This window comes from Enterobacter vonholyi, from assembly GCF_008364555.1.
In the GTDB taxonomy this organism is placed as follows: Bacteria; Pseudomonadota; Gammaproteobacteria; order Enterobacterales; family Enterobacteriaceae; genus Enterobacter; species Enterobacter vonholyi.
In genome coordinates, this window is the sequence record NZ_VTUC01000006.1 from 686,769 (window position 1) to 799,006 (window position 112,238).

A 112,238-nucleotide genomic window follows, 5' to 3' on the forward strand; every position below is an offset into this window, starting at 1 on the left:
CCGGTGCTAATCATCGGCGAGCGCGGTACGGGTAAGGAACTCATCGCCAACCGTCTGCACTATTTATCCGGGCGCTGGGACGGCCCCTTCATTTCCCTGAACTGCGCGGCGCTGAATGAAAACCTGCTCGACACCGAGCTCTTCGGCCATGAAGCGGGTGCATTTACCGGTGCCCAGAAACGCCATCCAGGACGATTTGAGCGCGCCGACGGCGGTACGCTGTTTCTGGATGAACTGGCCACCGCGCCCATGCTGGTGCAGGAAAAACTGCTGCGCGTGATTGAGTACGGCGAGCTGGAGCGCGTCGGCGGTAGCCAGCCGCTGCAGGTGAACGTGCGCCTGGTGTGCGCCACTAACGCCAACCTGCCGGAGATGGTGGCGGAGGAGAAATTCCGCGCCGACCTGCTTGACCGCCTGGCCTTTGACGTCGTTCAGCTTCCTCCGCTGCGCGAGCGCAAAAGCGACATCATGCTGCTGGCAGACCAGTTTGCGATTCAGATGTGCCGCGAGCTCGGACTGCCGCTCTTCCCCGGCTTCAGCGATTATGCTCGGGAGACGCTGCTGGCTTACCACTGGCCGGGAAATATCCGCGAGCTAAAAAACGTCGTGGAGCGTTCCGTCTATCGCCACGGCAGCAGCGAGACCGAGCTGGACAACATCATTATCGATCCTTTTCAGCGCAGCGCGACTCCGCTGCCGGCACCAGCGTCTTCAGGCGATCTCCCCTCTCTGCCTCTCGATTTACGCCAGTTCCAGCACGAACAGGAGAAACAGCTGCTGGAGCACAGCCTTAAGACGGCGAAATATAACCAGAAACGGGCGGCTGAACTGCTGGGTCTGACCTACCATCAGTTAAGGGCATTGCTTAAAAAGCATCAAATGCGCTGACAATATCAGCACTTACCATAGACATTTTTACGAAGCAGGCGTAAGTGCGATACACTTTGCAGATCGAACCTAAAAACCTTAAAAATTATGCGTCTGGTTTTATCGTCCTTTTTTGCACTTGGTCTGTTTAGCAGCCTGGCCTTTGCCGCGCCCGGGCAAACGCCACAGCCTGACATTCGTGACAGCGGCTTCGTCTATTGCGTAAGCGGACAAGTGGACACCTTCAACCCGCAAAAAGCGGGCAGCGGCCTGATCGTGGATACCCTTGCCGCGCAGCTTTACGATCGTCTGCTTGACGTCGACCCGTACACCTACCGTCTGGTGCCCGAGCTTGCGGAAAGCTGGGAAGTGCTGGATAACGGCGCAACCTACCGTTTTCACCTGCGCGATGATGTCGCGTTCCAGCGCACGCCGTGGTTTACCCCCTCGCGCAAGCTGAATGCGGATGACGTGGTCTTTACCTTCCAGCGTATCTTCAACCGCAACCACCCGTGGCATAACGTTAACGGCAGCAACTTCCCCTATTTTGACAGCCTGCAGTTTGCCGACACCGTGAAAAGCGTGCGTAAGCTGGACAACCGCACGGTTGAATTCACGCTGACGCGCCCGGATGCCTCCTTCCTCTGGCACCTGGCGACCCACTATGCATCCGTCATGTCGGCCGAATACGCGGCTCAGCTGACGAAAAAAGATCGTCAGGAACTGCTCGATCGCCAGCCGGTCGGCACCGGTCCGTTCCAGCTGGCCGAATATCGCGCCGGACAGTATATTCGTCTGCAACGCCATGAACACTTCTGGCGCGGTACGCCGCTGATGCCGCAGGTGGTGGTCGATTTGGGTTCTGGCGGGACGGGGCGTCTGTCGAAACTGCTCACCGGGGAATGCGACGTGCTTGCCTGGCCCGCGGCCAGCCAGCTCACGATTTTGCGCGACGATCCGCGCCTGCGCCTGACGTTACGCCCGGGGATGAACATCGCGTATCTGGCCTTTAACACGGATAAGCCACCGTTGAATAACCCTGCCGTTCGACACGCTCTGGCGCTGGCGATTAACAACCAGCGCCTGATGCAGTCGATCTACTACGGCACGGCGGAAACCGCCGCCTCAATTTTACCGCGCGCCTCGTGGGCCTACGACGGTGAGGCTAAAATTACGGAATACAATCCGGCAAAAGCGCGTGAACAGCTGAAAGCGCTGGGGGCGGAAAACCTGACGCTGCAGCTTTGGGTGCCAACCAGTTCCCAGGCGTGGAACCCGAGCCCGCTCAAGACCGCCGAACTGCTGCAGGCGGATATGGCGCAGGTGGGCGTCAAAGTGATCATCGTACCGGTTGAGGGCCGTTTCCAGGAGGCGCGCCTGATGGACATGAATCATGATTTAACCCTGACCGGCTGGGCTACCGACAGTAACGACCCGGACAGCTTCTTCCGGCCGCTGCTGAGCTGTGCAGCGATAAACTCGCAGACCAACTACGCCCACTGGTGTAACCGGGAGTTTGACGCCGTGCTGCAAAAAGCGCTGTCTTCCCAACAGCTGGCCTCGCGCATCGACGCCTATGATGAAGCGCAGAAGATCCTGGCCCAGGAACTGCCGGTGCTGCCGCTGGCCTCTTCCCTGCGTCTTCAGGCCTATCGTTATGATATTAAGGGCCTGGTGCTGAGTCCGTTCGGCAACGCCTCGTTCGCCGGCGTATCGCGTGAAAAAGAACAAGAGGTGAAAAAACCATGATTATTTTTACCTTGCGTCGGCTCCTTTTGCTGCTGGTGACGCTCTTTTTCCTGAACTTTGTCGGCTTCAGCCTGAGCTATTTCACGCCCCACGCCCCGCTCCAGGGGTCGTCTCTGTGGGATGCCTGGCTGTTCTGGTTTAACGGGCTGCTGCACTGGGATTTCGGCGTATCCAGCATTAACGGGCAGCTTATTTCCGATCAGCTGAAAGAGGTTTTCCCGGCCACGATGGAACTGTGCATTCTGGCCTTCGGTTTTGCCCTGATGGTCGGGATCCCCGTGGGCATGCTGGCCGGGATTTATCGCAACAAATGGCAGGATAAATTTATCAGCGCCCTCGCCCTGCTCGGCTTCTCCATCCCGGTCTTTTGGCTGGCGCTGCTGCTGACGCTTTTCTTCTCGCTGACGATGGGCTGGCTTCCGGTTTCTGGCCGTTTTGATCTGCTCTATACGGTTAAAACGGTGACGGGATTTGCCATCATTGACGCGTGGCTGTCCGATTCCGTATGGCGCCACGAGATGATCGTCAGCGCCCTGCGCCATATGGTATTGCCGGTGCTGACGCTGGCGGTTGCGCCAACAACCGAAGTGATCCGCCTGATGCGCCTGAGCACCATCGAGGTGTTTGACCAGAACTATGTCAAAGCCGCCGCCACGCGCGGACTGTCGCGCCTGACCATACTGCGCCGCAACGTCCTGCACAACGCGCTGCCGCCGGTTATTCCGCGCCTGGGATTACAATTTTCCACCATGCTGACGCTGGCCATGATCACCGAGATGGTCTTTAGCTGGCCAGGCCTGGGGCGATGGCTGATTAACGCCATTCGCCAGCAGGATTATGCCGCTATTTCTGCGGGTGTGATGGTGATTGGTTCGCTGGTCATTATTGTTAACGTGTTGTCCGATATTCTGGGTGCCATGGCTAACCCATTGAAGCATAAGGAATGGTATGCCTTACGATAACGTATACAGTGAAAAGCGCACGCCCGGCGTGCTGCGTACCGTGTGGCGTAAATTCTATGGTGACACCACGGCAATGATCGGCCTTTATGGCTGCGCCGGTCTGGTATTGCTGTGCGTCTTTGGCTCGTGGTTTGCGCCGTATGGCATCGATCAGCAGTTCCTCGGCTATCAGCTGCTGCCGCCGTCCTGGTCGCGCTACGGCGAAGTCTCCTTCTTCCTGGGAACGGACGATCTCGGACGTGACGTGTTGAGCCGCCTGCTGAGCGGTGCGGCCCCGACGGTCGGCGGCGCATTTGTGGTGACGCTCGCGGCAACGATCTGCGGGCTGGCGCTCGGTATTTTTGCGGGCTCCACGCATGGTCTCCGTTCGGCGGTGCTTAATCACATTCTGGATACGCTGCTGTCAATTCCGTCCCTGCTGCTGGCGATCATTGTTGTTGCCTTTGCCGGTCCGCATCTGTCGCATGCCATGTTCGCCGTCTGGCTGGCTATCCTGCCGCGCATCGTGCGCTCGGTTTACAGCATGGTGCATGATGAGCTGGAAAAAGAGTATGTCGTCGCCGCGCGTCTGGACGGCGCGACGACCTTCAACATTCTGTGGTTTGCCGTGCTGCCTAACATCGCCTCAGGGCTGGTCACCGAGATCACCCGCGCCCTGTCGATGGCGATCCTGGACATCGCGGCGCTCGGCTTCCTTGACCTCGGCGCGCAGCTGCCGTCGCCCGAATGGGGGGCGATGCTTGGCGACGCGCTGGAGTTAATTTACGTAGCACCGTGGACGGTCATGCTGCCGGGTGCGGCCATTATGGTAAGCGTGCTGCTGATCAACCTGCTGGGCGACGGTATTCGCCGTGCAATTAACGCGGGGGTGCAATAATGCCGCTTCTTGATATCCGCAACCTCACCATCGAATTCAAAACCGGTGAAGGCTGGGTTAAAGCCGTCGATCGCATCAGTATCACCCTCGCGGAGGGGGAAATTCGCGGGCTGGTGGGAGAATCCGGCTCAGGAAAAAGCCTGATTGCCAAAGCTATCTGCGGCGTGGCGAAAGACAACTGGCGCGTGACCGCAGACCGTATGCGGTTTGATGATATCGATTTGCTGCGCCTCTCCCCTCGTGAGCGGCGTAAGCTGGTCGGCCACAACGTTTCGATGATTTTCCAGGAGCCGCAGTCCTGTCTCGACCCGTCCGAACGCGTGGGTAAACAGCTGATGCAGAACATTCCCGGCTGGACCTACAAAGGCCGCTGGTGGCAACGTGTTGGCTGGCGCAAGCGTCGCGCCATTGAGCTTTTACACCGCGTCGGGATCAAAGACCACAAAGATGCAATGCGCAGCTTCCCTTATGAGCTGACCGACGGCGAATGTCAGAAAGTGATGATTGCCATCGCGCTGGCCAATCAGCCGCGCTTGCTGATTGCGGATGAACCGACGAACGCGATGGAACCCACCACGCAGGCGCAAATTTTCCGCCTGCTGTCGCGCCTCAACCAGAATAACAACACCACTATTTTGCTGATCAGCCATGACCTGCAAATGCTCAGCAAATGGGCGGATAAAATTGACGTGATGTACTGCGGGCAAACGGTCGAAACCGCGCCGAGTGAAGATCTAATCACCGCGCCGCACCACCCGTATACGCAGGCGCTTATCCGCGCCATTCCGGATTTTGGCAGCGCCATGCCGCATAAAAGCCGCCTGAATACCCTGCCCGGGGCGATTCCACTGCTGGAATCTTTGCCGATAGGCTGTCGTCTGGGGCCGCGTTGCCCTTATGCACAGCGTAAATGTATCGAGACGCCACGCCTGACCGGGGCAAAAAATCATCTTTACGCCTGTCATTTCCCGCTGAACATGGAGAGAGAGTGAAATGGTCGAAACCTTACTGGAAGTGCGTAACCTGAGTAAGACCTTTCGCTATCGCACGGGGCTGTTTCATCGTCAAACCGTCGACGCGGTGAAGCCGCTGAGCTTTACGCTGCGTGAAAAACAGACCCTGGCGATCATCGGCGAGAACGGTTCCGGGAAATCCACCCTGGCGAAAATGCTCGCCGGCATGGTTGAACCGACTGCAGGCGAAGTGTTGATTGACGATCATCCTCTGACCTTCGGCGATTACTCTTTCCGCAGCCAGCGCATCCGCATGATCTTTCAGGATCCGTCTACCTCGCTTAACCCACGCCAGCGCATTTCGCAGATCCTCGATTTTCCGCTGCGTCTGAACACTGACCTGGAGCCGGAGGCACGCCGTAAGCGCGTATTCGAAACCCTGCGTATGGTTGGGCTGTTACCGGACCACGAAAGCTACTACCCGCACATGCTGGCACCCGGTCAGAAACAGCGCCTGGGTCTGGCGCGTGCGTTGATTTTGCGGCCAAAAGTGATCATTGCGGATGAAGCGCTTGCCTCGCTGGATATGTCGATGCGCTCGCAGCTGATTAACCTGATGCTGGAATTGCAGGAAAAACAGGGGATCTCGTATATCTACGTCACCCAGCATCTGGGAATGATGAAACATATCAGCGATCAGGTGATGGTCATGCACCAGGGTGAAGTGGTTGAGCGCGGCAGCACCGCGGATGTGATGGCCTCCCCGCTTCATGAGCTGACGAAACGACTGATTGCGGGTCACTTTGGTGAAGCATTGACCGCCGATGCATGGAGAAAGGACCGCTAAGCGCGACGGCAAACAAAAATCGCCCCACTAAATTAGGGATTAAATAGACTTCATTCGCTATTTAATCCTTTACTCTTTCGTCTCCATCCCTGCTCCATATTTTATGCAATATCAATCAACAGTTCTTCTCCAGAATACCGGGACATTACGGAGGAGAAGAAATGAACACCACTACCTATGTTCTAAAATATACCGAGTATCTCATCAGAAGATGCCGTTCTTTTTTAATGTCGGACCTGCACTTTCATACTTTCAGGCTAAAGAAAATATCCGGGAAAAGCCCCGACATTAAATCCCCCACTACGCTGAGTGAAAAAATATGCCATCGTCTGGTCTATGACCATAATAACTTCTACACCATGCTTGCCGATAAACTCGCCGTTCGGGCATACGTTTCCTCCAGAACAACGCGCGTGAAAACGGTGCCATTAATTGGCGTTTATACCCGGGCGTCGCAGATTGATTTTTCAGTACTCCCTGACAAATTCGTCCTTAAGTGCAACCATGACAGCGGCAGCACTATAATATGTACAAACAAAGCGCAATTTAACATCAGGGAAGCGTGTAAAAAACTGAGTCTCGCGTTAAAGAAAAATCTGTACTACACCACGCGTGAATGGCAGTACAAAAATATTACGCCCAGTATACTCTGCGAGCCGTTTGTCGATCTCTTCGATAATGCTGACAGAAACACAACGCCGGAAATGCTGCGGATCCATTGCTTTCATGGCGTTGCGCACTATGTTGAAGCGGATTTTACGGATGATAACGGCCAGGGTTTTATCAACGTTTACGACAGGCATTGGAACTTACAACCCTTCCAGATGGAATATCCGAATACACCGTTAGCGCCGGGCGAACCGGTCTTGTTCCGAGAGGCGTTGCTGGCATCCCAGGAACTGGCGGATGGCATTGACTACTGCCGCGTTGACCTTATGCTAAAAAAAGATGAAATCTATTTCAGTGAAATAACCTTAAGCCCGAGACGCGGTAAACTGTCTATTACCCCGCAGGAATGGGATGCTAAGCTAGGAAAAATATGGCATTTATCGCCGGCAGGCACATTTGACCTGCCGCTCACACTCACGAGTCGGGCCAGGTGAGTTTAAATATAGAATGGTTTTGCTTCGATAAGGTATAGGTAACATCGCCACCATGCGCCAGCATGATGGCTTTTACCACCGACAAGCCCAAACCACAGCCTTCCGGGTTCAAATCTCTGGCACCATTATCGCGCTGAAAGGGCTGAAATAAGAAATCATGAAACTCCCTTGGGATGCCAGGTCCCCCGTCCTGAATAAGGATATAATTGCCTTTATCAGAAACGCCATTTTTCACGATGAGTGTGCGCGAGGTTGAATAGTGTAAGGCATTATCAAATAAAACGGTCAGACACTGATTGATGCGTAATGGGTCGAATACGCATTGCTGATCCCTCAGTTCTGTTTTGATGGTAAATGCCTTACGGTTGAACTCGGGCATGAAGGTATCGAGCGCATTCTGTATTGCCCCTTTAAGATCCGTTCTGGACAGGCATAACGAGTATCCCGCCCCGCCATCCGAACTGATAACCCGGAGATCTTCAATCAGACGGGTTAACCCTTCCGTCTGTTTGAGAAGATTATTAAACAGAACCGGGTCCGGGGTAAAAACACCGTCAACCAGCCCCTGAAGCCGTCCACGTAAGATCGTGACCGGGGTTCTCAGCTCGTGCGCAATCGCAGCATTCCAGGATTTCCTCTGTATATCCAGCGTCTGTAATTTTTCCGCCATTTCATTGAAATCCGTCACCAGGTGATTGATCTCACCCAGCCGGGAGCTGGCGCAGAATGCCCGTGCGTCAAGATCGCCCTGTGAAATCTTTTTCAGGCTGGATGCTACCGCGTTTAGCGGGGTGAGTATTCGCGATGAAAGTTTGACCGTGAAAAAGAGTGCGATAATCAGGCTGATCGTCGTCGCGGTCCCAATCCACACCCAGTCCCACATCGTCATCTGCTCGTCATCGCCCGCAGCAGGACCGCCCGGGAGGTGATCCAGTATAAAAGAGTAAAAAAACCATGAACCCAGTATGGCGATAGCAATTATCGTAAACGTCAGCAACAGCATATACGTTAAGATCTGACGACTCAGGACAGACTCTTTGTTCATTTCTTTTCCCCAAGCCGGTAACCCAAGCCTCTTATGCTCTCGGGAACGCCATAAAGGCCAGCAAGTTCCAGTTTTTTACGCAACTTGCTCATATGGCTGTCGACCGTTCTGTCGAGCGTATCACCTTCTGGCAGGCACGCATTGAGTAACTCTTCGCGGGAACAGACCTTTCGCGGATATCGTACCAGCCAGGTGAGCAATTTAAATTCGGTCGTCGTTAATACCGGGGAGATAACCTCTTCGCCCACGGTGACTTCCACGTAGAAGTCATCCGGATAGACCGTAATAAAGGGCGTTCTGAGCGGCAGGGAACCCGCCTGCTGAAGCGCGGGTTTTGTCCTGCGCAGCACCGCCTCAACCCGTGCGACAACTTCAGAGGGGTTGAAGGGTTTGATCACGTAATCATCCGCGCCCAGTCTCAGTCCCATGAGCTTATCGACATCCTGATCGAGAGCGGAAACCATAATGACGGGCACAGAACTTTCCTGACGAAGCGTGGTAAGTACGCTCCAGCCGTCACATACGGGCAGATGAATGTCCAGCAAGATGAGATCCGGTTTATGCAGGCGATTGAGGGTTATCGCCTTCTCACCCTGCCTGGCTCTGAGCGTTTTCATTCCCGAACGCTCTAAGTAACTCATCAGTATCTCGGCAATTTCGTCTTCATCTTCAACAACAAGGATCAGCGTATTTTTGTGCATGTTATCTCCGCGGGTGAAATCCCTTTAAGCACGCTATCAGATATCTTTAGCACAATAAGACACAGCCTCCGCGAAAAAGTGCCATGGTCACGAGAATTTACCGGTTGATTTAAATGCCCGGTTATTTCTCCACACAACCTACACATTCAGTCAATAAAGACTCGACAATGTCCGTTCAAAATCGCTATTGAGGCATAAGCCTTTGTGCTTTGAGCGTTGCAAATTACCACTGTTTCTTAAAGACTTTATGAAGTTGGCTGAAATAATGAACATGGAACTTTCAAAATATTTCTCCCCTAAAAAACTGGGCATATATTCCCTGTTTATGCTGCTGTCGTGGGGATTACTTTATACCTGGCTGGTGCTGGTACACAGAATGGATGAGAAAGTCGCCTCGACGCTACCCTCGTCACCCATCATCTATGGCTGCATCGCATTGTCGGTTGTCTCTCTGATAATCCAAAATAAAGCCGGTGCGTTGACTGAGCTGCTTGTCATCTCCTTCTGGCTAATAGTGATTTTTGTTTATCTCATTATTACGTTCACCGTGTTGTTAAACACATTGCCCGACATTGAGGATCTGGTCTTTTACTACGAGTGTTATTTGATCATTTTTTTTGGTGGAGCCCCGCTGTACCTCCTTATGAGAATGATTTGAGCCACCGCTCCACACATCCTCCACAAACCGCCCATTTCCGCTAAACAGGCGTTCGGTAGGCTCTCCATCACACTATTTTGCACAAAAATAATTCACTAAAAAAAGTCTGACGCGATTTGCCCATAATGATGAACCGTAATAATAATCTTAGTCCTTCTAAACCTGCCGGAGTGATGCACTCGCTTAAAAAACTTGCGATCCGGCACCGGAAAAAACTGGTTGTCACTTTCTTCCTGGTGGTGGCTGAAAACGTAACGTTTCTACTTTACCCCGTTCTGGCAGGCATCGCGATAAATGCCATCCTCGCAGGGAAGACGCTTAACGCCGCGCTATATGGCCTGATGGTGCTTTGTATGTGGTTCATCGGCGCGGCCAGACGAAGCGTCGATACCCGCACTTTTGCACGCATTTACGCCGGACTCGCGGTATCCGTCGTTCTGGCACAGCGCAAGTATCAGCTAAACCATTCGGCAATCGCCGCCAGGGTAACGCTCTCGCGTGAGTATGTGGATTTCTTTGAAATGCACCTTCCCCTGCTGATTACATCGCTGAGTTCACTGTTTGGCGCCGCAATCATGTTGCTGTTTATTGAATTTTGGGCCGGGGTCATGTGCTTTGCGATTGTATTTGTCCTGCTCGGATTTGTCTCCGGATATGCCCGTAAAAATGAATGGCTATTCATGCGCCTGAATAATCGTCTGGAAAAAGAAGTGGATTATGTTCATAAGGCGGGAACGGCCACTCTTCACCGACATTACTCCACGCTTGCCCGTTTACGTATCGCATTATCTGACCGCGAGGCGTGGGGCTATTTGTGGGTTGGCGTACTTGTTGCCGCGCTTTTTACGCTGACCATCATCTGGATGACGCGCTCAACCGGCATCACCGCCGGACATATTTATTCCGTGATGACCTACATGTGGATGTTCGCGACGAGCCTTGATGACGCACCGCAGCTTCTTGAGAAGTTTTCGCAGCTCAGGGATATCGGTAAACGCGTATCCACTGATGAAGAAATTCACGTAACTGGACGTTAATTTAATGCCTCATTTTTTTATTGAACGCCCCGTTTTCGCCTGGGTAGTGGCGCTTTTTATCGTGCTGGCAGGACTCCTGTCTATTCCCCGTTTGCCGGTTGCGCAGTATCCGGCGGTGGCACCGCCGGGGATCATTATTTCCGTCAGTTACCCGGGGGCGAGCCCCGATATCATGAATACGTCGGTGGTATCGTTAATCGAGCGCGAAATCTCTGGGGTCGATAATTTGCTCTATTTCGAATCATCCAGCGACACAACCGGTTCGGCATCAATTACCGTCACGTTTAAACCGGGTACGGACATCAAGCTGGCGCAGATGGACCTGCAGAATCAGATTAAGATTGTCGAGCCTCGTCTCCCTCAGGCGGTAAGACAAAACGGTATTAACGTCGAGGCCGCTAATTCCGGGTTTCTGATGATGGTGGGGCTTAAGTCCACGACAGGTCAATTTGAGGAAGCCGACTTAAGCGACTATTTTGCCCGAAACGTCAGTGACGAGCTTCGTCGCGTGCCCGGCGTAGGAAAAGTTCAGCTGTTTGGCGGCGAAAAAGCGCTACGAATCTGGTTGGATCCGATGAAGCTCCACACCTACGGCCTTTCGGTGAGCGATGTGCTTACCGCTGTTGGCCAGCAGAATGCCCTCGTTTCGCCCGGTAAAACGGGAGATGAGCCAGCATCTGAAGGACAAGGGGTAACGTATCCCATCACGGTGAAGGGACAACTCTCCTCGGTAGAGGCGTTCAGGAATATTACTCTGAAGTCTGACGCATCCGGCGCCCGTCTGAAATTGTCCGACATTGCACGCATTGAATCTGGCCTGCAAAGCTACGCTTTCGGTATCCGCGAAAATGGGGTTCCTGCAACGGCAGCGGCTATCCAGCTCTCGCCTGGCGCCAACGCAATGAGCACGGCTTCAGGCGTACGCGCGCGCATCGACGAACTTTCCCAGGTGTTACCCGAAGGAATGGCATTTACGGTTCCCTTCGATACCGCCCCGTTTGTGAAACTTTCTATCATGAAGGTTGTTCAGACATTTGTGGAAGCGATGGTTCTCGTCTTCCTGGTTATGCTGCTGTTTCTGCACAAGATACGCTGCACGCTTATCCCGGCGATTGTTGCCCCCGTTGCACTTCTTGGCACCTTCACGGTAATGCTATTGAGCGGGTACTCCATCAATATTCTGACGATGTTCGGCATGGTGCTGGCGATAGGGATTATTGTCGATGATGCCATTGTGGTTGTAGAAAACGTTGAACGACTGATGGAGGAAAAAAGCCTTTCCCCGCGTGACGCTACGCGGCAAGCCATGCAGGAAATCACACCGGCGATTATCGGGATCACGCTGGTGCTCACTGCCGTGTTTATCCCCATGGGGTTTGCTGAAGGATCCGTCGGGATTATCTACCGACAATTTTGTATTTCCATGGCTGTCTCTATACTGCTGTCCGCGTTTCTTGCCCTGACGCTGACGCCTGCCCTGTGCGCAACGTTACTCAAGCCGCATAAGGCAGGAAAGAGCGAAGGCGGATGGTTCGCGGTCAGGTTTAACGCGCGCTTCCGCTCGCTTACCGCCTGTTACGAAGCCGGGCTGGGTGCCGTTCTGAAGCGAACCAGGCGTATGCTGCTCCTGTACGTTGCGCTATGTGCTGCGCTGTTTTTGGGGATGTCTTCCTTACCGTCGTCCTTTCTGCCTGACGAAGATCAGGGCTACTTTATGTCTTCAATCCAGCTGCCTTCTGATGCAACCATGCAGCGAACCCTGAACGTGGTTAAAAAATTTGAAGAGGAAATTGCGGCCCGGCCGGATATTGAAAGCAACATTATGATCCTGGGGTTTGGATTTTCAGGTTCAGGGTCGAATTCGGCTATGGCCTTCACCACGCTGAAGGACTGGAAATATCGGCAGGGTTCGACGGCCCAGGGTGAAGCCGACCATATACAGGCCAGCATGGCGAACGTCTCTGATGCCGTCACGATGAGCCTGCTTCCGCCGGCAATTTCGGATATGGGCACCTCGTCGGGCTTTACCTGGTACGTGCAGGACAGAGCGGGACTCGGCTACGAGGCTTTAAAGCGAGCTGCCGATGCGCTGGTCCTGCAGGCCAATCAGCGTCCTGAACTGAGTGACGTGTATATAGACGGTCTTGCGGAAGGAACAAGCCTTGCGCTACAGGTGGACAGAGAAAAAGCAGAAGCGATGGGCGTTTCATTTGATGAAATCAACCAGACGCTCTCCGTCACCCTGGGCTCAAATTACGTCAATGACTATACGAACAACGGCCGCGTTCAACAGGTGATTATTCAGGCCGACGCGCCCTACCGAATGAAGCCTGAGCAGATACTCAAATTATCAGTGAAAAACCGGATGGGTCAGATGGTGCCGGTATCTACATTTGCCTCGCTTTCCTGGAACGTTGCGCCGCAGCAGTTGACGCGTTACCAGGGTTATTCTGCTATTCGCATTACCGGAAATGCGGCGTCGGGAGAGTCCAGCGGCACCGCAATGAAGGTCATGGAGGGTTTATCCAGGAGCCTGCCTCAGGGTATGGCTGGCGAGTGGGCCGGGAGTTCGTTGCAGGAAAGAAAATCGGAATCTCAGCTTCCGGGCCTTATCGCCCTGTCGATACTGGTCGTCTTTATGGTGCTCGCCGCGCTGTATGAGAGCTGGTCTATTCCTTTCGCGGTCATGCTGGTCGTTCCACTGGGACTTATCGGCGCGGTGATAGCTGTATCAGTTGCCGGCTTGACGAATGACGTTTTCTTCAAGGTGGGCCTGATTACGCTCATCGGCCTGTCGGCCAAGAACGCCATTCTGATTGTTGAATTTGCCAGGCAGCTCCACCGTCAGGGGCAACCCCTGCTGGCGGCTACCGTTCATGCCGCTAGCCAGCGCCTGCGCCCCATTGTGATGACATCGTTAGCCTTCACATTAGGGGTTGTTCCGTTGATGCTGGCCAGTGGTGCGAGCGACAGTACGCAGCATGCCATCGGTACCGGAGTCTTTGGTGGCATGATTAGCGGTACGCTTCTCGCGATCTTCTTCGTGCCGGTATTCTTTATAGTCATCGCGCGTTTTGTCGACAACATAAGGAAAACGTGAATACCTTTGAGGGATCGCGCTTCTTCTCTGCAAACTATTGAACAGTTAATATCATGACTGCACTCGCCGAGAAGGGACCCGTTGGGATATCACCGATTTTCACCGAAGGATTCCGTACAGGTTCGAATGTTAATTTTTCTGTCTGAGTCCCCGTACTATAGGTTCGGCTATAGGTATCCGTTGGGCTGACCAGCTCATCATTCAACGACATAGCCACCGCGAGTCCGTTTGCCGTTGAGGAAATCATTTCCGTCCCTGCTATATTTACGGCTGTGTATTTAAAGCTAATTGTGTGGGTCGCCTTGCCATCGCCCGTGCAGGTGATGCTGATATTTTTCTCCGTCCCGGGCAGCGTACCGGGAACCGCTCCGATTTTAGCTCTGTCCACATCGCCTAACGAAATATTCAGCGTGCTGCCATCGCCAAATGTACAATGGAATGGTGAAGGTAAGGGAGTTGTTCCTCCAGTGCCAGATTTACAACCTTTTTCGGTATTATTGAAAGTAAAGTACTGGCTTCGTGAACTTTTAAGCACATAGCAAATACGATTAGGAGACCTCCCTAGCTGTGATATTGAGGTCGTTGCCCACACAAGATTCAGTGTATTTAATTCCACTCCAGCCTTAATATACACAGCTGCACTATCTTGCCCGAAAGAAGAGATCCCATCAGAGGTAATGTGGACAAGGATAAGATGATAATTACCAGAGTATGGAACTTCATTTCCCTCTCCAACGTCTAACGTACATCCCGCCTGGCTATAATCATCAGCTGTCAAGTTTGACATGATTGTATCAGGTGTAATAGGGCAAACGAGCTTCCCCGTACTATTCTCATGTATTCCCGGAGTGTTTGTCCATGTTGCAAAACATGAGGCAGGCAGAAAAGGTAGCATCGTAAAAAAAAATAAAAACCAGCATTTCAATAATAGATTTAATATTGTGCATTTCAAAAGCCGCTCACATTAATGTGCTGTTCCTGAAAATAGTGCAAGGTTTAAATTCATGACTTCACTTTGCACCATGTCGCGTACTAATTGTTCGACTCATGCATATTTTCTGCCACTCACCAGCCTCTGGATAAATTATAATTACATCACTTTGGCACCGTTTCCTGAAGCAATAATATGCACCTTCTGTCTTAACTTTGCGCTATTGAACAGTTAATATCATAACTGCATTCGCCGAAAAGGCCCCCGTTTGGATATCACCGATTTTCACCGAAGGGTCACGGATAGGTTCGAATGTTAATTTCTCTGTCTGAGTCCCCGTACTATAGGTTCGGCTATACGTATCGGCTGGGTTGACAAGCTTACCATTCAACGATATAGCTACCGCGAGTCCATTTGTCGTTGAGGAAATCATTTCCGTCCCCGCGATATTTATGGGCGTGTATTCAAAACCAATTGTGTAGGTCGCCGAGCCATCGCCCGTACAGGTAATGCTGATATTTTTCTCAGTCCCGGACAGCGTACCGGGAACCGTTCCGATTTCAGCTCTGTCCACATTGCCTAATGAAATATTCAGCGTGCTTCCATCGCCAAATGCACAATGGAATGGTGGAGGTAACGGCGTTGATCCTCCAGAACCTTCAGGGCAACTTTGAGGAGTATTGTTGAAAGTGTAGTTAAGGCCACTGTAATAATTACTTAACATATAGCAAATATGATTAGCAGGATATGTGATCATTAATCGGTTTAAAACAGTCCAGTCCAGGTTCAAAGTATTCAATTCCACGCCAGCATCAATATACTTATTTGCACTTATCAAATTTAGTTTGTATTCACCGGTAGAGTCAACAACGGCAAGAACGATTGTATACCTATCTGAGCTTGGAACAGTATTACCATCCCCAACTGTAAATTCGCATCCCTGCATGATATAATCTGATTCATCCAGATTCAGATTCGTATCAGGTGTTTCGGGACAAACCAGTTTTTTCGCTATGTGCGAATACATCCCAGGGGTATTTGTCCAGGAAGCATGACACAAGACAGGAAGAAATATAAAACCTAGCAAAAATATTGCTATTACACTTATTTTATCAATACCAAATCGGATATTGCACATCTCAAAAATACTCACTCATTAATGTCGCTGTTGCTGAAAAGGCAGCAGCCTCTAATTCTACCGCAGGATCTTTTTCCAGTTCAATTTCAAGCGTGGGCGGGGATTGCCAGTCCGCAACAGTAAACGCCTCATTCAAATCCTGCGGTTGCCCATCTTTGATAAACTTGAGCCATAACCCCGGTATATTGGACGCAATTGCAGCTGTGTCACCGGTAACAGGTGTTGCCTTAATAGTCATCTCTACTGTATTACCCGCCTGACTCCCTGAACAGTCTAAGCTATAATCCATAGACTGAGTTATATGATCGGTAGAAACCTTGTTGATATTTACGTTACCGAAAGCGACGTTGATATCCTGGTTATTATTTACCACACAAGGTTTATGATTATTTAGCCGACCGGTGAACGTTATTGACATCGTGTCACCCGTCTGGGCAGCAAAAACTGTATTCGTCTGCGCGCAAAGTAAGAACGTAAAACATGTTAAAAAAATTGTTTTTATACGCATCACATAAACTCCATTACCAGCGTTGCGCTGGCGCTAATAGGTGCCCCATTAATTAAACCGGTACCATCACCTACCAGCACAAGTTCTACCTGCAATCCTGGCTGAGCGAGCATATCGACAGCAAATGCTGAATCAACATCCTGCGCAACACCATTAACCAGTAATTTAATTCCCAACTGCTTCCCAGGATTCGATGCATTTATGCTTACGGGTAACAATTTCTGTCCTTTGAAATCAATCGTCCCCCCAGCTAAAGATTTAAAAGTGAGCTGAGTTTTACCAGCGCTGTCACCCGTACAGGTCATCGTTGATGACAAAGGTTTCCGATAGGTTCCGTCAAGTGTGGAAGTTCCGTTAACAGTTGAAAAATTGACATCACCAAAATCCACGGTTAAGGTTTTGCCTTTATTAAAGGTACAGGAACCGTTGGCTATTACAGTTCCAGTAATATTGAGGTTTAATTTGGCCGGTTCACCCGCACTGACGTGTAACACACTCGCTAATAACCCTGCAGCAATAATAATCGGGCACCATAATTTCATCGTATTAACCTCATGGATACGCAATCTCAAATGTGGCTGTAGCCGTAAATGCCCCGGCCGTAATGCTGTGAGCGGCAATAGCGGCTGGCTCAGCCTGGACATATCCCTTCAGAGCGATGATATTATTACCGTTCGTCAAACTGAATACGGGACTTGGCTTATTCAGCGCTAGCTGTTGTGGATCTGCACTATTGGTTTCGATACCAATGGCGATACCCTGCGTATTACCCGCATCAGGCGTTAATAAACCCGGCAAGGCCTGACTCTCGCTCCCCTTAAAGGTGATAGTGGCACTGCTGCCCAATGTCGTATCACAGTTAACCAGCGTAATAATGAACGGTTGTCCCGGCGTGCGGTTGCTGTGATAGAAGAAGGTGCTTACAAGGTTACCGAAATCAAGTTGAATATCTGATGATTCTTCAGATAGCGTGCAAGGCTCTGAAACCAGAGCACCACTGATTTTTACATTATTATTCCCTGCACAAGCATAGGGTATAAAAAAAATAAAACCCAACAGCCATAAAAGTCGCGTCATCAATCATACTCCAGCGAAAAGTTCACCACTGCCTTATACGGGCCCAAAATCAACTGTTCAGGTGTTCTCTCAGGTGCGATGTAAAAAATGAGCTCGTCACTACCAGGCGTGAGAAACTGTGGCTTACTGCGTTCCCCTAAACGTATGTCATTCTGTCTGACATCTGTGATACGTAGACCAATACCTTGTGCTCCAGTTACCTGCACCAGTTCCGGGCTATATCTATTAGCAGGAGCCAAAAACGTTAAGGTGGCGATGGGTTGGATGGCATCCCACGAACGACTCCCGGTGCGTCTGTCCGTACTTGAGCCCTGCATTCTTATGCAATTTTTGAGGTGCAGGACAAGAGGTACAGGTGCGCCACGATTACCGATTTTTTTCAGCAGCGATGCAGACAGAGTACTGAGTGAAATTTCCTGTGATGCTGATTGCATTTCAAGTATGCATGCCCCTTCAACCATCATTCCTACAACAATAAAAGGAACATCGCCGCTCACGCTCTTTTCATCAGCCAGCGTTGTGGAGCTAATGACCGACAGCAGAGATAGCAACATGCATACTTTTTTCATCTGTTTAGCCCGCATGCGCAGATGTAAGATTGCAACTACTACCACTGCAGCTGAAGACCAGCTTCGGGCGTCCCCCGAAATCATTGATATAGGTAATAACCGGGTTGTTTCCCAGATTGTGAGTATCACCTTCTAACCGGGCGCTACTTTTTGGGGCGACCAGTAACGGCTTCACGCTTTTCAGCGGCTCACCTTTCAGCGATGGAGCAACTTCAACAACAGAGATGTAATAAGGAGTTGGATTATTCACCGTGTAACCTTCTCCCTGGCGCGTCAGCGTCATTTGCTCCTGCCATGGTTTGCTGTTCTGCTCCACCACCAGCGATGCCGGACGATAGAACAGCTTGATGCGGGTTTGCAGCGCTATCTGCAAGGTATTCGGTTTGTCCGTCTTTGGCGGGATTTCACGCAGGTTAAAGAAGAAAAGCGTTTCTTTATCCTGCGCTAACAGCTTCATTGCAGGCGTAATCTGAATTTTGATCTGGCTTTTGCTGCCAGGTTCAATACGCTGTACCGGCGGGAGGGCGACCAGCGGATCGCTTATCTTGTTACCCTGAGCATCCTCCACCCACGCTTGTGCCAGATAAGGCAGCTCGCGGTTTTGATTATTCACCACCAGGCTCATCGATTTATCGCCAGCATTAACGATCGCGCGGGTACGATCCAGCGCAAGTGCAGCATTCGCCTGTTGCGCGACCAGTGTGGTGAATGCCAATGCGAGCAAACAACGATTACGTATTAATGTATTGCGAATCATGACTCTTTTCTCTCAAACAAATAGGAATTAATTGATGCTGTCTACCGTGGTGCATGGCAACAGCAATTTCTGACTCTCCAGGTCAGGGGGCAACACTGCGGGGAGATTAATGTGACATTTTTCTGAACCGTCCCAACTCACACTCATCACCTCACCAGGCTTAATTCCCGTTAGCCAAACGAAGCCGTCTTCGCTGACCAGCCCGGTCTGTTCCTTATCCTTGTTAGTCACCGTAGCGCCAAATGGCGGCACGCTATTTTTCGTCAGGCGCAATATCGCCATCGCTTTTTTACCGGCAAGAATGCCGAACTTACGATAGCCGATCGCACCTTCCGTCAAGGTGCCTTGCACCACTGAACGACTGGCGTCCACATCATCACCCAGTTCATCCATATCGATATTCATGCTGTTTCGGTAATAGCTACTCACATCTCCGACCACGGCTTTACCAAAAACATTAGTATGAGTATTGTTTCCGCCTGTTTTAACGGGTACGCCACTTACACCATCAGTGTCCACCATCATGCGAGTGCCACCTGCCACCGACATACGATGGAGCGCCGCACCCTGCGTTGTTGCCGTCATGCCACCGCGTACTGACAATCCCATCGAACTGTATTTATTACCCTGCTGGGTTGCGGTGGCCGTTACTTCAGTATTATCACCATCATGCGTAAGATACCCGCTCCCCCCTATAACGCCGTTTTGATCGGAGTTGAGGCTAATCTGGTATGAGTTATCCTTATTGATTCGATCGCTGTATGAGATGGAATGACTGGCTCCATCCTCGCTGATTTGATTGCCATAATTGAAATAACCTGATTCTCCCCAGGGAACGGATAAACTCATGTAGGCACCACGATCGTCAGTCTCGTTATTTGTAGTGCGGAACGCAGATATACTCAGGCTAAGATTTTTAAAACTTCTGAAATCAAAATAGTGCGAAAGCGACACGTTATAAGTTGTGTTAGCAGGACGATCCCAATAGGTTTGACGGCTGTAGTCTAAATAAATACTCATGTTCAACGGCTTTATTTGTTGGTTAAACGTCACCGTATACATTTCTTTGCCACTGCCACCGTTGTCGTTATCGTGGTAACGCGCATCCAGGTAGTCAGTCATACTCATAAAACCACGCTCAGAGAAGCGATACCCGGCAAAAGTCACCTGGCTATCAGTGCTGTCAAACCGTTTTGAGTAGCTTAATTTGTACGAACCACCCTGCCGTGACTCCTGCTGCGGCAGGCGAGCTCGTGATTCAGTTGCATCCAGAGATATTGCCCCGAGAACCAATAAATCTCGCCCGACCCCTATAGACATTGCGTTGTAGTCACCGGCAACCAGCGCGCCGCCATACAGTGACCATCCGTTGTTCACCCCCCAGGAGAATTCGCCTGTACCGAAGACAGGGCCATCGCTGTGATGATCAAAATCTGAAGGTTTCCCTGCTGCTAATTTATATCGAACCAGCCCTGGACGAGTCAGATAAGGAATGGTCGACGTATTCATCTGATAGGTCTGTACAGAGCCATCCTGTTCAGTAATTTTCACGTCAAGCGTGCCAGACACCGCATTATTCAAATCCTGGATACGAAAAGGACCGGCTGCCACCGTTGTTTCATTGAGCACACGCCCTTGTTGGCTGATCGTCACTTTGGCGTTTGTTTTCGCCAGGCCCGTGACCTCCGGCGCGTAGCCACGCAGGTTCGGCGGCAACATATTGTCACTGGACACCAGGCTCACGCCGGTAAAGCGGAAGCTGTCAAACATATCCGAGGTGAGGTAATCTTCACCTAATGTCATTTTGGCCCGCATAGAGGGCACTGCCCGGTATAAGTAATAGCGGTTCCAATCAAAATTTTGTGTATTGCGTGCCATGCTCCCTGAACGTTTTTCCATTTGACCTTGCCAGTCTGCGCGAAAACGCCATGCGCCAACGTTGATCCCGGTAGTTCCATTACCGCTGAGAGTTTTACTTTCTTCAGTCATACCACTATCGTGCTGACGTATAGCCTGACCGTTCAAATTATAGTCAAACAGAATTCCTGCGACCCCTTCATCCCAGCGTGAAGGTGGGTCCCAGTTCTCAGCCACGTAATCCAGGTAGGCCTGAGGAAGGTTAATAAAAAGCGTATTGCTGGACATGTCAGTCCGCATAACCATCCCCTGAAGTGAAGTCGGGTCAAGACATTCACCGTTATGCCACCAGGATAAGTTTTTACTTGCTGCCGTGGTTAGCCCAAACTGAGTAACAATGTCATTAGTCAGGCACGCTTCACTTCCATTTTTATCATTATCGGGCACCATAAACGTGATTTGTTGTTCGGGTAATGAGCTTTTATTAATTTGAATTGATAATGCGTATGTGCCGGGCATAACGTAACCCGCCCGTGAAAACTGGCTTAAATCAATATGACCACGATCCTGCACGTCCAGAACGTCAGTATTGAACTGAATGATCTTTTCTTCAGCATATGCATATCTGGTTAATACTGCAATTAATACACTGGCAATAATTGACCGACGAGATATTTGTATTTTATACACTAACATCACCTTTAATCAGTCAAAAATAATCCAGCCTCATACGCACAACAGCTGCATAGAAACCAGGGTGTAGTATTCCCCCATTACCAGTCAATGTGAGGTTGTAGTCCAGGGTATTCATTTTAGCCATCGATTGATTAATATAAGATGGCTCACCCGGTTTTATAGGTACTCCATTCGCATCTGTAATACGTATACCTACGCCCTGCGTATTTCCCAGTACATGGAATGTTTCATGATCCTCTTTGGAACCGTAAAATGTTATGTAAAAATGACGAGCATCTAATTGAGTAGAACATCCCACCAGATGAATTCTTAGCAATGTGCTCCCGGCTTCACCATTCTGCGTTAATTGGCCTACAGAAACGGTTTTCATCACTATCACCTGATTCTTTGAAGCCATCTCAATTGAGCAAGAGCTCTCATAAATGCTGCCTGTCATGCTAACGCGCCCGCGATCTGAAGCGTGACATACGGAAGAAAACAATAAACACACACCAACAGCAAAGCACTGGCGAAGCACTACAGCTGTCAACATAAGCCCTCACAATTTCATGAACAGATGTCTACCCTTTCGGGTAGACAATTTTTACTTACTCGTAAGTCATCATGAAGTTAGCGATAGAGGTAAAATTACCCGGGATGACTGCGCCTGAAGCAGTTGACCCCTGCACATAAGCCAGAAACTGCAGTTCGTTATCGCCATCACTCATGGCTGAGAGAGACGACTTGGTACCCGGCTTAATCACTTTGCCACCCATATCGGTAATACCTACGCCCACGCCACTTGCCTGACCGGTTACAGCAAAGGCACTATCCAGACCATCAGTCTTAGCACCCGCTATGCCGTTAAAAGTAATGGACGCTTTATTCGCCGTTGCGGAATCACAGTCATGGAGTTGAATATCAAAGCTTACTGGCGTAGATTTACCACCATCAGCGAGCTGGTTTTTTGAAATTGCACCCAACTGAATTGTCTGATCGAGGCTTTTTGCATCGATTGAGCACGGTGCATCAATAACAGATCCAAGGAATGTAATTTTACCGTGTCCCTGATCGGTTGCCGCATGAGCACCTGCGGTTATTAAGGAAGAAAGTGCCATTACCAGCAATTTATTTTTCGCGTTCATTGATTAAATCCTTTTCTTTAAATTTAAACTTTATTACTATGATGAGTAATAAGTTGAGCCATTTCGTGCTTCACAAATCACTAACATCATTACAAATATTATTTTATAAAAAATAGTAAACTGGCTAAAGAAAATAAATCGTACACTTTTGGAATCATTGTTGTGATAATGTTAAGAATTAAAGATTAAACTATCATTCTTGACGTCCGTTTATATTCAGCGATAATCCCCCCTAAAAAAGAACCATATGCGGAAAACCCCCTATCCTCTGAGTTCTCATGAGTGTCTGGGTCATTTGCTGCTATCATTAGTACTGATTCTCACTGCTATCATTAGTACTGCTTCGATACTGAAGGGTGACACAATGTCAACAGAACCAAAATCAATAAATGAACATGCAAAAAGCACCACAACAGAAGGGAGCGCATCACAGGCGATTTCGCCTGATTTTCTCCCCCCGCAAAGTTATATGGCGATAGAGGCGATCACATTTCCAGGCGAGGCATTGCGAAAAATCCATGATGCATTGCTCCCCTTTTCAACACCTTATGAGTCAACATCCAATCGGTCCAGGTTAAGTCGCAAAAATCTACCAACATACTTTGGCTAGTGAGCAATGGTTCTATATCAATTCACAGAGCTTATGATGATCTTAAAGTTTCAGTAACATCAGGCCCCATTGTTGCAGGGCTCGGGGACTTATTTGAACCAATTGGTCGTTACTATTTTCGGGCATCGCGCAATTCCAGGGTTTCATACTTGCCAGGTGAGTATGCCAAATCGATTATCACTGAGAAACAACTCTGGCAGGATGTTGCAGAAGTACTCGCCTTTACAGTTCATATGATGATCTACCGGGACGAACATTTGGTCAGTAAAACTTCTTACTCAATAATTCGTGCTAAGCTTATTGAGTACATGAAAAAACGAGAGGTAAGTGATTTAAGTCGAACCGGCATTGTGGCTTATATTCAGGAGACTACGCACTTGTCCCGCAGTTTGATTTATAACATCATTTCTCAACTGGCTGAGGGTGGATACATCAAGACCAGTAACGGTAAACTTATCGAAATCGCAAAGCCACTGCCAAAAAATTTCTAAAAGATGAAGGGCCGGATGGCCCTTCATGATTCAATTTACTTTATGAGCACTTTCGACAAACTGGTAGTAATCGTACCATTGTTGCTGCAACCACATTGTTGTCGCTTGTTGAGGATACTTTCTATTTATCTGCACTATATTTTTAAACACCCTTATATCATTTCTGTGCATAAGATAATTTTTACCCCAATCTTCGTAACTTATTAATAGCTCATGCTGATGGGTCTGATAATATTTAAACAGCAAAGATGTATGCGAGTCGTATTGCCAGCGCTCCCATTGAGCCCATGGATTCAATACTTTAGATGCTGCTGTAAAATCCTGCATTTTGTTACGCTCAAATTCCGTCAGCGCCATGCCCGTACGAAACCCAGTTAGCATAAAGAGGACACCTGTAATTCCAACTGAAAGCATTATCATCCCATCTCGCTTACTATTATTTCTCCGTATCTTACATTTTTCTGATGTCGCCAGACGGCAAATCAGCAATAGCAGCATCCAGTGCGGCGTAGAAAGCAGTAATGGATACTCGACCATCATATGAAACGTTATCGGTGAGGCCAACCCCCACATAGCAATTCGTGATGGTGAGTACCTCCTCAAAAGAGTGAAATACCCAATAGCAATAAAAATCATTCCTGAAATAGCAAGAACCCCACCCTCTGCCCATTCAAATAAAAATTCATTGTGGGCATTATCAACCCTGCCGAAAAGATAATCAAAATGATGAAGCGCGAATCTCGAAAGATTATACTCATAACTTCCGTACCCCCAACCACTCAAAGGATGCTGCTGAATCATCGATAAGGTTATAGTAATTATTTTCCACCGTTCAGCGTTCGTACCTTCTTTGTCCACCGAACCAATAAAACGTAAAAAGTGATCGGCGATGCCGAAGCTTTTTAAACAATGGATGGTTAATAATGTCAATATCACCAACATAATGTAGACAATAAAGACACCTTTTATCTTTGGGCGATGGCGGGCTAGCAAAATCAAGGCTAAGTAAAGAACGATGCCATACATCCCAGCCCTGGATTGCAAGATCTCTAAAGTTACCGTGAAAACAACCGTTGAGAAAAGAAGTAAAAAACAAGACAGCTTTGTTTTTGCCTTAAATAATAGCCACAAGGTACATGCATAACCCGTAGCAACAAAACTCGCCAACACATTGACTTGTTGAAAGATCCCGTAAGGCCTTGTGCCGGGTAAAAACTCCATAAAGTTATCTGGTGAAGTGACGAGCAATTGCCAAAAAGCAAGGCACGACTGAATCAGTGCACTTAACACAAATACAATAATCAATCGGGTTTTCATCGAGAATCGCATTGGAATTTGCAGCAACGCCAGATAGAAAAAGATCCCCCCCCAGAGACCTGCAAATCTTGGTAATGCAAATATCATTACATCTTTCTTTCCCCATAAGAATGGAAGCGACATTAAACAAGCACCGCCAATGAAGAAGGTTAAAGCTTCATTCAGTTTTATTTTTCCGCGCAGTATAACATAATAGCCTGACATTAATATCATAAATAGCATCACCGCCCAGCAAATTATATTATGCGGCAATCTGAGACCATCCCCTCCCATGTTAGGCACGTAAACTATCAGTGCCACAAGGAAATACACACTTAGAATACCAAATAGTAAGAATGATGGGTTGCAATATTGACGACTAGCGTTTTTCATTCATCATAGCCAATTTTATTAAACTATTCTTATATTTTACACCTGCATCCGGTATTTTCACATCAAATATATCGTCCAGAAATGGATAACACCCACATAAATACTCACTTGTGAAATACAAAGAATGCCAGGCGTAGAATATTTACAAGCGTCATAAACACATTTCGATTTATATAACCTACTTAAAATCGCCACAGGAAATATGCACCTCGGTCGAACAACGTTGCGAAGTACGCCGCAGTTTTTTGATATATACCATTAGAAAGTAACCCGTCACAGAACAATTTAGAGTAGCCGTTCCTGACCTGGGCATCCATGTGTTCTTTGTCACAGCAGGAATTAGGATTATGTGTGATAATTCTAATCTCGCAGGTTTAGAATGTCATCACACAACCGACTAGCCGAACTAAACGAACTCCATTACCTTGCGAACTGCATTTCTTAAAACTTAACGACCAAGATTATTACTAAACTCTCGGTCCAGGAAAAGCAGAAACTCTTTTCCAGAGCGCAGGTTAAGTTTAGCCGCAGCACTCGCCGTTTGTTGATACACCGTTTTTTCACTTAAACCAATTCTGCGCGCTATGTTTTTAATCGAGTTTCTCGAACTGTAGTATTGAGCAAACAAACGCTCGCTATCAGTCAGCGCTACCAGTCTTCTACACTCGTAAATACGCTCCAGCACAGCCTTTAGGCTATAACCAGTATGCATTTGATTCTTCAATACTGTGAGCGGTGAATCAAGAGAAATGACATTCAAAGGAAATAATATCTTTGAGCCAATATCATCCCCCACCAATAGAATTCGGCGACAAGATACCAAATCCCTGGAGTATATTTCGTATAATATATCTATAAGTGCATTGAAAGATTCAGTATCAATTACACAGGTATCTTCTGTTAAATTAAGCTCATCGTAAACAGAGTGAAGCGCAAGTCGCAGGAAATTATTTTTCGTAAGTACAACCAATGCCATAAAGTTTCACCACACCCAACCAGCACAAAAATATTGCGTGAATTTGCAAAAAGAATAACCTTTAGTATAAAAACAGCCTTATACACTTTAAAAATCATTGCGATACCAATATACCAGGCCACATCATTTATTCGTCATACTGTTTTTAGCGCCAGAAATAAGGAGGTGTCCGTTATATTGCTGCTATGTATCAAATATTGATCTTACCCGACCTTAAAATGAACACTGTATTTCTGCTAAAATCACTTCGTGAGCAACACAATATTAAGATAAAATATTTCCCTGCATCTTATTGATGCTGAAAGGAGTTCACCCGTCACCTGCAAACAAAATTTATACCTGAAGGAACTAAAATATAATGGCCCATAGACCCGCCGAGAATATACGTTCATGTACGTTAATGACAGGGCGAAATTTGTTTATAAATAGACATTATGTTATTCGCTGATTCAGGAGCAAAACAAATACTTAACAAATGTAGCGCGCCGTTACCCCCAATCAATACACCAGAGATGGCTATTACGTAGAGTCCCTAATGAAGAGGTGATGGTCTGCTGTTCGTGAAACACATCAGAATTGGCCACGCTTTCCCTCTGGTTGGATGAGGCGAATCTAAAGCCCAATGATATACTGGACGGATGCTGGAGCTTACAGCCTTTTTTACTACTACATACAGGCGAGAATTCCAGCAGCCAATATTACTACTCACTTTGCCACGGCACGCAAAGCTACGGGGCTACTCCGGGAAATGCCCCACCGCCCTCCATGAGCTTCGCGTTTGTCTGTCCGGCTAGATGCGAAACAACGTGATGATGAGTTCGCCCGGGCATACGCCTCGCGAGAAGTGCGAGAAATATCGTGACACAAGGGGCTGTGAGTGGGCTATAATTTCGAGCTAATTTCGAATGATTTTGAAATACCGCCTGTAACGCTATGAATTACATGGCAAAATAAGCAATGAATATAAGGATTAAAGCTATGGGTTTTCTTTCCGGTAAGCGCATTCTGGTGACTGGCGTTGCCAGCAAACTGTCCATCGCATACGGCATCGCTCAGGCAATGCATCGCGAAGGCGCTGAGCTGGCGTTCACCTACCAGAACGACAAGCTGAAAGGCCGTGTTGAAGAGTTTGCCGCGCAGCTGGGTTCCAGCATTGTTCTGGAATGTGACGTTGCACAAGACGAAAGCATCGACGGGATGTTTGCTGAACTGGCAAAAGCATGGCCGAAATTCGACGGTTTTGTTCACTCCATCGGCTTCGCTCCTGGCGACCAGCTTGACGGCGACTACGTGAACGCGGTTACCCGTGATGGCTTCAAAATCGCTCACGACATCAGCTCCTACAGCTTCGTTGCGATGGCAAAATCATGCCGTGCGATGCTGAACCCGGGCGCAGCTCTTCTGACTCTGTCCTACCTTGGCGCTGAACGTGCTATCCCTAACTACAACGTTATGGGTCTGGCGAAAGCATCTCTGGAAGCGAACGTACGCTACATGGCGAACGCAATGGGTCCTGAAGGTGTACGCGTTAACGCCATCTCTGCAGGTCCTATCCGCACCCTGGCAGCTTCCGGTATTAAAGATTTCCGTAAAATGCTGGCTCACTGCGAAGCGGTTACCCCGATTCGTCGTACTGTTACCATTGAAGATGTTGGTAACTCTGCAGCATTCCTGTGCTCTGATCTTTCCGCGGGTATTTCCGGCGAAGTGGTTCACGTTGACGGCGGCTTCAACATCGCTGCAATGAACGAGCTGGAAATCAAATAAGCTGTGACTCTCTTCCCGCACGGGAAGAGAGTATTTCCCCCCCGCGTCACCCCTTCGTTATTCCGTTCTGCTATTTGTTATCACCTAACAATATTTTTCCCTTTATCTGCCTTAAGCCAGGATATTGATCGCCATTTTGAGATCAAGGAACGCACATGGAACAACGCCGTTTTTCCGGCAAAGGCCACTGGTATCACGAGACCCAGTCAAACCACGCGCAGACGGATGTTCTGCCCCTGGTGCCCGAAGCCGCTAACGTCGACGATCGTTTTTTGCTCGATTTAGCCTTGCCTGATGAGATTGTCGCCGCCTGTTCTGGCTGGCTTGCTCCTGCCAGAGCCTTATGCCACCAGCTGTTTCCGCTCTCGATTCCCGTGAACCGCCTGCATACGCTCAGCGCCTACGATCGGCTCAGTACCGCGCTAACCGTCGCACAGGCCTGCGGCGTTCAGCGGCTCTGTAACCACTATGCCGCCCTCCTCGCTCCGCTTCCCGGCCCGGACTCCTCGCGCGAAAGCAACCGACGTCTGGCGCAAATTACGCAGTATGCCCGCCAGCTTTCCAGCTCTCCTGATGTGATCGATGATAAAGCCCGCAACCAGCTTGACGAGGTGGGCCTGTCCACGTACGACATCGTGGTAATTAACCAGATTATCGGCTTTATCGGTTTTCAGGCGCGCGTGGTCGCAATTTTTCAGGCCCTGCTGGGACATCCTGTTCGCTGGTTGCCGGGACATCATATTCAGCCGCACACGCTCCCCGCGAGCCACGATGCGTGGACGCCGCTTTTACCTGTCGTTGAGCTGCGCTATGCGAATGCGCATCAGCTTGAGTCCTTGTTCCGCTGGCAGGCTGAACCCGCGCTTGAGGCGTTGACGCCGGTTCTTTGTCATGAGCCGACGCTGCTCGATCTGACCGGCGAAATCCTGTTAAACACTCGCGAAGAGATCCCGCTGACGTCCACCTCACTTTCAGCGGCGCTCGAACTGCTGACACGCTCTCCGGACCGCTTCAGCGCCGCGCAATTTACCCCGGTCACGGATCAAGGGCTCACGGGCGAACAAGCCATCAAGCTGCTTACCCGGAGTGCGTTTGATGGCTGGCTTAATCGTCTGAAAGTCGCGTTTGGTAAAGAGGAATAACCACACTCATTACCCAAAGACCGCTTGCTGAGACAGTGAGAATCGCGTAAAACTGTCAGCCGCTCAATGGCTACGAAAATAGAACATTATGTTTCAGGACAACCCGCTGCTAGCGCAGCTTAAACAGCAACTGCATTCCCAGACGCCGCGTGCAGAAGGGGTCGTAAAAGCCACGGAAAAGGGCTTTGGCTTCCTTGAGGTTGACGCGCAGAAAAGCTACTTCATTCCGCCTCCGCAGATGAAGAAAGTGATGCATGGCGATCGCGTCATGGCCGTCATTCATACCGAGAAGGACCGCGAGTCTGCCGAGCCGGAAGAACTGATCGAACCGTTCCTGACCCGTTTTGTGGGTAAGGTACAGAGAAAAGACGATCGTCTTTCTATCGTGCCGGATCATCCCCTGCTGAAAGATGCTATTCCCTGCCGCGCCGCCCGTGGCGTTGAGCACGATTTTAAAGAAGGTGACTGGGCCGTAGCAGAAATGCGCCGTCATCCTCTAAAAGGCGATCGTGGTTTTTATGCTGAACTGACCCAGTTCATCACCTTTGGCGCCGACCATTTCGTACCATGGTGGGTCACGCTGGCACGTCACAATCTTGAAAAAGAAGCGCCGAACGGCGTGGCAACCGAGATGCAGGATGAGGGTCTGACCCGTCGAGATCTCACCGCTCTGGAGTTTGTCACCATCGACAGCGCCAGCACAGAAGATATGGATGATGCGCTGTACGCTGAAGAGAGCGCCGATGGCAAACTGCACCTGACCGTTGCCATTGCCGATCCCACCGCCTGGATTGCCGAAGGCAGCAAGCTGGATGACGCGGCGAAAATCCGTGCGTTCACCAACTACCTGCCGGGCTTCAATATTCCGATGCTGCCGCGCGAATTGTCAGACGATCTCTGCTCGCTGCGTCCAAATGAAGTGCGCCCGGTCCTTGCCTGCCGCATGACTATCGCCGCAGATGGCGCGATTGAAGACGATATCGAGTTCTTCGCCGCCACTATCGAATCGAAAGCCAAGCTTGCCTACGATAACGTCTCAGACTGGCTGGAAAATACCGGTAGCTGGAAACCTGAATCAGACGCCATTGCCGCGCAGATCCGTCTGCTGCATCGCATCTGTCTCAACCGCGGCGAGTGGCGTAAAACTCACGCGCTGGTGTTCAAAGACCGCCCGGATTATCGCTTTGTTCTGGGCGAGAAAGGCGAAGTGCTGGACATCGTGGCCGAACCGCGACGCATTGCAAACCGCATCGTTGAAGAGGCGATGATTTCCGCCAACATCTGTGCCGCACGCGTGCTGCGCGACAAACTGGGCTTTGGCATTTACAACGTTCACACCGGGTTTGACCCGGCGAATACCGAAGCGCTGGCGGCACTGCTGAAGAATCACGATGTGCACGTTGATCCGGAAGAAGTGCTCACGTTGCCGGGCTTCTGCAAGCTTCGCCGCGAACTGGACGCGCAGCCGTCAGGTTTCCTGGACAGCCGCATTCGTCGCTTCCAGTCCTTCGCTGAAATCAGCACCGAGCCTGGGCCGCACTTTGGTCTTGGCCTTGAAGCTTACGCCACCTGGACATCGCCGATCCGTAAGTATGGCGATATGGTTAACCACCGTCTGCTGAAAGCGATTATCAAAGGTGAAACCATTGCCCGTCCTGAGGAGGACACCACGCAGCAGATGGCCGATCGTCGCCGTCTGAACCGCATGGCGGAACGTGACGTCGGGGACTGGCTGTACGCACGCTTCCTGCAGGATAAAGCAGGTACGGATACCCGTTTTGCCGCAGAGATCATCGATATCAGCCGTGGGGGGATGCGCGTCCGTCTGGTCGATAACGGCGCTGTCGCGTTTATTCCTGCGCCATTCCTGCATGCGGTTCGCGACGAAATGGTCTGTAGTCAGGAAAACGGTACCGTGCAAATTAAAGGTGAAACAGTTTACAAAGTCACCGACGTGATTGACGTTAATATCGCCGAAGTTCGCATGGAAACCCGCAGTATTATCGCGCGTCCTGTCGCCTGATAACCGCTTACATTGTCGGTCTTTTCGTTTCGGAAGGGCCGACAATTTTTATTTTAATCCTCGCCACAAAATCATTATTTTTCCTTACTATTTTCAGTATCCCTTCGCCTAAAACCGCCATAATTATCTACAGTAAAAGAGTGTTGTTATATTCGGTTGCATGAATTTTTATACGCTCAGTATCCTTTTTAACCTGACTCGTTTTATTATAAGAAAGCAGGGAAAAACAACAGGTTCACTTCGGTTTTGCCGCTGTTTCTCAACGGAAAAGTCGACAACAAATGAATAATTTGTGCGCTAATGAACAGCTGCGGGAGAAAACATGATGGACGATCTGGAGCAGAATTTGCTGTTTCGCTACATGGGGACTCACAGCCCGTGGTGGCGCTTATCAGCTGACAGCAACGCTCTGCACCTTTCCACCAGCGAAAATGCCGATGTCACTCAGGTCGTGGCGCTGGACGATGAACAGGCCGATCTCATCCGTCATTTAACCGTTATTACCTCCAGCATTTCCATGTCGCTCTCCCTGTACGGAGAAGATGTCCCGGTTCATCTTGTGGGTCGTAAAATTACCCGTAACGAGTGGGCCGGAACCGCTTCCGCCTGGAACGATACGCCCTCCGTGGCACGCGATCTGGCTCAAGGGCTCTCTTTTGCGGAACAGGTTGTCTCTGAGGCCAACTCCGTCATTGTTATTCTCGATCGGCACGGCAATATCCAGCGTTTTAACCGGCTTAGCGAAGAGTATACCGGCCTGAAAGAGCAAGAAGTGATTGGCCAGAACGTGTTTAAGCTGTTTATGAGCCGCAGCGAAGCGGCCGCTTCAAAGCGCAATATTACCGGTTTTTTTCGCAACGGCAGCTCCTACGAAGTCGAACGCTGGATCAAAACGCGTAAAGGGCAGCGGCTGTTTCTGTTCAGAAACAAATTCGTTCACAGCGGCAGCGGTAAAAATGAAATTTTCCTTATCTGTTCCGGGACAGATATTACCGAGGAACGCCGCGCTCAGGAGCGGCTGCGCGTGCTGGCCAATACCGATACCATCACCGGCTTGCCAAACCGCAATGCGATCCACGATCTGATTTCTGACGCCATCGTCAACCGCGGCGACACGCAGGTAGGCGTGGTGTATCTCGATCTGGATAACTTTAAAAAGGTCAACGACGCTTACGGGCATATGTTTGGCGATCAGCTGTTACAGGCTGTCGCCCTCGCCATTTTGAGCTGTCTGGATGAGGAACAGGTGCTGGCGCGACTGGGCGGTGATGAGTTTATCGTCATGGCCACCAATACCTCACAGGGCTCTCTGGAGGCGATGGCGTCGCGCATTTTAACCCGTCTGCGCCAGCCGTTCCGAATCGGTCTGATTGAGATTTATACCGGCTGCTCTCTGGGTATCGCCCTCGCCCCGCAGCATGGTAGCGACCGGGAAAGCGTCATTCGTAACGCCGATACCGCCATGTACACCGCCAAAGAGAACGGGCGGGGCAAGTTCTGCGTCTTCTCACCCGAGATGAACCAGCGCGTATTTGAGTATCTCTGGCTCGATACCAACCTGCGTAAAGCACTGGATAACGATCAGCTTCTAATCCACTATCAGCCCAAAATAACCTGGCGTGGGGAAGTCAGAAGCCTTGAAGCACTGGTCCGCTGGCAATCACCAGAACGCGGCCTGATCCCGCCGCTGGAGTTTATCTCTTATGCCGAGGAGTCGGGGCTGATTGTGCCGCTGGGCCGCTGGGTGATGCTTGATGTGGTTCGCCAGGTGGCGAAATGGCGCGATAAGGGAATTAACCTGCGCGTGGCGGTGAACGTCTCTGCACGACAGCTGGCCGACCAGACTATCTTCAGCGACTTAAAGCAGGCGCTGAAGGATCTGAATTTTGAATACTGCCCTGTCGACGTTGAGTTGACCGAAAGCTGTCTTATCGAGAACGAAGAGCTGGCGCTGTCCGTGATCCAGCAGTTCAGCAGACTCGGGGCGCAAATTCATCTGGATGATTTTGGCACCGGCTACTCTTCTCTTTCGCAGCTCGCCCGCTTCCCTATCGACGCCATTAAACTCGATCAATCCTTTGTCAGGGACATTCATAAGCAGTCCATTTCACAGTCACTGGTGCGCGCTATCGTCGCGGTGGCGCAGGCGTTAAATCTTCAGGTGATTGCCGAAGGTGTGGAAAATGCAAAAGAAGACGCCTTTCTGACCAAGAACGGCGTCAACGAACGGCAGGGTTTTCTGTTTGCTAAGCCTATGCCCGCTGCCGCATTCGAGCGATGGCTAAAACGATATCAAGCGCGAAATCAACGTTAACTGGCTTTACGCAGACCCGCCGCATGATGGCGGTTTTGCAGCGTGACCAGACGCTCCATGTAGGCGATATCTTTCGGCTCCAGGCAGAAAGCAGCATCCACCCAGTCTTCGGTTATGTCCATCAGTTCACTGCGAGGCAATTGTAGAACGCGGGTACGGGCGCGCAGCATCGCCCTTACGCCGTTCAGTTTTGGCCGCAGCGTATCGATGAAAGTTCGGGTGGAGACATAGCTTTGTCCGGGTTCAAACAGAACATCCACCAGCCCATGCTGTTCGTACCATTCAGCCGTATGGGATTCCCCTTTGTAGATGAGTTCTTCCGCCAGCTTCATGCCCGAACGGCGTGCGACCAGGGAATATCCCCCCATGCCCGGAAACAGATTGAAGGCAATCTCTGGGAAACCTAAACGGGCATCGCGCTGAGCCAGGGCGAAATGGTGCGCCAGAGCGGCCTCAAAACCGCCTCCTAGAGCACTGCCTTCGACCATTGCCAGAGTGATGGCTCCCGTATCAAACCCCCGTGAGGCCGCATGGACGCAATCAACGCAGGCGCGCGCGTACGCCCGCAACGCTTCCCGACGTCCGTTCTGAATGCACTCGACGAAGAACTGTAAGTCACCGCCCACATTGTACATCTCCGGAACCAGCGATCCGGTTACCCAAAAATCAACCGCAAAACCAGACTGGCGAACCAGCCATGAAAAGTTCATGATCTCCTCAATTAACGCATGGTTAAAGCAAGGTCGCGGCTGAGCCCGCAGCATCATCCAGACGGTGTGACGCTCCGCCTCGTAATAACCCGACAGCTGAGTGAACCGTTCAGTATCGGTAAACAGTGTACAGGTAGGCTGATTGATAACTGTCATAGTCTAATTCCTCTTATAAAAAAGCGCCTTGCGCGCAGTTTTAGACTAATCCACTCATTAAGCCTGCTGCATGAGGGGGAATAAATTTATCACTTACGTTTATGTAATTTAGTTATTGCATTTTTTCCCTTCTCTTTTGACCCTAATTTCTGCATCATTGAAAATATTAACTTTTCGCGCCTGGAGTGAGATTATGTCGACTATTGACGCACAAGCTGTAGCACAACGAATTGATACCGTGCTGGATATCCTGGTGGCAGGCGATTATCACTCTGCTATCCGTAATCTCGAGATCCTGAAGTCTGAACTTCTCGCTCAGAATGGCGCTGACAATACGCCTGAAAACGGACAGCCAAAAGCGCCGTGGGAAGTTTAACCCCACTGTCTCCGACCTCGTTTCGCTTTATTAAATGGATGCTATGAATTCCCGACAACAACTCATTTTGCAGATGGTCATCGATCAGGGACGCGTAAGCGTAGTCGATCTCGCTAGAACCACTGGCGTTTCTGAAGTCACCATCCGTCAGGATCTTAATCTGCTGGAAAAACAGAGCTATCTGCGTCGTGCGCACGGATATGCTGTCCCGCTGGACAGTGATGACGTTGAGACGCGCATGATGAACAACTACGCGCTCAAACGTGAACTGGCGGAATTTGCCGCGTCCCTGGTGAACAACGGCGAGACCGTCTTTATTGAAAACGGCAGCAGTAATGCCCTTCTGGCGCGCACGCTTGCCGATCAAAAAGACGTGACCATCATCACCGTCAGCAGCTATATCGCGCATTTGCTCAAAGAGACGCGCTGCGAGGTGATACTGCTCGGCGGAATTTACCAGAAAAAAAGCGAAAGCATGGTAGGCCCGCTGACCCGTCAGTATGTCCAGCAGGTTCATTTCAGCAAGGCATTTATCGGGATTGACGGCTGGCAACCAGAGACAGGTTTTACCGGTCGGGATATGATGCGCTCTGACGTGGTGAATGCGGTGCTGGAAAAAGAGTGTGAAGCCATTGTGCTCACTGACAGCTCTAAATTTGGCGCCGTTCACCCTTACACGATGGGCCCCGTTTCACGCTTTAGCCGCGTGATTACCGACGAGCGGTTGAGCGACGCGCACCGTATTAAACTGGAAGACAGTGGTCTGATCGTCAATATTATTAAAACCAGCGCCTGACTCCCCTCCGCGCCCGAACTTCGGGCGCATACGCCCTTCTTTCTCTGAGATGATTCTTAACCCTGCTTTAAGAGTTTTTACCTGTTTAACCTGCATTAAAGTCGTAAAATTACTGTTAGCGATATAACAGGAAGTGACTATCACCTGCGTGATGAAGTAACGCCTGCGCGACCAGCTTTCACGGGAAAAAGAATTAAGTATTCGATTCGTCTATACTTAATGCGCACATCTTTCCGTGAATCGATAATTCAGGAGAAAGTATTATGACCTTAACCAGCAAAAAATTAGCCGCCGCTGTTCTGGCAATCACTGTAGCAATGTCCCTGAGCGCGTGCTCTAACTGGTCTAAACGCGACCGTAACACCGCTATTGGTGCCGGTGCCGGTGCTCTCGGTGGTGCAGTATTAACGGATGGTAGTACGCTGGGTACATTAGGTGGCGCTGCCGTCGGTGGTATTATCGGTCACCAGGTTGGCAAATAATAACTATCCAAGCCTTCCCCGGTAATGCGATATTTAAACGCATTTCAGGTCTGACATACGCACGTATATAACACGAGCCACGGCATTTGCCGTGGCTCATTTATTTTAGCCGCCTGCCAGTTTGACTTTCATACCTTTGGCTTCCAGCAGAGTTTTAATTAAATCACGTTTATCACCCTGGATTTCAATAATGCCGTCTTTCACGGCACCGCCGCAGCCACATTTCTTTTTAAGTTCGGCGGCCAGCGCTGTCAGTTCAGCATCATCAAGGTCAATGCCGGAGATAAGACAAACTCCTTTTCCTTTTCGTCCACTGGTCTGGCGCTGGATCCGAACAATGCCGTCCCCCTTTGGACGTTCCACTTTCGCTTTCGGTTCGTCAATACGCCCGCTATCGGTTGAATAGACCAGGCGGCTGTTGGAATCGGTCATTACGCCCCCTTCTTCAGCGATGCGTTAATAGCCTTAAGCGTCTCAGCCGGGTTTGCAGACTGCGTCACCGGACGCCCAATGACCATGTAGTCAACGCCTGCAGCCAGCGCCTGCTCAGGCGTCATAATGCGGCGCTGATCGCCCACGTCGCTGCCTGCAGGACGAATACCCGGCGTGACGAGTTTAAAATCCTTGCCCAGCGCTGATTTGAAACGGACCGCTTCCTGCGCGGAGCAGACGACGCCATCCAGGCCGCAATGCTGGGTCAGACGCGCGAGACGTTCGGCATGCTCGGCGGGTGACAACGTCACTCCCAGGTCGCGTAAATCGTTTTCGTCCATACTGGTCAGCACGGTGACCGCAATCAGCAACGGTGCATCTTTACCGAACGGCAGGAGCGCCTCACGGGCAGCGGTCATCATTCTTGCCCCACCCGACGCGTGGACATTAACCATCCATACACCCAGTTCTGCGGCTGCGGCAACCGCGTGCGCCGTGGTATTCGGGATATCATGGAATTTCAGATCGAGGAAAACGTCAAAACCGCGCTGCTGCAGATCGCGAACGATTTGCGGTCCAAACAGCGTGAACATCTCTTTGCCAACTTTCAGACGGCAGTCGCGAGGGTCAATGCCGTCGACAAACGCGAGTGCAGCGTCACGCTTATTGTAATCAAGCGCAACAACAACAGGAGAATCCGTAATTACTCGGGAAGTGGAGGATGTAACAGACGTCATGACCAGCCCTTTTCGTCTATGGGCGCGCAGCGGCGCGGAACAGATAAACGGCCAGCATTCTACCTGCCGTCGTCGCAAATTGACAGAATCCATTTATTTCCCTGACAGGCCAGCAAACCGCACCGTGTTGAGAAAGCGTTAAAAGCCATCAGTATGTTGTAACTAAAATGAAGGCTTTTAAAAAAATTACTGCCCGTCCAGGCCACGGATTGGCTTGATAGTGGACCAGGCGCGGCAGGAAGGACAGTGCCAGTAGAGCGTATACGCGGTAAAACCACACTTCTGACAACGATAGCGTGGCTTGCTGCGCACCTGCTCGCCAACCATATCGCGCAGCACCATCAGGCTCTCTTTGGCGCGCCCTTCTTCCGCGTCGTTAAGGTGGTAATCCATCAGCTTATGGAAGACCCGCATGGTCGGATGACGCTGCAGCTGACGCGTAATGTAAACCTGCGCGGTGTCGCTTCCCTCATACTTCTCAACGACATCTGAGAGCATCAGTTCAGCGGTGGCGCCGGTGTTCTCTTCCACGCAGCGACGCAGGAATGCTACCCACTCTTCCTGCTTATCCAGCTGCTGATAGCAGGTTTGCAGCATTTCCAGCGTTTCACTGACCAGCTCTTTGTCCTGGTCGATCACCCGCAGCAGGCTTTCAACGGCTTTGGCGTAGTCGCCATTCGCCATAAAAACGCGCCCCATCATGATGGAGATTCGCGCGCTGTTGCGGTCCGCGGCAGCACCTTTCTTCAGTAACGCCATGGCTTTATCCATGTCGTCATTGCCCATCTGCTGAAGCGCAAGCTCACAGTAGAAATGGGCTATCTCAACGCGCTGCTTATCTTTCCCCAGCTTCACCAGACGTTCAGCCGTATCAATGGCTTTCTGCCAGTCGCTGGTGGCCTGATAAATCTGCAGGAGCTGCTGCAGCGCGCCGATGCGGAACTCTGTTTCATCCACCAGCTGGGAGAACATATCTTCAGCGCGATCGTACAACCCCGCGGCCATGTAATCCCGCCCCAGCTGTTGCACTGCAAGTAGACGTTGATCGTAGGTCAGAGAGGCGCTTTCCATCAGCGTCTGGTGAATACGAATGGCGCGGTCAACCTCGCCGCGCGAGCGGAACAGGTTTCCCAGGGTGAGATGCGCTTCAACCGTCCCGGTATCCTCTTTCAGCATATCGAGGAACAGGTCTACCGCTTTGTCCTGCTGATTGCTCAGGAGGAAGTTTACCCCCGCAACGTAGTCGCGGGAGAGCCGATTGGCCTCATCCTGTTTTGTTTGTTGCGCACTTCTGCGGCCCATATACCAGCCATAGGCTGCGGCTACAGGCAAAAGCAGAAACAACAACTCCAGCATAGTCGATTATTCCTTCACGACCGGCACACCAGAGCTTTCCGGGATGTCAGACGCAGGGGCAATGTTATTTTCAAGTCGCTTAATTTTACGTTCAGCGCGCGCAAGCGAAACACGGACTTTCAGCCAGAACAGACCGCAAACCAGCCAGCCAATGGCAAAGCCGGCAGCAAATAAGACCGCCAGCAGGCTCGAGACGCGATACTCACCCTGAGCCAGCAGATAGTTAAACGTCACCTGCTGATCGTTTTGTGCACCCAACGTGACTGAAATGACAAAAATCGCCAATACCAGTAAGAAAATGAGTAAATATTTCACATTACTTCCCGTTATGTGGTTCAAGCGAATAAAGTGTGTTCAATTCACCGCAATCAGCCTTATAAACTACCATTTTAGCGACGAGCGCGAAACGGAAAAAGTGACGCGCAGGTCATGGATCTATGGGCAAAATACGGAATATCAACCGTCAGGCGTCGGTTTGGTCCCTTTCGGCTATTTCTGCTTTCTCTTCTGGCGGTGGCGTTAGCGGGCCGCAGAATCGTTCAGTGAGCCAGGTCGCCAGCACGATCAGCAACCATGAGATGAGCGTGGCGACGACCAGGTCGCGCGGCCAGTGCATCCCCAGCAGCAAGCGGCTTCCCATAACCCCCGTCGCCCAGACCAGTAAAATCGCGATCGAAATCGTTCGACGCCTAGGCCAAAGCAGCCCAACCCCCAGCAACGCCCAGCTGGCCGCAAACATGGTGTGACCAGAAGGAAACGCGAACCCCGTCTCTTTCTGCCAGTGTTTACGCAAGAATTTCGGGATATCCTGCTGTTCCGCAAGCTGTTCTTTTACCAGCGCGCCACGATCTTTACGCTTTAAATTGTAGAACTCATCCACCGGAACATGATGGGTTTTTTCCAGCCAGACGACAAAAGGACGCGGCTCCTGAACGCGATCTTTCACCCAGGACTTCACCCCCTGACCGACAATGATAGCGCCACCGAGGATAGCAAAGAGCATCAGTGCTGCGCGCAGGCGAAAGCGCAGGCACCACAGAAACCAGGCGCAGAGGAGTACGTGGGTAATTATTCCCCATGGCTGGGTGACCGTTTCCGTTATCCAGTATAAGGTTTTCAGCCACATGGCATTATGCCCGGGCTGCCACATCCAGCCTGAAAGCCATACGGTCAGAGGCATAATCAGTAAAATGGCCGCACCTGCTGCCGTACGTCTGGCGATTGAAAGCATGTCTTCTCCTTTTTCGCTAAGCGTCACAATCATAACTGAAATTAATCCTTTGGGTGGATATGTCGGATCGTGCGTTTAACGTTCATATAGCATGGTGCCCATTAGGCGAACCTGCTGAGCTTGTGGCAAAATGAACTGATACAGAAAGCAAAACAGGGCAAAGACACGAAACGTGTCAGCCTACTCTGGAGAATCACATGCAGCTTAAACGTGTGGCAGAAGCCAAACTGCCAACCCCATGGGGCGATTTCCTGATGGTGGGTTTTGAAGAACTGGCAACCGGACAGGATCATGTCGCGCTGGTGTATGGCGACATTTCAGGGCAGACGCCGGTACTGTCCCGCGTCCATTCAGAGTGTCTCACCGGCGACGCGCTGTTCAGCCTGCGCTGTGATTGTGGTTTCCAGCTGGAAGCCGCCCTGTCCCATATTGCAGAAGAAGGCCGCGGCGTGCTGCTTTATCACCGTCAGGAAGGTCGTAATATTGGCCTGCTAAATAAAATTCGCGCCTACGCGCTTCAGGACCAGGGCTACGATACGGTTGAAGCAAACCATCAGCTCGGCTTTGCCGCTGACGAACGCGACTTCACCTTGTGCGCCGATATGTTCAAGCTGCTGGGCGTGGACGAAGTTCGCCTGCTGACCAATAACCCGAAAAAAGTGGAGATCCTGACCGAAGCGGGGATCAACATCGTCGAGCGTGTACCGCTGATTGTCGGCCGTAACCCGAAAAACGCCCACTACCTTGATACCAAAGCCGCCAAAATGGGCCATCTGCTGAAAGAGTAATGCTAAAAAGCCCGGCACGCGTGCCGGGCTCGTTCCATCAATCCAGCATCTTACGAATCACATAATGTAAAATGCCGTCGTTCTGGTAATAGGTCAGCTCGGTTGCCGTATCTATACGGCACCGGCAATCCAGCACCTCGGTTTTCCCGTCTGCACGGGTTAACTTTACCGGCACCGTTTTACCTGGCTGCAGGCTTTGCAGACCGCTAATCTCAATCAGCTCTTCCCCGGTCAGGCCCAGCGTTTTACGCGTCATCCCCTGCGGGAACTCAAGCGGCAGGATCCCCATACCGATCAGATTCGAACGGTGAATACGTTCGAACGATTCGGCGATGACCACACGAACGCCAAGCAGACGCGGACCTTTCGCCGCCCAGTCGCGGCTGGAGCCGGAACCGTACTCTTTCCCGGCGATCACCGCCAGCGGCGTACCTTCCTGCTGATATTTGACTGCCGCATCATAAATCGACACGACTTCCGTCCCCGGCAGATGACGGGTCATGCCCCCTTCCACGCCCGGTACCATTTCGTTACGAATGCGGATGTTGGCAAAGGTCCCGCGCATCATGACCTCATGGTTGCCACGACGCGATCCGTAGGAGTTAAAATCGCGACGCTCGACGCCCCGGCTCTGCAGGTAACGGCCCGCCGGGCTATCGGCTTTGATACTCCCCGCCGGAGAGATATGGTCCGTCGTGACGGAATCTCCCAGCATCGCCAGGATGCGCGCGCCGTGGATATCCTTAAGCGGTGCCGGCTCGGCGAGCATCTCATCAAAGAACGGCGACAGACGAATATAGGTCGAGTCATCCTGCCAACCATAGGTATCCGAACCTGCAACGTTGATGGCTTTCCATTCCGGAGTGCCTTCAAAGACTTCCGCGTATTCTTTACGGAACATCTCGGTAGAAACCTTCTCAACGGCCAGCGCGATTTCACGCGATGATGGCCAGATATCTTTCAGATAGACAGGGTCATTCTTGCGATCGTGACCAATTGGATCGGTCGCCAGGTTGATATTCATGTTCCCTGCCAGGGCATAAGCCACAACCAGCGGCGGCGAGGCGAGCCAGTTGGTTTTCACCAGCGGGTGAATGCGCCCTTCAAAGTTACGGTTACCGGATAGAACGGCGCCTACCGTCAGGTCACCCTGTTTGATCGCCGTTTCAATGGGTTCAGGCAGCGGGCCGGAGTTACCAATACAGGTCGTACAGCCGTAGCCCACGAGGTTAAAGCCCAGTTCGTCAAGGTACGGCGTCAGTTTGGCCTGCGCCAGGTAATCCGATACCACTTTGGAACCCGGTGCCAGCGAGGCCTTGACCCATGGCTGAGGTTTTAGCCCAAGCTCTACCGCCTTTTTAGCCAACAAACCAGCCGCCATTAACACGCTTGGGTTCGAAGTGTTGGTGCAGGAGGTAATGGCTGCAATAACTACCGCGCCATCCGGGAGCTGATACTGATGTCCGTTCAGAACATAGTCTACGGGGCGATGGTCTTTCTGCGCCACGTTCACCTCCAGCGCATTGCTGGCGGCAAAGGCTTTTGGCACGTCACTCAGCGCAACCCGATCCTGCGGACGTTTCGGCCCGGCGAGGCTCGCCTCGACGCTTCCCATATCGAGTTCTAGCGTACTGGTGAAGACCGGTTCATCACCCGGGTTTCGCCACATGCCCTGCGCTTTGGTATAGGCCTCCACCAGCGCGACCTGCTCTTCGCTGCGCCCGCTAAGGCGCATGTATTCCAGCGTGACATCATCAATGGGGAAAAAGCCACAGGTTGCACCGTATTCCGGCGCCATATTGGCAATGGTGGCACGGTCGGCCAGCGGCAGTGAATCCAGACCATCACCGTAGAATTCTACAAACTTGCCCACCACACCATGCTTACGCAGCATCTGAGTGACGGTGAGCACCAGATCGGTGGCAGTAATGCCTTCAGACAGCTTACCGGTAAGCTTGAAGCCCACCACGTCAGGAATAAGCATGGACACCGGCTGGCCGAGCATGGCCGCTTCTGCTTCGATACCGCCGACGCCCCAGCCCAACACGCCCAAACCGTTAATCATAGTGGTATGGGAGTCCGTGCCCACCAGCGTGTCCGGATAGGCGACCCACTCTTTATCCTGCAACTCACTCCAGACGGCTTTCCCCAGATATTCAAGGTTAACCTGGTGACAAATCCCGGTACCCGGCGGGACCACGCTAAACCGGCTGAATGCCTGCTGCCCCCACTTCAGGAATACATACCGCTCGTGGTTACGTTCCATCTCGAGACGCACATTCTCGCCAAAGGCGTCATCATCGCCAAAGCGGTCAACGGTTACGGAATGGTCAATGACAAGGTCAACAGGGGAAAGCGGATTCACTTTTGCCGTATCTCCGCCGAGACGCTTAACGGCCTCGCGCATCGCGGCTAAATCAACGACGGCAGGGACACCGGTAAAGTCCTGCATCAGCACCCTGGCCGGGCGATAGGCGATTTCTCTGTCGGCATGGGCATTTTCAAGCCACCCTGCCAGCGCCTTGATATCATCGAGGGTGACAGAGTCACCGTCCTGCCAGCGCAAAAGATTTTCCAGTAAAACTTTCAATGACTTGGGTAAACGCGAAATGTCCCCAAGCGTTCTGGCAGCCAGCGGCAGGCTGTAGTAATGCCAGGTTTTATTTTCTGCCTGTAATGTGTCCTTACTGGCTTCGCGTAGGGTTAACGACATAAGCTCCTCCTTAATCACAGAGATGCCCCGACAATCATCAGGGCCGTAATTAAAGATAACACAAAGATGTCGTAACGTTTTGATAACAACCCAAATTGATAAATTTAGGATTGGTCCCGAACGGGAAAACAAAAAACCCCGCCGTAGCGAGGTTTTACAATTTAGTGGAGGGCCAACCAGATGAGCTGACTCCAGAACAGAATCGACACGGTAAAAACGCCGATCCATGACCAGTATTTGTGAGACGTCATGTTATTCATCATAGGGACACCAGGCATTATTTATAAAAAGTTCCGAGGTTTGTCCTCAGTGCTATATTGCTGATGTGTATTTATTAAAGAGTACAAAAGTGCAGAGTCGATATTCAGACTATTTGCATCATTACGCAATAAACTAAATTATTGTTTTTTGGGTTCGTCTTCTGCGAACACATCAATAAACGCCTGCTGCTGCGGCGTCAGTTTCCAGGACGCGGGTACAACAGTCGCAGGTGCTTTACGCCCTCTGTGGCCGTTGTCACGATGCTGACACATCTGTTTTACCGTTTCTGTACGTACCGTCACTGCCATATTCAACCCCAATATTTCCAGGCCAGGAGAGCAACCACCACCCAAAACAGGGTAGAGACGAGAAAGACCGCCAGCCAGGCTTTACGCTTGAGCGCAGGATCCCTTTGCGGTTCTTCACTTCCTGAAGGCATTGCTAACCTCATACAATCGACATCGCTTATCATTTAGGACCAAACAATTGGTACAATTAATCATCTGTTGAGATAAATCCTAAAGAAACTTTAGCCGAAAAGCCAGTGAATTTACGCACCGGAAGGTATGAAATATTCATTCTTTTGACCAGAAATAAATAATTGAAAAGAAAAATTTGCGAAGGCGTTAATTAGTTTCTACTTTTGTCGTCAATTCACGACATTATAACCCTACTGATTAAATGGATAATGACATTATATGACAGGGGATACGCAGATGATGATAATTCTAATTTAGCTTTGAGGCGTTATTTCGGTATCTTTCCCTTAGGGAAAGATACCGGGTGTGATTATTTTTCGGGGAGTTTGATATCTTTAAACATCTCTTCAATATCTTCATTTGAGCGTAATGCAACGGCGGTATCAACAACGTCACGCGTTAAATGAGGGGCAAAGCGCTGAATAAAATCATACATATAGCTGCGCAGGAAGGTGCTGCGACGGAAGCCAATCTTAGTGGTGCTATGACTGAAAACATCGTGCGCATCAAGACGCACCAGATCAGGGTCTGACACCGGGTCCACCGCCATGCTGGCAATAACACCCACCCCCAGACCAAGCCGCACATAGGTCTTAATCACGTCGGCATCCGTCGCGGTAAAGACAATGCGTGGCGTTAACCCTGCCCGATTAAAGGCCGTATCAAGCTCGGAGCGTCCGGTAAAGCCAAACGTATACGTCACCAGAGGATATTGGGCCAGCTCTTCGATAGTGACGGACCCTTTACCTGCCAGGGGGTGATCGGGGGTCACCACGATAGAACGGTTCCAGTGGTAGCACGGGAGCATCACCAGATCGTCATAGAGGTGAAGCGCTTCGGTGGCGATGGCGAAGTCTGCATTCCCCTTGGAAACGGCTTCAGCGATTTGCGTTGGCGACCCCTGGTGCATATGCAAAGAGACGCGAGGATAACGCTCTATAAAGCCTTTAATGACACCAGGTAACGCATAGCGCGCCTGAGTATGCGTCGTGGCAATATACAGCGAGCCTTTATCCGGCCAGGTATGCTCCCCGGCCACAGACTTGATCGCATCGACTTTAGAGAGGACTTCCCGCGCAATGCGGATGATTTCCTGCCCCGCAGGCGTCACCTGGGTAAGATGCTTACCGCTGCGGGCGAAGATCTGAATGCCTAACTCATCCTCCAGCATACGAACTTGTTTGCTGATGCCCGGTTGCGAGGTATATAACCCCTCGGCGGTAGAAGAGACGTTAAGGTTATGATTCACCACCTCAACGATATAACGAAGCTGCTGTAATTTCATGCCAGACCATCCGATTTAGCGCATGCGGTCAATCGCTTAAGACGATTTAATAATAAGAAACAGGTTAACTATAACCACTATATCATTTATAGCCTGACTGTATAGTACGGAACAAAAAATAATAACAAGGCAATAAAAAAGGGCCGGAAATCCGGCCCTTTTACAGGTAAGTTACGGTAAGGGAAGATTATTTCTTGCCTTCAACCCATTTGCCATCGACAAAGAAGGCTGACCATCCGGTCGCTTTACCCTCTTTCTCTGCCGCAACATACTGCTGCTTGGTTTTACGGCTAAAGCGCACCACGGTTTTGTTGCCTTCCGGATCCTGCTGTGGCGCATCGGCCAGATAACGCAGTTTCTCAGGCAGACGATCGCGGAAGCGATGCAGCTCTTCCACCAGCGGCGCGCGGGTTTCACGCGATTTCGGGAAGGTGTTGGCGGCCAGGAAGACACCCGCAGCGCCGTCACGCAGCACGAAGTACGCGTCGGATTTCTCGCACGGCAGCTCTGGCAGCGGAACCGGATCTTCCTTCGGCGGAGCCACTTCACCGTTACGCAGAATTTTGCGCGTGTTTTTACAGTCGTCGTTGGTGCACGCCATGTACTTACCGAAGCGCCCCATTTTCAGGTGCATTTCAGAACCGCACTTCTCGCACTCCACAATCGGGCCATCATAGCCCTTAATGCGGAACTCACCCTCTTCGATCTCATATCCGTCGCAGGTCGGGTTATTACCGCAGACGTGCAGCTTGCGTTTGGGATCGATCAGGTAGCTGTCCATCGCCGTGCCGCATTTCTGACAGCGACGCTTGGCCCGCAGCGCGTTGGTTTCCGCATCGTCACCTTCCAGCACGTTGAGAACTTCGTTCTCAGGCACCAGGTTGATGGTGGTTTTGCAGCGCTCTTTTGGCGACAGCGCATAGCCGGAGCAGCCAAGGAATACGCCCGTCGTGGCAGTACGGATCCCCATCTTGCGACCACAGGTTGGACAGTCGATGCTGGTCAGAACCATCTGGTTAGGCAACATACCGCCCTCTTCAGGGTCTTTCTCCGCTTTTTCAAGCTGGTCAGTAAAGTCGCTGAAGAAGCTGTCGAGTACCTTTTTCCATTCCGCCTGGTGGCTGGCAACCTGGTCGAGGCTGTCTTCCATTTGCGCGGTGAAATCGTAATTCATCAGCTCGCGGAAGTTTGCTTCCAGACGGTCGGTGACGATCTCGCCCATTTTTTCCGCATAGAAACGGCGGTTTTCAACGCGCACGTAGCCACGGTCCTGAATCGTCGAGATGATGGACGCGTAGGTCGACGGTCGACCAATACCGCGTTTTTCCAGCTCTTTCACCAGGGACGCTTCACTGAAGCGCGCAGGCGGCTTGGTGAAGTGCTGGGCAGGCACGAGGTCAACCAGCGAGAGTTCATCCCCTTTGTTCACTGCCGGCAGCGTTCGGTCTTCATCGCCTTTACGCAGCGCAGGCATCACTTTCGTCCAGCCGTCAAAACGCAGGATACGACCGCGAGCTTTAAGACGGAACTCACCCGCGCCAACGGTCAGCGTGGTGGAGTCGTACTGCGCTGGCGTCATCTGGCACGCCACGAACTGGCGCCAGATCAGCTGATACAGCTTCTGCGCGTCGGCTTCCATATCCTTCAGCGATTCAGCCAGGACAGAGACATCAGAAGGACGAATCGCTTCGTGCGCTTCCTGAGAGTTCTCTTTGCTGGCAAACTGGTTAGTGCTTTCCGGCAGGTATTTCTTACCGAAGTTGTCGCTGATGTAGCCGCGCACCATGTTGACCGCGTCCTGGCTCAGGTTGGTTGAGTCGGTACGCATGTAGGTGATATAGCCCGCTTCATACAGACGCTGGGCCATCATCATGGTCTTCTTCACGCCATAACCCAGACGCGTACTTGCAGCCTGTTGCAGGGTGGAGGTGATAAAAGGCGCACCAGGCTTACTGCTGGTCGGTTTGTCTTCGCGTTCCAGCACCTGATAGCGTGCCTTTTCAAGCAGCGCCACGGCGGCCATGGTCTGGTCGCGGTTTTCTGGACGGAAAGGCTTATCGTTCTGATGGCTGACCTGCAGCGGCAGAGCGTCACCGCCCGGCGTGGTCACATTGGCGTCAACTTCCCAGAACTCTTCCGGGACGAAGGCTTTAATCTCGCGCTCACGCTCAACGACCAGACGCACTGCGACGGATTGCACACGCCCTGCGGACAGGCCACGGGCAATCTTCTTCCACAGCAGTGGAGAAACCATGTAGCCCACAACGCGGTCCATAAAGCGACGTGCCTGCTGGGCGTTTACACGGTCAATATTCAGTTCGCCCGGCTTCTCAAACGCCTGACGAATCGCATTCTTCGTAATTTCGTTAAACACTACACGGCTGTAGCGTTTGTCATCACCACCAATCACTTCCCGCAGGTGCCACGCAATGGCTTCCCCTTCGCGGTCAAGGTCGGTTGCGAGATAGATGTGGTCTGCTTTTTCAGCAAGCTGCTTCAGCTCGTTAACGACTTTTTCTTTCCCTGGAAGCACTTCATATTGTGCATCCCAGTTATGCCATGGGTTAACACCCATGCGGTTGACAAGCGCGCTACGTTCATCCTTTTTAGGCTTTTTAGCCCCTTTGGTGGAGGTAGAGTCTGCGCTCTTTTTGCTGGCTGAGCCACTGGTCGGCAAATCGCGGATATGACCAACGCTGGACTTAACCACGTAGTCATTACCCAGATACTTATTGATCGTTTTGGCTTTTGCCGGGGACTCAACGATGACGAGAGCTTTACCCATATTCACCTTTACCTAATTTAATTCTTCCAGGAATACGCCGCACGTTGATTTCCCTTCCGCTGACGACGAGCCAATGATATTGCGACTGCGTCAGGAGATATCAACCCCTTTGTCTTACCGGGCGTTAAAGAAAAGACGCCCAGGTGATTGAGTTCTCGGGTATTTTTCTCACATCTCGTGTAATTCGTGACGAATTCCCGGTTGAATGTCAAGCAATTCTGTTGCCAGAATGACGAAAGCGCACACTCTACCTGATAAAATTCGTTACGCAACTTTATTAGCATGCAAAAGCAAATCCCGCCAGCCAGGCCCCTGCAGCTTATCCCCTCACATTACAGGGAAAATTTGCCCCCAAAGCGCCCCCGGCGTAGACTATTGTCACTGTTTAAGGAGTGGATTATGCAGAATACGACCCAACCTATTGACCGAGCCTCTCTGCTTATCGAAGCAAACAAGCTTATCCGTGACCATGAAGATACGCTGGCGGGTATTGAAGCCACCGGCGTAGAACAGCGTAATGGGGTGCTGGTTTTCAGCGGCGAATACTTCCTTGACGAACAGGGGTTGCCGACCCCGAAAAGCACCGCCGTGTTTAACATGTTTAAATATCTGGCGCATACGCTTTCAGAGAAATATCACCTGGTCGATTAATGCAAAACGCGAGGCATCTGCCTCGCGTTTTTGTTTACAACAGGGGTTTTTGCCCGCGCTGTAGCCAGCGCAGCAGCAGGCGGTCAGCACTTTCTGCCGCACTGTTGGTAAAGCGGTCAAGGAGTCGCTTACGCTGGGTAAAGCGCACGCCCACCAGTTCCCGGCCTTCCATCAGGTTGAGCAGCAGATCGTCGCTGGTTCCGACTTCATCCACCAGCCCTTTCTCCTGCGCCTGGACGCCATACCAGTGCTCGCCCGTCGCAACCTGCTCAATGTCCAGCGTCGGGCGCATACGGTGTACAAAATCTTTAAAGAGATGATGCGTTTCGTTGAGATCCTCACGGAATTTTTGGCGCCCTTCCTCCGTGTTTTCCCCCAGCAGCGTCAGGGTGCGTTTGTACTGACCCGCGGTATGAAGTTCAATATCAATCTCTTTATTTTTCAGGAAGCGGTTAAAGTTCGGGATCTGTGCGACCACGCCGATCGAGCCGATAATGGAGAACGGCGCGGCAACAATTTTGTCCGCCACGCAGGCCATCATGTAGCCACCGCTCGCTGCCACTTTATCTACGGCCACGGTCAGCGGGATCTGTTTTTCACGCAGGCGCTGCAGCTGGGACGCGGCCAGGCCGTAGCCATGCACGACACCTCCCGGGCTTTCAAGACGAACAACGACCTGATCCTGCGGCGTCGCCACGGCCAGAACGGCAGTCACCTCCTCCCGCAGAGAAGAAACCTCATGCGCATCCATACTGCCTTTAAAATCGAGCACATAGACCCGTGGCGTGGCCTTATCCTGCGGCGCATTGAGTTTTGCTTTTGCTTTTGCCGCTTTAGCTTCCTGTTTATGCTTTTTCTTCTGCGCTTTCAGCCAGAGTTTCTGTTGATGACTATCAAGCAGCGCCAGAGACATATCATCCTGCATCTCTTTATACTGCTCGCTCAGGCGGGTGATGCGTAACTCCCCACGCTGACGCTTGCGCTGCGTCAGGTTGACAATCAGAACGGCAACTACCGCAATGGCAACCACCACCGTCGCGATTTTGGCCAAAAACAACCCATATTGAGAAAGTAATTCCACGCGTTCCACCTTGATTTAACCACGAATCTTTCACGGCAGTGTACAACAGCCCTGCCCATGCGTCTCGCTCGTGACATTACCTCTGCGAGCCGCCTTCAGGAATCCCCGAACTGGAGTTTAAATATTTGCAAATTGTTAATTTTACAGTAATGCGTCCTGTAGACTGATTGAATTATCAGGCGAATTCGGGCATAAAGCCGAAAAGTCATCATAAAGGCGCCATTGCGTTACCGGTCGCCTGAGGAGTCACCGTGCATTATCAACCGCAAAAAAATCTGCTGCAAAACCGGATTATTCTTGTCACCGGTGCCAGCGACGGGATTGGTCGCGAGGCGGCCCTGACATACGCCGAATATGGCGCGAACGTCATTCTGATTGGGCGCAACGAAGAAAAACTGAAAAACGTCGCTCTGGAGATTGAGTCGGTATCTGGTACGCCAGCCCCGTGGTATACCCTCGATTTACTGACCTGCACGCCCGCAGTGTGCCAGGAATTAGCCCAGCGCATTAGCGCTCACTATCCGAGACTCGACGGCGTGCTGCATAACGCCGGTTTGTTAGGCGAAGTGCGTCCAATGGATGAACAGGACCCTGATATCTGGCAGCAGGTGATGCAGGTCAACGTTAACGGCACGTTTTTCCTCACACAGGCATTGCTTCCTTTATTACTCAAATCCGAGTCAGGGTCTCTGGTCTTTACCTCTTCCAGCGTTGGTCGTGAAGGACGCGCAAACTGGGGTGCCTATGCTGTATCAAAATTCGCGACCGAAGGCATGATGCAGGTACTGGCGGAGGAGTATCAAAGCCGCCATCTGCGCGTAAACTGCATTAACCCGGGCGGTACGCGCACCAAAATGCGCGCCAGCGCGTTCCCGAGCGAAGATCCGCAGAAGCTGAAAACCCCGGCAGACATTATGCCGCTCTATCTTTGGCTGATGGGCGACGACAGCCGCCGCAAAACCGGGATGACCTTCGACGCCCAGCCGGGCCGTAAACCAGGAATTTCGCAATGAGTGAAGAACGCCATCAGCAGCGCCAGCAGCGTCTGAAAGAACAGGTCGATGCGCGCGTCGCGGCAGCACAGGACGAGCGCGGGATCGTCATCGTCTTTACCGGCAACGGCAAAGGCAAAACCACCGCCGCGTTTGGCACCGCTACCCGCGCGGTCGGCCACGGGCAGAAGGTCGGCGTTATCCAGTTTATTAAAGGTGAGTGGCCTAATGGCGAGCGTAATCTGCTTGAGCCCCACGGCGTTGAGTTCCAGGTGATGGCGACCGGATTTACGTGGGACACCCAGAACCGCGAAACCGATACCGCAGCCTGTCTGGCCGTCTGGGAGCACGCTAAAAGAATGCTGGCCGATCCTTCACTCAATATGGTTCTGCTGGATGAGATCACGTATATGGTCGCCTACGACTATTTGCAGCTGGAAGACGTGCTTAATGCCCTGAAAGACCGTCCCGCCCATCAGACGGTTATCATCACGGGCCGCGGGTGCCATCGGGATATTCTGGAGCTGGCAGATACCGTCAGCGAGCTGCGTCCGGTTAAACATGCGTTTGATGCGGGAGTCAAAGCGCAAATAGGGATTGATTACTAAAGAAAAAAGCCCGGTGAATTCACCGGGCTTTTACATTAACCGTTGTTATTACGGCTGCCGGAGCGGCGGCTGCTGCTCACCTGGCTGTGGCGCTTCACCGCGCGACGGATCTGATTCGCCTTCATGCGACGACGGTCTTTTTCCACCGCCACTTTAGAGGTGGTTTCCGGCGTCAGGCCAACCAGCTCGCGAAGGTAGTTGGTTTGGGTCAGATCCAGTTCGGTATAACCACCGCGCGGCAGCCCTTTCGGCAGCAGGATGTCGCCGTAGCGGACGCGGATCAGGCGGCTAACCTGTACGCCCACCGCTTCCCAGAGACGACGCACCTCGCGGTTGCGGCCTTCGGTCAGGGTCACGTTGTACCACTGGTTGATACCTTCTCCACCGGTGAACTTGATGGTTTTGAACGCCGCAGGACCGTCTTCCAGCTGAACGCCACGCGACAGGTCGCGCAGTTTATTCTCGTCAACCTGGCCAAACACGCGCACCGCGTATTCACGTTCCACTTCACGGCTTGGGTGCATCAGACGGTTCGCCAGTTCACCATCGGTGGTAAACAGCAGCAGGCCGCAGGTGTTTACGTCCAGACGACCAACGGCAATCCAGCGAGCGCCGCGCAGTTTAGGCAGACGGTCAAACACCGTCGGGCGACCTTCCGGGTCGTTGCGGGTGCACAGCTCGCCTTCCGGCTTGTAGTAAGCCAGCACGCGGCAGATTTGTTCGGCAGACTCTTTCACGGAGATAAGATGACCGTCGATACGGATCTTCAGCCCCGGTACGATTTCTACGCGGTCACCCAGCGTGGCGATTTTACCGTCCACACTCACGCGGCCCGCTTCAATAATGGCTTCGATTTCACGGCGTGAACCGTGGCCGGCACGCGCCAGCACTTTCTGTAACTTCTCGCTCATTGAGCTTCCTCAGGTGTCGCCTTCACAGGCGTCGAATCAGGTCAAAAGAGGGCTGAGCCCTGCTTTGATGGCCGCGTAGTATATCTGCTTATACCATTACAAGAAAGGCTTTACGTCACCCACGCCTTCTCGAATCACTTCCGGCGCATCTTCGGTTAAGTCGACCACGGTAGTGGGCTGCTGGCCGAGATAGCCGCCGTGAATAATTAGCTCGACCACCTTTTCCAGACGATCTTTGATCTCTTCCGGATCGGACTCGGTAAACTCGCTGCCGGGCAGCATCAGCGAGGTAGAAAGCATCGGTTCGCCGAGGGTTTCCAGCAGCGCCTGCGCTATCGGGTTCGACGGCACGCGCATACCGATAGTCTTGCGCTTTTCCTGCAGCAGGCGGCGCGGCACCTCTTTCGTCCCTTTCAGGATGAAGGTGTAGTTACCCGGCGTATTGTTCTTAATCAGGCGAAACGCCACGTTATCCACATAAGCATAGGTGGACAGCTCAGAGAGATCGCGGCACATCAGGGTAAAGTTATGCCCGTCCGGCAGCTGGCGAATACGGCAAATACGCTCCATTGCCCCTTTGTCTTCAATTTTGCAGCCCAGCGCGTAGCCTGAATCGGTCGGGTAGACAATCACGCCGCCTTTGCGGACGATCTCCACCGCCTGGTTAATCAGGCGTGGCTGCGGGTTATCCGGATGGATATAGAAAAACTGACTCATACTTCCCTCTCTTCAATTTGCTGCGGCTGTTCCCAGAGCTGCCAGACCGGCTCAACGCCAGCGGGCAGCCAGAGCTTGCGCCCCAGTTCGATCCACGCGCAGGGCTGATGGAAATCAGACCCCTGTGACCCAAACAGGCCGAACTGGCGGGCATAGGTCGCGAGCTGGGCGCGCTCGTTGGGCGCCTGCTGACACTGGGCGACTTCCATCGCCTCGCCACCGCATTCGGCAAAGTGCGCCAGCAGCCTTTTCAGCCATTTAGCAGAAAGATTATACCGGCCCGGATGGGCCAGCACGGCCTTACCGCCAGAATGATGAATCACATCAATAGCTTGTTTTATTGTACACCACTGTGGCGGAACGTATCCGGTTTTCCCGCGCGCCAGATATTTTTTAAAAACATCCGCCATCGTCGCGGCTTTACCCGCCTCTACAAGAAAACGGGCGAAATGACCGCGCGTGACCGCCCCGCCGTTCGCCAGCTTTTGGGCACCTTCCAGCGCGCCCGGAATATGCGCCTTTTCCAGACGCTCGCCGATCATCTCTGCGCGCTGGTTGCGGCGCGTTTTTTGTTCTTGCAAAAAGGCAGTAAGTGCCGGATGGTCTATATCGATGTTCAGGCCAACGATATGAATCTCATGGTTTTCCCAGACGGTCGAAATTTCGACGCCGGACACCAGATTGAGCGCCAGCCCGCTGCGGGCGATCTCGGCGCGCGCCGCCGGAATGGCATCCGTCGTATCGTGATCGGTTATCGCCAGCGTACCAACGCGCATTTCAACGGCACGATGAACCAGGGCTTCGGGTGTCAGCAGGCCATCAGAGGCCTGAGTATGGCTGTGTAAATCATAAATAATAGCGTAGGTGGTATCGCTCAAAGCACTTCCCATAACAGGTTGGAGACATCCGAAACCATCATGATACCGACTTATATCGAAATTCTGAAATCAAGGGTTGACAACACGCCATCGAACTAGTTAACTAGTACGCAAGTTCACACGAGAAAGGTATCTGAAAATGACAGCACATTTCACTCTGCACGGTTGGTGGCGTACTTCCTGATCTTCGGGCAGTGTCACGCGTCTGCGAAATGCAAACAGATACCCAGCCCGCTTCCAAGCGGGCTTTTTTTTGAACAGAAAATGAGAACAATATAATGCAAACAGCCAAACCTCATCTCGAACTGCTGACCTGCGAGGCGGCCTACCGCCACAACCCGACCGCGCTGTTTCATCAGGTGTGCGGCGCGCGTCCGGCGACGCTACTGCTGGAATCTGCGGACATCGACAGCAAGGACGATCTCAAGAGCCTGCTGCTGGTCGACAGCGCGTTGCGCATTACCGCTCTAGGTGACACCGTCACAATTAAGGCTTTATCAGACAATGGCGCCTCGCTGCTGCCGCTGCTGGATGCCGCCCTGCCTTCAGGCATTGAAAACGAACGTCATCCAGAAATGCGCATTCTGCATTTCCCGCCGGTTAGCCAACTGCTGGATGAAGACGCGCGCCTCTGCTCCCTGTCCGTCTTTGATGCCTTCCGCCTGCTGCAGAACCTGGTCACCGTTCCGCACGATGAGCGTGAAGCGATGTTCTTTGGCGGGCTGTTTGCCTACGATCTGGTCGCTGGCTTTGAAGATTTACCGGAAACCGAGCAGGGCAATCGCTGCCCGGACTATTGTTTCTATCTGGCCGAAACCCTGCTGGTGATCGACCATCAGAAACAATACACCCGCATTCAGGCCAGCCTGTTCACGCCTTCGACCGCTGAGAAAAACCGTCTTGAGCATCGCATCGCGCAGCTTCAGCAGCAGATGACGGAAGCGCCGCCTGCGCTTCCGGTGCAGCGAGTGGAAAAAATGACCTGCGATGTGAACCAGACCGACGATCAGTACGGCGCCGTGGTTCGCCAGATGCAAAAAGCGATTCGCGCCGGGGAAATTTTCCAGGTTGTACCGTCCCGTCGCTTCTCGCTGCCCTGCCCGTCTCCGCTGGCAGCCTACGACGTGCTGAAAAAGAGCAACCCGAGCCCGTACATGTTCTTTATGCAGGACAACGAATTCACGCTGTTCGGCGCCTCGCCGGAAAGCTCGCTGAAGTACGACGCCACCAGCCGCCAGATTGAAATTTACCCGATCGCCGGAACCCGTCCGCGCGGACGACGCGCCGATGGCTCGCTGGATCGCGATCTCGACAGCCGCATCGAGCTGGAAATGCGCACCGACCACAAAGAGCTCTCCGAGCATCTTATGCTGGTTGACCTGGCACGTAACGATCTGGCCCGTATTTGCACCCCGGGCAGCCGCTACGTGGCGGATCTGACCAAAGTTGACCGTTATTCGTTCGTAATGCACCTGGTTTCCCGCGTGGTCGGTGAGCTGCGCCACGACCTCGACGTGCTGCACGCCTACCGCGCCTGCATGAATATGGGCACCCTGAGCGGCGCGCCGAAAGTGCGCGCCATGCAGCTGATTGCCGCCGCCGAAGGGCGTCGTCGCGGCAGCTACGGCGGCGCGGTGGGTTACTTCACCGCCCACGGCGACCTCGATACCTGCATCGTGATCCGCTCCGCCTATGTAGAAGACGGCATTGCCACCGTCCAGGCGGGAGCCGGGATTGTTCTTGATTCCGTTCCGCAGTCTGAAGCTGACGAAACGCGCAGTAAAGCCCGAGCGGTCCTTCGCGCCATTGCTACCGCACACCATGCACAGGAGATTTTCTAATGGCTGACATTCTGCTGCTCGATAATATCGATTCCTTTACCTACAACCTGGCAGATCAGCTGCGTGCGAATGGCCATAACGTCGTTATCTATCGCAACCACGTGCCGGCCCAGACCCTGATTGACCGTCTGGCAACCATGCAAAACCCGGTGCTGATGCTCTCTCCTGGGCCTGGCGCACCGAGCGAAGCGGGCTGTATGCCGGAGCTGCTGACCCGTATGCGCGGCAAGCTGCCGATTATCGGCATCTGCCTCGGCCATCAGGCGATTGTGGAAGCCTACGGCGGCTACGTTGGTCAGGCGGGAGAGATCCTGCACGGTAAAGCGTCCAGCATTGAACATGACGGCCAGGCGATGTTTGCCGGGCTGCCGAATCCGCTCCCGGTCGCGCGCTACCACTCGCTGGTCGGCAGCAACATTCCCGCCGGGCTGACCATCAACGCCTCGTTTGAAGGGATGGTGATGGCGGTACGTCACGACGCGGATCGCGTCTGCGGGATGCAGTTCCATCCGGAATCCATCCTGACCTCTCACGGTGCCCGCCTGCTGGAGCAGACGCTCGACTGGGCGTTGCAGAAGCTGGAGCAGACCAACTCCCTGCAGCCGATTCTGGAAAAACTCTATCAGGCGCAGACCCTGAGCCAGCAGGAGAGCCACCAGCTCTTCTCCGCCGTGGTTCGCGGTGAGCTGAAGCCTGAGCAGCTGGCGGCCGCGCTGGTGAGCATGAAGGTCCGCGGCGAAAGCCCGCAGGAGATCGCCGGTGCCGCCACGGCTCTGCTGGAAAATGCCGCCCCGTTCCCGCGCCCGGACTATCTGTTTGCCGATATCGTCGGTACCGGCGGTGATGGCAGTAACAGCATCAATATCTCCACCGCCAGCGCCTTCGTAGCGGCAGCGTGCGGTTTGAAGGTCGCAAAACACGGTAACCGCAGCGTGTCCAGCCGGTCAGGTTCTTCCGATCTGCTCGCCGCATTCGGTATTAATCTCGATATGAACGCCGAACGTTCCCGTGAAGCGCTGGATGACCTGGGCGTCTGCTTCCTGTTTGCGCCGAAGTATCACACCGGTTTCCGCCACGCGATGCCGGTCCGTCAGCAGCTTAAAACCCGCACGCTCTTTAACGTGCTCGGCCCGCTGATCAACCCGGCGCACCCGCCGCTGGCGCTGATCGGTGTCTACAGCCCGGAGCTGGTCCTGCCGATTGCCGAGACGCTGCGCGTGCTGGGTTACCAGCGTGCCGCCGTAGTGCACAGCGGCGGAATGGACGAAGTGTCACTGCATGCGCCGACGCTGGTGGCCGAACTGCGCGACGGTGAAATTCTGAGCTGCCAGCTCGAAGCCGCTGACTTTGGTTTAACTCCGTATCACCAGGAAGCGCTGGCAGGCGGTACCCCGGAAGAAAACCGTGACATTCTGACGCGCTTATTACAAGGTAAGGGAGAGGTCGCCCATGAGGCCGCCGTTGCCGCCAACGTCGCCATGCTGATGCGTTTGCACGGTGAGGAAGACCTGAAGGCCAACGTTCAAAAAGTTCTGGATGTACTGCGCTCCGGTGCAGCTTACGATCGCGTTACCGCACTTGCGGCAAGAGGGTAAAGAATGCAGACCGTTTTAGCGAAAATCGTTGCCGATAAGGCCATCTGGGTGGAAGCCCGCAAGCAACAGCAGCCGCTTGCCAGTTTCCAGAACGACGTCGTCCCGAGCAGCCGTCGTTTCTATGACGCCCTGCAGGGTGCGCGCACCGCGTTTATTCTTGAGTGCAAAAAAGCGTCCCCGTCCAAAGGCGTTATCCGTGACGATTTCGACCCGGCGCGCATTGCCGGTATTTATAAGCATCATGCCTCAGCCATCTCCGTGCTGACGGATGAGAAATATTTTCAGGGCAGCTTCGATTTTCTGCCGATCGTCAGCGGCATAGCGCCGCAGCCGATCCTGTGCAAAGACTTTATTATCGACCCTTATCAGATTTGGCTGGCGCGCTTTTACCAGGCCGACGCCTGCCTGCTGATGCTCTCGGTGCTTGACGACGAGCAGTACCGCCAGCTCTCTGCCGTCGCGCACAGCCTGAAAATGGGCGTGCTGACCGAAGTGAGCAACGAAGAGGAGCTGGAGCGCGCGATTGCGCTGGAAGCCAAAGTGGTCGGCATCAATAACCGCGATCTGCGCGATCTGTCAATCGACCTGAACCGCACGCGCCAGCTGGCGCCGCGTCTGGGCGCTGGCGTCACGGTGATCAGCGAATCCGGCATTAACAGCTACGCCCAGGTGCGCGAGCTGAGCCACTTCGCCAACGGTTTCCTGATTGGCTCCGCCATGATGGAACATGACGATCTCAATGCAGCAGTGCGTCGCGTGCTGCTGGGTGAAAACAAAGTCTGCGGCTTAACCCGCGAACAGGACGCCCAGGCCACGTATGAAGCCGGAGCGATTTATGGCGGGCTGATTTTTGTGGATTCCTCTCCTCGCGCGGTTAGCGAAGAGCAGGCGCGTAAGATCATCGCCGCGGCACCGCTCAGCTATGTTGGCGTGTTCCGCAATGCGGATATCGCAGAGATGGTTGTAAAAGCCGACGCGTTATCCCTGAGCGCGGTGCAGCTGCACGGCGATGAGGATCAGGCCTATATCGATGCCCTGCGCGCCACGCTGGCACCGCAGGTACAGATCTGGAAAGCGCAAAGCGTTGGCGATACGTTGCCCCCGCGTAACCTGAACCACGTGGATAAATACGTCCTCGATAACGGCCAGGGCGGAAGCGGCCAGCGTTTTGACTGGTCTCTGCTGAACGGCGAAAAGCTGGACAACGTTCTGCTGGCGGGCGGATTAAGCCCGGACAACTGCGTAGAAGCCGCGAAAACCGGCTGCGCAGGCCTCGATTTCAATTCAGGCGTAGAGTCCCAACCGGGTATCAAAGATGCCTGCAAGCTGGCCTCGGTTTTTAAAACTCTGCGTGCATATTAAGGAAGAGAAGATGACGACATTACTTAACCCGTATTTTGGTGAGTTCGGCGGGATGTACGTCCCGCAAATCCTGATGCCCGCGCTGCGCCAGCTGGAAGAAGCGTTTGTCAGCGCGCAAAAGGATCCGGCGTTTCAGGCTGAATTTACCGACCTGCTGAAAAATTACGCCGGTCGTCCGACCGCGCTGACCAAATGCCGCAATCTGACGGAAGGTACGAAAACCACGCTGTATCTTAAGCGTGAAGACCTGCTGCACGGCGGCGCGCATAAAACTAACCAGGTGCTGGGCCAGGCGCTGCTCGCCAAGCGCATGGGCAAAACTGAAATCATCGCCGAAACCGGCGCGGGCCAGCACGGCGTGGCCTCGGCGCTCGCCAGCGCCCTGCTCGGCCTGAAATGCCGCATCTATATGGGGGCGAAAGACGTTGAGCGTCAGTCTCCGAACGTCTTCCGTATGCGCCTGATGGGTGCGGAAGTGATCCCGGTGCACAGCGGCTCCGCGACGCTGAAGGATGCCTGTAACGAAGCGCTGCGCGACTGGTCCGGCAGCTATGAAACCGCGCACTATATGCTCGGTACCGCGGCAGGCCCGCACCCGTTCCCGACCATCGTGCGCGAATTCCAGCGCATGATCGGGGAAGAGACCAAAGCGCAGATCCTTGAAAAAGAGGGTCGCCTGCCGGATGCGGTGATCGCCTGCGTCGGCGGCGGGTCAAACGCCATCGGCATGTTCGCAGACTTTATTGACGACACCAGCGTCGGCTTGATTGGCGTCGAGCCTGCCGGTCACGGCATTGAATCAGGTGAACACGGCGCGCCGCTGAAGCATGGCCGCGTGGGGATCTACTTCGGCATGAAATCCCCGATGATGCAGACCGATGAGGGCCAGATTGAAGAGTCTTACTCTATCTCTGCCGGCCTCGACTTCCCTTCCGTCGGGCCGCAGCACGCCTATCTGAACAGTACGGGTCGCGCGGACTATGTCTCCATTACCGATGACGAAGCGCTGGAAGCGTTCAAAACGCTGTGCCGCAGCGAAGGGATCATCCCGGCGCTGGAGTCTTCACACGCTCTGGCCCATGCGCTGAAAATGATGAAAGACAATCCGGAAAAAGAGCAGCTGCTGGTGGTAAACCTTTCCGGACGCGGTGACAAAGATATCTTCACCGTTCACGATATTCTGAAAGCACGAGGGGAAATCTGATGGAACGCTACGACAACGTATTTGCAGAACTGAAATCCCGCCAGGAAGGCGCGTTCGTTCCCTTCGTCACCCTGGGCGACCCGGGCCCGGAACAGTCGCTGAAGATTATCGACACCCTGATTGAGGCCGGTGCCGACGCGCTGGAGCTGGGGATCCCGTTCTCTGACCCGCTGGCGGATGGCCCAACCATTCAGAATGCGACGCTGCGCGCGTTTGCCTCGGGCGTCACGCCAACCCAGTGCTTTGAGATGCTGGCGGCAATTCGCCAGAAGCATCCGACCATTCCCATTGGCCTGCTGATGTACGCCAACCTGGTGTTCAACCGCGGTATCGATGAGTTTTACGCCGAGTGCGCACGCGTAGGCGTCGACTCCGTTCTGGTCGCCGACGTGCCGGTCGAAGAGTCCGCGCCGTTCCGCCAGGCTGCGATGCGTCACAACGTCGCCCCGATTTTCATCTGCCCGCCGAACGCGGATGACTCACTGCTGCGCCAGATAGCCTCTTACGGGCGCGGTTACACCTACCTGCTCTCCCGCGCAGGCGTGACCGGTGCCGAGAATAAAGCCGCCCTGCCGCTGCATCATCTGGTGGAGAAGCTGGCCGAGTACCATGCCGCGCCGCCGCTGCAGGGGTTCGGGATCTCTTCTCCGGATCAGGTCACCGCGGCGATTGACGCGAAGGCTGCGGGTGCCATCTCTGGCTCTGCAATTGTGAAGATCATCGAGAAGAACGTGGATAAACCCGAGCAGATGCTGGCCGAGCTGAAAGCGTTTGTGACTGCCATGAAGGCGGCGACGCGTAAAGCCTGACACCTCCACCGTCTGGCACCCCTGCCAGACGGTTACCCTTTCTTCCCCGCCTTCAACAAAGTATTACGTCAAAATTGATCCTTTCGATATTTTCGGTGTGAATGGCTTTTCAAACTGTTATGTAAGCGTATGATCTGGACTCTTTTTTATCTTTAATCCTTCTGAGTTCAGAGGCTTATTCATGTCATGGCAATCCTTCAAACAGGCTTACCTGGTTAAGTTCTGGTCACCCGTTCCGGCCGTTATCGCGGCTGGCATTCTCTCAACTTATTATTTTGGCATTACCGGTACGTTCTGGGCAGTGACCGGCGAGTTCACCCGCTGGGGTGGTCAGCTGCTGCAGCTCGCAGGCGTGCATGCCGAAGAGTGGGGTTACTTTAAACTCATTCATCTGGACGGCACCCCGCTTACCCGCATCGACGGGATGATGATCATCGGCATGTTCGGCGGCTGTTTCGCGGCGGCGCTGTGGGCAAACAACGTTAAGTTGCGTATGCCCAAAAGCAGGATCCGCATTCTTCAGGCAGTTGTCGGCGGTATCATTGCCGGGTTTGGCGCCCGTCTGGCGATGGGCTGTAACCTGGCCGCTTTCTTTACGGGGATTCCTCAGTTTTCGCTTCACGCCTGGTTCTTTGCCGTCGCCACGGCCATCGGCTCTTACTTTGGGGCAAAATTTACCCTGCTGCCGCTGTTCCGCATTCCGGTGAAAATGACAAAAGTCAGCGCAGCGTCTCCGTTAACCCAGAAGCCCTCTCAGGCACGCCGCCGTTTCCGTCTCGGAATGCTGGTCTTTTTCGCTATGGTGGCATGGGCGCTGTGTACAGCTCTGAACCAGCCCAAACTCGGTCTGGCGATGCTGCTCGGCGTGGGTTTTGGTCTGCTCATTGAACGCGCGCAGATCTGCTTCACCTCCGCGTTTCGCGATATGTGGATCACCGGCCGCACGATGATGGCGAAGGCGATTATCGCCGGGATGGCGGTCAGCGCCATCGGCATCTTCAGCTATGTTCAACTGGGCGTCGAACCAAAAATCATGTGGGCCGGTCCTAACGCGGTCATTGGCGGCCTGCTGTTCGGCTTCGGGATCGTGCTGGCCGGCGGGTGTGAAACCGGCTGGATGTATCGCGCCGTTGAAGGTCAGGTGCACTACTGGTGGGTGGGTCTTGGGAATGTGATTGGCTCGACGATCCTGGCGTACTTCTGGGACGTTTTGTCCCCGGCGCTTGCCACAAGTTGGGACAAGGTCAACCTGCTGAGCACCTTTGGGCCTCTCGGCGGCCTGCTGGTCACCTACGCCCTGCTGCTGGTCGCTTTTTTACTGGTTGTCGCGCAGGAGAAATGTTTCTTCCGCCGTGCGAGCGTTAAAACAGAAACGCAGGAGAATGCAGCATGAAAGAGATTGTGCCTGATTATCGTCTGGATATGGTTGGCGAGCCCTGTCCATATCCGGCGGTGGCTACGCTTGAAGCGCTACCGCAGCTAAAGAAAGGGGAAATTCTGGAGGTGGTGAGCGACTGCCCGCAGTCCATCAACAACATACCGCTGGATGCGAAAAACCACGGTTATACGGTGCTGGATATCCAGCAGGATGGCCCAACCATTCGCTATCTGATTCAAAAATGATCGCTAAGGGCCTCACCAGGGGCCTTTATCGTATTGAATTATAAGACATCTTGATCCACGGCAAAAACGCGATTTTTGACTTAAGTAAAATCTCATTTCCCTTTTGAAGGAGGTTTTCGCGATTTGATGTATTTACGAGCTTTACTGGTTTTCGCCTTATTGATTCCCTTCCATGCGCTGTCCCTGAATTTCTCTTCCACCTTCCTGCGCCTTGATTGTCCGCAAAGAGGACTTGTCGAGGTTATTCTGCACGTTTATGACCATACCCAGGAACGATGGCGCGGTCATTTTGAAACCGGCGCGGGACATAAACGTGCGGGTGATACAGAAATTATCCCGTTTGCCAACGGCGATATTCTCTTCCATTCCCTGTCCAGCGACGCTTTCAGCTATTTATATGATGGGGAGACGATCCTGAGGCACTGCGTAAAGCTTGATGAGCGGCCGGTTTATCCGTCGTTTTGAAGTGAGCAAAGCAAACTGGCCACAGGGTGGCCAGTTTGAAGGGGGATTAGAAACGATAACCCGCGGAGAACATAAACACCCACGGATCCAGTCGCGTGTTGATACTTTGCTGCTGACCGCCCGCCTTGAAGCGTACGTCCGTATCAATATCCATATACCAGACGGAGGCGTTAATTAACCAGTCGCGGTTAATCAGGTAATCCAGACCGACCTGCCCCGCCATGCCCCACGAATCTTTCAGGCTGAGGTCCGTCAGACCCGCCTCTTTACCGGTATCGTTGAATTTCTCATCAAAGAAGGTGGTGTAGTTCACACCGGCGCCAATATAAGGACGCACCTTGCTGCTTGAGTCGCCAAAGTACCATTGCGCCATCAGCGTTGGTGGTAAATGGTGAACCGTAGCAATATCACCGGTTGCGCCCAGACCCACGCGATGACGGAACGGCGTTGCAGCCAGAAGCTCAACGCCCACGTTATCCGTCGCCATATAGGTGAAAGTTAAACCTAACTGGGTGTTATTACTGACGTTAAAACCGCCCATTCCCAGCACGTTATCCGAACCTTCAGTTGGGCGAGCCGTAGCCGAACCGGCACGAATAAAGAATTCGCCTGCTTCATGCGCATACGCGCCGCCAGAGAGACTGCTTAATACAAGGGCTGCCACCGCTAATTTTTTCATATCCGCTCCATCGTTGTGGTTTTAATCGCGGATGAGAATATACTCACAAAAGGGTAATAAGTGATCTGCCACAGATCACATTAAAACCAGTAACTTAACATTCATTGATCTGGATTAATTTTTTGTTACGCACTCAAAACCAATAAGTTGTTTCCATGTCAATTTTTGGCATTTCACGGTTACAAAATTTTCTCTTTTCCCCCTCTTGCTCTTCCTCTGGCGGCTGGATAATTTATCGCTCTCACAAATTGATTTGATGCGTTCTTCTTTTGCAGGTGTGCCATGAGTGATATCAACCCGTGCATGACGTGCGGAGCCTGTTGTGCGTATTTTCGAGTCTCTTTCTACTGGGCCGAAGCCAGCGATGGCGGTGGTACCGTTCCGGTTCATCTTACTGAGCCGTTAACCCCCTTTTTGCGCTGCATGAGCGGCACGAACCAAAAGCAGGCCCGCTGTGTAGCGCTACAGGGTGAGCCTGGGGTCTCGACCCGATGTTCCATCTATGAGGATCGGCCCAGTCCGTGCCGGGAATTTGCCATGTCGGGGGAAGATGGCCAGGTCAACGAAGCCTGCAATCGCGCCCGCGCACGCGTGGGATTACCGCCGCTTTACAAAGATATGCTTTTCCATACAAGCCTTGATGCTGCCACAGCAGGTGCATCCGGTGTACAATTGCCGGCTAATTAACACCTGCAATACTCAAGGAGAGTGCATGTCTATCACGGCGAAGTCTGTCTACCGTGACACGGGAAATTTTTTCCGCAATCAGTTCATAACCTTTTTACTGATCGCGTTGCTTTGCGCCTTTATCACGGTGGTGCTGGGTCATGCGTTTTCACCGAGTGAAGAACAGATTGCCAGCCTGAGCCAGGGCGACCATCTTGCGGGTAGCGTGGGGTTGTTTGAGCTGGTGCAAAACATGACGCCGGAACAGCAGCAAATCCTGCTGCGCGCCTCTGCCGCGTCCACGTTCTCGGGCCTGATTGGTAATGCAGTTCTGGCGGGCGGCGTTTTGCTGATGATTCAGCTTGTATCGGCGGGTCACCGGGTCAGCGCCTTACGGGCGATTGGTGCCAGTGCGCCGGTCTTACCTAAGCTGTTTATCCTGATCTTTTTGACCACCCTGCTGGTGCAGATGGGGATAATGCTGGTCGTGGTGCCGGGCGTACTGCTGGCTATCGTGCTCTCGTTTGCCCCGGTGATGGTCGTGCAGGATAAGATGGGTATTTTTACCGCGATGCGCAGCAGCATCCGACTGGCATGGGCTAATATGCGTCTGGTGGCTCCCGCCGTGATCGGCTGGCTGCTCGCTAAAACGCTTCTGCTTTTGTTTGCGCCGAATTTTGCGGTATTAACGCCTAACGTTGGCGCCGTGGTGGCGAATACGTTAAGCAATCTGATTTCAGCGGTACTGCTGGTCTATCTGTTCCGCCTGTATATGTTAATTCGTCAGTAATCCAGAGGCGGGAGGCATCGCAGTCTCCCGCCCCGCTCAGAAGATGGAATCACAGAATGAAGCAGTTTCTTGATTTTTTACCGCTCGTAGTCTTTTTTGCTTTTTATAAGCTGTACGATATTTATGCCGCGACTACTGCGCTGATCGTTGCAACGGCTGTGGTCCTGATCTATAGCTGGGTTCGCTACCGTAAAGTCGAAAAAATGGCGCTGGTCACCTTCGTCCTGGTCGCCGTATTCGGCGGACTGACTCTGTTCTTCCATAACGATGAATTTATCAAGTGGAAAGTGACCGTGATTTACGCCCTGTTTGCGGGCGCTTTATTAATCAGCCAGTGGGTGATGAAAAAACCGCTCATCCAACGCATGCTGGGCAAAGAGCTGACGCTGCCTCAGGAAGTCTGGTCCCGTCTGAATATCGCGTGGGCGGTCTTCTTTATTCTCTGCGGTCTCGCTAACATCTATATTGCTTTCTGGCTGCCGCAGAATATCTGGGTCAACTTTAAGGTCTTCGGCCTGACCGCACTGACCCTTATCTTCACGCTATTAAGCGGCGTATACATTTATCGCCACATGCCGCAGGACGAGAAGTAATAAATTACATTAATTACATATCTATATCAAACAGTTAGATGAATATTGGATGTGTAATTATGGTTAAAAGCACGCTTTAATGTACACTTTGTGCGAAGCGTGCTTTTTTTCCAGCTGCGTTTTGCGTAGCTCCTTCCAGTTTCGCAAAGCCCCGCTTTACCGCCTCGATGACTTCCCTCATCATGCCCCTGTTTCAAAATCATAAAGTTTCGGTGCGCACCTGTTTTTTCTTCCTGCCCTATACTTTCAGTCTGACTGACTGGAGGTTTCTATGTGTGGACGTTTTGCACAAGCCCAAACCCGTGAAGAATATCTGGCGTACTTGGCCGATGAAGCCGATCGCGACATCACATACGACCCTGAACCTATTGGCCGGTACAACGTCGCGCCCGGCACCAAAGTTCTGTTGTTGAGCGAACGCGACGAGCAGCTGCATCTCGATCCGGTGCTCTGGGGATATGCGCCAGGATGGTGGGATAAGCCGCCACTGATTAACGCTCGCGTCGAGACTGCGGCCACAAGCCGCATGTTTAAGCCGTTATGGCAGCGTGGCCGGGCAATTTGCTTTGCGGATGGGTGGTTCGAATGGAAGAAGGAAGGTGACAAAAAACAGCCCTACTTCATTCACCGCGCTGACGGCCAGCCAATTTTCATAGCAGCGATTGGCAGTACGCCGTTCGAACGCGGCGATGAAGCAGAGGGCTTTCTGATAGTGACGTCTGAAGCTGACAAAGGACTGGTCGATATTCACGACCGCCGGCCCATGGTTCTGTCGCCGGAAGCAGCTCGCGAATGGATGCGTCAGGATGTAGGAGGGAAAGAAGCGGAAGAGATAGTTGCCGACGGAGCGGTTCCAGCTGACAAGTTTATCTGGCACGCCGTGACGCGCGCCGTGGGCAATGTGAAGAACCAGGGATCAGAGTTAATCGAGGAAGAACAATAAATGTTCAATAGATTCCAGACGATATGACTGAAGGCGAGATTGCCAACTGGCTCCATGAAGCAGCAACCGAGAATCAACCAAATTTAGAACACATCGAATTTCGGTGTAAAGGATAGTTTGAAGAATCTGCAAAACAAGACACGTGACTTCAGGCCGAAAGCGGCGCTGCCTGGCATCCGAAGATGCTTGAAAATTCCAACTTTAATAGACTTCTATACACAGCAAAGCAGCTCCTTCGCCCCCCCACTTATACTTCTCGGATCGCCCATTTTCACAACCAACGTTACGCCATCTGCATAGAAAACGGGCTGGTGATCCGCTAATTTATCTGGAAAAAAATGCACTAAATTTTCTTTTTCATATCCATTTCTAAAACAAATTCTCTTTTATTTTATAAAAATCAGATATTTTCGCAAGAACTGATGTAGGAATGGTTTTTTTGCTTATATGCAGGCCTGCTTCAGTTTTTTTTAGTTTTGCGATGATATATTCATCATCGATATAACCGCCACTCTCGCCAATGAAATTTATTATGTACTCTTTTGCTTTTAAAGTTTTTGCCATATGATATTTTTCATTAAATAAAACATACACTTTAAAAATAGAATTGATGTGTTCATTAAAAATAGGCATTATTGAGAAAAGCTCATCCATCTGTGTCAACTCAGCCTTTACCAGAGCCCCCCACTTAGAAAATCCCCGGATTAACTCATCTCTCATAAAATATACGATCAACTCTATACTCATAGTACTATTGGTTTCATCAAGTGATTTTGATATCGTATACGAAAGCGGTGGCATTCCACAATGCTGAACAAAATTCCTGAGCTTGTACATGAATCTATATGAAAATTTGTCATCAAATTCGTTTGCCGTCAGCGCTTTGAATTCGACAAATTCCATCGAGTCTTCCCCATAGCGTCTGTTAATACTGGTTTCCATATGGTCAAGTAAAGTTTTAACAGACATCATGTAGTTTAGTATTCGTGTATTCAAGAGGAATGGGAAGTTTTTGAAAGGATATGACCCAATAAAAGAAGGTTCTTTGGCTACTTTAACAACCGTTTCATTCAGAAGCCCCATAAACGACTCATAGTTCAATCTTACATATTCTACTAATTCAAAGTCATTCGCAAACTCTATAAGTATATTTTTTTGTATATCATAGCTTTCAATTTCTTCATTAGTGAGCGGTCTTATTTCGTTTATTTTATTTACTTCGCTTCCATCTGAAATTGATTCTTTAGCAAGGATGATAGTGGGTTCGTTCAAGTTCACCTCCCTTATTAACTTTGTTTCAATCAATATACCCACCTAATAGGGTACATTTCATCGGCATCATATCAGCTTAAGTTGCCAAGAATAGCATTATGCTGATCAATACGTTAATTTTTATTCCCGTCCGGACCAGAATACCACCAATATCTGCTCTTGGCACAAAGCTGCTCAAAACATCAGGGATGATCATCGGACCGTTAGCAGATCTGAATATCTTGTCGTATACCGCGGCGACAGCATGTCGCGTTTCATCTGCCACTGCTGCTGAATGCCCTGCCCAGCAAAGTAGAGCGTACCTTTCCCGTCTTTCGCATTTAGGTGATCGAGAACCTCCATCAATTTTTCGCTACCGGCCCGCGGAGCATTCTCGTCAAACAAGTTGAGCTGAGCCACGCCCTGGCTGAAGAAGTCCCCAAGCATGATTCCAGCCTTCTGGTATCGGTGACCATCCTTCCAGATTTTGTCCAGGCACTTTACCGCAGCGTTGATGATATCGCGGGAATCCTGAGTGGGGGTAAGAAGCTTCATGGACGCACTGTTGCCGTAATACGGCTCGTTAAGCGCAAAGGGAGAGGTTTTCACAAATGCAGAGATGAAGCGGCAATACTGATGCTCGCCTCGAAGCTTCTCGGCACCGCGGGCGGCATAGCTGCAAATAGCCTGACGCATCTGTTCGTACTCGGTAACACGTTCGCCGAATGACCTACTACAGACGATTTCCTGCTTTGCCGGTGCAAACTCCTCCAGATCGAGGCATGGCTCGCCGCGTAATTCCCGGACAGTTCGCTCGAGTACCACGTTAAAGTGCTTCCGAATAATCCACGTACTCTGCACAGAAAGGTCCAGTGCAGTTTTAATGCCCATTGCGTTCAGCTTCTTGCTGATGCGCCTGCCGACGCCCCACACGTCCTCTACAGGCACAATAGCCAACAACCGACGCTGGCGGTCGATATTGGACAGGTCAACTACCCCGCCCGTCTGCCGCTGCCATTTCTTGGCGGCGTGGTTTGCCAACTTAGCGAGGGTTTTCGTCTGCGCGATTCCAACCCCGACAGTCAGGTGCGTACGCTTCAGAACCGTAGCACGGATCTCTTTGCCGAACTCCGTCAGGTCCAGGCAGTTGCGAACGCCTGTCAGATCGCAAAAAGCTTCGTCGATGCTGTAAATTTCGACGCGAGGGCTCATTTCCTCAAGCGTGGTCATCACCCGGTTGGACATGTCAGCATAGAGTTCATAGTTACTGCTGAAGCAAACAACACCAGCGCGCCGGAATAAGTCCTTTTGTTTGAAGAAAGGCTCGCCCATTGTAATTCCAGCGGCCTTGGCCTCAGCGCTGCGTGCGATTACACAGCCATCGTTATTAGAGAGAACGACAACCGGCCGCCCTCTCAGATCTGGCCTGAACACCGTCTCGCATGATGCGTAGAACGAATTCACATCACAGAGCGCAAACATATTCAGCTCGCAGATTTAACGATGAAAGTCACGACGCCGAATACATCGAGCGTGTCCTCGCAACCGACAATGATCGGTGAGTAAGCGCTGTTCATCGGATTGAGCTGGACAGTCGGGCGCAGCTGCAGGCGTTTAACAGTGAACTCCCCTTCCACTGCGGCAATGACAATATCACCGTGCTCAGCAGTCCGGGAACTATCCACCACCAGCAGATCGCCGTCGCTGATCCCGGCCTCAATCATCGAGTCGCCGGCAGCTTTTACGAAATACGTCGAACTGGGATGGGACACCAGCAACTCATTCAGATCGATACGCTGCTCAACGTAATCAGCAGCCGGGCTGGGGAACCCGCATTGCACCAAATCGCTGAAGAGCGGGATAGCAATAATTTCGCGTAACTCTGCCGGTCTGAAGAACTCCATGATGCATACCTCGAATACTGTTTTTATATACAGTAGTTTCAACTGAGATGCTGATCAAGATGGCCGCTTGCTTATGTGTGGCTACTTCCTGGCCGCTTCGCTTCTAAACCTTCAACGCTATTGGTTTTTTGGTGTTTGTAAATTTCGAAAGAAAGAGAGTTGATTGCTCATTTTGAATACTATATGAAGGGATTTTCGTCTGAAGAAACAGGGTGAATTGTATGTGTAACTACTCCAACCAGGCGAACATCATCAAGCGCCTCGCCTTCTAAACACTCTCCATCTTCTGTTATAAGCGAACCACCCATAACCACAGCAATCTGCAGGCGTCCAAATGCGCATAGCAAAACGCGCCTGCCATCTGCAGGAACCTGGTCGGTCTGTAAGATGGCATAGCCACCAGCAGTCTCCACAAGGTAAGAACTACCGTTCACACCACAAAGTTCATTAAGTCTGAATCGCTGGGCTGTTGCCTGCATCTCACCACCCCACAAACGCTGTCTATAAATACAGTAGTTTTAAATAAATAATTGATCAATAGGGCAACACGAATAGGCCAACACTTTAATTGTACGAAAGATATAACTCTTTGCTAGCAATGGATATTTTGACAACAGAAAGGAAGGGCTACACTTACGATGATATGACAAGAAGGGAGAGGCATCCCCCCTATAAAAATGTTGGGGGGATTAGCCTATTTAAACGTTAAACTGCGTCAGAAACAGAGTTTGGAATCGTTTTTTCTTTTTTATTATGAGATGTAAGCCTTTTCTCCATTAAATGCCAGCTCGCATATGCCAGCACTAAAACGGTAACAATGGTTGAAACGAACCCTATATAGAAGTTCTTATACATTCCAAAATGATACATAAACTGAATAACAGGATAGTGGAAAATATATACCCCATAGGACAAATCGCCAATCCTATCATGAATTGATATAGGTTTTGTCTTGAATGCGATTATATAAACAAATGCTGCAACAACAAAAGGATAGATAATTTTACCTAAGATATGACTATCGCAGAAATATAGCGCCACTAAAAGCAATGGCAGATATTTAACATTTAAGAATGATGGCGTGAAAAAGTTCAAAGCTGCACCAGCCATGAAGAATATCATAAGTGATGGCAGTTGATTTTTTAAAGATTCACTCAATCCATACTTATCCACGATGATCTCAATAGCAATTGCTGATATCAGGGACAACAATGCAATAACAGCAACAGTTATTTTCTTGCCAAAAATCTTCGCAATAATTCCATAAATTATTGGAACGGATATATAGAACATAACCTCTATTTTAATGGTCCATAACGATCCGTTGACAGCACTATTTTTGAGGTTGTGAGCAAAAAGGCCAGGCAGGTCTGGTTGTAAGAAGTTAAGGAATGCGAGGTTTGCCACAAGATACTTTGCTGCTCCATCCTGGAGATACGCCATCGCTCCACTAGAATACATAAACATTCCAATGAAAAAGCAAGAGGTTACGCACACAAAATATAAAGGGTATATTCTGAGAAAGCGTGACTTCGAGTATTCGTACAGATTACTGTTCTTCAGGTAGCTTTTGCTTATCAAATAACCACTTATGACAAAAAAGCATTTTACAGCCAGATCTCCAGGCGCCAGCTTAAGAAGTCCGTTACCAGTTAGCCCTCCAATATGGAAAAACATGACTGTTAACGCCAGCATGAGCCTCAGGATATCGAAGTTATTTTTGCGCACAAAAGAATACCTCTAGTTATCTTACTGTTTTAACTATGAATTATTGCAAATCAACATAATAAATGGCGCTCTAAAGCGCCATCTCTAGATTATGCATTTGATGGTTTCGGGCAAAGCTGAACGCCTGCAAAGTTAAAGTTTCCACTGCCCATCTCGTTTGAAGATTCAATTCCTATAATGTGAAAACCTGCTGAAAGAAAGCATTTTTCTGAATTGAATACTTGGTCATGCTTTAAACCACTGGAAATTTTGTAGTTAATCTTTCCAGAGTATCTCAAGTCATCACTTTTCCCAAAGTAGGTGATATTCGAAATGCCACCTGCCTCGCTAGTGAAACCGCATATGGACAGTGTAGAATGGTCTGTCGGCGAGTCAAGCAACAGTGGGAAGTTTATGATCTGTTTCTCAGGAAGAGAATCACCAGTTAGAACAGAACCAAATCTATTCTCAACATCCCATATCGCTCTCGAATGTTTAATATTATCATAATATTGAGTTGTAGAAAGGCCACACAGATCGTAATTATTAATCAACTTATTTGGCAATACTAATGGTATAGCCATATTCCAACCTGCATTTTGATAAGCAGAATCTGTCAGGTGAACACCATCCCCATTTATCTTATTGGCTGGAATCATTCTGCTAGTTTTAAGTGAATAGTAGAAATTATCAACCAAATCGACGTTCATTTCCGCAGCCACATCACGCTGTGCCTGAATAAATGCAGGCATGCGCTTCATCATAAATTCTTTGCCATCTCTAATCGGTGATATCACCGAAGGTGTCACTATTACAGGTATCTTTCCGTACCGCCTTGTAATATTCACAAACTCCATGATATTACTTTTATACTCATGCTCATCGCTTTGATATGAGTTACAGTCATTCAGACAGTGGTTACAATAAATCACAAGAGCGTCAGACTTGGATAATCTGTCCTCATATGAACCCACCCCACCATCTGTCCCGTTAAGTAATTTTTTTATTGTAGTGCCAGGTATTGCATTATTTGAAACGGTAGTAAGACCTGGATAAATTAAATCAAGCGCAAGTTGCAAGGAATTTGGTGGGTTAGAGTAATTCTTGGTCGTAGTAGCGCCAGGAATGGATCCCCACATAGTGGAGTCACCGAAGCAGGCTATAGCAACTTTCTTTCCATCCGCGAGTAAATTCGCTGCTCTTGAAGCCCTCATGAGGCTTGCTGGTGCTGACACAGTTTTTTTACTTTTGCCACCGAATGCCTGAGGAGCAGCGCCTGCGGCCAAAGCTGCCGGCGCTGCCATTGAAAGCAGCTTTCTTCTAGAAATTGACATGTGGAATCCCAACCAAAACATTTGGCTGGGATTCTACAACGTATAACAACACAGTCAAATCACAATGCTATGGTTTTCTTACACTGTATACTCCAGGTGAAGACACGTAGCACGTAGGTAAGGAAGCGCTCATAGCTGTCGATGTGGCTGAAAATCCGCCAACGCTAACGCTAATTGTCCGGTCATCATTGAGTACTATCCTGCAATCCTGGAAACCGCTTTGAGTTAGCGTTCCAATATTAGTAGTTACACCTCCAGCAACCATGGTGAGCACGCCAAGGGCATTATTAATTACAAGTGAATTTGATGTATCTGTATACAAATTTCCCTTTAATGAAAATGCGACTTGGCTGCTAGCATCTTTAGCAAAATAAGCAGAAAAACGAATTTCATCTCCTGTGCAAATTAACCTTGACTGAGTTCTACCTGTTCCGTCTGGGTAGCCAGTGCTAACTTCCCGACGAGGTAAAAGCAGAACACCTCCAAATGTGAAGTTCAGGCCATTTAAACCGGTACTAGAAAGCACGCCAAGAATATGCAACCCAGCACCTAGCTTACATATTTTAGGAATAAATAAGGCGTCATAATCCTGAGAATTTGAGCGTTTAAAGTCAATAATTCCGCTAAATCTTGCGTCACCGTTGGCACCTGAATACGTGAATACACCGTATCCGCCACCGGTACCCTGCAGCCCACCGAATGCTATAGTTGTATCATCGGTTGGATTATCCAGAACAACTGGATAATAAATATTCTGTGGCGTAGCTATTGAATCACCTGACAAGACAGAGCCAAATCGTGAGTCAACTTTAAAGATAGCGCGTGCATTGGTAATCGTGTCTTTCCAGTAAGATGTTGCAAGTCCGCTAAGGTCCCCAGGTTTATTTAAAAAGTGAGGTTCAAGAAGTGGAATAGCTAAATTCCTCCCGGCTGCCTGGTAGGACGCCTGCGTCAAGTGAACACCGTCACCTGCAATATCAGTAACTTTATACATGCGCGATGTTTTATACGAGTAGTAGAAATTATCCACCAGGTCGACGTTCATCTCCGCGGCCACATCACGCTGTGCCTGTAAGAAGGCAGGCATACGCTTTTGTTGATACTCTTTACCATCATCTGTTGGTGATATGATTGATGGAGTGACTATTACTGGTATCTTGTTATATTTCCTTACTATATTAACCCATTTATAAAGATTCTCTTTATACTCGTGCTCATCGCTTTGATATGAGTTGCAGTCATTAAGGCAGTGGTTACTGAATATAACTAGCGCGTCTGAGGCGGCCATTCTAGAATCAAACGTGCCGGGGCCGCCGTCAGTACCATTTAGAAGTGATTCGAGATTAGTCCCAGGTAATGCTTTATTACGAACGGTGGCTTTTCCTGGGAAAAGAAGGTTCAGCGTTGTCTGCAACTCAGCAACTGAGTTTTTCGGGTCCTGAGTAGTAGTAGCGCCAGGAATGGATCCCCACATAGTGGAGTCACCGAAGCACTCAATAATGATAGAACTTCCATCTGCTAATAAATTAGCAGCATGTGTGCAGCGCTGTGGAATCGCCAAAATATTATTAATTGCCTTTTGGACTGAATCACCACTTTCCAATACAACCAGTGAGGCCCCCTTCCCAGGTGATGACGATGCCAGATCTTTACGCAGGACATCTGCTACATCAACCGGCTGCCATTTACCAACCCCTGTACCACCAGCTGATGCTGGGGTAGAGCCAGAAGGAACGGTTTTTGGCAAAGTTTCGAGGTCATCCCAGCGGTACCAGATATTCGTGCTCTCATCCTGGAGAAGGTCGCCTGCTGACGTGACAGTGCCGCCATCCTGGAAAGAGCCCCTCAGGTTCCATCCAAGGTTGTATATCTGCTGAAGCACTAACTGCTTCAGACCTTCAATCGTATAGTGCGCTTTGCCAAAACGATCGATGTATTGCTGAACAAATGAAGTGACAAACTCATCAATTTTTCCAGCGTTAAACTTCAGGTCGCGTGGTGATTCGCTTGGTACAGCGTTTTGAGTTGGTTGAGTAGCCATATTGATTCCATAAAAAAACCCGGCGCGGTGGCCGGGTCTGGGTGATCGGGATGGGTCTTATTAGTAAATCAGATCGCTATACTCAGCGAGGGTTAATGCAGTGCTGCCCTTTCCGTCTGGTTGCTTTGCCGTGATAGTCCATTGCCCTGCGTCTAGCTCCTGTGAGGTGGCGATAACGTACCGTGAAGGAGACTGGACGTCGAAACCATCAAACAGGTTGAGATCGATATCTGGGATAGCAGCGGTAAAGCCGAACGCAGTATCAGCGCGCGGAGATGCGGGGTATCTCGCTGTGGTGGCGCCGGATGAATCCGTGACCTGCACAAACATGGTTCCGGAGAAGTTGATGCGTTCACTCGTCTCAAAGTCATTCCTGACCCGCGACACTATATAACCGGCCTGCTGGTTGGTGTCGTATGTGTCTGGCACCTGAACCATATCGCCAATGTTTACCCACTCTCCGTCAGCCATTGCCGTTATCTGCATGGTCATGCGGGAGTAGATAAGCCGCCTGCATTCCCGAAGCGCGCGCTCGTTGGCCTGGAAGCGATTCCTGACGTACAGCATTTCGAACTTCTTCGCTTTGGCCGGCGATCCTTCAATGATGGAATTTCCGGCTATCCGGTACCGTACAAAGTCCTGCTTATTGGTGTCCGGGTTGCGGAACTGCACCTCTACGCCGTCATAACCGCCCGGGAGCGTCATGTCGTAGGAGAGCGAGTAACCATCTGGTTTGGTATTCGAGCGGTTGAATATCGTAGCCGCAGATGTCTTTTTGCTATCTCGGGTGAATGACAGCACGCCGTTATCGTCGTAAACCGAGACGCTTGCAGCGTCACAGATGGTCTCCATGCGCGAACCGAGCGATACATCCTCATCGTCAAATGTGTAGTCGAAATACCCGAGACGCGGGTCGATAGCGTCGATTTCAGCCTGGATCTGATACAGGCCATAAATATCAATGCTCGACTCCGGCTGCTGCCCGACCACCAGCCAGTTAAACAGCGCAATATCTGCAAACTTGCGCGATGGCCTGAGCGTGTAGTCGACCTGCTGCGTCGTCATGTTGTAGCTGATGACGTGGCGGGTGATTAGCGCGTTGTACTTCCTGTCACGCCCGCTCGTGGCGTTCTCGGTAGCCCGGACCTTCACCATTACCAGAGAATCTTCAGCGTGAACGACGTTAGTCCTGACGTTTACAGCGTGAATCTCTTCGACCTGCAACTTGCTCGCGTCGCTGCTGTTATCCGTCCTCTGGAAGGTGATCGCATAGCGCCCAAACCCGCCCGCCGGGGTGAGTTTATCAGTCCGGTTAAACGTCTCCGACATGTAGTCGTGAGGCGTAGTCTGCCGGTACGTAAACGTCTGCTCAGTTCCGGGTATCAGGTTGTTGCCATTGTCGACCTTCCAGATGTTGACCACCCAGTTCGTTTCGCTGTTACCGCCGAGCCCGGACTGGGTATGCAGCCACAGCTGGCTTGATGGTATCGGCGAGAAGAACGGACCGACGATCAGCGCGGCGTTATCGTTCAAAATGAACTTCGTCGTGTTGATAGTCGCATCCTGGATCGGAATGGATGGGCCATTCAGGCTGTCGAAAGTGAACGTGTAGTAATATTTCGGGTTAACAACGGCGCCGTCGTTCGTCTCAGCAAAACTGATGAGTCTACCGGAAAGCGTGACGTCTTCTGTACGCGTTCCGCCGGTGATCGGATATGTCACGTTAATTGTGAACGTGACCGGGTGCGGAAAAGTCAGATCGGCGAAGTAGTCGAAGTCAGCCTGTTTAAGGATTTTCATCGCAATCTGCCCACCAGCATATACGCCGCTGATAACGGTGTTAGCTGTCGCAGTCTCGATCGGGAAATCGTCGCTCTCGTTAAGGCCTGGCACTTCCTGTCCGTCGACATCGTCGAACTGATATCCCTCATTCACTACCGGGATGACATCACCTGGTTGGTAAATGGTGTAGCTGGCCCCCGCCATTGAGCCGAGATTCGACTCAGAGAAGCGTACAGACGTTACGTCATATTTCCCCAGGCCGAACACCATCAACTCAGTGATGTATTTGAGGTTGCTGATGTATTCAAAGAGCGACTCCTGAGCCAGATCAGGGAAAGAGCGGACCTGTCCGAAATTGTCCGGCTTCGCCTCGCCATTACGTGCGATGTTAGTCTGCCCCTTCAGGCTGTTATTAGGTGAGGTCTTACTATTCCCGCCGCCGGCGTTCGTGTTTGGCTTCGGCATCAGCGAAGACAACACCTTTTGGGTGAACTTGATTGGGTTCAGGTGTTCGAGAGGGTTTAACAACGTGCCGACAAGACCTCCGCTCTTCGGCTGGTCGAAAATTATTACCCGGTCGTCGTCCTGAAGTGCAAACTCCAGCTCATCATCTGGTTGCAGTTCTTTGCCGTTAACGTTGATGCGAATATCGCGGTGAAAACTTTCCTGCTCAAGCCACTCGGAAAATAACGTGCCGGCTTTAACAATCGCCCGGTCCTTCGGCATCCCCGGAACGCGCTGAATCTCGATTACCGGCATAGGTGTAAAACTCCACTCTGGTGAATAGCTTCTGTATTGTCCGGATAGCGTCGAACCGGACGTGTCCATTTTCCCCGCGGCTGTGCAGCGCGCGACCATCAACAATCAGGCCGACATGCACAGGCTGGCTGCCAACCCAGGCGACGAAGATCCCGTCATCGGTGAACGTATCAGCACGCCGCCAGAACACGACATCAGAGTCATAGCACGTCATGAAGTCGCGCCCGGATTCGTAATCCACAGTCTGGTGAATTTCGGTCCCCAGAACGTGGCGGTAATAGAGCACCACCAGCCCCCAGCAGTCAGCAGCGTCAAAGGTGCAAGCGCGGTTACTCCATGGGATGCCCTCAACCAGCGAGATGAACTCGTCTTTAAGCATTCTGGAGCCCCGGATATTCTTCGACTGTGTACAGTCGTCCGACGTTACGGTTAAGCGGGTTTACGCGCGTCAGGCTGCACGTCACGTCCTTGTCGTCCATCGAGCAGTCGCTGACGTAGAGCGTCCACGACTTGATGGCAGTCATCATGTCAGCTGCGTCAAACTGCTGGTACGTCGCCGAGATTGGCGTGATGCGCGAGTAGGCTTTCCACTGCTTGAGTTGCTGCTTGAAGTCCTGCGCCAGCCGGCCAAATTTAACGGTGCTGTCGAGGATAGGCGTGTTGCTCTGCTGGCTTTCGGTTAACTCCATGCGGCAAGGCGTGTAGACCTGCCCGCCGAGCGTTTTGGGGAAAATCTGGTTATTAACGAGCCTGATATAGCCAAAGACCGGGCTGTAAAACGTGATAGTTTCGTACAGGATTCGGTTTGGCCTTCGGCTCTGAAATTCTCTGAGCGTCGGCATTATGGCACCTTCGGTAAGCTCTCCGGGTCTCGCCCGTCAGGATAGCCAGTGACAACGATATCCAACGATGAGGCCCATGGTGGCGGCAGCTCAATGATGATGTCGTCAAACTCGTCATCGGAGTTAACCAGCTCGCGCGCAATGACATCACCGGTCCACGTGAAGATGGATCCGGACTGTGACCATGACGGCCAGGAGAGAAAGTGTAATTCCTGCACCTCGACGCCGGTGTCACCGGTCCCGGTGCCGAGCGGCATCGTGAACCACTGATTGCAGTTGTCGAGGTAGTTCGGGCTGCGCAACCACTGCATGAATGCCCGGTGCTGGTCCTGGGTGAATATCCACGTCAGCGAGACAGACGTCTTCAGATCGTCGGTTAATTTCTGGAATACCGGCGCGCCGACCGTCGGCTGGTCGACGCGAAACCCGGTATCTGTAGTGGGTGATTTCCCTTTCTGTGCCAAAGGCAGCCAGTCAGGGTACGGAATTGGCATGTTATCCCCTTGCTTTGCGTGGTGCCTGGTGATTTTGCTGGATAGCCTGACCGATACGCCCACCCCGGCTGATATCGGCAACAATCATATCGATCGTCACTCCATTGCCGTTCTGGGTCGCCTGCGCATCGACAGTTGCGCCGGTATAGTTCTGAATGTTGATAGTGACAGGCACAGAACTACCGCCGGCACCGGAATTCATCTGCTTGTTGCTGATGACTTTCCCGTTGTCGCCGGGGATCATGTACTGGCTACCATTCGACGCCTGGTAGATTTCAGGCATACCGCCCTCACCCACCTGATACGTACGTCCAGCCGATACTGGGCCGCCGTTCTTACGCTTGCCAGCAATACCACCAGCCATCGCCATAGCCGCGATAAGGGCAGCAATACCGATAGCCGCAGCACCACCGAATGAACCGATTGAGGCAACGGCCGCCGCTGGGGTCCAGACAGCCATCGTGGTCGTGGCCGCCGCAGTGCTTGCCGCAGTGGTTGTCGCTAAGCCTGCGGTTTGAGCCGCAGTAGTGGTGGCAATCGCAGAGGTTTGCGCCGCAGCCCCCATGACGGCAGATTTCACCCAGTCGACGCCCATCTGAACGAAGCCGTTAATCAGGCTATTCAGGGCGTTGCTGGCGAGAGATTGCATAGCCTCCTGCGCCGACATGCTCCCGGTGATGATGCCGGTTAAGGCATTGGATGCATTGCCTGCGAGAGAGTCAAAGCTCGCGGCCAGCAACTCATTACCCATACTCTGGTTACGGAAAATCTCCCACTGGGCAGCGATGCGCGCCTGCTCATACTGCGTGTCAGTTGCAGCACGCAATGCCATGGCGTTCTGGTGAGTAATCAGCCCCTGCTGCTCGTATGACTGAATAAGCGCGAGTTTCTTGGCGTTCTCGTTAGCCAGCTGCTGAACAGGGTCAACTCCTCCGACAGCCTCCTGCTGTGGCGTTACAGCCTGTTGAGCCTGGATTTTCGCGAGGTTAGCCTGGTGCGTTGCCGCCAGTCGTTCTGAGTTCTGGTTGTACTGCTCCTGGCTGATTTTCTTCGCAGCCAGCGCCGTATTCAGATCCTCAACATCCTGTTTGTAACTGGCGTTCTCAGCCGCTTCAGGGAGAAGCTTCTGGGCTGCAGCTTCAGCTTTGATGGCGTTGGCTGTATCCCATTTTTTTGCCGCATACTGACCGGCTAGCGCTATCTGCTCTTTAGTCGCTCCTTTCCCGAGCGACTGCTGCGCAGTGAGGATGGCCTGCTCGCGACTCAGCTTATTCGTTGAGTCAGCGGCAAGCTCTGATTGCTGTTTCAGGTTCGCCAGCTTCTGGGCAATAGAATCAGCCTGTGACGCGCCCTTCTTCTGCTCTGACTGAAGAGACTTCTGCGCTTGCGTATTTTTGTACGTAGCTGCAGCATCATCTTCCATTTGCTTCGCGTGCGGATCATCCTTCGCAAACCCGGCATCTTCGGCGGCGTATTGCGCCTGCAACCGAGCGCGGGCCTCGCCCTGTAGTTTCGACAGAGCAAGGTTTCGCTCAGACTGCTTGATGAGGTTCTTCTGCCCGGCCGTGAGGTTGTCAGTGGACTTGTTCAGGCTGTCGACGTTTATCTTCGCGTTGGCCGCCTCTCTCGCCAGATCGACAAGCTTACCTGCCAATTCAGCAATGGCTGACTGACCATCTTTGGAGGAGGATTTCATTTCCTGGAGTTTTTTCGCCAGTTCCTGAAGTGCTTCCGGGGACGGGTTGTTGCTCAGGTCTGATAGTTCTCTTGCCAGATCAAACGCTGACTGCTTGCTGATGCCCAGGCGAGAAGAAAGGGTACTCACCGTTGAGGACAGCGAATTCACAATACCAGAGGCATATTGACCCTGGCTGTTGGCCTGCTGAATGGCCTGGCTCCAGTCTGTGGTGGTAACACCAAGCGCAGAAAGCTCATCATTGAACTTTTTGATGCTGGGAGACGCACCGCCCACTGCCGCCAGTGCGCGATCGCCTAACGTGATGAAAGCATCAGACGCGTCGCTAATGGCCTTCGGTATCTTCGAGATGGCCTGGTTATACTCCAGCAGCGCCTGATTACGCAGCAATGTTGCCACATCGGCATTTACCCGCGCCAGAGCGGCATATTTGTCTGAAAGCGCGGCCACGCCTTGCGAGGAAATGGTGATCACCTTATCCATCGCTTCAGCTGCGTCTTTCAGCGCATCCATGGCGTTCTTACCGCCATTCAGCGAAGTAATCAGCACGCCAGCCAGGACTGAACCAAGAGCGATTATGGCGCCAACCACGGCACCACCAGGGCCAAAGGCGCCGGCAAGCTGCGACCCCTGCTGGGAGAATGCAACGAGAGCAGACTGCCCACCCTGAACCTGAACGATGAAGTCCTGAACCTGGTAACCGGCCTGTTGCATACTGGTTTTCCAGCCTTTATTCCCACCGGCTGCAACGTCAGTCGTGCGTTTCATGTCAAACAACTGGCCGGTAAGCTCACCTATCTTCTGCTTATCGGCATCTGTTGCGCTTGCCCCGGCACGTAATTGAGCGGCCAGAATTGCAGCGCTGCGGGCCCCATTGGTTTGTTGCTCGCTCAGGATCGCGATTTGATTAGAGAGGTCAGAGGTTATTCCGCTGATTCGGTTGGCTTCATTCGCCTGCTGGGCAAGTTGCTTAGCGGCTTCTGCAGATGCGGCTGAGGCTGACTTTTGAGCCTCACGCATATCAAAAAGGGCGCCTGCAAGTTGAGCAATCTTGGCTTTTTGGGCGTCAGATGCTCCCTCTCCAGCACTTAACTGAGCCGCAAGGATGGCTGCACTTCGCGATCCAGCCTGCATCTCGGTGTTCAGGATGGATACTTCTTTCTCCAGCCCAGATATTGATGATTCCGCTCGCTGAGTAGCTGCCGCTACTGATGCGGCAGACTTAGCGGCCGCATCCGATGAGGCTTTCATGTCATAAAATGCACCTGCCAGCTCCGCGATAGTGCGCTTTTCTTCCTCGGTTGCGTTAGCTCCTGCTCTTAGCTGTGACGCAAATACCGCGGCACTTCTGGCTCCATTCACCTGCGCCTCTTCAAGGATCGCAACCTGGTTACCGAGCGCCTCAATAACAGCATTTGCTCGGTTAAACTCGCTCGTTGTGCTTCCGGTACCAGTGCGAGCCTCCTCCATAGCGCGCGCAATACCGCTAACGCTCATGTTCAGCTTGCGCAGCTGGTTATCCATCGAGTTTGCATAACCAGCCAGTTCAGTAAACGCGGACCCGGTCTGGGATGCGCTCTGATCGAGGTTATCCATTCCCTTGCCTGACTGCTGGGCTGCGGCATCCAGTTTATCCAGAGCATCAATGGCCTGTTTCCCGCCCTGCAGCAGCGGCTCAACGTCGGCGCTGATTTCATAAACGATGCTACCGGCGTTCTTTTCACCTGCCATGTCATTCTCCGGTTATTGCTTTGCTTTTGCCCTGCGTGCGGCCTGTTTAGCCAGGTACTCATCGGCGATACTGTCGTACTCTTCGCGAGTGAAGCCTTTCTGGTCCGGATATTTCGCCGCGAGCAGCAGCTGAAATTCGGTCATTGTTAACTGGGAGGCCTCCCCGCGATTCATGCCGAAGTGGCTGCGCGCTGCGCTGATGTAGTCGAAGGCTTTAAACTCAGTGGTTCGCTCACCAGTTTCATGTCGCTGCAGCTGGCGAACCTTTGCCTTTCCGACGACGCCGTGCTGCATGAGGTGCTGCGCCAGCACGATGATGTCGTTCTTCGGCATTTGCCCTGGTCGGTAGACGACGCAATGCCGCCACCCTTTCCATTCTCCGATCATCGGTGTCAGATCGTCATCGCAGCACGCCTGCAGTACCAGCATGCTCGTTGATAACAGCTTCTCTGCAGCGCGGTTGAATGATGGAGATAGCCAGTCAGGAAAACGCCCCAGCGTGCCAGCGCACACCTCAATCAGCTGAGCGACATCATTTCCGTGTATGGTGGCGTAGGCCTGCACAATCTCTTCCGGAGTGCCGATCCTCGTCATAGCCTCGAATGAAGGCCGCAGCAGGTAATCTTTTCCGCCTTCGCGGCTGTCGCTGATAGAGAGTTCGCCAATATCGGTTAAAGCGGTCATAGGCCTTCCAGTAAACGGCCATTATCAAGGGCAGCACGCCGCCCTTTGGAATGTCCGTTAGGTAACGGTAACCGTATGCACGGCCACAAAGTTGCCGTCTTCGGTGTTGATGATGATCTGCGCGCTGCCGGTGGCGACGCGCGTCACGGTAACGGTGTTGCCGGAGGCGGTGGCTGTTGCCTTGGTCGCATCGGTAGTCGCTACAGTGAAGTCTTTGTTGGTTGCGCCGGTTGGTGAGATGTTCACCGTAAAGGTGCTGGTACCGCCTGCCGTGCCGGTGCTGGTTGTCGGAGTTACCGTCACGCCAGTCACTGCTACCGAGTTGTTTTCATTAACCTCGATAGTGCTTGCGTCACCAACCTTAAACTCAGTAGTGAACGGGGTGATATCGTTCGTACCGCCACTTGAGTTGAGGGCGGTAATATTCATGTAACCGATAAATTCTACCGGGCCATAGTTCAGTCGAACCCAGATACCAGGCTGGCGACGGGCAGCTACTTCGGTATGGAAATACTTAGTGAAGCGACCGAAGCCATACTGATCGAGCTTATCCTTAACACGGACCTCACCATCAAATGAAATTGTGAAGTCGCTATTGGTGACGATAGTTTCAACGTAACCACCGCCATCATCTGCATCACTGGTAGTGGTATTGGGGTTGAAGTCAAACCCTTTAGTTGTACCAGCAGCTAGCGCCATCCACTCTGCTTCGAGTGGCTTGACGTCCGGGCAGCCATCGGCGACTTCCAGCACGACCGCACCGCCGAACAGGCGCTCGTTCGAGTTCTGGCAATTAGCCATGTGAAACTCCTCTTTGACGTATAAAAGAAAACCCGCCGAAGCGGGTTATTTGGTTGGGATGGCTATTCGCCGTAAGTGCAGGCGAACTGGAGTCGTAAGACTATTCGCCCTTCTTCTGTGAGCACCGGCGCGGGAATTGCGCCCATGTTCTGGATGTAGCCGACGCACTCGTCAGCCATGGGGTTGGCCTGGACGTAATCGACGATGCGCTGCACGGCATTGAGCGCGTCTTTGCGCTTATCTTTCGCGCCGACAACGTCGACCAGGACGTGATACTCAGAGCCTAGGTCATTACGAATAGCCGCAACGTGCGCTTCCTGATCGTCAGCCATCGCGTCGAGGTTTTCCGACTGCATGCCGTTCCATTCACGCCATTCACGGCCGTAGCCGGTGTTGAAGATCGGGATTGGGTCACCAGCTTCGTCGTAGATGACTTTATCCAGCTCTTCCGGCACGTGGCCCGTCAGTGAGCGATGAACCTTGCCAGCGTCACTGGAAACGCGGTACAGCGCCGCCGTCTTGCCGATAGAAATCGGCGTACCTAGACCGAGCAGATCATCCAGCAGGCCGTTGCCTTCGTCATTACGGAAGACTCGGGTGGTGATGTTGTCCACTTCACGCCAGTAGTCTTTGGAGATCAGCGCGGCCTGGTTAACTTCAAGCGCGCCGCCGTACTGGGCAGCAATGGTTCCCTGGTTGATGTTGAAAGATTCGCGCTGCATCAGCAGCTGATTCCATGCCTGCTTCACCTGATTGTGCTCGGTGATAAGCTTTTTGTTGAATACGATCGTGCTCATGCGGTTGCTTTCCCTGATTTGCGAACTTTCACGAGCTGAGCTTCAGCGCCAACGGTGATTTTTTCGCGTGAATAGAACAGAACTACGTCGGTAGTAGGCGCAGCGGATTTCTGAAGGGTGCCGTCACCAGCAGATACGAGACCTTCATTTTCAAGGAGTACCTGCGACGCTTTGACCAGCATGTGGTAATCCACATCGTCTTCGCACATGATGGCCGCGCCGGTATCACCGGCAGGAACCGCGTCGCGAATGTCACCGCCGCCGATGTAGTTATGCTGAAGAGCCAGTGCAACGCCTGCGCCGCCAGCGACATTGTGAACTGCCAGTTTCCCGGTGCTGTCGAGCATCACCAGTGAGCCTGGTTTCACGGCCGCTGCCATGATTGCTTCAATGACCTGCGGGTCATTCTTACGGGCCGGGCCCGCGATTACGGTATGGAAACGAGGTGCGAGAGCCATTATTCAGGTGCCTCCATGTTAAGGATTTCACTCTGAGCGCCATTCCCCTGGAATGCAGGGTTCAGACCGGTGCTGGTCTGGCACTGTGAGTACAAGTCGTTCAGCGCGTCGCCGGACAGGGAGTTAACCGCTGCTTCGGTCATGAACGAGAATTTCGCTTTAACAGCGTCACGTTTGGTTTTCAGTTCGCTTTCAGCGTTCGCCTGCAGCTGAGATTTCAGCGTGCTGATTTCATCAGTAAGCGGCTTCAGCGCCAGATTTACTGCAGCAGTAATGGCGTCAGAGTTAATCTGAGCCTGGCCCGGGTCGCCGCCACCTTCTTTCTTCTGCATCTGCTGGTTGTAGGCATCCCAGACCTGATCGTCGGTCAGCCCCTCGGTTTTAACGCCTGCGGCATTGAGCGCGGCGATCATCTTCTCTTTCATCGGGTTTGTTTCTCCGTTGGTTTTGACTTCGTACTCAGTTGGTTTGCGCACGACTTCTACTGGATCGCCGACAAGCGTTACGACCTTGTCAGAGATGAGGTACTTCTGGTCGAAGAGCTTCGGCTTGGCGTTTTCGCCATCCTCTTCGTAAACGAAATGGTCAGGCCAGACGCTGACGACGTAGCGCCACTTTTTGTCGTCCTGCTTGATGGACATGCGCAGCGCCTGGTAGATGTCGTCGAAGGACATCTCTGAAGCGTTGCTGATAAAGAACTTCACTTTGTTCCACCAGCCGTCTTTCATGCTGTTGGCAGCATCGATGAGGCTCGTCGCTTCAACATCGGCCTCTTGCCCGTCAGCGTTGACGAACATGCCGACACCTTCTTCAGGCGTCCCGGCGCCGGGCCCGTCCAGCAGGATCGCAATGTGGTCGAACTGCATGTTGTGAGCGACCCACGAGTACTTCTTCTGCTTCGACTCACCTGCCTTTTGCTCTTTGTTCAGCAGCAGACCGGTAGAGACATGAATCGGGTCGGCGTTATTGCCGGAAATCATGTCGTCCAGGCGCTGAATAAGGCGCTTACCGTCAGGCTTGGTGTCTGCCACAGCCTTATTGACGTATACGTCCATCACGACTTTGTCGTTGGCCTTGCTGACGTTCTGAGCCCATGCTCCGGCGTAGTAATCGTTGACAGCCTGCGGGTCGTTGGCGCTGACGTATTTGCCGTTCACCATTGGGTGGCCGATCGGCATTAACTTGCGCTCCATCGTCTGGTAGCTGTTGTTAATCTCCTCCGCCGGGTACAGGCCGCCATTCATCACGATGTCATCGACGATCGGGACTGCACCACGAATGACGTAGTGTTCCTGGCCGTTGATGGTGGTCGTTGAGATGTTGGAGGCGTTGATGGCGAGGGATTTAACGTGGATGCTGGATAGCTTCACGTTGCGTCCTCATTGGTGGATTTCAGGCATTAAAAAAGGCCGCCGTGGCGACCTTCTGTTGTTCATATTAACTGATTATAAAAATCGCTCTGTATCGACAGACTCTTCAATTTTTTTGACAATAAAATCAAAGGCATTGGTAAAATCAGTCTTATCCGTAACTTTCCTGCAACCAACGCTTTCCCCACAGATATCCATAGTGTAGCCATCGTCTTTCCCCCAGAAAAGACATTCAAATATCTCCGACTTCACATAAATTTCACTATTGTATTTTGAAAGATTTATCTGAACAAAGAAACGCAAGCTGGGCTTTTGGCCATCTACTTTTTCAAAATTTCTTACTAATTCATCTTCAACTTCTTCGCCAACTTTGTTGCCAACCAAGACGATAGGGTACTTATTTTTATCATGATCATCACAAAGTTCCATACCTTCAACGCCAAGATAATCAATAAGTTTTGGCTTGAATAGGGTAAGGCGCGCCTTGAGATCGTCCCAGTAACGTTGTTCAGTTTCTTTGTATTCTGTTAACTTTTTTTGAACGCGATTATATAACGACATATTATTCTCCTGTGTGTAGGGCTTTAATATGTCTAGAAAAAAACATTGGTTCAACTACCATTTTTCCATTGTTTTCGCTCCTTCTCCAATTTCTCAGCAATCCCGTCATTGAATATGCTGCCGTCGTCGTTGAGCAGTACCGGGATCTGGCTGCAGTAGCAGTTATACCGATTGCCATTCTCAGCGTAGAAGTCTCGCACCTCTTCGGTGGTGTAGACCTTGCCGTGACGGCTGGCATGCCAGGTGCGCGTCGTAGGCTTGAGCGCTGACAGCCACAGCAGGCCAGTATTCAGCCCCAGCCGGTCAGCGGCCCAGTCGGTTTCGTTCCATTGCGCCTGCCGCAGCGCGCCGACCTGCTCAGTCTGAGCGATGTTCTTCGCCTTCGACATGGACACATCGAGACGCTTGCTGATGACGCTGGCCGTCTCACGAGGATTCACGCCGCGCGCGACTGCATCGGTGATGATGTTGGTCAGGTCACCACGGGCAGTGTCACTGATTACCTTCCAGTCACTGAACGTTGTCAGCCTGGCCGACGCCACCTGATTAAGGTGACCGGGGCTGCTTAAAAGCTGCTGTAGCGTTGTCTGGCTGGCGTACACCTGCGACTGCTGCGAGAGGTTATTGTATGCCTCCAGCGTTCCACGCCGTGCCTCAGCGACGACGTAATCCATCGCCCAGAGGTTCTGCTCGCCACCCTCCAGCAGATGGTCATCAAGAATTGCCTGCACCGCCTCCAGCAGATCAGCCAGCTCCTGCGCAGACATGTCGTAGATGAACTTACCGGCGTTGACCTGGTAGAGCCGCATATCCGCGCCGTTATCATGGCACAGGAAACTCCAGTTATGGCTGTTTACCTCACGCTCACGCCCGGTCAGGCGCTGGTCAAACAAGGCTTTCAGCGCCCACTTGATGCTGAGATATCGCTCCTCGATATCCCGGAACATCGCGGTTACCTGCTTTGCCGATCGTGTCGGGTCAACCTTGCTGCGCGGAACTACCGGTGTCCCGACTTTCGTCTTTTGCTCCGGTGTCATCGGAAAGAGGATCATCGGTCGTTACCTTATTATTTGGGTCAGGCGGCTTAACATCTTCACGCGGCTCAAGTTCTCCCGCCTCCCTGACTTCGTTCTCATCAACAGCTGGTGTGCCATAAGCTTGCTGGGTATCCTTCGCGACCGCAGCCATTTCCTTCATGTTGGCAATCTTCTCTTTCTCGCTTGGCGCGAGTAGATCGGACCAGGTTAACGTGATTTCGCCAGATTTAGGTGGTTCGATAACTTCCACAGTCCAAAGTCGCTCTATAACTGCACTTGCCCGGTCAGTCTGGAACCCGTTGCGGCGACCATTACAGCGCTTGGCAAAGTCATTTTTGTCCTGATCTGAAGCAAGCCTTCCCGTCTGCTGACCAAACACAATGGTGAATGGCATCTGAACTGAAGAGGAAAACTGGTTAGCTGACACTGTCCACGTTGGACTCGGATCGGCAGCGGCAACGGAAAGCACCTTAGCCTCTCCGTCCTGGGTTACCAGAGCCGAATCTGTACCAGAGTTAAGCTTCTGGATGGCTGCGTTAAGCGCCTCAGCCAGCCCCGAGTAACCAGCCTTCTTGGCATCCTCCATGATTTTGTCAATCTTGGTGTCTTTCGACATGTTGATGCCGAGCTGCCTGCTGGCGTTTTTCAGGAACCCCTCGGCGCTGCCGCCGGAGGTTTTAGCCATATCAAGCAGGTCGTTATAGCCCGCACGCAAGAACGGGATGCCAGCCAGTGAAGATTCATCTTCTGAGCCCTCGCAAAAAATGATGATGCGCTCAGGATGAATTTTGATGGAGCGCATAGGACCAACGATACTGCCGTTGTCCCCTACCGGTTGCTCCTGGAAATAATAGAACTTCGGCATGGCGTAATCTGGGGACTTCTGATCCTGCTCCAATTCTCCAGGCTTCACCTGCGATTCCCATGCAGGAATCATCTTCACCAGACCGCGTTCGCGTGAATTACGCATTACGTCACGATTAACTGGCTCAGACCATTCACGACTATCGGCAAACTGAAGAATGAGAGCTGAGTAGTGACCGACAAGGTTACGTCTATCCGCGTCCTTCACCTTCGCCCAGTATTTCTTCATGAGCTTGGTGACTTTCTTTTCCCATGGCGTCGACTTTTTGGACTTCTTCGCCTCGTCTCCATCCACTATTACAGGATTATCAGCCCAACATGCATCCAGTAGCTTATGAACAGCGCCGAACGCGGCGCCATTGCGCTCATACATGTTGTAGAAGTGCTCAAAGTCGAGGCGCTCAGGATAGCCAAACTCACACCACAGGTGATGTCGCTTGGTATTGCCTGATTTATTGAATCCAGCCGCATAAAGCTGTCGAGATCGCGAAACCTCGTTGAGGCTATTCACAATCAGCCCAGCGAGGACTTGCATTTCTGTATCGTTACTCACTGAGTTGTCCTTATGTGAAGAATATCGCCCCTGAACGGCGAGGAGAGTGCAGCACGCGGTAACGGGTTGCATCCCAGTCGTGGTCTTCCTGCTGGGTATCTACGTCATCCGGGTTTTTGCTGTCGCGAACCAGTACGGGTAGCGCCTTCGCTGATGCCGTGCTGTGATGCTATTTCTCGGAGGGACATCACTCCGGCCCGGTACGCCGTCTCGATGGCCTCCCAGTCCGGTTTGCTCATTCGTTACTCCGTTATCTCTTTACAGGCTCATACTTCAACCTCTGGCTAATGCCATGCTTAACAAGGAAGTTACTCACTTTTTGGTAGTCAGGCTCGCAACGCATCATCAGGCAGAACACTGTCAGCGCCCTTAGATAGACAGGAACCCACCACCTGCTTTTGATTTCAACTGACAGTCTGCACATCGCCATTGGTTTCGTCCTCTTCTGGTACAGGCGTGAACTGCACGCGCTTCACATCGGCCGGTGCAAAGTAAAGCCACTCTCCGGTCTCGGTCGCCAGCGGCACAAATCCATTAACCAACTCAGGCTGACGTCGTGACATCTTGCCCGTGAAGGTTTCGCCTGTTTGGGTGGTTAGCGTGATTTGGTAGATGTCTGGCATGGATAGCCTCTTTATCCGCTAGTGGGGATATTGCCATTACGATGGAACTGCACATGGTGATGGTGATATGTTAATTTGGCAAAACCAAGGAGGTGGTATGTTTTCCTTTCTCAACACATTCAAGCGGCTCATAAGCAAGCAGCAGACGGCGCTGACCGTCGAGCCCGAGTATTCAGATGAACAGCTATTGCAGTGGGCTACCGGTTGCATGTTAGAAGCTTTGCCAGACGAGTTTTATGAGGCGAGAATTTCATGCTTCCGTAACATCGATAGTGAAGGACGCATAGCAATTGCAGCCATACATGACTTCAAGTTAAGCAGCGAAAGCGAATATACATCCTTTACTCCACCAGATAACCTTTACGCCACACACTGCATAGAGAAAATTCTTAACGAAGAAAACTGGCGCGAAGCCACTATAACCTTTACCCCACAAACGACACGATTCATGTGGCAATAAATAACCGCCCGGAGGCGGCTATTTTTATTTCGAAGCGCTTTAACCGTTACCGACCCAATCGCCACCAGGCCCCATCAGCCCAACTTTCTTGGACATAATCTCGATTGCCTGTTTAAGCGCTTCGCTTTCGTAATTGTTCTTTGTCGATAGCCGCCATATCTGCTGAACAACATGCTCTGGCGTTTCAATACTCGCTAACGCAACGTGAACCTTTGAATCGTATACATCAATGACCACCAGATCACCGTCGTCCTCTATGTATGCAAGCGGTTTTTCACTCATGATATTTCCTCTGCTTGTTGATAGCAGAATGAGTGTAGTGCAAGAGTTGATTACCATTATCAAGCCCACCCGCAGATGAGCTTTGTAATGGCTTATCCGATCAGCAATTCAGGCTGTGTTACCTGCATGATGTACTGATGCTCGAACTCCAGAACGCGCTTCTCTTTCTTCCTCTCGTTCATCAACCGACTGCCGATCGTGCCTTTCAACTTTGAGCGCGTTTCTTTGATGGCGTAGCGATGTTGCATTTCTTCACCCATCGCCATGCGTCGGTTTAGCTGCTCAGCCATCCAGTTAAAGGCAGCGATATATTGCTCTTTAATCGCGGTCGCCGTCTTTCCAGTGAAACCCATTACAAGCATCATCCAGCCATCTTTCGTGATGTTGTACATCAGGCGCATCTCGCCTTTTTTATCGAGGTATTCAACGGGCTCAAAATTGAGCCGGTTAAAGTCAGGGGAGCAATCAGACTCCAGCCGCTTGATAGTGCGAAGAACGTTTTTATGCGCCTTGCCGAAATAGCGGGCGATCTTCATGGACGTCGTGATGACCTTTCCGTTAGATGGCAAAACCATTTCGCGGAAGTCGAAGGCCGGAATAACTGACGGATTATTCATAGCGTGTACCTTTCTTTGAGATGAACCTTTGCCGCATAGGAAATCAGCCCGTCGAGGCTCGCCAGCACTAACTGACTTCCTCAAAGGCTCATTTCAAAGGGTTTGGTTCGACGTGGTTTAATTGCGCTGCGGTGCGCGGTGAAATGCGGATACAAAAAAGCCCCGGCGATTGCCGAGGCTCTGAATTTTGTTTTTGACACTTAATGATTTTTCTTCAGCTGGACTGCTCACAGCATTACTGACTTTTACTACTTTCATTTCTTGATTTCAATTTATTTTTCTCGCCCCTTCAATTTCCCGAATTGCTGCCTTATCCAGATTGCATTGCCCGAGGGCCGTATAGAGCTGAGCGTTTAACTCCAGACTTGCCTGCCACGTGAACGGAACCACCATTCTGGGGATCGGCGTGTCTGCTGTCAGGTCAGCGCTTATCGGCACCACCGGAGCTGGGACGTAAACTGTCTGTGTATTCCCGCAGGCTGTCAGCAGCGGCAGCAGGAACAAGCTGGTTAGCGCACGGATCGCCTTCAAGCGCCTGCCTGATGTAGACAATGCGCGTCTCGCCTTTTTGGGCCAGTTCGTTCTTTGCATTCTGGGTAGCCTGTGAAATGTCACGGATGAGGTTCATCGTGGTGATCACGTTGCTGGTGATCGCCTCTGATGTGTCAGCCCGGACCGTCGCCTTATCGCGCTGGTCTTTGTAGGTAATGGCGTTGTCGCGGTAGTGGTTAATCGCCCAGGCCATGGAAACCAGCAGGCAGATAACGACAGCACAGATGAATGCGGTTAATCGGCTCATTTCTGGCCCCACTCGCAAACTTCACGCTCAATCTCGCGCCGGGTGATCAGCCCCTTCCACTGTTTACCACCAGCATACGTCCAGCGCTGCAGTTCTTTGCATGCTCCAGGAACATCTCCGGCGTTAAGCTTCTTCAGCAGCGTGGAGCTGGCGAAGGCACCAGAGCCAACGTTGTAGGTGAAGGAGTAAAGCGCGGCGCGGGTAGGTTCAGGGATGCGAACCTTGATCAGCGGGTCGATGGCATTTGCCACCTTTCGCAGATCTGCCTTCAGCAGGTTGTCACACTCTTTGTCGGTGTAGCGATGGCCGCGGCGAATGTCGGCACCGGTGTGCCCATCGCAAACGGTCCAGACGCCGACCACATCCTGATAGGCGTAATAGCGCCGCCCTTCCAGTCCATCCGCATTACCCAGCATTACTGCAGCAATGGTGATGGCTCCGGATCCGCCAACAATGGCACCCACCAGCTTATTCCTGAGTGTCGGGTTCATCTCGGCTCCTGCTGCGGCGGTTGTCTTCGCGGATCTTGAAATAGAGATTTGTCAGATACGTCAGTACGGCAATGATGATACCCACCAGCACGCCGATAGCGTTCCACTGCTCGGGGCTGTATGCATTAAGGATGCCGTTTAGGATGCTCCCGGCTGAAGCGCCATAGGCAGCACCAGTGGTTATTTTTTCCATGCGATACATGCTCTCACCTCGCGTAGTTAGCGGGTGCTGTGTGTTTGAAAGGGTCAGGCCCTCGGGACGATTTAACAAGAAGGCATGTCGAGGATGGTTCCCGGAGCCTGAAATAAAAAAGCCAGCGACAGGCGGGCAATATGGGGGTAAGGCAATGCCGGCTCTCTGGCCGAAGGGACCCAGGTCATGGGGTCTTATTCATTCGGCTGGATTTAAATTAGCGGTCATCCAATTATGAGTTGGCAGCTTTACAGCTTAGTTACAGGCAAATTAAAAGGCCGCCTGAGCGACCTTTATATTGAGTAGCACCTTCACCGCATCATTAGGCCACGCAAAAAGCCTCTGAAGCCTTCAGCATGCCTTCTGTAATGCGATGTGCATTCATCAATAACATCATGAGCTGATACGAAACGAAGAGATTTACTGCCGACCTCTTTGTGTACCTTGTTTATGACGTTAAATATTCGAACACTAAAAGCATCATCCACCTTTCTGATTTCGTATCGATAGGTGATGTTGTTAGTGCCACCAACATAAAGTTGGATATCCTGCATGATGACGCCTCTTGTATCCTTTTTAAGAGGCATTTTACATTATTTAAGTAAAATTTATAACTTACGCCTATTCCTGAGGCTTTTAAAAGCACAAAAAACAAAGCCCCGCACGATGGCGAGGCTGTTAATTCTTTGTCGACCTACGAAGCAATGGCGACGATATCAGATTTACATGAAATATATGCGTTTCAATCCAGTTTTGCAAGACTTGAGTCTAAATTTGTCGCCTTTTGTTGTGAACGTGATCGCGTAACCTGCAATAAGGCCCCGCTATCCAGGCACAGAAAAATGCGCCGCATCTCAACCCAGCGGTCCGTAAACGTCTCTGACCAGTTCTTTGGTGTTACGCCAACCAGCGATGCCAGCGCCTGATATTCGTACGTCTCCCGCCCCGCCAGCTCCGCTTTGACGTCCTGCGCCGCCAGCCATATCAGCTTCTTCAGTCGCTCCAGCGTCTTGCCGGCCACCTTTTTCGTGCCGAGCTGATCCCGGAACTCGGCCCACGCCCACTGGGTGATCGCCACCTGGTACTCGAAGCGGATATTCTCGCTGTAGTTCCACAGCAGCCACGCTTTCTGGTGGTCTTCAAGCGACAGGACAGCGCGGCGCCACGATGCGGTAACGAACTCAACCGGCCCCACCAGCGCGATGGATGACCCCTTGGCGCGGGACTGACTGCCACTCATCGGCGGGCCGTCCGGGTTGACCATGCGCTGCTTATCCTTGTCGAATACCTTTTTCCGGCCCCGGCTACGCGCCGTCGCGGTGAATTGCGCGTTCTCTGCGAAAGCGACAAGTTGCCCTTTCGTAGCCCCGCTCAGATCTGCGGTCGCCACAATGAGCTGCTGACGTACGTATTCCAGTTGCTGACTGTTCATGCGGCTTCCTTCTGTGGCTGATTGGTTTTGGTCTGGCTGTGCTTTGCTACTGGCGGCATGCTGGCGCGCTTAACGCTTTCTGCCTGGTAACGCAGGAAGTCGGCGTGGTTCATGCGGCCTCCCGCTGTTTCAGTGCTTTAAGTTTGGCGCGGTACTCATCGCGGATCCGGATGAAGTCTTCACGGCGGTAGTTGGTCATTTCGTGGGGGCCGTTGAGCCAGTCGACGTATTCCTGCCCGTAACGAGCAACCAGGCCAGCTTCGTATTGCTGCGCGACCGTCGCCTCTTTGGCGGTGTACTTTCCGGCTCCGGCATTACACGACTTGCACTGTTTATGGGCGTTGCGCTCTTCAAAGCGCAGCTCTGGGTTGGCCCCTACCGTTTTGAAGTGGCCGCAGTCCCACTGGCCGCCATGCAGATCGGGCGGATTAGTCTCACCGCAGCTGATGCATGGCAAACCGGCATCGCGCGCACGGATGAAGGCGTTGAAAGCCTGCTGAGCCTGCGCCTTGTAGTAACCGTTAGGTCTGAGCTCTGCCAATCGCGCTTTACGGCGCTGGCGTCCTGCCTTCTCTTCGGTGCGCTGGCGCTGTGCCTCCTTCTGCTTAGCGGCTTCACGTGCTTTTGCGGTCTGTTCTTTGCCGATCGCGCTGGCGCACTCGAAGCTGCAAACAACTTGTCCATCGCGTACCGGGTGAAACCACTGACGACAGGCTTTATGTGCGCACTTACGGCGCGGTAACTTAGCCATGCGCCCTCCGTGCCGCGAGACGCAGCCATTTCTGATCAACCAGGCGGGCGGTGTAGCCCTTCAGTGTCGGCATGTCGGACGGCTTAACCGCAGGCTTACGCTGGCGTCGCGCAGGAACGCGGAAGATTTCGTTGGTGATGACGCGTGCGAGAGGACTACCCACGGGAAGCCCTCCATTCTTGCGCCCAGGCGATGCGCTTAGTGGATGCCTCAGAGAACATCACGCCGCGGTCGGTACCGAACCAATAAATCGCCTCGATGACGTCGACCATGTAGCGCTTGCTGGATTTGGATGTGCTGACGCCGAAATAAACACGGCCGCCATTAATGCCCGGCGCGGATTTCTGCTCGCTTTCCGGGTTCTGCATCTGGCTGACAAGAACAGTGATGAGGTCTTTCCATTCCTTCGGTTCAAGCTTTTCGCCGTACCAGACAACCTGGACAGAGAGGTCTTTCAGTAACGGCCACATCAGGCGGTTCTGCTTGTCGGTGCGCGTCTCTTCCCGGGCCTCTACTACCATCGGCGCGCGAGGGTTTACCGGCAGTGTGCGGATGAATGCTATGAGGTTGTCTTTAACGGTGTCGTTAACGATGCAGTAGTGCTGCTTCATACGCCACCTCCGAGAGGTAACGCAGAATGCAGAAAATCGCAGGTGCATTTCTGCATCTGTGACAAGGTGAGGAGTTCAGATTGTGGTCGCATTTAAGTCCCCTTAAATGCGCAGAAGTCACCGGAGCTGTTCAGGCTCCGATGACATGATTATGGCGGGTTGATTATTGAAAATCAAACGTCAGGACTTAACAAAAGCCATTGTTACTTTCTGCCAGGCGGAGGTGACGGGGGCGCCGCGGGTCGTTCATAGACTGTAGGTGGCGGTGGATTTTTACCTCCACGCATACCATCCCTACTCGGCGGGATTGTGTACGGCGGTGGCGTCGGTGCTTTTCTGGACATATTCTACCTCTGGATTATCCTGAAGAAACTCAACCCATTTGATATCAGATGATTTGAGCAGCATGAACTTAACAGTTGGCATATCTATATAATCACCCTTTTCACTTATCCATGATGGGTTCCTTAACAGAAAATGCCCTTTTTCAGGTTGTGAAGGCCACTCTTGGGGCCATCCAAACACTCGCCTATCATCTTCTAAATGCAAGATTACATGCACTGGGCAAGTGTTGAACGCGCCAAACCACTCACAATGATATGAGGATTGTTTTGTAAACTTAGCCCACCTCATGAATGAATGAAATAAATCATTGTTTGCAAATAAACTAAATACAAACCCTAAAATTATTGCTGCCGCATAAGACCACACCGTACTTACATCTTGGGTCCACGCACCTAAGCTCCAACTTTGGCCAAGGTAAAAAAGAATATGTTTTATACAAAAGACCATTCCCTGGATGAAAACAACAAAAATCAGTGCCTGAACAATTCTTTCAAACTGCGATGGCTTGGGATAAGACGTAAATGCATAAAAAATCCAAGCTGTAAGAAATCCGGGTAAAAGGAATTTTAAGATATCAAATAACTCAGTGCTTAAATCTTCCATTTTTCTTTAATGCCTTAATTGGATTTTTTTGGCGGAGTTGGCGGTGGAGCGGGTCTGCTGTATGCCTTAGGTGGATTGGGGTTAATCCCATCTTGGGCATACCCAGGCTGCGGCTTGTCATTGCTCATGCTTTCCTCGTTAGCTATCGTTAGCGGAAGTTGAACACAAAAATTAGAGAGTTAAATTATTTAATTACATCAGCTAATTTATTTTTTCAAGATGCAAAATGAGAGGGAGTAACTTTACTGTTTTAAGAACACCGTCACGTTTTTGATATCATCAATTTTCATACCCCTACCCACCCCCAAACCATCAATACTCGCTTCATAGCCGCGCTGTTGCGGCACTCCTGGAAAATTGTGTTCTCGCCGTCGCGGTTGATCGGCTTCCCTTCGTCGTCTTCGGCGGCCACGTAAACATTGGTGCGCCAGTTACGTTCTCGAAGGACGATTTCGCCGTTCTGCCGCATCTTGAACGATGCCGCCAGCACCTGAGAACGGGACACTCCGGTTGCTTCGCATACCAGCTCCGCAGTGAATGAGCCATAACCATCCAGATACCACTCGATAGCTTCTCTTCCTGTCATGTCACACCATCCCGTTCGACTTATTGCGGTTGTACTTCGCCTGAAGCAGTTGGATCGGCGTCGGCCCGTGCTCGGCTTCCGGTGCTGCAATTGCCCGGCGAACCGGCGGTACTGGCTTACCCTCGGTTACGCGCTTCTCCCACATGTCCAGCAGATCGCCAGCCTCGCGCGCCAGCTCACCATGAGTCAACTGGCGCTCTGTGCTGCGGTGGCGTAGTTCTACGCAGATGTGGTACATAACCGGCTGCGACCAGGGGAATTGCTCACTGGAGGTGAATTCGAACGAACGGTTGCGCCAGTCCCAGTATTCGGCGATCACCTGATCAACGGTGATACCCAGCGCGCCGCCACTCTGTTTGCACCATGCGACGAACTGGCCCGGCGACGGCAGGAATGGGCGCTCCTGGCGGCGGGCAATGCGCATACCGGAATCGACCTGAGCCATGGTGTGGATCCCGTTCTCCTGAAACGCCAGCAACCACTGACGGCGGAATTCGTTCAGGTCGTCCTGGGTGCGGAAGTTCGCCATGCTGGCCGGGAACGCGGCGCGCAGTTCGTTGAACAGCTTGTTGAATACCTGCGCTACCTGTTCGACCGGCGCGCGCTCCTGGTACTGCTCTGGCAGGTTATTGGCCATGCGGCTCATCTGCTCGCGATCGTGGTTACGCATCTGCTCTGCAAGAGATTTCATCGAATCACCCCGTAGACCCAGTCAGTGTTGTTGAAATCCAAATCCGGCTTAGCGGCACGCTGCTCACCTCCGGCGTTGCGCTGCAATGTCAGCTTGTCCCACTGCTTGCGTAGGCTTTCCGGGCTCAGGATGTTAGTCTGCCAGAAGTGGTGTTTGCTGGCCCAGTCGTACAGCGCGCAGATGTCCTGGTGCGACCGGATGTCTATCTGGCGCATCAGGCGAACGGTGTTAGACCAGGAGGTCATGTCTGGGGCTTTGCAGGTTGGGTTAATCTGCTTCACCCTGGCAGATATCCACTGGGCGGTTTTGAGGTCTTCAGCAGAGCCCCACTTCGCACCGGATGGTGTGTAAATCGCAGCTTCAGGATGAGCTGATAAAAATCTCTTCAGACGTGCGTCAGAGGATTCGCCAGAATTCTCGGACGAAGATCTTTTAATACTGTTCTTGTTCTTGTATTGGGTGTCTACCGTTTTCGGGAAGGTTATTCCTGATTTCGGGAAGGATTTTCCCGTTTTCGGGAATTTTCTTCCCGTTTCCGGTTTGTCTAAAATCCAGGCTGAAAGGTCAGTATTTACACCGACGATTTTCATCATGCCCTGCTTCTGAGAGATGATGATTTTGCGTTCTGCGAGAGACTTAAGCGCGTCCGATACATGGGTATCGCTCAGGCCCGTAAGCTCAGCAATAACCGTGTTTGTCACGCGGTCCTGTTTCTTGTTCCAGCCGTAGGTAAGCCAGATCACCGCCTCAAAACATTGCCATTCCCGGCCTGACAGTCTCAGGCGAGGCTTAAGCTGTTGAATCTCGTTAGCGACCTTGGTATACCCGTTCGACAGGTCGGCCATACGACCTCCCGGTTGTTCTGTTTTGTTTGGGAAATTGATAATTTCAGCGGTGTTTGACATACTTACTCCTGCAAAGAGTCCAAACGATTTGCACCAGAAAGTCGGTTCTGTTCGCGCAGACCGGCTTTCGCCATTTCTGTAGTTCTCACATAACCCCCAACATCGAAGTGACCATAGCCATCAGCGGCGCGGTCAGGTCCGGGTCGACACGGAACATCTCTACAATCCCCTCACTGAGTTCCTTGAGCTTCTGGTGACGCGGGGCGTTCATCGCAACGGCCACTTTCGCCTCGCTCGTTTGCTTCTCAAGTCGCGCTAGGCGGGACATAAAGCTGTCTTCTGGAAGAAGGCGGTGGCGGTACTCCAGAGGCAGGACGGCCATGATTGCCGGTGTCAGCTGGCGAACGTTCTCGCGGTACTGTTCAGAGTCGAAACGGTTATCGAGGAAGCGAAACAGCTTCTGGCGCGCCCGGCTGATGTCTTCCGGGAAGCTTATGGCGGCCCCGCCCTGCTCCCGGTATTCGTTGATGATCAGCGCTGACACCACGTCTTGATTGTCCAGCGCCGATGACCATGCCCGGACCGCATCGCGGATCTTTTCGTGTTCTGGTGCCGCCTTAGGTTGAGCGCGGTTTATCATCGCTCCCGGGTGTATTCCGGTATTGTGTTGATACGCAAGTGAATGCATTGCTTTCCCTTTCGTGGTTAGGCCGCAGTATCACGCGGCGATGCGAATACCAGGCTTTCTTTTAGGACCGGAGCCTGGCGGTGAAAATTCATCGTGGCTTTCTCGATAGCAGATGCCATTTCTGGAGATGCCCGGCGATTTCCGTAGGCGATCTGGTCCAGGTAACCTGGCGTCGTGTTAGCCAACTTTGCGAGCTGCGCCCATTCGTCGGTAGTGGCGGCCTTGCGCCAGCGGTGTAGTTCAGTACTCATTGGTGTCTCCGGGTGAGTCGTTTGATTTGGAGTTTAGCGTTATGCTAAATGCTACGCAAGCATCATTTAGCAATTTGCACATTTATCATTTTGCTAAAAGCAGTAACAATGCAGGTATGGAAAATAAAGAAATCAGAAAAGCCAACCTGGAAGCGCTGTACGAGAAGCGTCAGCACGAGTCTGGAATGACCAAGGCGCAGTTCGCCGAGCTCATCGAGACAAGTCCGGCTGCGCTTAGCCAGCTACTGGGACCAAACCCTCATCGTAATATCGGCGATAAGATGGCTCGCAAAATTGAAACTGCGCTTGATCTGCCTTTTGGCTGGATGGATGTTTTACACGCCAGTGAAGAACCTTCGAACGTTGCATTTCGAGGTCTGAACGAGACAAAAGGAAGTTATCCTGTAATCAGCTGGGTAAGCGCGGGCCAATGGATGGAAGCTGTAGAACCTTATCACCGAAGAGCGATTGATCGCTGGTATGACACTACCGTTGTCTGCTCAGACGATTCATTCTGGCTGGACGTTAAAGGGGATTCTATGACCTCCCCTGCCGGGCTGAGTATTCCAGAGGGGGCTGCGATACTTGTTGATCCTGAAGTCGAACCTCGCAACGGGAAACTGGTTGTCGCGAAGCTCGAAGGCGATAACGAAGCGACCTTTAAGAAGCTTGTAATCGATGCAGGCAGGCGCTTTCTTAAGCCTCTTAACCCCGCATATCCAATGATAGAGGTTAATGGCAACTGCAAGATTATCGGCGTTGTGGTTGATGCCAAGATACTGAACATTCCATAACCTCACGCAAAATCCTCACAAGCCCGCCATCGCGCGGGCTTTTTTTCGCTCTGAATTCGTGCCCTGTAAATTTTTAATCGCTTATTAATCAATACGCTAAATAAAAAACACCAACAATTTAGCATTTTGCTATTGCACATAATTTAGCATCACGCTAAATTTACCCCATCGAAACGAAACATCGACAGCTGAGCGAAGTTAGCCAGCGGCGGACAGCAAGTCGCCTGCTTTTTAACAACATGCAGATTTACAGCGTCAATGACCTGTTAAAACCCCTACACGTAAACGTGCTGTATCACCGGGTGCGATCCGGTCGGTGAGAGAGTATCCCCGCGCGAGAGCGAGAACGGCGTGAGAATGGGCAACACTGGCAGGGAGTTGGCGCTGATTCAACTTAGAGGAGTGATTCCAATGAAGCACTAAAGCGGATAGACCGCACCTTGATGCCTGCTCAGGCAGCGTGACGACGGCGTTCATACGGTCGGGTTCCCACGGCGGCGTAGTGAGGGAAAGGAAGCGTAAAGCATCACTGAGTTACCGATTAGCGCCCGGTTAACGCGTAAACAGCTTCGAAAGGTGACCGGGCAACCGGCGCTGGCCACTGCGAGAGTGTGGAGTGGTTTCTGAGAATTGCTTTGTTGTAAATGGTGGCTTATTAGCCACCATGCAGTATGAAATTCTGACTCAATTATCTGGGATAGAGATAACTATCCCATTCAGTGAATGCACACACAAATACAGATGCTGGTTTGCTAGAAAGTAAATCTGCAATGGCACTCACCTGTGATCGTACATCCTGAGCACTACCGGTGCTTTCTCCCGTATATGTTCCATTTGGTAGCTCAAAGACTTTCCTGTTTTCATCAAGTACGTCCTTACTGAATCCGGACTTTTCCATTTCTTCGTACAGTTTTTCATAAGATTGGTAATCGGCATCAAACAGCTCAACTCTAACCAAATATCTCGTCATTTGACTCCCTCATTTTTACTTTTGAAACAGCAATGTAACCCATTTTAAATATGCAAAAAGAGAAGAATGTCACGTCCAGTTTTAGTTCCATTTTCACACGCTGATGCGACTTTTTCATACCTCAGTCGCTTTACCGAGGCGGCTTAGTTATGACAACCGGCGGCCATCCACCGTCCAATGAAACACAGAAAAATGCGTTGAAGTCTTGTATTAACAGTTCCGTTCGCCGCGATAAGGCCAAGAGGAAATCATGGTAAATCAGCAGCAGATCAGAGAGGCCCAACGGCTCGCGTCGTTTGCGGTACTCCATCGCAATGCTCCGGCGTGGGAAGAAGCAAAGCGCCTTTACGCCGTCGCCATCGGGAGGACTCTTCACTGATGGAAACTTTATTCGCACTTGTCCTGACCGTGGCAATGACGAACGGTGATTATCAGGACGTCATTCTCGGCGTTTACGACAGCCAGCAGGAATGCAGTCAGGCAGCTACAGAGCAGAAAGTGTCAGCTGAGTGCTGGCCGGTAGAAAGCATCCTCCGCAACGGCGAGTTCCCGGCGAAATCCATCGCGCAGCAGTAACCACCCTATTCAACCGATCGGCCTGGCTAAAAGCGGGCGGGATCTGCACATCCAAATTTCAGGAGTTCAGCCATGAACGCATACCTCACTTACGACCGCATCGAAGATCGGCGCTGGGTTGAGCAGCAGCTCACCGACGAGAAAGAGAAGTGGATCGACGACCGGGCACAGAAAATCATCGACATGATGCCAAAAGAGCCGTCCGGCCTCTTCCACTTCACGGTCCCGATTGACTCCAGCCCATACGAAGGACTTCGCAGCGATAAAGCTGGCGAGGCTTACAACGATTTCATTTCGGCAGTTGCTTACGCCCAGGCGGAATACGACTGGGAACACCGTACCGGCTGCCCGTTTTAATTTTGAGGGGATTAACGATGGCAAACGAATTAACAATCACAGCAACGTCGCTTCAGGAGATAGGCGTCGACGTCTCCACCTGGAGCGCGCTGAAGAACAGCATCTACCCTGGCGCCAAAGACGAATCGGTAATGATGGCGCTTGACTACTGCCGCGCCCGCCAGTTGGACCCGTTGCTCAAACCTGTTCACCTCGTGCCGATGAGCGTCAAAGACTCAAGAACGGGTAAAAGCGAATGGCGCGACGTGGTAATGCCGGGCATCGGGCTTTACCGCATTCAGGCGGACCGCTCAGGTGATTATGCCGGTGCCCGCGAACCAGAGTTCGGTCCAGACACGACGCAGACGCTTTCTGGTGTTGAGGTCAGCTTCCCTCAGTGGTGCAAATACACCGTCTACAAGCGCATGCCCAGCGGGGAGATCGTCGAGTTCAGCGCCAAAGAATATTGGATTGAAAACTACGCCACCGGCGGCCGCGACACCACGGCGCCGAACGCGATGTGGAAAAAGCGCCCATACGGACAGCTGGCGAAATGCGCAGAAGCCCAGGCGTTGCGAAAGGCCTGGCCTGAGATTGGACAGCAGCCTACCGCAGAAGAAATGGAAGGCAAATCACTGGACGTAGATATCCGTGACGTCACGCCGCGCAGCACCACAGAAGCGCTTTCACCAGCAGCAAGCGAAGAAACGCTTCAGGCGATAACCGATCTCTTAACGACACTGGATAAAGACTGGGAGAAAGACTTCCTTCCACTGTGCAGCGACATCTTCAAACGGCAAATTCTTGAGGCGTCAGAACTCACTGAAGAAGAGGCGCAGAAAGGGTTTGGCTTCCTTCAGAAAAGGGCTAAGGCGGCAGCATGACACCAGAAATTATCCTTGCCCGGACCGGCATTGACGTAACCACTATCCAACAGGGCGATGAGGCGTGGCACCGGCTGCGCCTTGGTGTTATCACCGCCTCTGAAGTGCACAACGTCATTTCCAAGCCGCGCTCCGGAACCAAATGGACGGGCATGAAGATGTCCTACTTCCACACCCTACTCGCCGAAGTATGCACCGGCGTCGCGCCAGAGGTTAACGCCAAGGCGCTGGCCTGGGGCAAGCAGTATGAAGAAGACGCCCGCACCCTCTTCGAGTTCACCACGGACGTGAAAGTCACGGAGTCTCCGATCCTGTTCCGTGACGAGAGCATGCGCACCGCGTGCTCCCCTGACGGCCTGTGCAGTAACGGATTCGGCCTTGAGCTTAAGTGCCCTTTCACCTCTCGCGATTTCATGAAATTCCGCCTTGGCGGTTTCGAAGCCATCAAGTCTGCGTACATGGCCCAGGTGCAGTACAGCATGTGGGTTACCGGAAAAGATGCCTGGTTCTTTGCCAACTACGACCCGCGCATGAAGCGCGAAGGTATTCACCACGTCGTCGTTGAGCGGGATCCGCAGTACATGACCGATTTCAACGAAATGGTGCCTGAGTTCATTGAGAAGATGGACGAGGCGCTGGCAGAGATCGGCTTCACGTTCGGGGAACAGTGGAAATGAAACGCACACCCTTCTATCGCAGGCCCGGGCGAACCGGGCAATTCTCCGGCCTCCGCGAACGCGTTATCTGGATGATTCAGACGCGTGGCCGCCCGGTAACCGGTAGCGAAATCGCTGAGAAGTTTGGCGTAACCCTGATTGAGTTTAACCGGGTAGCCAACGGCATAACTCGAGGCTCCGGACAGATAGCGCAGATCGTTGAGTCGGAAAAGTGGATCAACGAGGACGGCATCTGCGACCGGACTTTCGACCTCGTCACGAAGCCAAAGGTCATTACACCACAGGGTAAATCGCGGCTGTTCACCCGGCGCGCCATTGAACAATCGCAGGAAGGTAGACGGCAGGAGTGCATTGCGCGTGCCGCCCGCCGTCGCCGCCTGATTGCTCAGGGCCTCTACATCGACGAAATGGAGTCCATCCTATGACTCACGCTCACGACGACATCAGGGTTGGCACACTGCGCCTCCCCTTCATTGGTAACGGCTGGCTAATGCCATGGGGTGAAGTGGTAAGCAATCCATTAAAGGCGCAGCGGCTCGCTGAGGAATATCGGGAAAGGCAGGAGGCGGCATGAGATACGGAAGCGTGTGCAGCGGCATCGAAGCTGCCAGTAAAGCGTGGGAACCTCTCGACTGGAAACCTGCCTGGTTCTCTGAAATCGAACCATTCCCATCCTCAGTCCTCGCCCATCACTGGCCGGAAGTAACCAACCTCGGCGACATGACCAAAATCGCCGATGCGGTCCGCGCTGGTGATGTCGAAGCGCCTGATGTTCTGGTCGGTGGTACGCCCTGCCAGGCATTCAGCATCGCCGGCTTACGCGAAGGCCTGTCTGACGACCGCGGGCAATTAACTCTTTCTTACGTGGAATTAGCCAATGCAATCGACACAAAGCGCCGCGAACGCGGTGAACCAGAATCAATCATCGTCTGGGAAAACGTCCCCGGCGTGCTCAGCAGCAAAGACAATGCCTTCGGGTGCTTTCTGGCAGGACTTGCCGGAGAAAGCAGTGAGTTGCAGCCAGCAGGGGGAAAATGGACGCACGCAGGTTGTGTGTCTGGACCAGAAAGGTTTATTGCCTGGCGCGTCCTTGATGCTCAATTTTTCGGAGTGGCCCAACGACGCCGCCGTGTGTTCGTTGTCGCAAGTGCTCGAAAAGGATTCGATCCCGCAGCGGTACTTTTTGAGCTCGACAGCATGCGCCGGGATTCTGCGCCGCGCCGAGAATCGCAACCGGAAATTGCCAGAGATGCTGGAGAGCGCACTAAAGTCGGTAGTCACTGGGATAACCCAACAAACCCTCACCCAACCCTAAATCAGTCCAACAATATTGGCGGAATCGGCGCCAGTAATCAGGAATTGTTCAGCCAGCGCGGTTCCGGGCTCGTATCAGATTCTTACTCTGATGTTTCCCGAACTCTTCTTGCAAAAGAAAACGACAGCACTGCCGAGGATTTGGAAACTTATGTCGTTCATGGAACTCAAGATCCAGACATTAACCGAGAACTTGCGCACACACTCGGGCGCAACAACGGGCAAGAAAACGCCTGCATTGCATTTAGCTACAAAGATAATGGAGCTGATGTGACGTCAGATCTGTCACCAACGATTCGCGCAGGCAACCACGATAAAAGCCATGCTAACAGCGGCCAACCCCCTGCCATCTGCATCCAACATGCTTCTATCGGTCGTCACGATGCAACTGGCCCTCAGGGCAAAGGTTATCAGGAAGATGTGGCTTTCACTCAGGATTCTCGCTCATCCGCTGACGTCGTTCAGTACGGAATGCAGGTTCGCCGCCTAACACCGATTGAGTGCGAGCGCCTTCAGGGCTTTCCTGATAATCACACTCTGATCGGCTGGCGCGGGAAGGATGCTGATGAATGCCCGGACGGGCCACGCTATAAAGCCATCGGAAATAGCATGGCAGTTCCGGTCATGCGCTGGATTGGTGAGCGCATCGCCGCAGCGCTGCCAGCAGAGAAGTTGAATGGTGATTATGGCGGAAGTAAAACACCGCTCGACCAGCGTGACCTCTGGCGCACTCCACCAGCCATCTTCGTTTCCCTTGATGCTGAGTTTTGCTTCCAACTGGATGCCGCCGCAGCGCCGCATAACGCGCTGTGCCGGAAGTTCATCACAGTCGAGCAGAACACGCTGGAAACGCCCTGGGCTGATTACCTGAGAATTCCCGGCTACGTCTGGCTGAACCCACCTTATAGCGACATCACGCCGTTCGTGAAAAAGGCCGCTGCCGAGAGCGCCAATCAGATTGGCACGGTCATGCTGGTACCGGCAGACACTTCGGTTGGCTGGTTTAGGGAGGCCATCCAGACCGCCAGCGAAGTTCGCTTCATCACCGCCGGTCGGCTGGCATTTATCAACCCGATCACCGGTAAGCCCGTCAGCGGAAACAACAAGGGCTCAATGCTCATCATCTGGCGACCGTACCCGCGCACACACTGCCACTTCGCAACTGTGGACCGGGACGAGCTGATGGCTTTCGGGGCGAAACTTCTCGCCCGTCGGGAGGCCGCATGACGCCAGACACAGAAAACGCCAGTATCAAGGCACTAATCACCAGGTCGCTAAAGCGGCCTTTTTTATTGCTGGCGTTCACCTTCAACCGAATTAACCGACAATTCCGGGAGCATTGAAAATGGCCGATATCATCGATACAGCAGCAGAGATTGAAGAGCTTCAGCGTAACGCTGCCCTTTCAGCTCACCGTCTTAACCGCAACGCCATATCAGCTGAGCGTTGTGAAGAATGCGACGAACCAATTCCCGAGCCGCGGCGCGCGGCCGTTCCCGGCTGCCAGACGTGCGCGGATTGCCAGGGTGTTATCGAGTTAAGGAATAAGCAGAGGGGGATCCAGTGAAAGAGCGCGGAATGATTTTTAACGGCGAGATGGTGCGCGCCATTCTCGATGGCGGCAAGACGCAGACGCGGCGGCCAGTGAAGGTCCCACACATTGATAGAGATGCAATGTGCGAATTATCTGGTAATGAATTGGCTGGTGAGTTATCGGCGGGAAATTACAGAAACAGCCCACACGGTAAACTAGGCGATCGTATCTGGGTGCGGGAGACTTGGGCACGCTACAACATCGACCAGGATAGCCACGATATGGCTTACCGAGCTACGCCACCTGGAGACTGGCCGGAAGAAGGAAGATGGCGTCCATCAATTCACATGCCGCGCTGGGCCAGTCGCCTAATGCTGGAAATTACCGGTGTGCGAGTTGAGCGATTGCAGGCCATTACCCTTGGGGATATCTGTAAGGAAATCGGCTGCGGTCTTTACGACTTCCGCCCTGCCACTTATGGCTTTCAGGTGTGGGAAGATCTGTGGAAGTCGATCTACGGGGAAGAAAACTGGCAGGCGAACCCATGGGTCTGGGTAATCGAATTTAAGGTGGTTCCCAATGTTCAGGATAATCCAGCCTAATACCTGGTACGCCGATCCCCACGGCGCGCCCTGCAAAATCCTCCGAGCTACCCACGAAGTAATCCACTACATCCGCAACGGTCGCACCTGCATCGCCAGCATGGGCCGCTTTCAGCATGAATTCGAGCCGCTGACCAAAGCACAGGCTGAGCGGATCGCCGAAGAAATCGAAACATCAGAACACCTGAAGAAGCTGCGTGCCCAGCGCGCAGCCTAAGGAGAACTATGAGCACCATTCAGGACATCCGAAACCAGCTATCAACCCTGGTCACCGAGGCGCACAAAGTTGCGTGCTCCCTCGATATTGGTGATGAGCGAACCGAGGCTTTCGAGCTATACGAAGCGCTTCGTCGACTTCAGCGCCAGGGTGCAGCTGGTGAAATCCTTTCCGCAACTAACCCACTTCTCGCATCACCATATTACGACGAGGACTGGGACGAAGATGAATACGACTGACGCAACTGATAGCCAGTTATGAGCTGGCTATTGGGTGCGAAAGCACTGCAACGTCATCCCTTTTGCCCGGCCCAGCGCCGGGCTTCTTTTTGCCTGGAGAACACAGATGAATGACAGCATCCTGGTTACAAGCGAAATCCTTGCCCGTTACAAAATTTCCCGCAGCACGCTCTATTTCTGGAGCACACCAGAACGCATGCCATCCTGCTTTTCTTGCCCGTTCCCGAAACCAACCATACCAGGGAACCCTAAGCGGTGGCGCGAATCGGAAATTAAGTCATGGGAGGATAAAGTCAATTTCACTAAAGGGGATATCCAATAACCTCCTGCAGGTGCTTCTGCCAGATATCCAGCCATTCATGCTGATCGTCCATATAGTCATGAAGGTTGTATCTGGCCATCACCCCTCCCATCTGGTGTCCGAGCAGCTTTTCTATAACGTGTGGCGGAGCGCCAAGCTCGGACAGGCGCGTGGCCACCGTTCGCCTCAAGTCATGCAATGACCACTCCTTCATCCCGTTCCTGCGTACAACCTGCATAGAGTATGTCGAGACTAAGGTCTGGCCCGGCGGCACATCTTCTTTATCTCGGAATTGGGCAGGTGTAAGAACGTGTTTAGTTATTGATCCGCGTTGGTGCTCCTGCAGAAGGCGGATCGCCGTATCTGGCAGCGCACGACGGATAGTTTTTCCGGTCTTATAATCCTCTGCTGGCACTGTCCAGGTCCTTTCTTTGAAATCGAACCAGTCCCATCGAGATTTTCTAATTTCTGCAGCACGACAGCCTGTCAGGATCATGAACCTGATAACCAGTTGTTGTGAGGGTGGAAGAGAGAAAAGAGTATCCCACACCTGCTTCAGCTCACTATCTGATAGCTTCCTTTCCTTCATTTTGGCAGCGATCCCAACATCTGACCGCCGCAGCGATTCAAGAGGGTTGTTTTTGATAACCCCCCTGTTGTGACAGAACCGGAAAGCACGCTTGGTCAGGGACAGCATCTCGCCTGATATAACACTTCTTCCCATCGCATCAAAAACTTCAAGCCAGTTGGCCTTCACTGTCTGGTCGACGATAGCCTTTCCGATACGGGGGCTGATGTGCTTCCTGAAACTCTTGCCATTAGCATCAATTTTGATGAGCCCCTCCGGGATGCAGTAATGCTTCACCCAATAGTCATAAGCCTCATCAACTGTCAGCGCTTCTATTCTTTCAGCTTTCTCTACCAAAACTTTCTGTCGAGGGTCATACCCCTCACTCAACCACGCCCTGAACTGCTGCCTTCTGTCTCGTGCTTGTGACAAAGAAATGGTTGGATATTCTCCGATGCTTAGCTGCACAGGCTTTCCCTGCCAGCGATACCGATAGAAGAATGTGATCGAACCGGTTATGCTTAGACGCACGTTAAGGCCGTTTGAGTCGGAGATAACCTCAACCTTCTCTCTGCGCTTTCCCAGCGATTTTCGTAACTTAGTATCTGTGAGCATCGTGTACACTCCCTGGTGATGTACGCAGAAGTGTACACAAATCATTTAAATTGCATCCATTCAAATTAAAACACGTTAAATCACTATAAACAGGAAAGTCAGGCGGGGTGCAGCTTAGCTGGCTTTAGATTAAATCATAATAAAGCGCACTAAATTGCAAACAGACAAGAAAGTATTCCTCAGGACGACAAGCACTGATTAATGACTGACCAGAACGTCAGCGACAGGCGTTCTGGTCTATTCTCTCCGCTGTAAAATCATAGTAGCATCCCGCCTGAAGTCTTCCGTTACGAGTTAAAACAATGACAACAACTAACGCCCCGCAGGGCGAACTGGTTTTACGCACACTGGCAATGCCCGCTGACACCAATGCCAATGGCGATATTTTTGGCGGCTGGCTGATGTCGCAGATGGATATGGGCGGCGCAATTCTGGCAAAAGAGATCGCCCACGGGCGCGTGGTGACTGTGCGAGTGGACGGCATGACCTTCCTGCGCCCGGTTGCGGTAGGTGATGTGGTTTGCTGCTATGCGCGCTGCGTCAAACGCGGCAATACCTCTATTTCAATTAACATCGAAGTGTGGGTTAAGAAAGTCTCTTCTGAGCCGATTGGGCAGCGTTATAAGGCCACTGAGGCCCTGTTTATTTATGTCGCCGTGGACAGCGAGGGTAAACCTCGTCAACTTCCGCAGGCCTGATCGACGAGTAAAAAAAAGCCTCCTTTCGGAGGCTTTTTTTATTCCATCTGCGCCCCGCCGTTCAGGCGGAAAACGATATTCACAATCAATCCGCTGCCCGGCTTGCCTGGCTCATAACGCCATCTGCGCATTGCAGATTTCACTTCGCGCTCAAACATATTAGAAGGCTGAGCGGACAAGATTTCCACGTTATCCACTCGGCCATCCGCAGTCACGTCAAATTTCACCCTTACGCGGCCTTCAATACGCAAGGCCTGAGCTCGCGCCGGATACTGAGGCTGGTTGCGGCTTACGGCACGCGGGCCCGCTGGCGCGCTAACCGTTGGCTTTGGTGTCGTTGCCGTATTGTTCATCACTGGACGTGAAGGCGCTGCATTTTCAACCGGCTGGGTCGCACGCGGTTCAACCGGACGTTCCTCACGTTTCGGACGCTCCTCGACCTTCTTCACCGGCTTTGGCTTCGGCTTAGGTTTTGGCTTCGGTTCAGGCTTGTGGATCACCACCGGCGCTTCCTTCGGTGGCTCCGGAACAGGCTCGGGTTCTGGCTCAGGTTCAGCCACCGGCTGTGGCGGCGGAGGGGCAACCTGCGGCGGTTCGAGATCCGCTGGCGATACCATCGTTACCGAAATCGGCTGCGCGGGCGCGGGCATTTCAATAACCTGATGAACCGAGGTATACAGCAAACCCGCCACAACGGCACCGTGAATCACGACAGAAAGCAGCGTCGGCCAGGGAAAGCGGCGAGGTAAATCAAGGGTCATCGAAGTCATATTCATCAACGTTAAAAAACCGAACCATGATTTTAAATGCAAATAGCAATCATATTCAATAAGACACTTTGTTCTGGGGCAACTTTAGCGCCTGAGAGGCCAAAAAAGGCGCAGTCAGATCAGGGTATTAACATTGTTTTTATTTTACATTGCAGTCGTTTGCCCTTTCACATAACGTAACTGACACTTTTACCGGTTAAGGAGCTTCGCCGTGTTTTACGTAATTTACTCTGAAGATGTTGCTGATTCGCTCGAAAAACGCCAGTCTGTGCGCCCTGCGCATCTGGCACGTTTGCAGCTGCTCCAGGATGAAGGCCGATTACTGACCGCTGGCCCCATGCCCGCAGTCGACAGCAACGATCCGGGTGCTGCCGGTTTTGCCGGCTCCACGGTTATTGCTGAATTTGAATCCCAGGAAGCCGCTCAGGCCTGGGCTGACGCAGACCCGTACGTTGCAGCGGGTGTGTATGCAAAAGTGACGGTGAGACCGTATAAAAAAGTGTTCTGATACCGAAGCGGCTCCGAAAGGAGCCTTTTTTATGGTGGCGATTACGCGTCACTGTACCGGGTAAACTGCTGTTCTGTAATCAGGCTCCCCCACTGCTCGCCTTCCCACTCCTTTACCATCGTAAACCCAAACGACTCGTACAGACGCCGGGCGGCGGTCAGCTTATTGAATGTCCAGAGGTGCACAGCAGAAAAACCGGCCCTGTCGCAGAACCGCATCGCTTCATTCAGCAGTTTTTTACCCACGCCGTGTCCCCGACAGCCATCATCAAGAATAAACCAGCGAAGATGGGCCTCACCCGGAGCCAAATCCTCGCCATCGATCGCCACCGAGCCGACAATTTTGTCGTTGAGTACTGCCAGCCAAATCTGGTTACAGGGCTTCTCCAGTCTTTCACTGAACTCGGCCAGCCCTGAAGCCACTTTGGCCTCGAAGAAGCGACCAAAGTTATGCTCCCGCGAATAATAGCTGCCATGCATCTCCGCAATACGGCCAATCATGCCGGGGATGTACCCCTGCACTATCTTCAACTCGTCGGGCTGCATATCGTTACCCCCCTCACGGCATGCCAGCAGCGCGTTGGCATAAAGGGAGAGCCCTTCAGAAATGGTCTGCTGCTGGGCAGGGGCAAGACGCTTTATTGCTGTGACCACGCGCTCGTTGCTGAAGGCATTAATTTTGCTGACCGTCTCGTGACCTTTCGCGGTCAGCCTGAGGCTCTTTGCTCTCGCATCCTCAGTAGAAATGACCTCCTCAAGTTCGCCCGCGGCAATCAGGCGAGCCAGCATCCGGCTGACGCTGGACTTTTCCAGGCCCAGCAGTTGCACCAGCTGACTCGCCGTCATCTCCTTACGTAGAGCAATTTCGACCAGACTATGGACGGCCGAAGGCGAGTAATTCGTTGAGGCCAGGGTAGACCCCATAAAACCTAACTCTCGCACCATAAGGCGCGAGGAACGTCGAATAACACTGACTACCGGGGTTTCGCTGTGCATGTTATGTCCTCACCATTTAGTTGCACTATACAACTAAATGGTGAGGGATTGTCAAACAGAATAAAAAAGGCTCCCGCAGGAGCCTTTCAAACCATCAATGCAGCGACGCTAACCTCGCCGCAAACCCGACAAACAGCAGCCCT

The 112,238-nt window shown here is 52.0% G+C and carries 125 protein-coding genes, 1 pseudogene and 1 other annotated feature (2 of these 127 cut by a window edge); of the genes and pseudogenes, 51 read left to right on the plus strand and 75 right to left on the minus strand.

All coding sequences use genetic code 11. The annotated features are described in order from the left end of the window. The 7 genes from pspF to F0319_RS11965 form a co-directional block, all read left to right on the plus strand. Nucleotides 1-888, plus strand: partial view of a phage shock protein operon transcriptional activator gene (pspF, locus tag F0319_RS11935; protein ID WP_136194970.1) — the 3' portion only. Its footprint begins 90 nt before the window's first position; 888 of the gene's 978 nt are visible here — the last part of the coding sequence; the start codon falls outside the window, past its left edge; its stop codon occupies nt 886-888. Between the two features lie 87 nt (nt 889-975). After that, complete coding sequence (sapA, locus tag F0319_RS11940; RefSeq protein WP_111965097.1) at nt 976-2,616, plus strand: ABC transporter substrate-binding protein SapA; 1,641 nt, start codon at nt 976-978, stop codon at nt 2,614-2,616. Beyond that, on the plus strand, nt 2,613-3,578 hold the full coding sequence (gene sapB, locus F0319_RS11945) for a putrescine export ABC transporter permease SapB (protein WP_069719064.1): 966 nt from the start codon (nt 2,613-2,615) through the stop codon (nt 3,576-3,578). The genes sapA and sapB overlap by 4 nt, the downstream gene beginning before the upstream one ends. Further along, the gene (gene sapC, locus F0319_RS11950) at nt 3,565-4,455 is read left to right on the plus strand and encodes a putrescine export ABC transporter permease SapC (protein ID WP_111965098.1); all 891 of its coding nucleotides are present in this window, start codon (nt 3,565-3,567) and stop codon (nt 4,453-4,455) included. Before sapB ends, sapC begins: the two co-directional genes overlap by 14 nt. Beyond that, nucleotides 4,455-5,447 carry a putrescine export ABC transporter ATP-binding protein SapD gene (gene sapD, locus F0319_RS11955; RefSeq protein WP_008501228.1) on the plus strand — a complete coding sequence of 331 codons (993 nt, stop codon included), beginning with the start codon at nt 4,455-4,457 and terminating at the stop codon, nt 5,445-5,447. Before sapC ends, sapD begins: the two co-directional genes overlap by 1 nt. A gap of 1 nt (nt 5,448) precedes the next feature. Continuing rightward, a complete protein-coding gene (gene sapF, locus F0319_RS11960; RefSeq protein WP_023312051.1) occupies nt 5,449-6,255 on the plus strand; it encodes a putrescine export ABC transporter ATP-binding protein SapF in 807 nt (268 codons plus the stop codon). A gap of 161 nt (nt 6,256-6,416) precedes the next feature. Further along, the gene (locus tag F0319_RS11965) at nt 6,417-7,358 is read left to right on the plus strand and encodes an ATP-grasp fold amidoligase family protein (protein WP_149367022.1); all 942 of its coding nucleotides are present in this window, start codon (nt 6,417-6,419) and stop codon (nt 7,356-7,358) included. On the opposite strand, the gene F0319_RS11970 is transcribed toward F0319_RS11965, so the two are convergent. Then, the gene (locus F0319_RS11970) at nt 7,339-8,403 is read right to left on the minus strand and encodes an ATP-binding protein (protein ID WP_149367023.1); all 1,065 of its coding nucleotides are present in this window, start codon (nt 8,401-8,403) and stop codon (nt 7,339-7,341) included. The two genes, F0319_RS11965 and F0319_RS11970, sit on opposite strands and share 20 nt — an antisense overlap. Then, nucleotides 8,400-9,104 carry a response regulator gene (locus tag F0319_RS11975; RefSeq protein WP_149367024.1) on the minus strand — a complete coding sequence of 235 codons (705 nt, stop codon included), beginning with the start codon at nt 9,102-9,104 and terminating at the stop codon, nt 8,400-8,402. Before F0319_RS11975 ends, F0319_RS11970 begins: the two co-directional genes overlap by 4 nt. A gap of 271 nt (nt 9,105-9,375) precedes the next feature. On the opposite strand from F0319_RS11975, the gene crrC reads away from it, so the two are divergent. The 3 genes from crrC (at nt 9,376) to F0319_RS11990 (ending at nt 13,899) form a co-directional block, all read left to right on the plus strand. Next, nucleotides 9,376-9,762, plus strand: a complete 387-nt coding sequence (crrC, locus tag F0319_RS11980; protein ID WP_188035095.1) for a colistin resistant protein CrrC — start codon at nt 9,376-9,378, stop codon at nt 9,760-9,762. Between the two features lie 125 nt (nt 9,763-9,887). Further along, a complete protein-coding gene (locus tag F0319_RS11985) occupies nt 9,888-10,799 on the plus strand; it encodes an ABC transporter six-transmembrane domain-containing protein (protein WP_188035096.1) in 912 nt (303 codons plus the stop codon). 4 nt (nt 10,800-10,803) lie between these two features. Next, nucleotides 10,804-13,899 (plus strand): multidrug efflux RND transporter permease subunit, encoded by a 3,096-nt coding sequence (locus F0319_RS11990; RefSeq protein WP_149367027.1) that lies wholly within the window; start codon nt 10,804-10,806, stop codon nt 13,897-13,899. A gap of 34 nt (nt 13,900-13,933) precedes the next feature. Here F0319_RS11990 and F0319_RS11995 read toward each other — a convergent pair whose 3' ends face one another. From F0319_RS11995 to F0319_RS12040, 10 genes are all read right to left on the minus strand, one after another. After that, the gene (locus tag F0319_RS11995; protein ID WP_149367028.1) at nt 13,934-14,686 is read right to left on the minus strand and encodes a fimbrial protein; all 753 of its coding nucleotides are present in this window, start codon (nt 14,684-14,686) and stop codon (nt 13,934-13,936) included. A 364-nt stretch (nt 14,687-15,050) separates the two neighbouring features. After that, complete coding sequence (locus F0319_RS12000) at nt 15,051-15,983, minus strand: fimbrial protein (protein ID WP_149367029.1); 933 nt, start codon at nt 15,981-15,983, stop codon at nt 15,051-15,053. Further along, nucleotides 15,970-16,476: a fimbrial protein gene (locus tag F0319_RS12005; RefSeq protein WP_338070381.1), complete on the minus strand. Its 507-nt coding sequence runs from the start codon at nt 16,474-16,476 to the stop codon at nt 15,970-15,972. The genes F0319_RS12000 and F0319_RS12005 overlap by 14 nt, the downstream gene beginning before the upstream one ends. Beyond that, complete coding sequence (locus F0319_RS12010; protein WP_188035097.1) at nt 16,476-17,018, minus strand: fimbrial protein; 543 nt, start codon at nt 17,016-17,018, stop codon at nt 16,476-16,478. Before F0319_RS12010 ends, F0319_RS12005 begins: the two co-directional genes overlap by 1 nt. Nucleotides 17,019-17,028: 10 nt before the next feature. Next, nucleotides 17,029-17,553, minus strand: a complete 525-nt coding sequence (locus F0319_RS12015) for a fimbrial protein (RefSeq protein WP_149367032.1) — start codon at nt 17,551-17,553, stop codon at nt 17,029-17,031. Next, complete coding sequence (locus F0319_RS12020) at nt 17,553-18,122, minus strand: fimbrial protein (RefSeq protein ID WP_149367033.1); 570 nt, start codon at nt 18,120-18,122, stop codon at nt 17,553-17,555. The genes F0319_RS12015 and F0319_RS12020 overlap by 1 nt, the downstream gene beginning before the upstream one ends. A gap of 4 nt (nt 18,123-18,126) precedes the next feature. Next, a complete protein-coding gene (locus F0319_RS12025; RefSeq protein WP_149367034.1) occupies nt 18,127-18,879 on the minus strand; it encodes a fimbria/pilus periplasmic chaperone in 753 nt (250 codons plus the stop codon). Nucleotides 18,880-18,906: 27 nt separating this feature from the next. Further along, nucleotides 18,907-21,426, minus strand: coding sequence for an outer membrane usher protein (locus F0319_RS12030; protein ID WP_338070373.1), 2,520 nt, complete (start codon nt 21,424-21,426; stop codon nt 18,907-18,909). A gap of 19 nt (nt 21,427-21,445) precedes the next feature. Beyond that, complete coding sequence (locus F0319_RS12035) at nt 21,446-21,964, minus strand: fimbrial protein (RefSeq protein ID WP_149367036.1); 519 nt, start codon at nt 21,962-21,964, stop codon at nt 21,446-21,448. Nucleotides 21,965-22,019: 55 nt separating this feature from the next. Next, complete coding sequence (locus tag F0319_RS12040) at nt 22,020-22,556, minus strand: fimbrial protein (protein ID WP_111965113.1); 537 nt, start codon at nt 22,554-22,556, stop codon at nt 22,020-22,022. A 609-nt stretch (nt 22,557-23,165) separates the two neighbouring features. Here F0319_RS12040 and F0319_RS12045 point away from each other — a divergent pair. Continuing rightward, nucleotides 23,166-23,657, plus strand: a complete 492-nt coding sequence (locus F0319_RS12045; protein WP_149367037.1) for a helix-turn-helix domain-containing protein — start codon at nt 23,166-23,168, stop codon at nt 23,655-23,657. A gap of 30 nt (nt 23,658-23,687) precedes the next feature. Here F0319_RS12045 and F0319_RS12050 read toward each other — a convergent pair whose 3' ends face one another. Together F0319_RS12050 and F0319_RS12055 are read right to left on the minus strand one after the other, a co-directional pair. Further along, entirely contained in the window at nt 23,688-25,346 is a 1,659-nt protein-coding gene (locus F0319_RS12050) for a PglL family O-oligosaccharyltransferase (protein ID WP_149367038.1), read from the minus strand. A gap of 448 nt (nt 25,347-25,794) precedes the next feature. Continuing rightward, complete coding sequence (locus F0319_RS12055) at nt 25,795-26,322, minus strand: helix-turn-helix transcriptional regulator (protein ID WP_111965960.1); 528 nt, start codon at nt 26,320-26,322, stop codon at nt 25,795-25,797. Between the two features lie 978 nt (nt 26,323-27,300). On the opposite strand from F0319_RS12055, the gene fabI reads away from it, so the two are divergent. The 4 genes from fabI to pdeR all read left to right on the plus strand — a co-directional run bounded on the left by fabI (nt 27,301) and on the right by pdeR (nt 33,568). Further along, nucleotides 27,301-28,089 (plus strand): enoyl-ACP reductase FabI, encoded by a 789-nt coding sequence (gene fabI / locus F0319_RS12060; RefSeq protein WP_003856831.1) that lies wholly within the window; start codon nt 27,301-27,303, stop codon nt 28,087-28,089. 155 nt (nt 28,090-28,244) lie between these two features. Further along, entirely contained in the window at nt 28,245-29,231 is a 987-nt protein-coding gene (locus tag F0319_RS12065) for a CMD domain-containing protein (RefSeq protein ID WP_149367039.1), read from the plus strand. A gap of 88 nt (nt 29,232-29,319) precedes the next feature. Beyond that, a complete protein-coding gene (locus tag F0319_RS12070; protein ID WP_149367040.1) occupies nt 29,320-31,254 on the plus strand; it encodes an exoribonuclease II in 1,935 nt (644 codons plus the stop codon). Nucleotides 31,255-31,576: 322 nt separating this feature from the next. Then, complete coding sequence (gene pdeR, locus F0319_RS12075; RefSeq protein WP_111965957.1) at nt 31,577-33,568, plus strand: cyclic di-GMP phosphodiesterase; 1,992 nt, start codon at nt 31,577-31,579, stop codon at nt 33,566-33,568. Here the strand turns inward: pdeR and F0319_RS12080 are convergent. Further along, nucleotides 33,565-34,434 carry a crotonase/enoyl-CoA hydratase family protein gene (locus F0319_RS12080; protein ID WP_111965956.1) on the minus strand — a complete coding sequence of 290 codons (870 nt, stop codon included), beginning with the start codon at nt 34,432-34,434 and terminating at the stop codon, nt 33,565-33,567. The two genes, pdeR and F0319_RS12080, sit on opposite strands and share 4 nt — an antisense overlap. A 193-nt stretch (nt 34,435-34,627) precedes the next feature. Between F0319_RS12080 and F0319_RS12085 the strand changes: the two genes are divergently transcribed. The 3 genes from F0319_RS12085 to osmB all read left to right on the plus strand — a co-directional run bounded on the left by F0319_RS12085 (nt 34,628) and on the right by osmB (nt 36,088). Then, entirely contained in the window at nt 34,628-34,810 is a 183-nt protein-coding gene (locus F0319_RS12085) for a YciZ family protein (RefSeq protein ID WP_111965955.1), read from the plus strand. A 43-nt stretch (nt 34,811-34,853) separates the two neighbouring features. Beyond that, the gene (gene yciT, locus F0319_RS12090; RefSeq protein WP_149367041.1) at nt 34,854-35,606 is read left to right on the plus strand and encodes a DNA-binding transcriptional regulator YciT; all 753 of its coding nucleotides are present in this window, start codon (nt 34,854-34,856) and stop codon (nt 35,604-35,606) included. A 263-nt stretch (nt 35,607-35,869) separates the two neighbouring features. Continuing rightward, the gene (gene osmB / locus F0319_RS12095; protein ID WP_008501216.1) at nt 35,870-36,088 is read left to right on the plus strand and encodes an osmotically-inducible lipoprotein OsmB; all 219 of its coding nucleotides are present in this window, start codon (nt 35,870-35,872) and stop codon (nt 36,086-36,088) included. Between the two features lie 105 nt (nt 36,089-36,193). Here osmB and yciH read toward each other — a convergent pair whose 3' ends face one another. From yciH to pgpB, 5 genes are all read right to left on the minus strand, one after another. Next, entirely contained in the window at nt 36,194-36,520 is a 327-nt protein-coding gene (gene yciH / locus F0319_RS12100; RefSeq protein WP_149367042.1) for a stress response translation initiation inhibitor YciH, read from the minus strand. Next, nucleotides 36,520-37,257: an orotidine-5'-phosphate decarboxylase gene (pyrF, locus tag F0319_RS12105; protein ID WP_023335943.1), complete on the minus strand. Its 738-nt coding sequence runs from the start codon at nt 37,255-37,257 to the stop codon at nt 36,520-36,522. The genes yciH and pyrF overlap by 1 nt, the downstream gene beginning before the upstream one ends. A gap of 186 nt (nt 37,258-37,443) precedes the next feature. Continuing rightward, on the minus strand, nt 37,444-38,613 hold the full coding sequence (gene lapB / locus F0319_RS12110) for a lipopolysaccharide assembly protein LapB (protein ID WP_115875429.1): 1,170 nt from the start codon (nt 38,611-38,613) through the stop codon (nt 37,444-37,446). A gap of 6 nt (nt 38,614-38,619) precedes the next feature. Then, entirely contained in the window at nt 38,620-38,928 is a 309-nt protein-coding gene (locus tag F0319_RS12115) for a LapA family protein (RefSeq protein WP_023312067.1), read from the minus strand. A 148-nt stretch (nt 38,929-39,076) separates the two neighbouring features. Continuing rightward, the gene (gene pgpB / locus F0319_RS12120) at nt 39,077-39,844 is read right to left on the minus strand and encodes a phosphatidylglycerophosphatase B (RefSeq protein WP_111965963.1); all 768 of its coding nucleotides are present in this window, start codon (nt 39,842-39,844) and stop codon (nt 39,077-39,079) included. 197 nt (nt 39,845-40,041) lie between these two features. Here pgpB and ribA point away from each other — a divergent pair, with 197 nt between their 5' ends. After that, on the plus strand, nt 40,042-40,632 hold the full coding sequence (ribA, locus tag F0319_RS12125; RefSeq protein WP_008501210.1) for a GTP cyclohydrolase II: 591 nt from the start codon (nt 40,042-40,044) through the stop codon (nt 40,630-40,632). A 37-nt stretch (nt 40,633-40,669) separates the two neighbouring features. On the opposite strand, the gene acnA is transcribed toward ribA, so the two are convergent. The 6 genes from acnA to topA all read right to left on the minus strand — a co-directional run bounded on the left by acnA (nt 40,670) and on the right by topA (nt 48,155). Further along, nucleotides 40,670-43,345, minus strand: a complete 2,676-nt coding sequence (acnA, locus tag F0319_RS12130) for an aconitate hydratase AcnA (RefSeq protein WP_149367043.1) — start codon at nt 43,343-43,345, stop codon at nt 40,670-40,672. Between the two features lie 161 nt (nt 43,346-43,506). Continuing rightward, nucleotides 43,507-43,605, minus strand: coding sequence for a small membrane protein YmiC (gene ymiC, locus F0319_RS22360; protein ID WP_032623144.1), 99 nt, complete (start codon nt 43,603-43,605; stop codon nt 43,507-43,509). Nucleotides 43,606-43,743: 138 nt separating this feature from the next. Continuing rightward, the gene (locus F0319_RS22265) at nt 43,744-43,914 is read right to left on the minus strand and encodes a hypothetical protein (protein WP_032656727.1); all 171 of its coding nucleotides are present in this window, start codon (nt 43,912-43,914) and stop codon (nt 43,744-43,746) included. Between the two features lie 2 nt (nt 43,915-43,916). Beyond that, nucleotides 43,917-44,057, minus strand: a complete 141-nt coding sequence (locus F0319_RS12135; RefSeq protein ID WP_213327741.1) for a YmiA family putative membrane protein — start codon at nt 44,055-44,057, stop codon at nt 43,917-43,919. A 338-nt stretch (nt 44,058-44,395) separates the two neighbouring features. Next, nucleotides 44,396-45,370: an HTH-type transcriptional regulator CysB gene (cysB, locus tag F0319_RS12140; protein WP_008502814.1), complete on the minus strand. Its 975-nt coding sequence runs from the start codon at nt 45,368-45,370 to the stop codon at nt 44,396-44,398. A 187-nt stretch (nt 45,371-45,557) separates the two neighbouring features. Further along, complete coding sequence (topA, locus tag F0319_RS12145; RefSeq protein WP_149367044.1) at nt 45,558-48,155, minus strand: type I DNA topoisomerase; 2,598 nt, start codon at nt 48,153-48,155, stop codon at nt 45,558-45,560. A 399-nt stretch (nt 48,156-48,554) separates the two neighbouring features. On the opposite strand from topA, the gene F0319_RS12150 reads away from it, so the two are divergent. Then, the gene (locus F0319_RS12150; RefSeq protein ID WP_003856804.1) at nt 48,555-48,806 is read left to right on the plus strand and encodes a YciN family protein; all 252 of its coding nucleotides are present in this window, start codon (nt 48,555-48,557) and stop codon (nt 48,804-48,806) included. Between the two features lie 34 nt (nt 48,807-48,840). Here F0319_RS12150 and sohB read toward each other — a convergent pair whose 3' ends face one another. Beyond that, nucleotides 48,841-49,887 (minus strand): protease SohB, encoded by a 1,047-nt coding sequence (gene sohB / locus F0319_RS12155; protein WP_133294574.1) that lies wholly within the window; start codon nt 49,885-49,887, stop codon nt 48,841-48,843. Between the two features lie 251 nt (nt 49,888-50,138). On the opposite strand from sohB, the gene F0319_RS12160 reads away from it, so the two are divergent. Then, entirely contained in the window at nt 50,139-50,900 is a 762-nt protein-coding gene (locus F0319_RS12160) for a YciK family oxidoreductase (RefSeq protein WP_111965947.1), read from the plus strand. Then, complete coding sequence (gene cobO, locus F0319_RS12165; RefSeq protein ID WP_149367045.1) at nt 50,897-51,487, plus strand: cob(I)yrinic acid a,c-diamide adenosyltransferase; 591 nt, start codon at nt 50,897-50,899, stop codon at nt 51,485-51,487. Before F0319_RS12160 ends, cobO begins: the two co-directional genes overlap by 4 nt. Before the next feature lie 35 nt (nt 51,488-51,522). On the opposite strand, the gene rluB is transcribed toward cobO, so the two are convergent. The 3 genes from rluB to rnm form a co-directional block, all read right to left on the minus strand. After that, nucleotides 51,523-52,398 carry a 23S rRNA pseudouridine(2605) synthase RluB gene (rluB, locus tag F0319_RS12170; protein WP_023312076.1) on the minus strand — a complete coding sequence of 292 codons (876 nt, stop codon included), beginning with the start codon at nt 52,396-52,398 and terminating at the stop codon, nt 51,523-51,525. A gap of 96 nt (nt 52,399-52,494) precedes the next feature. After that, a complete protein-coding gene (locus F0319_RS12175; RefSeq protein WP_003856793.1) occupies nt 52,495-53,115 on the minus strand; it encodes an L-threonylcarbamoyladenylate synthase in 621 nt (206 codons plus the stop codon). Beyond that, nucleotides 53,112-53,993: an RNase RNM gene (rnm, locus tag F0319_RS12180; RefSeq protein ID WP_149367046.1), complete on the minus strand. Its 882-nt coding sequence runs from the start codon at nt 53,991-53,993 to the stop codon at nt 53,112-53,114. The genes F0319_RS12175 and rnm overlap by 4 nt, the downstream gene beginning before the upstream one ends. A gap of 139 nt (nt 53,994-54,132) precedes the next feature. Here rnm and trpL point away from each other — a divergent pair, with 139 nt between their 5' ends. The 9 genes from trpL (at nt 54,133) to F0319_RS12225 (ending at nt 62,892) form a co-directional block, all read left to right on the plus strand. Beyond that, nucleotides 54,133-54,177 carry a trp operon leader peptide gene (gene trpL, locus F0319_RS22540; protein ID WP_106993556.1) on the plus strand — a complete coding sequence of 15 codons (45 nt, stop codon included), beginning with the start codon at nt 54,133-54,135 and terminating at the stop codon, nt 54,175-54,177. Next, nucleotides 54,154-54,248 (plus strand) — a sequence feature (Trp leader region). Its footprint overlaps the gene before it by 24 nt. A 23-nt stretch (nt 54,249-54,271) precedes the next feature. Next, on the plus strand, nt 54,272-55,834 hold the full coding sequence (locus F0319_RS12190) for an anthranilate synthase component 1 (RefSeq protein ID WP_136194979.1): 1,563 nt from the start codon (nt 54,272-54,274) through the stop codon (nt 55,832-55,834). Next, nucleotides 55,834-57,429: a bifunctional anthranilate synthase glutamate amidotransferase component TrpG/anthranilate phosphoribosyltransferase TrpD gene (gene trpD, locus F0319_RS12195; RefSeq protein ID WP_149367047.1), complete on the plus strand. Its 1,596-nt coding sequence runs from the start codon at nt 55,834-55,836 to the stop codon at nt 57,427-57,429. Before F0319_RS12190 ends, trpD begins: the two co-directional genes overlap by 1 nt. Nucleotides 57,430-57,432: 3 nt before the next feature. After that, the gene (gene trpCF / locus F0319_RS12200; protein ID WP_149367048.1) at nt 57,433-58,791 is read left to right on the plus strand and encodes a bifunctional indole-3-glycerol-phosphate synthase TrpC/phosphoribosylanthranilate isomerase TrpF; all 1,359 of its coding nucleotides are present in this window, start codon (nt 57,433-57,435) and stop codon (nt 58,789-58,791) included. Between the two features lie 10 nt (nt 58,792-58,801). Next, a complete protein-coding gene (gene trpB, locus F0319_RS12205; RefSeq protein WP_024907111.1) occupies nt 58,802-59,995 on the plus strand; it encodes a tryptophan synthase subunit beta in 1,194 nt (397 codons plus the stop codon). Continuing rightward, nucleotides 59,995-60,804, plus strand: coding sequence for a tryptophan synthase subunit alpha (gene trpA / locus F0319_RS12210; protein WP_149367049.1), 810 nt, complete (start codon nt 59,995-59,997; stop codon nt 60,802-60,804). Before trpB ends, trpA begins: the two co-directional genes overlap by 1 nt. 181 nt (nt 60,805-60,985) lie before the next feature. Continuing rightward, a complete protein-coding gene (gene yedE / locus F0319_RS12215) occupies nt 60,986-62,197 on the plus strand; it encodes a selenium metabolism membrane protein YedE/FdhT (protein ID WP_149367050.1) in 1,212 nt (403 codons plus the stop codon). Then, on the plus strand, nt 62,194-62,427 hold the full coding sequence (gene yedF / locus F0319_RS12220; RefSeq protein ID WP_003856774.1) for a sulfurtransferase-like selenium metabolism protein YedF: 234 nt from the start codon (nt 62,194-62,196) through the stop codon (nt 62,425-62,427). The genes yedE and yedF overlap by 4 nt, the downstream gene beginning before the upstream one ends. Before the next feature lie 126 nt (nt 62,428-62,553). Continuing rightward, on the plus strand, nt 62,554-62,892 hold the full coding sequence (locus F0319_RS12225; protein ID WP_127731309.1) for a hypothetical protein: 339 nt from the start codon (nt 62,554-62,556) through the stop codon (nt 62,890-62,892). A 46-nt stretch (nt 62,893-62,938) separates the two neighbouring features. On the opposite strand, the gene ompW is transcribed toward F0319_RS12225, so the two are convergent. Together ompW and F0319_RS22270 are read right to left on the minus strand one after the other, a co-directional pair. After that, nucleotides 62,939-63,571, minus strand: coding sequence for an outer membrane protein OmpW (gene ompW, locus F0319_RS12230; RefSeq protein WP_111965938.1), 633 nt, complete (start codon nt 63,569-63,571; stop codon nt 62,939-62,941). A 114-nt stretch (nt 63,572-63,685) separates the two neighbouring features. Next, a complete protein-coding gene (locus F0319_RS22270) occupies nt 63,686-63,961 on the minus strand; it encodes a hypothetical protein (protein ID WP_162790894.1) in 276 nt (91 codons plus the stop codon). Here F0319_RS22270 and F0319_RS12235 point away from each other — a divergent pair. The 4 genes from F0319_RS12235 to F0319_RS12250 all read left to right on the plus strand — a co-directional run bounded on the left by F0319_RS12235 (nt 63,854) and on the right by F0319_RS12250 (nt 66,563). Further along, nucleotides 63,854-64,258 (plus strand): YkgJ family cysteine cluster protein, encoded by a 405-nt coding sequence (locus F0319_RS12235; protein ID WP_021240310.1) that lies wholly within the window; start codon nt 63,854-63,856, stop codon nt 64,256-64,258. The two genes, F0319_RS22270 and F0319_RS12235, sit on opposite strands and share 108 nt — an antisense overlap. 25 nt (nt 64,259-64,283) lie before the next feature. Next, nucleotides 64,284-65,027, plus strand: coding sequence for a YciC family protein (locus F0319_RS12240; protein WP_033145752.1), 744 nt, complete (start codon nt 64,284-64,286; stop codon nt 65,025-65,027). A 56-nt stretch (nt 65,028-65,083) separates the two neighbouring features. Beyond that, the gene (locus tag F0319_RS12245) at nt 65,084-65,620 is read left to right on the plus strand and encodes a septation protein A (protein WP_039263565.1); all 537 of its coding nucleotides are present in this window, start codon (nt 65,084-65,086) and stop codon (nt 65,618-65,620) included. Between the two features lie 271 nt (nt 65,621-65,891). Beyond that, on the plus strand, nt 65,892-66,563 hold the full coding sequence (locus F0319_RS12250; protein ID WP_149367051.1) for an SOS response-associated peptidase: 672 nt from the start codon (nt 65,892-65,894) through the stop codon (nt 66,561-66,563). 369 nt (nt 66,564-66,932) lie between these two features. On the opposite strand, the gene F0319_RS12255 is transcribed toward F0319_RS12250, so the two are convergent. The 21 genes from F0319_RS12255 to F0319_RS12360 all read right to left on the minus strand — a co-directional run bounded on the left by F0319_RS12255 (nt 66,933) and on the right by F0319_RS12360 (nt 89,852). After that, nucleotides 66,933-67,835, minus strand: coding sequence for a hypothetical protein (locus F0319_RS12255; RefSeq protein WP_149367052.1), 903 nt, complete (start codon nt 67,833-67,835; stop codon nt 66,933-66,935). A gap of 192 nt (nt 67,836-68,027) precedes the next feature. Continuing rightward, nucleotides 68,028-69,296, minus strand: coding sequence for a Y-family DNA polymerase (locus tag F0319_RS12260; RefSeq protein ID WP_149367053.1), 1,269 nt, complete (start codon nt 69,294-69,296; stop codon nt 68,028-68,030). Between the two features lie 2 nt (nt 69,297-69,298). After that, complete coding sequence (locus F0319_RS12265) at nt 69,299-69,718, minus strand: translesion error-prone DNA polymerase V autoproteolytic subunit (RefSeq protein ID WP_149367054.1); 420 nt, start codon at nt 69,716-69,718, stop codon at nt 69,299-69,301. A gap of 179 nt (nt 69,719-69,897) precedes the next feature. Beyond that, nucleotides 69,898-70,197, minus strand: coding sequence for a hypothetical protein (locus F0319_RS12270; protein WP_149367055.1), 300 nt, complete (start codon nt 70,195-70,197; stop codon nt 69,898-69,900). A gap of 226 nt (nt 70,198-70,423) precedes the next feature. Beyond that, the gene (locus F0319_RS12275) at nt 70,424-71,446 is read right to left on the minus strand and encodes an acyltransferase family protein (protein ID WP_149367056.1); all 1,023 of its coding nucleotides are present in this window, start codon (nt 71,444-71,446) and stop codon (nt 70,424-70,426) included. 89 nt (nt 71,447-71,535) lie between these two features. Next, nucleotides 71,536-72,759 (minus strand): SGNH/GDSL hydrolase family protein, encoded by a 1,224-nt coding sequence (locus F0319_RS12280; RefSeq protein ID WP_188035100.1) that lies wholly within the window; start codon nt 72,757-72,759, stop codon nt 71,536-71,538. A 67-nt stretch (nt 72,760-72,826) separates the two neighbouring features. Next, nucleotides 72,827-74,800: a tail fiber/spike domain-containing protein gene (locus F0319_RS12285; protein ID WP_149367058.1), complete on the minus strand. Its 1,974-nt coding sequence runs from the start codon at nt 74,798-74,800 to the stop codon at nt 72,827-72,829. A gap of 60 nt (nt 74,801-74,860) precedes the next feature. Next, nucleotides 74,861-77,341: a host specificity factor TipJ family phage tail protein gene (locus tag F0319_RS12290; protein WP_149367059.1), complete on the minus strand. Its 2,481-nt coding sequence runs from the start codon at nt 77,339-77,341 to the stop codon at nt 74,861-74,863. Then, nucleotides 77,283-77,720: a peptidoglycan endopeptidase gene (locus F0319_RS12295; RefSeq protein WP_149367060.1), complete on the minus strand. Its 438-nt coding sequence runs from the start codon at nt 77,718-77,720 to the stop codon at nt 77,283-77,285. The genes F0319_RS12290 and F0319_RS12295 overlap by 59 nt, the downstream gene beginning before the upstream one ends. Then, entirely contained in the window at nt 77,713-78,183 is a 471-nt protein-coding gene (locus tag F0319_RS12300; protein ID WP_149367061.1) for a hypothetical protein, read from the minus strand. The genes F0319_RS12295 and F0319_RS12300 overlap by 8 nt, the downstream gene beginning before the upstream one ends. Beyond that, nucleotides 78,183-78,677 (minus strand): hypothetical protein, encoded by a 495-nt coding sequence (locus F0319_RS12305; RefSeq protein WP_149367062.1) that lies wholly within the window; start codon nt 78,675-78,677, stop codon nt 78,183-78,185. Before F0319_RS12305 ends, F0319_RS12300 begins: the two co-directional genes overlap by 1 nt. A 1-nt stretch (nt 78,678) precedes the next feature. Then, nucleotides 78,679-82,104 carry a tail protein (tape measure) gene (locus F0319_RS12310; RefSeq protein ID WP_338070375.1) on the minus strand — a complete coding sequence of 1,142 codons (3,426 nt, stop codon included), beginning with the start codon at nt 82,102-82,104 and terminating at the stop codon, nt 78,679-78,681. A 12-nt stretch (nt 82,105-82,116) separates the two neighbouring features. Continuing rightward, nucleotides 82,117-82,788 (minus strand): DUF6246 family protein, encoded by a 672-nt coding sequence (locus F0319_RS12315; protein WP_149367063.1) that lies wholly within the window; start codon nt 82,786-82,788, stop codon nt 82,117-82,119. Nucleotides 82,789-82,845: 57 nt separating this feature from the next. Further along, nucleotides 82,846-83,589, minus strand: coding sequence for a phage tail tube protein (locus tag F0319_RS12320; protein ID WP_149367064.1), 744 nt, complete (start codon nt 83,587-83,589; stop codon nt 82,846-82,848). 62 nt (nt 83,590-83,651) lie between these two features. Further along, complete coding sequence (locus tag F0319_RS22475; RefSeq protein WP_149367065.1) at nt 83,652-84,386, minus strand: major capsid protein; 735 nt, start codon at nt 84,384-84,386, stop codon at nt 83,652-83,654. Then, nucleotides 84,383-84,844, minus strand: a complete 462-nt coding sequence (locus F0319_RS12330; RefSeq protein ID WP_059287862.1) for a hypothetical protein — start codon at nt 84,842-84,844, stop codon at nt 84,383-84,385. The genes F0319_RS22475 and F0319_RS12330 overlap by 4 nt, the downstream gene beginning before the upstream one ends. Continuing rightward, entirely contained in the window at nt 84,844-86,214 is a 1,371-nt protein-coding gene (locus tag F0319_RS12335; protein WP_149367066.1) for a DUF2213 domain-containing protein, read from the minus strand. Before F0319_RS12335 ends, F0319_RS12330 begins: the two co-directional genes overlap by 1 nt. A gap of 75 nt (nt 86,215-86,289) precedes the next feature. Beyond that, a complete protein-coding gene (locus F0319_RS12340) occupies nt 86,290-86,775 on the minus strand; it encodes a hypothetical protein (protein ID WP_149367067.1) in 486 nt (161 codons plus the stop codon). Nucleotides 86,776-86,825: 50 nt separating this feature from the next. After that, nucleotides 86,826-87,827 (minus strand): phage minor head protein, encoded by a 1,002-nt coding sequence (locus F0319_RS12345; protein ID WP_149367068.1) that lies wholly within the window; start codon nt 87,825-87,827, stop codon nt 86,826-86,828. Beyond that, complete coding sequence (locus tag F0319_RS12350) at nt 87,754-89,211, minus strand: DUF1073 domain-containing protein (RefSeq protein WP_188035104.1); 1,458 nt, start codon at nt 89,209-89,211, stop codon at nt 87,754-87,756. Before F0319_RS12350 ends, F0319_RS12345 begins: the two co-directional genes overlap by 74 nt. A gap of 422 nt (nt 89,212-89,633) precedes the next feature. Then, complete coding sequence (locus tag F0319_RS12360) at nt 89,634-89,852, minus strand: hypothetical protein (RefSeq protein ID WP_149367071.1); 219 nt, start codon at nt 89,850-89,852, stop codon at nt 89,634-89,636. Between the two features lie 97 nt (nt 89,853-89,949). On the opposite strand from F0319_RS12360, the gene F0319_RS12365 reads away from it, so the two are divergent. Beyond that, nucleotides 89,950-90,312, plus strand: coding sequence for a hypothetical protein (locus tag F0319_RS12365; protein ID WP_240168090.1), 363 nt, complete (start codon nt 89,950-89,952; stop codon nt 90,310-90,312). 39 nt (nt 90,313-90,351) lie between these two features. Here F0319_RS12365 and F0319_RS12370 read toward each other — a convergent pair whose 3' ends face one another. From F0319_RS12370 to F0319_RS12455, 17 genes are all read right to left on the minus strand, one after another. Continuing rightward, nucleotides 90,352-90,594, minus strand: coding sequence for a hypothetical protein (locus F0319_RS12370; protein ID WP_149367073.1), 243 nt, complete (start codon nt 90,592-90,594; stop codon nt 90,352-90,354). A gap of 92 nt (nt 90,595-90,686) precedes the next feature. After that, nucleotides 90,687-91,211: a Rha family transcriptional regulator gene (locus tag F0319_RS12375; RefSeq protein ID WP_149367074.1), complete on the minus strand. Its 525-nt coding sequence runs from the start codon at nt 91,209-91,211 to the stop codon at nt 90,687-90,689. A 267-nt stretch (nt 91,212-91,478) separates the two neighbouring features. Beyond that, nucleotides 91,479-91,652 carry an Rz1-like lysis system protein LysC gene (gene lysC / locus F0319_RS22545; RefSeq protein ID WP_149367075.1) on the minus strand — a complete coding sequence of 58 codons (174 nt, stop codon included), beginning with the start codon at nt 91,650-91,652 and terminating at the stop codon, nt 91,479-91,481. After that, entirely contained in the window at nt 91,633-92,010 is a 378-nt protein-coding gene (locus F0319_RS12385) for a DUF2570 domain-containing protein (RefSeq protein ID WP_149367076.1), read from the minus strand. Before F0319_RS12385 ends, lysC begins: the two co-directional genes overlap by 20 nt. After that, nucleotides 92,007-92,501, minus strand: a complete 495-nt coding sequence (locus F0319_RS12390; protein ID WP_039024844.1) for a lysozyme — start codon at nt 92,499-92,501, stop codon at nt 92,007-92,009. The genes F0319_RS12385 and F0319_RS12390 overlap by 4 nt, the downstream gene beginning before the upstream one ends. Then, nucleotides 92,479-92,703 (minus strand): class II holin family protein, encoded by a 225-nt coding sequence (locus F0319_RS12395; RefSeq protein WP_149367077.1) that lies wholly within the window; start codon nt 92,701-92,703, stop codon nt 92,479-92,481. Before F0319_RS12395 ends, F0319_RS12390 begins: the two co-directional genes overlap by 23 nt. A gap of 302 nt (nt 92,704-93,005) precedes the next feature. Then, complete coding sequence (locus F0319_RS12400) at nt 93,006-93,248, minus strand: hypothetical protein (RefSeq protein WP_149367078.1); 243 nt, start codon at nt 93,246-93,248, stop codon at nt 93,006-93,008. A gap of 188 nt (nt 93,249-93,436) precedes the next feature. Continuing rightward, nucleotides 93,437-94,126 carry a bacteriophage antitermination protein Q gene (locus F0319_RS12405; protein WP_149367079.1) on the minus strand — a complete coding sequence of 230 codons (690 nt, stop codon included), beginning with the start codon at nt 94,124-94,126 and terminating at the stop codon, nt 93,437-93,439. 109 nt (nt 94,127-94,235) lie between these two features. Then, entirely contained in the window at nt 94,236-94,877 is a 642-nt protein-coding gene (locus tag F0319_RS12415) for a recombination protein NinG (protein WP_149367080.1), read from the minus strand. After that, on the minus strand, nt 94,870-95,040 hold the full coding sequence (locus F0319_RS12420) for a NinE family protein (protein ID WP_149367081.1): 171 nt from the start codon (nt 95,038-95,040) through the stop codon (nt 94,870-94,872). Before F0319_RS12420 ends, F0319_RS12415 begins: the two co-directional genes overlap by 8 nt. Next, a complete protein-coding gene (locus F0319_RS12425) occupies nt 95,033-95,488 on the minus strand; it encodes a recombination protein NinB (RefSeq protein ID WP_149367082.1) in 456 nt (151 codons plus the stop codon). The genes F0319_RS12420 and F0319_RS12425 overlap by 8 nt, the downstream gene beginning before the upstream one ends. A gap of 294 nt (nt 95,489-95,782) precedes the next feature. After that, complete coding sequence (locus F0319_RS12430) at nt 95,783-96,436, minus strand: DUF6338 family protein (protein ID WP_149367083.1); 654 nt, start codon at nt 96,434-96,436, stop codon at nt 95,783-95,785. Nucleotides 96,437-96,722: 286 nt separating this feature from the next. Then, nucleotides 96,723-97,022, minus strand: a complete 300-nt coding sequence (locus F0319_RS12435; RefSeq protein WP_149367084.1) for a protein ren — start codon at nt 97,020-97,022, stop codon at nt 96,723-96,725. Nucleotide 97,023: 1 nt separating this feature from the next. Beyond that, nucleotides 97,024-97,713 (minus strand): replication protein P, encoded by a 690-nt coding sequence (locus F0319_RS12440; RefSeq protein ID WP_149367085.1) that lies wholly within the window; start codon nt 97,711-97,713, stop codon nt 97,024-97,026. Continuing rightward, nucleotides 97,710-98,618 (minus strand): replication protein, encoded by a 909-nt coding sequence (locus tag F0319_RS12445; RefSeq protein WP_149367086.1) that lies wholly within the window; start codon nt 98,616-98,618, stop codon nt 97,710-97,712. The genes F0319_RS12440 and F0319_RS12445 overlap by 4 nt, the downstream gene beginning before the upstream one ends. A gap of 85 nt (nt 98,619-98,703) precedes the next feature. Continuing rightward, on the minus strand, nt 98,704-99,246 hold the full coding sequence (locus tag F0319_RS12450) for a toxin YdaT domain-containing protein (RefSeq protein WP_149367087.1): 543 nt from the start codon (nt 99,244-99,246) through the stop codon (nt 98,704-98,706). A 17-nt stretch (nt 99,247-99,263) separates the two neighbouring features. Continuing rightward, the gene (locus F0319_RS12455) at nt 99,264-99,497 is read right to left on the minus strand and encodes a helix-turn-helix domain-containing protein (RefSeq protein ID WP_149367088.1); all 234 of its coding nucleotides are present in this window, start codon (nt 99,495-99,497) and stop codon (nt 99,264-99,266) included. 41 nt (nt 99,498-99,538) lie between these two features. On the opposite strand from F0319_RS12455, the gene F0319_RS12460 reads away from it, so the two are divergent. Continuing rightward, on the plus strand, nt 99,539-100,291 hold the full coding sequence (locus F0319_RS12460; RefSeq protein WP_149367089.1) for a LexA family protein: 753 nt from the start codon (nt 99,539-99,541) through the stop codon (nt 100,289-100,291). Between the two features lie 688 nt (nt 100,292-100,979). Here the strand turns inward: F0319_RS12460 and ghoS are convergent. Further along, a complete protein-coding gene (ghoS, locus tag F0319_RS12465) occupies nt 100,980-101,261 on the minus strand; it encodes a type V toxin-antitoxin system endoribonuclease antitoxin GhoS (RefSeq protein ID WP_149367090.1) in 282 nt (93 codons plus the stop codon). 378 nt (nt 101,262-101,639) lie between these two features. Here ghoS and F0319_RS12470 point away from each other — a divergent pair, with 378 nt between their 5' ends. The 12 genes and pseudogenes from F0319_RS12470 (at nt 101,640) to F0319_RS12520 (ending at nt 107,640) form a co-directional block, all read left to right on the plus strand. Beyond that, complete coding sequence (locus F0319_RS12470) at nt 101,640-101,837, plus strand: DUF1482 family protein (RefSeq protein WP_028013595.1); 198 nt, start codon at nt 101,640-101,642, stop codon at nt 101,835-101,837. Nucleotides 101,838-101,909: 72 nt separating this feature from the next. Continuing rightward, nucleotides 101,910-102,194: a host nuclease inhibitor GamL gene (gamL, locus tag F0319_RS12475; RefSeq protein WP_047727210.1), complete on the plus strand. Its 285-nt coding sequence runs from the start codon at nt 101,910-101,912 to the stop codon at nt 102,192-102,194. A 17-nt stretch (nt 102,195-102,211) separates the two neighbouring features. Further along, nucleotides 102,212-103,057, plus strand: a complete 846-nt coding sequence (bet, locus tag F0319_RS12480; protein WP_149367091.1) for a phage recombination protein Bet — start codon at nt 102,212-102,214, stop codon at nt 103,055-103,057. Then, nucleotides 103,054-103,734 (plus strand): lambda exonuclease family protein, encoded by a 681-nt coding sequence (locus F0319_RS12485; RefSeq protein WP_149367092.1) that lies wholly within the window; start codon nt 103,054-103,056, stop codon nt 103,732-103,734. Before bet ends, F0319_RS12485 begins: the two co-directional genes overlap by 4 nt. Beyond that, nucleotides 103,731-104,159 (plus strand): hypothetical protein, encoded by a 429-nt coding sequence (locus F0319_RS12490; protein WP_058648106.1) that lies wholly within the window; start codon nt 103,731-103,733, stop codon nt 104,157-104,159. The genes F0319_RS12485 and F0319_RS12490 overlap by 4 nt, the downstream gene beginning before the upstream one ends. Continuing rightward, a complete protein-coding gene (locus F0319_RS12495; RefSeq protein ID WP_022651071.1) occupies nt 104,156-104,308 on the plus strand; it encodes a DUF1317 family protein in 153 nt (50 codons plus the stop codon). Before F0319_RS12490 ends, F0319_RS12495 begins: the two co-directional genes overlap by 4 nt. Continuing rightward, a pseudogene (locus F0319_RS12500) lies at nt 104,305-105,636 on the plus strand (DNA cytosine methyltransferase); the annotation flags it as partial. The gene F0319_RS12495 and the pseudogene F0319_RS12500, both read left to right, overlap by 4 nt. A gap of 36 nt (nt 105,637-105,672) precedes the next feature. Further along, nucleotides 105,673-106,275 carry a phage N-6-adenine-methyltransferase gene (locus F0319_RS22630; RefSeq protein ID WP_338070382.1) on the plus strand — a complete coding sequence of 201 codons (603 nt, stop codon included), beginning with the start codon at nt 105,673-105,675 and terminating at the stop codon, nt 106,273-106,275. Between the two features lie 118 nt (nt 106,276-106,393). Beyond that, entirely contained in the window at nt 106,394-106,615 is a 222-nt protein-coding gene (locus F0319_RS12505; RefSeq protein WP_149367094.1) for a TraR/DksA family transcriptional regulator, read from the plus strand. Next, nucleotides 106,612-107,184 carry an ASCH domain-containing protein gene (locus tag F0319_RS12510; RefSeq protein ID WP_240168091.1) on the plus strand — a complete coding sequence of 191 codons (573 nt, stop codon included), beginning with the start codon at nt 106,612-106,614 and terminating at the stop codon, nt 107,182-107,184. The genes F0319_RS12505 and F0319_RS12510 overlap by 4 nt, the downstream gene beginning before the upstream one ends. Further along, complete coding sequence (locus F0319_RS12515; protein ID WP_149367095.1) at nt 107,162-107,401, plus strand: DUF4222 domain-containing protein; 240 nt, start codon at nt 107,162-107,164, stop codon at nt 107,399-107,401. Before F0319_RS12510 ends, F0319_RS12515 begins: the two co-directional genes overlap by 23 nt. Before the next feature lie 8 nt (nt 107,402-107,409). Beyond that, nucleotides 107,410-107,640 (plus strand): hypothetical protein, encoded by a 231-nt coding sequence (locus F0319_RS12520; RefSeq protein ID WP_149367096.1) that lies wholly within the window; start codon nt 107,410-107,412, stop codon nt 107,638-107,640. 302 nt (nt 107,641-107,942) lie between these two features. Here F0319_RS12520 and F0319_RS12530 read toward each other — a convergent pair whose 3' ends face one another. Then, a complete protein-coding gene (locus tag F0319_RS12530; protein ID WP_149367097.1) occupies nt 107,943-109,124 on the minus strand; it encodes a tyrosine-type recombinase/integrase in 1,182 nt (393 codons plus the stop codon). A 302-nt stretch (nt 109,125-109,426) separates the two neighbouring features. On the opposite strand from F0319_RS12530, the gene yciA reads away from it, so the two are divergent. Then, nucleotides 109,427-109,822, plus strand: coding sequence for an acyl-CoA thioester hydrolase YciA (gene yciA, locus F0319_RS12535; RefSeq protein WP_008502796.1), 396 nt, complete (start codon nt 109,427-109,429; stop codon nt 109,820-109,822). Between the two features lie 38 nt (nt 109,823-109,860). Here yciA and tonB read toward each other — a convergent pair whose 3' ends face one another. Continuing rightward, nucleotides 109,861-110,583: a TonB system transport protein TonB gene (tonB, locus tag F0319_RS12540; RefSeq protein WP_111965936.1), complete on the minus strand. Its 723-nt coding sequence runs from the start codon at nt 110,581-110,583 to the stop codon at nt 109,861-109,863. Between the two features lie 220 nt (nt 110,584-110,803). On the opposite strand from tonB, the gene F0319_RS12545 reads away from it, so the two are divergent. Then, the gene (locus F0319_RS12545) at nt 110,804-111,100 is read left to right on the plus strand and encodes a YciI family protein (protein ID WP_023327637.1); all 297 of its coding nucleotides are present in this window, start codon (nt 110,804-110,806) and stop codon (nt 111,098-111,100) included. 41 nt (nt 111,101-111,141) lie between these two features. Here the strand turns inward: F0319_RS12545 and F0319_RS12550 are convergent, their stop codons facing one another. After that, entirely contained in the window at nt 111,142-112,095 is a 954-nt protein-coding gene (locus F0319_RS12550; protein WP_149367098.1) for a bifunctional helix-turn-helix transcriptional regulator/GNAT family N-acetyltransferase, read from the minus strand. A 94-nt stretch (nt 112,096-112,189) separates the two neighbouring features. After that, a protein-coding gene (gene leuE / locus F0319_RS12555) for a leucine efflux protein LeuE (protein WP_045404924.1) crosses the window boundary here: on the minus strand, nt 112,190-112,238 show its end. Its footprint extends 587 nt past the window's final position; the window shows 49 of its 636 coding nt (coding positions 588-636); its start codon lies off the right edge, out of view; its stop codon occupies nt 112,190-112,192.

What these genes read in the sequence shown, in the direction of transcription:
- sapA (WP_111965097.1), top strand. Translation starts at nt 976, where the DNA reads ATGCGTCTGGTTTTATCGTCCTTTTTTGCACTTGGTCTGTTTAGCAGC.
- sapB (WP_069719064.1), top strand. Translation starts at nt 2,613, where the DNA reads ATGATTATTTTTACCTTGCGTCGGCTCCTTTTGCTGCTGGTGACGCTC.
- sapC (WP_111965098.1), top strand. Translation starts at nt 3,565, where the DNA reads ATGCCTTACGATAACGTATACAGTGAAAAGCGCACGCCCGGCGTGCTG.
- sapD (WP_008501228.1), top strand. Translation starts at nt 4,455, where the DNA reads ATGCCGCTTCTTGATATCCGCAACCTCACCATCGAATTCAAAACCGGT.
- sapF (WP_023312051.1), top strand. Translation starts at nt 5,449, where the DNA reads ATGGTCGAAACCTTACTGGAAGTGCGTAACCTGAGTAAGACCTTTCGC.
- F0319_RS11965 (WP_149367022.1), top strand. Translation starts at nt 6,417, where the DNA reads ATGAACACCACTACCTATGTTCTAAAATATACCGAGTATCTCATCAGA.
- F0319_RS11970 (WP_149367023.1), bottom strand. Translation starts at nt 8,403, where the DNA reads ATGAACAAAGAGTCTGTCCTGAGTCGTCAGATCTTAACGTATATGCTG.
- F0319_RS11975 (WP_149367024.1), bottom strand. Translation starts at nt 9,104, where the DNA reads ATGCACAAAAATACGCTGATCCTTGTTGTTGAAGATGAAGACGAAATT.
- crrC (WP_188035095.1), top strand. Translation starts at nt 9,376, where the DNA reads ATGGAACTTTCAAAATATTTCTCCCCTAAAAAACTGGGCATATATTCC.
- F0319_RS11985 (WP_188035096.1), top strand. Translation starts at nt 9,888, where the DNA reads ATGATGAACCGTAATAATAATCTTAGTCCTTCTAAACCTGCCGGAGTG.
- F0319_RS11990 (WP_149367027.1), top strand. Translation starts at nt 10,804, where the DNA reads ATGCCTCATTTTTTTATTGAACGCCCCGTTTTCGCCTGGGTAGTGGCG.
- F0319_RS11995 (WP_149367028.1), bottom strand. Translation starts at nt 14,686, where the DNA reads ATGTCAAACTTGACAGCTGATGATTATAGCCAGGCGGGATGTACGTTA.
- F0319_RS12005 (WP_338070381.1), bottom strand. Translation starts at nt 16,476, where the DNA reads ATGCGTATAAAAACAATTTTTTTAACATGTTTTACGTTCTTACTTTGC.
- F0319_RS12010 (WP_188035097.1), bottom strand. Translation starts at nt 17,018, where the DNA reads ATGAAATTATGGTGCCCGATTATTATTGCTGCAGGGTTATTAGCGAGT.
- F0319_RS12015 (WP_149367032.1), bottom strand. Translation starts at nt 17,553, where the DNA reads ATGACGCGACTTTTATGGCTGTTGGGTTTTATTTTTTTTATACCCTAT.
- F0319_RS12020 (WP_149367033.1), bottom strand. Translation starts at nt 18,122, where the DNA reads ATGAAAAAAGTATGCATGTTGCTATCTCTGCTGTCGGTCATTAGCTCC.
- F0319_RS12025 (WP_149367034.1), bottom strand. Translation starts at nt 18,879, where the DNA reads ATGATTCGCAATACATTAATACGTAATCGTTGTTTGCTCGCATTGGCA.
- F0319_RS12035 (WP_149367036.1), bottom strand. Translation starts at nt 21,964, where the DNA reads ATGTTGACAGCTGTAGTGCTTCGCCAGTGCTTTGCTGTTGGTGTGTGT.
- F0319_RS12040 (WP_111965113.1), bottom strand. Translation starts at nt 22,556, where the DNA reads ATGAACGCGAAAAATAAATTGCTGGTAATGGCACTTTCTTCCTTAATA.
- F0319_RS12050 (WP_149367038.1), bottom strand. Translation starts at nt 25,346, where the DNA reads ATGAAAAACGCTAGTCGTCAATATTGCAACCCATCATTCTTACTATTT.
- F0319_RS12055 (WP_111965960.1), bottom strand. Translation starts at nt 26,322, where the DNA reads ATGGCATTGGTTGTACTTACGAAAAATAATTTCCTGCGACTTGCGCTT.
- fabI (WP_003856831.1), top strand. Translation starts at nt 27,301, where the DNA reads ATGGGTTTTCTTTCCGGTAAGCGCATTCTGGTGACTGGCGTTGCCAGC.
- F0319_RS12065 (WP_149367039.1), top strand. Translation starts at nt 28,245, where the DNA reads ATGGAACAACGCCGTTTTTCCGGCAAAGGCCACTGGTATCACGAGACC.
- F0319_RS12070 (WP_149367040.1), top strand. Translation starts at nt 29,320, where the DNA reads ATGTTTCAGGACAACCCGCTGCTAGCGCAGCTTAAACAGCAACTGCAT.
- pdeR (WP_111965957.1), top strand. Translation starts at nt 31,577, where the DNA reads ATGATGGACGATCTGGAGCAGAATTTGCTGTTTCGCTACATGGGGACT.
- F0319_RS12080 (WP_111965956.1), bottom strand. Translation starts at nt 34,434, where the DNA reads ATGACAGTTATCAATCAGCCTACCTGTACACTGTTTACCGATACTGAA.
- F0319_RS12085 (WP_111965955.1), top strand. Translation starts at nt 34,628, where the DNA reads ATGTCGACTATTGACGCACAAGCTGTAGCACAACGAATTGATACCGTG.
- yciT (WP_149367041.1), top strand. Translation starts at nt 34,854, where the DNA reads ATGAATTCCCGACAACAACTCATTTTGCAGATGGTCATCGATCAGGGA.
- osmB (WP_008501216.1), top strand. Translation starts at nt 35,870, where the DNA reads ATGACCTTAACCAGCAAAAAATTAGCCGCCGCTGTTCTGGCAATCACT.
- yciH (WP_149367042.1), bottom strand. Translation starts at nt 36,520, where the DNA reads ATGACCGATTCCAACAGCCGCCTGGTCTATTCAACCGATAGCGGGCGT.
- pyrF (WP_023335943.1), bottom strand. Translation starts at nt 37,257, where the DNA reads ATGACGTCTGTTACATCCTCCACTTCCCGAGTAATTACGGATTCTCCT.
- lapB (WP_115875429.1), bottom strand. Translation starts at nt 38,613, where the DNA reads ATGCTGGAGTTGTTGTTTCTGCTTTTGCCTGTAGCCGCAGCCTATGGC.
- pgpB (WP_111965963.1), bottom strand. Translation starts at nt 39,844, where the DNA reads ATGCTTTCAATCGCCAGACGTACGGCAGCAGGTGCGGCCATTTTACTG.
- ribA (WP_008501210.1), top strand. Translation starts at nt 40,042, where the DNA reads ATGCAGCTTAAACGTGTGGCAGAAGCCAAACTGCCAACCCCATGGGGC.
- acnA (WP_149367043.1), bottom strand. Translation starts at nt 43,345, where the DNA reads ATGTCGTTAACCCTACGCGAAGCCAGTAAGGACACATTACAGGCAGAA.
- ymiC (WP_032623144.1), bottom strand. Translation starts at nt 43,605, where the DNA reads ATGAATAACATGACGTCTCACAAATACTGGTCATGGATCGGCGTTTTT.
- F0319_RS22265 (WP_032656727.1), bottom strand. Translation starts at nt 43,914, where the DNA reads ATGGCAGTGACGGTACGTACAGAAACGGTAAAACAGATGTGTCAGCAT.
- F0319_RS12135 (WP_213327741.1), bottom strand. Translation starts at nt 44,057, where the DNA reads ATGAGGTTAGCAATGCCTTCAGGAAGTGAAGAACCGCAAAGGGATCCT.
- cysB (WP_008502814.1), bottom strand. Translation starts at nt 45,370, where the DNA reads ATGAAATTACAGCAGCTTCGTTATATCGTTGAGGTGGTGAATCATAAC.
- topA (WP_149367044.1), bottom strand. Translation starts at nt 48,155, where the DNA reads ATGGGTAAAGCTCTCGTCATCGTTGAGTCCCCGGCAAAAGCCAAAACG.
- F0319_RS12150 (WP_003856804.1), top strand. Translation starts at nt 48,555, where the DNA reads ATGCAGAATACGACCCAACCTATTGACCGAGCCTCTCTGCTTATCGAA.
- cobO (WP_149367045.1), top strand. Translation starts at nt 50,897, where the DNA reads ATGAGTGAAGAACGCCATCAGCAGCGCCAGCAGCGTCTGAAAGAACAG.
- rluB (WP_023312076.1), bottom strand. Translation starts at nt 52,398, where the DNA reads ATGAGCGAGAAGTTACAGAAAGTGCTGGCGCGTGCCGGCCACGGTTCA.
- F0319_RS12175 (WP_003856793.1), bottom strand. Translation starts at nt 53,115, where the DNA reads ATGAGTCAGTTTTTCTATATCCATCCGGATAACCCGCAGCCACGCCTG.
- F0319_RS12190 (WP_136194979.1), top strand. Translation starts at nt 54,272, where the DNA reads ATGCAAACAGCCAAACCTCATCTCGAACTGCTGACCTGCGAGGCGGCC.
- trpD (WP_149367047.1), top strand. Translation starts at nt 55,834, where the DNA reads ATGGCTGACATTCTGCTGCTCGATAATATCGATTCCTTTACCTACAAC.
- trpCF (WP_149367048.1), top strand. Translation starts at nt 57,433, where the DNA reads ATGCAGACCGTTTTAGCGAAAATCGTTGCCGATAAGGCCATCTGGGTG.
- trpB (WP_024907111.1), top strand. Translation starts at nt 58,802, where the DNA reads ATGACGACATTACTTAACCCGTATTTTGGTGAGTTCGGCGGGATGTAC.
- trpA (WP_149367049.1), top strand. Translation starts at nt 59,995, where the DNA reads ATGGAACGCTACGACAACGTATTTGCAGAACTGAAATCCCGCCAGGAA.
- yedE (WP_149367050.1), top strand. Translation starts at nt 60,986, where the DNA reads ATGTCATGGCAATCCTTCAAACAGGCTTACCTGGTTAAGTTCTGGTCA.
- yedF (WP_003856774.1), top strand. Translation starts at nt 62,194, where the DNA reads ATGAAAGAGATTGTGCCTGATTATCGTCTGGATATGGTTGGCGAGCCC.
- F0319_RS12225 (WP_127731309.1), top strand. Translation starts at nt 62,554, where the DNA reads ATGTATTTACGAGCTTTACTGGTTTTCGCCTTATTGATTCCCTTCCAT.
- ompW (WP_111965938.1), bottom strand. Translation starts at nt 63,571, where the DNA reads ATGAAAAAATTAGCGGTGGCAGCCCTTGTATTAAGCAGTCTCTCTGGC.
- F0319_RS12235 (WP_021240310.1), top strand. Translation starts at nt 63,854, where the DNA reads ATGAGTGATATCAACCCGTGCATGACGTGCGGAGCCTGTTGTGCGTAT.
- F0319_RS22270 (WP_162790894.1), bottom strand. Translation starts at nt 63,961, where the DNA reads ATGAACCGGAACGGTACCACCGCCATCGCTGGCTTCGGCCCAGTAGAA.
- F0319_RS12240 (WP_033145752.1), top strand. Translation starts at nt 64,284, where the DNA reads ATGTCTATCACGGCGAAGTCTGTCTACCGTGACACGGGAAATTTTTTC.
- F0319_RS12245 (WP_039263565.1), top strand. Translation starts at nt 65,084, where the DNA reads ATGAAGCAGTTTCTTGATTTTTTACCGCTCGTAGTCTTTTTTGCTTTT.
- F0319_RS12250 (WP_149367051.1), top strand. Translation starts at nt 65,892, where the DNA reads ATGTGTGGACGTTTTGCACAAGCCCAAACCCGTGAAGAATATCTGGCG.
- F0319_RS12260 (WP_149367053.1), bottom strand. Translation starts at nt 69,296, where the DNA reads ATGTTTGCGCTCTGTGATGTGAATTCGTTCTACGCATCATGCGAGACG.
- F0319_RS12265 (WP_149367054.1), bottom strand. Translation starts at nt 69,718, where the DNA reads ATGGAGTTCTTCAGACCGGCAGAGTTACGCGAAATTATTGCTATCCCG.
- F0319_RS12270 (WP_149367055.1), bottom strand. Translation starts at nt 70,197, where the DNA reads ATGCAGGCAACAGCCCAGCGATTCAGACTTAATGAACTTTGTGGTGTG.
- F0319_RS12280 (WP_188035100.1), bottom strand. Translation starts at nt 72,759, where the DNA reads ATGTCAATTTCTAGAAGAAAGCTGCTTTCAATGGCAGCGCCGGCAGCT.
- F0319_RS12285 (WP_149367058.1), bottom strand. Translation starts at nt 74,800, where the DNA reads ATGGCTACTCAACCAACTCAAAACGCTGTACCAAGCGAATCACCACGC.
- F0319_RS12290 (WP_149367059.1), bottom strand. Translation starts at nt 77,341, where the DNA reads ATGCCGGTAATCGAGATTCAGCGCGTTCCGGGGATGCCGAAGGACCGG.
- F0319_RS12295 (WP_149367060.1), bottom strand. Translation starts at nt 77,720, where the DNA reads ATGCTTAAAGACGAGTTCATCTCGCTGGTTGAGGGCATCCCATGGAGT.
- F0319_RS12300 (WP_149367061.1), bottom strand. Translation starts at nt 78,183, where the DNA reads ATGCCGACGCTCAGAGAATTTCAGAGCCGAAGGCCAAACCGAATCCTG.
- F0319_RS12305 (WP_149367062.1), bottom strand. Translation starts at nt 78,677, where the DNA reads ATGCCAATTCCGTACCCTGACTGGCTGCCTTTGGCACAGAAAGGGAAA.
- F0319_RS12310 (WP_338070375.1), bottom strand. Translation starts at nt 82,104, where the DNA reads ATGGCAGGTGAAAAGAACGCCGGTAGCATCGTTTATGAAATCAGCGCC.
- F0319_RS12315 (WP_149367063.1), bottom strand. Translation starts at nt 82,788, where the DNA reads ATGACCGCTTTAACCGATATTGGCGAACTCTCTATCAGCGACAGCCGC.
- F0319_RS12320 (WP_149367064.1), bottom strand. Translation starts at nt 83,589, where the DNA reads ATGGCTAATTGCCAGAACTCGAACGAGCGCCTGTTCGGCGGTGCGGTC.
- F0319_RS22475 (WP_149367065.1), bottom strand. Translation starts at nt 84,386, where the DNA reads ATGAGCACGATCGTATTCAACAAAAAGCTTATCACCGAGCACAATCAG.
- F0319_RS12330 (WP_059287862.1), bottom strand. Translation starts at nt 84,844, where the DNA reads ATGGCTCTCGCACCTCGTTTCCATACCGTAATCGCGGGCCCGGCCCGT.
- F0319_RS12340 (WP_149367067.1), bottom strand. Translation starts at nt 86,775, where the DNA reads ATGTCGTTATATAATCGCGTTCAAAAAAAGTTAACAGAATACAAAGAA.
- F0319_RS12345 (WP_149367068.1), bottom strand. Translation starts at nt 87,827, where the DNA reads ATGATCCTCTTTCCGATGACACCGGAGCAAAAGACGAAAGTCGGGACA.
- F0319_RS12350 (WP_188035104.1), bottom strand. Translation starts at nt 89,211, where the DNA reads ATGCAAGTCCTCGCTGGGCTGATTGTGAATAGCCTCAACGAGGTTTCG.
- F0319_RS12360 (WP_149367071.1), bottom strand. Translation starts at nt 89,852, where the DNA reads ATGCCAGACATCTACCAAATCACGCTAACCACCCAAACAGGCGAAACC.
- F0319_RS12365 (WP_240168090.1), top strand. Translation starts at nt 89,950, where the DNA reads ATGTTTTCCTTTCTCAACACATTCAAGCGGCTCATAAGCAAGCAGCAG.
- F0319_RS12370 (WP_149367073.1), bottom strand. Translation starts at nt 90,594, where the DNA reads ATGAGTGAAAAACCGCTTGCATACATAGAGGACGACGGTGATCTGGTG.
- F0319_RS12375 (WP_149367074.1), bottom strand. Translation starts at nt 91,211, where the DNA reads ATGAATAATCCGTCAGTTATTCCGGCCTTCGACTTCCGCGAAATGGTT.
- F0319_RS12385 (WP_149367076.1), bottom strand. Translation starts at nt 92,010, where the DNA reads ATGAGCCGATTAACCGCATTCATCTGTGCTGTCGTTATCTGCCTGCTG.
- F0319_RS12390 (WP_039024844.1), bottom strand. Translation starts at nt 92,501, where the DNA reads ATGAACCCGACACTCAGGAATAAGCTGGTGGGTGCCATTGTTGGCGGA.
- F0319_RS12395 (WP_149367077.1), bottom strand. Translation starts at nt 92,703, where the DNA reads ATGTATCGCATGGAAAAAATAACCACTGGTGCTGCCTATGGCGCTTCA.
- F0319_RS12400 (WP_149367078.1), bottom strand. Translation starts at nt 93,248, where the DNA reads ATGCAGGATATCCAACTTTATGTTGGTGGCACTAACAACATCACCTAT.
- F0319_RS12405 (WP_149367079.1), bottom strand. Translation starts at nt 94,126, where the DNA reads ATGAACAGTCAGCAACTGGAATACGTACGTCAGCAGCTCATTGTGGCG.
- F0319_RS12415 (WP_149367080.1), bottom strand. Translation starts at nt 94,877, where the DNA reads ATGGCTAAGTTACCGCGCCGTAAGTGCGCACATAAAGCCTGTCGTCAG.
- F0319_RS12425 (WP_149367082.1), bottom strand. Translation starts at nt 95,488, where the DNA reads ATGAAGCAGCACTACTGCATCGTTAACGACACCGTTAAAGACAACCTC.
- F0319_RS12430 (WP_149367083.1), bottom strand. Translation starts at nt 96,436, where the DNA reads ATGGAAGATTTAAGCACTGAGTTATTTGATATCTTAAAATTCCTTTTA.
- F0319_RS12435 (WP_149367084.1), bottom strand. Translation starts at nt 97,022, where the DNA reads ATGACAGGAAGAGAAGCTATCGAGTGGTATCTGGATGGTTATGGCTCA.
- F0319_RS12440 (WP_149367085.1), bottom strand. Translation starts at nt 97,713, where the DNA reads ATGAAATCTCTTGCAGAGCAGATGCGTAACCACGATCGCGAGCAGATG.
- F0319_RS12445 (WP_149367086.1), bottom strand. Translation starts at nt 98,618, where the DNA reads ATGTCAAACACCGCTGAAATTATCAATTTCCCAAACAAAACAGAACAA.
- F0319_RS12450 (WP_149367087.1), bottom strand. Translation starts at nt 99,246, where the DNA reads ATGCATTCACTTGCGTATCAACACAATACCGGAATACACCCGGGAGCG.
- F0319_RS12455 (WP_149367088.1), bottom strand. Translation starts at nt 99,497, where the DNA reads ATGAGTACTGAACTACACCGCTGGCGCAAGGCCGCCACTACCGACGAA.
- F0319_RS12460 (WP_149367089.1), top strand. Translation starts at nt 99,539, where the DNA reads ATGCTAAATGCTACGCAAGCATCATTTAGCAATTTGCACATTTATCAT.
- ghoS (WP_149367090.1), bottom strand. Translation starts at nt 101,261, where the DNA reads ATGACGAGATATTTGGTTAGAGTTGAGCTGTTTGATGCCGATTACCAA.
- F0319_RS12470 (WP_028013595.1), top strand. Translation starts at nt 101,640, where the DNA reads ATGGAAACTTTATTCGCACTTGTCCTGACCGTGGCAATGACGAACGGT.
- gamL (WP_047727210.1), top strand. Translation starts at nt 101,910, where the DNA reads ATGAACGCATACCTCACTTACGACCGCATCGAAGATCGGCGCTGGGTT.
- bet (WP_149367091.1), top strand. Translation starts at nt 102,212, where the DNA reads ATGGCAAACGAATTAACAATCACAGCAACGTCGCTTCAGGAGATAGGC.
- F0319_RS12485 (WP_149367092.1), top strand. Translation starts at nt 103,054, where the DNA reads ATGACACCAGAAATTATCCTTGCCCGGACCGGCATTGACGTAACCACT.
- F0319_RS12490 (WP_058648106.1), top strand. Translation starts at nt 103,731, where the DNA reads ATGAAACGCACACCCTTCTATCGCAGGCCCGGGCGAACCGGGCAATTC.
- F0319_RS12495 (WP_022651071.1), top strand. Translation starts at nt 104,156, where the DNA reads ATGACTCACGCTCACGACGACATCAGGGTTGGCACACTGCGCCTCCCC.
- F0319_RS22630 (WP_338070382.1), top strand. Translation starts at nt 105,673, where the DNA reads ATGCGCTGGATTGGTGAGCGCATCGCCGCAGCGCTGCCAGCAGAGAAG.
- F0319_RS12505 (WP_149367094.1), top strand. Translation starts at nt 106,394, where the DNA reads ATGGCCGATATCATCGATACAGCAGCAGAGATTGAAGAGCTTCAGCGT.
- F0319_RS12515 (WP_149367095.1), top strand. Translation starts at nt 107,162, where the DNA reads ATGTTCAGGATAATCCAGCCTAATACCTGGTACGCCGATCCCCACGGC.
- F0319_RS12520 (WP_149367096.1), top strand. Translation starts at nt 107,410, where the DNA reads ATGAGCACCATTCAGGACATCCGAAACCAGCTATCAACCCTGGTCACC.
- F0319_RS12530 (WP_149367097.1), bottom strand. Translation starts at nt 109,124, where the DNA reads ATGCTCACAGATACTAAGTTACGAAAATCGCTGGGAAAGCGCAGAGAG.
- yciA (WP_008502796.1), top strand. Translation starts at nt 109,427, where the DNA reads ATGACAACAACTAACGCCCCGCAGGGCGAACTGGTTTTACGCACACTG.
- tonB (WP_111965936.1), bottom strand. Translation starts at nt 110,583, where the DNA reads ATGACCCTTGATTTACCTCGCCGCTTTCCCTGGCCGACGCTGCTTTCT.
- F0319_RS12550 (WP_149367098.1), bottom strand. Translation starts at nt 112,095, where the DNA reads ATGCACAGCGAAACCCCGGTAGTCAGTGTTATTCGACGTTCCTCGCGC.